This is a genomic window from Roseateles sp. DAIF2 (assembly GCF_015624425.1).
In the GTDB taxonomy this organism is placed as follows: Bacteria; Pseudomonadota; Gammaproteobacteria; order Burkholderiales; family Burkholderiaceae_C; genus Kinneretia.
Genome location: NZ_CP049919.1, coordinates 4077223 through 4192565, shown reverse-complemented (window position 1 = coordinate 4192565; position 115343 = coordinate 4077223). Strand labels below are relative to the sequence as shown.

Sequence of the window (115343 nt, the reverse complement as noted above, 5' to 3'; positions counted from 1 at the left end):
CGCCAGGTTGCCGCCGGCCACACGGGCCGCGACCTGGCCGAAGCGGTTGCCCGCCTGCTGCAGCGCCACATCGCCCTTGCCGCCGGCCAGCAGGCGCAGCTTGTCGGCCGCCAGGTTGCCGCCGCTCTGGCGGATGCCGCCATCGGCCGCTTCCAGGCTGACCAGGCCCGCGCCGGCCTGCACATCCTGGCTCAGCAGCAGGGCGCCGCCGCTCTGCACCAGTTGCTCACCCTGGCCCGAGTTCAGGCCGGCGCTGCGGCCGGCCTGCTGACCCAGGCTCACCGTCACGGTGCCGATCTCCAGGCCGTCGGCATCGCGGTAGGCCAGCGGGCCCTGGCCGCTGGCGGCCAGCACGCGCACCCGGTTCTGGTCCTGCTGCAGATCGATCGCGCCGCCGGCCAGCACGCGCAGGCCATCGGCCTGGATCGCGCCGCCCAGCTGGCGCACGCCCTGCGCCGCCTCCAGGCTCAGCACCGCCTTGCCGGCGCTGACCGACTGGCCCAGCGCCAGCTCGCCCTGCGTGCTGCGCAGGGTGATGTCGCGGTCATTGCTGGCCACGCCGACCAGGGCCTGGCCGTGGACGGCCTGGCTGGCCGCGGTGCCGACCGCGCTGACCTGCATCCCGCCGCGCGACACCACGTGGATGTTGCCGGTGCCGGCGCGCGCCGCCAGATTGGCGATCTGGTTGGCGGCGCTGCCGCCCTGGTTCAGCGCCAGTGCGATCTCGCCGCTGGCCTTCAGGCCCAGCGCATCGACCTTGACCGCCTCGGTCTGGCGGATGTCGCCTTCGCGGGCCTCGACCCAGGCCTTGCCGCTGATGGCCAGGCCGCGCAGGGTGCGGCCCTCGATGTCGCTGACCGCGTCGAACACCACGCCGTGGCGGCCGACGAAACTCAGGTCCTTGGCGCTGCCGCCGACCTCGGCGGCCAGGCGGCCGACCTCGTTCTCGTTCATCAGCGCGGAGCTGTCGGCGGCCGAGAGCAGCAGCGCGCCGGCCGTGATGATGGGCGCACGGCCCTCGGTGGCGCCGGCGCTGCCGAGCTGGTTGATCGCGCCCTGGCTGGCCTGCAGGCTGACCGTGGCGTTGGCGCCGGCCTTGATGCTGTTGGCCAGCACCAGGTTGCCGCTGCCGGCCTCGACGCGCACGCCGCGCTGGCCCACGTCGATGCCGGCCAGGGTGGCGCCGGCGTCGGCCGTGCCGGCCGCGCCCACGGTCATGCCGATGGCATTGAGCAACTTGAGCTCGCCGTTGCCGGTGCGCGCGGCCAGGGTGCCGATGCGGTTGGCCGCGCCGGCGGCGTTGCGCTGGGTCAGCACGATGTCGCCGGCCGCCTGCAGCGCCGCGCTGCGCGCGGCCACCGCCTGGCTCTGGGTCAGCGCGCCGCCCTCGGCCTGCAGCCACAGGGTGCCCGGCACGATCACGCCATTCAGGCCGGCCACGCTCTCGATGTTGAGCGCGCCGGTGCTGCGCAGGCTCAAGTTCGCCTCGGTGCCGCTGAGCTGGGCGGCCAGGCCGCGCACCTCGTTGGCATTCAGCAGGGAAGAGCTGGTCTGCGAGGCCACGGCCAGGCGGTCCGCCCGGACGATGGCGCTGCCACTCTCCAGCACCGAACCGGCCTGGGCGGTGAGGCTCACCGCGCCGCTGCCGGCCTCGATATTGCGTTCCAGGCGCAGGTTGCCGGCGCTGGTGGACAGGGTGATGTCCTGACCGGCCGTGGTGGACAGGCCCTGGGCCGGGCCGCTGGCCACGCCGCGGCTGGTGGAGCCGACGGCGCCGACCAGCAGGGCCTGGGCGTTCTTCAGGGTCACGGCGCCGTTCAGGCCGGTGCCGGCCACGGTGTTGATCAGGTTGGGCGCGATCAGCTTGAACTCGCCGGCGCCGATCAGGTGCAGCTTGTCCACGGTCAGCAGGCCGGTCTCGCCGCTGCGCGCGCCGTCGGCCACGCGCAGCGACAGCGTGCGCTCGGTGCCCGAGGCGCCCGTGCCCTGCACGGTCAGCGCGGCATTCAGCTGCACCTTGCCGCCGGCGCCCTGCATCGCCAGGTTCAGGTGGTCGCGCACCGTGGTGGCGCCGTCCACGCTGAGCTGGCCGCGGCTCGCCACCGGCGTCATGCCGGCCTCGCCGATCGTGAGGTTGGCGAAGCCCGGCTGGAACACCGCATTGGCGCCGCTGAACCAGGTGCTGCCCAGCGCCAGCGCGCCGTTCACGTCATTGAGGTCGGTGGCGCCGAGGCTGATGTTGCGGTTGTCGCTCCAGCTGCGCAGGCGCAGCTCGCCGCCGCTGGCGGCCTGCAGTCGGGTGGCCGAGCTGTTGGTCAGGAACATGCTGTCCGCGACCAGCTCGATGTGGCCGGTGTTGCTGCCGGCGCCCATGCGGCCCAGGTAGATCTCGTTGCCGGCGCTGAAGATGCCGACCGAGCCGACCTTGCCGCCGCTGACGCCGCCGATCGTGATGTCGCCGCTGTTCGACAGCAGGCGGGTCTTGGCCGTGTCCAGGCGCACGCCATGATTCTGGTCGGACACGAAGTCGTTGCCGCCGCCGCCCTTGCCCTGCACCGTGATCTTGCCGGCATCGGTCTGCACCAGCGCGCCCTGCGAGACGATCACGCCGTTGTAGCGCGAGCCCGAGGTGACGTTGCCGACGAAGCTGGCATCGCCCTGGATGCTGATGCGGCCGGCGCCCGAGGCCAGCAGCGAGACCTGGGAGGAGCTGCCCTCGCCGATCACCACCGCGTCCTTGTTGCCGGCGCTGGAGGCGTTCTTGACCGCGGCGCTCAGGCTCAGGTCGCCGCTGCCGCTGTCCAGGGTGGAGAGGCCGAACACATGGATGCCGGCGCCCGCGGCCAGCGAGTCCGGCGCGCGTGCGGCGAGGCTCAGCGCGCCGCCGGTCGTGGCGATCTGGCTGTTGAAGATCTGGATGCCGTCGGTGTTGCCGTCCGGATCGGCCGCCGTGCCCACCGCCGCGCCGGCCGCGGCCGTGCCGCTGCCGCCCAGCGCGACCAGGCCGCCGTTGGAGCGGATCTGCGCATTGTTCAGGTGGATCGCGCCGCCGCCGGCCGCGTCAGCGTTGTAGGCGTTCAGGCGCACATCCAGCTTGTTGCCGCCGGCATTCGTCACGCCGTCGATCCGGCTGTTCTTCAGCTTGATCGAGCGATCGGCGGTGATGGTGAGGCTGCGTGCCGTCGCATCCTTGACGCCGATATTGAAGGTCTCCTGCTTGTAGTCGGCATAGCCGGTGACGCCGTTGACCGTGCCGCCGGTGACGCGGATGTCGGTGTGGGCGGCGCCCAGCACCAGGGTCGGCGTGCCCAGGGTGGAGGAGGCGGTCAGCACATCGCCCGAGGTGGCGCGCAGATTGATCTCGGCGGCCTCCAGCGCGATCTGCATCGGGCCGGTCAGGGTCAGGCGGGCCAGCGGGTTGGCCACGCTGCCGACGCTGTCGCGCAGGGTGATGGCGCCGGGCACGGTGCCGGTGCTGTCCAGGGTCAGGCCTTGCGGCACCATCGTGCCGATCGCGCCGACCACGCCGGATTCGATCTTGCCCTTGAACTCGATCGCGCCACCGGCGCCCACATAGGTGGAGCCGCTCTGCGCACCCTGGCTGCTCAGGCTGACCGCCAGGGTCGGCGAGGCCAGCTTGACGTCGCGGTGGAACACGATGGCGCCGGCCGTGCCGGCGCTGATGCCCAGCAGCTTGGTCGAGACCGGGGCCGCGCTGGCCAGGGTGGTGGGCTTGTAGAAGTTGACGCTGCCGCCATTGCTGGAGAGCGAGCCGCCCAGCAGCACGTTGCCGCCCACATAGTTGGTTTCGCTCGCCAGACTGCCCCAGAAGCTGATGTTCAGCAGGCCGGACTGCGAGGAGATCGACTTGCCGGCCGCCTGCGTGATGTTGCCGTTGCTGCGGAAGTTCAGCGTGGCGTCCGGGCCCGAGGTCTTGGCCAGGTCGTCGTTGATCGTGATGCTGTTGTCGGCGTCGATGTTGACCGTGCCGCCGGTGTTCAGATAGCCCTCGTAGGTGGCCTTGTTGCTGCTGTCCAGCACGAAGTCGGTCGGGTCGGTCAGCCAGGTGCCGCCGGCGCCGGTGACGACCCGGCCGCCCACGTCCATGCGGCCGCGGCTGGAGGTCTCGATGAAGCCGCCGCCGGCGCCGCCTTGGGCGCTGAGCTCGCCGCGGGTGCGGGTGTGTTCGCCCGACCAGGCCACGACCGTGCCGCCGCGGCCGCTGCCGCCGTCGGCCGCGACCCGGCTGCCGGCCTCCAGTGCCACGCTGCGCGCCTCGCGCACCGAGGCGTCCTTGCCCTGCACGCCGCCGCCCAGCAGCAGCGTGCCGCCGCCGGCCGCGCCCGAGGCATCGACCCTGCCGCTGACCTTCAAGGTGTCGGCGGTGGCGACGATCTTGCCGCCGGCCAGGCCGCCGGCCTGGCCCTGGGCCAGGGTCTGGCCCGCGAGCTCGACGCTGCCGCGGCCGCCGTCCAGCCAGATCTCGCCCTGGCGTTCGGCCAGGCTGCTGGCGCGCACCGTGCCGCTCTGGTTGATCGCCGCGGCCAGGCCCGGCGCCGCCGACTGCGCGCTCAGCAGCACGCGGCCGCCGTCGGCGATCAGCGCGCCGCTGTTGCGGATCGTGGCCTCGGTGGCCGCCGCATCCAGCTGCACCGAAACCAGGCCGCCGGCATCCAGCTGCAGGCGCGCGCCGCCGCCGGCCAGCAGGGCCGCCTGGCCGCCGTCCGCGGCCTGGATCCGGCCGCTGTTGTCCAGGGTCGGTGCCACCAGCACGACGAAGCGGCCGTTCAACTGGCCGGCATTGGCGATGCCGCCGGCCGCGCCCTCAGCGCCGAAGCGGTACTGGCCGTTCAGGAAATCCTGGTCCTTGATGCCCAGCGAGGACACTACCAGGCCGCCGACATCGACGCGCGCGCCCTGGCCGAACACCACGCCCTGCGGGTTAACCAGGAAGACCTGGCCGTTGCCGCGCAGCTGGCCGAGGATCTGCGAGGCGTCGCCGGCGACGACGCGGTTCAGCGCTACCGCCTGCGCATTGGGCTGCAGGAACTGCACGCTGGCGCCGCTGCCGATGTTGAAGCTCTGCCAGTTGGTGATCAGCTTCTGGCTTTGCTGCTGCACCAGCAGGTGGGCGCCCTGCTGGCTGATGCTGGCCTGGCCGGCCGCCACCTGGGCGCCGCCGGGCAGGGTGTGGGGGGCCACGGCCGGCGGGGCCGCCAGGGCCGGCTGGAAGGCCAGGGCCACCGCGAGCGACAGCGCGCGCGCGGCGCAGGGCATGGCACGATCTTGCTTGGAGAGGTTCTGATTCATTGTTGCTTGCTCCACGAGGCGCCCGTTCAGAACGCGATGTTCCCGATCACCCAGATGCGGCCGCCGCGGGCCTGGCCATCGCTGTCGCCGCTGCCGGCCACCGGGTTGGGGTTGACGCCGGCCTTGGTGGCCATCACCAGCTTCACGCTGCCCAGGCGCTGATGCGCCAGCTGGGCGCCGATGCCCATGCCCTGCAGGTGGTAGCGGTTCGGGCTGCCCGGCGGCAGGGCCTGGTTCCACGGACTCTTGTACTGACGCAGCGCACCGACGTCATAGAAGGCGAACAGCTGCAGCTGGCTTTCCAGCGGCGCCAGCGCCTGGGTCCAGCGCAGCTCGCCGGTAGCGATCCAGCCCTCGTCGCCGAGGCCCTCGCCGACCGGGTAGGCGCGCACGCCGGTGGGGCCGCCGAGCTGGAACTTCTCGCCGCCGTCCAGGTTCTGGCCGGCCAGCTGGGTGCTGAAACTCCCGTAGAAGGCCAGGCCCGGCAGGCCCGGCACCGGCGCAAGCCGGCTGATCGAGGCATTCAGCTTGCCGAAGCCGCCGGCGGTCTTCGCGGTCAGCCGGTCCATCGCCTCCAGCTCGGGGCTGGCACCGAGGTCGACATGGCCGGCGCTGCCGGTCAGGGCCCAGGCGATCTGGCCACCGAAGCGGTCCAGCCAGTCGCCCTGGCCGGTCACGCTGGCCACCGTGACGCGGCGCTTCTGCTCGGCCGAGCCGAAGAAGCTGTTGGCCAGGGCCTTGACGTCGAGGTTTGCCGACAGGGTGCTGTTGCGCCGCGCGCCGCGCTGCAGCGGCAGGCTGCCGTAGAGCGAGAACACGCTGCTGCGGCTGTTCAGGTCCAGCGCCGCGACCTCGGCGCCCAGGTCCATGCGCATCTCGGACCAGGCGGCGCCGAGCTTGAGGCCGCGCTCGCCCAGCTGGGCCTGGCCGGCCAGCTTGAAGCTGTCCATGTCGCGCGAGCGGCTCAGGTTCAGGCTGTACTGTTCGCCATGGCCGCTGGGGCTGTTGAGCTGCAGCAGCGCGCTCTGGCGCTGCTCGCCGATGTAGCGGCTGCCATGGTTGTCGACCCAGAATGCGCCGCTGAGCAGGCGGGTCTCCTCGACCTCGGCCGTCACCCGCGTGCTGCCGGGCTGTGCGCCGGCGGCCAGGGTCGCGCGTACGTTCTTCACGCCCGGGGTTTCGCCGACCACGCGCAGCGCGGCGTCCAGATCGCCGGTGTGCAGCGGCTGGCCGGCCGGCACCGCGCCGGCCAGCAGGCGCTCGACCAGCTCGGGCTTGATGCGTTCGCCGGCTCCGGTCACGCGCAGGCCCTGCTCGGCATCGACCTGGCCCTGCTGGACCGCGATCGTGACCTCGCCGCCATCGATGCGCTGCGGCGGCAGATAGGCCTGGGCCAGGCCGTAGCCCTTGTCCTGAAGCAGGGTGGCCACGGCATTGGCCGCCAGGTCCAGCTCCTTCAGGCTCAGCGAGCGCTCGGAGAAGGGCGCCAGGCTCGACTCCAGCTCGGCCGCGCTGGCCAGGGTCGCGCCCTCGACCTTGAAGCGCTTGATGAACACGCGCGGCTCCAGCTGCGGCGGCGGTGCCGGCGGCTCGGCCTGGGCCAGCTGGGTCGGCGCGGGCTGGTTCAGACCCTGGATCGCGATCGCGATCTGCTGGTCGCGCACCTGGGCGCGCGAGATCCGCACCTCGGCCTGCGGGTGGCCGTTGTCGCGCAGGAAGGCCGCCAGCGCATGCACCGCCTCCTCGTATTCGCTGAAGCTCAGCTCGCGGCCGGCCCAGGGCGCCAGCACCTTGTCCAGCGCCTCCGGCTTGATGTCGACATCGCCCTCCAGGCGCAGCCCGCCCAGCGACAGGCGCAGCCCCTGCGGCGCGGTCTGGGCGCGCGGCTGGCTGGCGCGGATCACGGTCTTGGCGGCCGGGCGCGGCAGGGCCGGCTGCGCGTCGGCGCGGCGCAGGCTCTCGGCGATCGCGCCGGCGTCGCGGCGCGGGTCCTGCTGCGCCTGGTCGGCCTGGGCGGCCAGCGGTGCCAGCGCCAGCAGCGCGCAGGCGATCGGCGTGCGCCGCCATCCCTCTTGTCGGTTCTTGTATGTCATGGTGCTTGTCGTGATGTCTGGAGAAGGGCGCGCCTCAGCCGCGCGCCGCGCCGAAATTCACCTGGCAGCGCTGCCCGGGCGGGATGCTCTGCTGCGGATTGGCCAGCTGCAGGCGCACGCGGAAGGTGCCGCTGGCCGCGTCGATCACGCGGTCCACCTGGCTGACCCGCGCGCGCTGGCGGCCGCCCGCCAGCTGCAGCTGGACCTCGTAGACCTGGCCCACCGCGATGCGGCCGAAACGCGCGGCCGGCACCACGGTCTCGACATGCAGCGGGTCGAGCTGCGCGATGCGGAAGATGCGCTCCTGCTTGACCAGGTCGCCGCGATGGCGGAAGCGGTCCACCACGACGCCGTTGATCGGGCTGCTGACCGCGCGCAGCTTCAGCTGCTCCTGGCGCTCCTTGAGCTCCAGCTCGGCCATGCGCTGCTCGGTGCTGAGCTCGTCGAGCTCATGCTGGGAGATCAGCTGCTTGCGATGCAGCTCCTCGTTGCGGTCGCGCTTGCGCGCGCCGAACTCGGCCTTGGCGCCCTGCAGCTCGACCGCCGCCTGCTCGACGCCGGAGAACAGCCGCGCCAGCACCTGGCCGGCCTGCACCGTATCGCCACGGTCGGCATGCACCGCCTCCAGCACGCCGTCGACCGGCGTGCCGACATTGACCTCCAGCGAGGGTTCGACCAGGCAGATGGTGTCGAAGCCGGCCTGGGCGGCGGCGCTGCCGGCCAGCAGCAGGCCGAGGCAGAGCCCGGCGGCACGGCGCGGCAGGGTCGGGGAAGGGAGCGGACGTTCGGCTTGCATCGTTCGGTTCTGGCGTGGGTTCATTCCATCTGCCCGCTGAAGGACAGCGACTGCCGGGTCTGGAAGTCGCTTTTCAGCAGGCCTTGTCGGGTGCGCGCATGGGCGGCCTCGGTGCGGCGCTGGGCGCGCCGGTACAGCCACAGGCCCAGGCGCTGGCCGGTCGGGCCGGACAGGCGCGCCTTCAGCAGGCGCAAGAGGGCCGGGCGGGTATCGCGCAGCAGTTCGTCGTCCAGGCTCAGCAGGGCCTCCCAGCTGCCGGGGTCGCCCTGGCGGGCGCAGCGGCCGATCAGCTGGCGGTCGACGCGGGCGTTGTCGTGTCGCTCGGTCAGCAGCACATGCAGGCCGCCGGCGTTGCGCGCGATCTCGTCGAGCGGGATGTCGGTGCCGCGGCCGGCCATATTGGTCGCAATCGTGACCCGGCCCGGCGCGCCGGCGGCCTCGACGATCGCGGCCTCGTCGGCATCCTGCTTGGCGTTCAGCACCACATGCTCGATGCCGGCGGTCGTCAGCACCGCGCTCAAGGCCTCGGAGGCCGCGATCGAGCGCGTGCCGACCAGCACCGGCTGGCCGGCGTCGCGCCGCGAGCGCACCGCGGCTGCGACGGCCTGCCACTTGGCCGCCTGGTCCGGCAGCAGGCGCTCGCCCAGCGCGCGCCGACGCGTCGGCCGGCGCGGCGCCACCCGCGTGATGCCGGGGCCGAACACCCGCGCCACCTCGGGCGCCACCTCGCGCACCGTGCCGCTCATGCCGGCCAGGCGCAGGTAGCGGCGGAAGAACAGCTGGTAGCTGATGCGCGCCAGGGTCTCGCGGCCGGCCGACAGGGCCACGCCCTCCTTGGCCTCGATCATCTGGTGCAGGCCGCGCTCCCAACTGCGGTCGGCCATCACGCGGCCGGTGTTCTCGTCGACGATCTGCACCTTGCCGTCGGCGACGATGTAATGCTCGTCGCGCCGGTAGCGGTGCAGCGCACCCAGCGCCTGCACCAGGGTCTCCTCGCTGCGCAGCCGCGCATGCCAGACCGGGGGCAGGTCTTGCGTCCAGCGCTGCAGCTTGGCGCGGCCGGCGGCGGTCAGCGTGATGGCGGCGTCCTGGCGGCCCAGGGTCGCGTCCTGGTCCAGGTCCATGCGGCGCGCCAGCGCGATCGCCTGGCGGTAGTAGTCCTCGGCGGCCTCGTCGCCGCGCTGGGCCGACAGGATCAGCGGCGTGCGCGCCTCGTCGATGAAGACGCTGTCGGCCTCGTCGACGATCGCGAAATGCAGGCCGCGCAGGGTGGTGCCGGATACCGGGCCCTGCTGCAGCAGCAGGTCCAACGCCATCGGCAGCGGCTGCATGCGCTCGGCCAGGCGCTGGCGGTCGCGCAGGTAGTCGAACACCACGGTCTTGTTGCTGCAGTAGACGATGTCGGCGCGGTAGCGCTGGCGCCGCGTCGCCTCGTCGTCGCCCTCCAGCACCACCGCGACCGTCAGGCCCAGCGCCTCGTAGAGCGGGCGCAGCTTGTCGGCGTCGCGCGCGGCCAGGTAGTCGTTGACGGTGACCACATGCACGGCCAGGCCGGCTAGCGCCGCGGCCGCGGCGGCCAGGCTGGCGGTCAGGGTCTTGCCCTCGCCGGTGTCCATCTCCAGCACGCGCGCGCTCAGCATCACATAGGCGCCCTTGAGCTGGGTGTCGAAATGCGCCAGCCCGAGCCGCTCGTGCGAGTGCCGCCGGATCAGCGCGAAGGCGCGCGCGCACAGCGCAGGCTCGAAGCCCTGGCGGCCGAGCGCGCGGCGCAGCGCCTGTGCCTCGTCGCGCAGCGCGGCCGCGTCGCGGCCCTGCAGCGCGGCCTCGGCATGCCGCACCTGGCGCACGAAGCGGTTCAACGCGGCCTGGCTCAAGGTGTCGCGGCGCAGCAGACGGCGCGCGCACCAGTCCAGCGCCTGGTCCAGCCAGGGCAGCTCGGTCCAGTCGCGCCGCTGGGCATAGGGGTCGGCCCGGAAGCGCAGCGCAAAGGAGGAGGAAGAGGAGGAGTGGCCCATCTCAGCTCGCGAAGGTCTTCAGGAACAGCTGGCGCAGCGGGCGGTACCACTGCCGGGCCAGCGGCTCGGGTTCATGCACGAAGCGCACATAGACGCGCTGACCGACCGCCTTGGGCAGGACCTCGCCGAGCAGGCGCAGCTCGAAATGGAACAGGCTGTCCAGCGCCTGCGGCTCCTGGCGCGCGGCGCTCGGGTCCAGGCCGATCTTGCCGCCGCCCTGCAGCGCCAGCGCCAGGCTGGGCAGCTGGGTGGTGGCGGCCGGCACCTCGCGCTCCAGCCGCGCGGCGAGCAGCTGGTCGATGTTGTCGACGCTGCGCAGCTCGACCCGCTCGGTGTGGCTGCGCACCCGGTCCACCTCGCCCTGTCCGACCACGGTCAGCAGGCTGTAGTGGCGCGGCTCCAGCACATAGGCCAGGTGGTCGCCGCGCTCGGCGAAGCGGCCCGGGAAGTCCTGCGGCGAGGGCATCACGAAGATGCCGTCGACCGGGCTCGCGATGCTGAGCTGGGCGCGGCGCTGCTCCAGGTCGGCCAGGCGCTGGCGCGCATGGCGCAGCTCGGCCTCGACCACCTGCGCCTGGACGCGGTCGACCGATTGCGCATGCTGCAGGCGCGAGGCCAGCTCGGCGCTCTTGGCCTCGGCCTGGGCCTGCTGCGCGTCCAGCTCGGGATCGCTGCAGCCCAGCAGCGGCGTGCCGGCGCGCACCGGCAGGCCCGGCGTGACCAGCACCCGGGTGCCGAAGCAGGCATGGGCGGCACGCACCCGCGAGGCCTCGGGCATCCAGATCACGCCCTCGGCATTGGTCCAGGAGGGCAGCGGCACCAGCGCGATGAAAGCCGCGGCCGCGCCGGCGAAAGCCATACTCAGGCTCCAGGCCAGCGCGCGCCGGCCCTGCAGCACCGGGCTGAGGGCCAGGTACTTCAGCTGCTTGAGCAGCGGGCTGCCCAGCGTGCCCCAGGCCGACCACAGGGCCAGCAGCACGCCGACGAAGAAGAAGCGCGGCGCCACCAGCAGCACGATGCCCACCGCGACCAGCATGCGATAGCCGAAGGAGGCGATGCAGTAGACCAGCAGCCAGGGCGCCTCGCGCGGCGTCAGCGGCGGCGCCTGCAGGCCCTCGCGCACGCGGAACAGATGGCGGTTGATCAGGTGGCCCAGGTACTGGTTGGACTTCTGCGCCAGATTCGGGATCTCCAGCCAGTCGGCCAGCACGTAGTAGCCGTCGAAGCGCAGCAAGGGGTTGGCATTGAAGATCACGGTGCTGACGCCGGCGGCGATCAGCACCTGATGCAGGAAGGCCTTGCCGACGCCCGGCGCGACCAGCACCCACAGCCACAGCGCCAGCGAGGCCACCGCCAGCTCGGCCATCATGCCGGCCAGGCCCACCAGCATGCGCTGGTACTTGCTCTTCAGCGCGCTGGCCTGGCTGGCGTCCACATAGGGCACCGGCACCGCGACCAGGAACATCAGCCCCATCTCGTGGCAGCTCAGGCCCAGCAGTTTCAGCGCCAGACCATGGCCCAGCTCGTGGATCGCCTTCAGCACCGGGAAGGCCAGCGCCAGCAGCAGCATGTTCTGCGCGGTGAAGACGCGCGAGGTGATGTCGGCGCTGAGCTCCTGCCAATGCATCGCCGCGCCGACCAGGCCGGAGCCGACCAGGGCCAGCCAGGCCAGGCCCAGCCAGGGCAGCAGGGCGCGCGGCATCAGGCGCGCCAGTACGCCGAGCAGCCGGTCCGGGTCCAGCAGCGGCAGCTTGAGCGAGAGCGGGTTGCCCAGGTACTGCTTGAGGCGCGCCCAGCCGAGCTTGCGACGGCGCTGCTCCAGGTCGTCCAGGTCGGGGCGGCGGTCGCTCAGCAGCACATTGGCCTGGTGCAGCTGGGTCAGCAACTGCAGGATCTCGTCCTGGGTCGGCGCCGCATCGCCCAGGTGCAGGCAGGCCTGTTCCCAGACCTCGGCCAGCGTGCGCCGGCCATCCAGCAGCGCGACGATGCGCCAGGCCTGCTCGTTCAGGCGCAGGAAGCGGCCGCTGGCCAGGTCCTGCAGCACATGCCAGCGCTGGCCGCGGTAGGTGTGGCGCACCAGGCGCGCCTGGCCGCGCAGCGCCGGGCGCATCTGCTCGACGCGGTACCAGGAGGAGGAGAACAGGGCGGAGCTCATCGGTCGGTCCTCACAGCCCCAGCCATTGCCAGGCCTGCAGACGCAGCCAGTCGCCCATGCGGTGGGTCCAGATCCAGACCAGGCGGCGCTCGCCCATCTCGACCTTGGCGATGCCCTCCATGCCCGGGCGCAACAGCGCCTGGCGCGCGGCCGAGGGCTCCAGCTGGGCCTCGACGCGGAACTGGTTGCGGCCGTCGCGCGCCTGCGCCACCGGCGTCAGCAGCCGGACGGTGAAGGCGAAGCTCTCGCCGGGCAGGGCGGTCAGCATCAGCTGGCCGCGCTGCCCGATCGCGATCGCATCGATGTCGGTCTCGTCGACCTGCAGGATCAGGCGGTAGGAATCCAGCGGCGAGATCTCGAACAGGGTCTGGCCCTTCTTCAGCGCCGCGCCCAGGCTCTGCGACAGGTCGCCGCTGACGACCAGCCCATCCAGCGGCGCGCGGATCGCGCTGCGCGCCAGCATCGCCTCCGAGAGGCGGCGCTGCGAGGCGGCCTGGCGGATCTGCGCCAGCGAGATCTGGATCTGCGCCAGGCTGTGCTGGGCCTGCGCCTCCTGCGCCTGCTTGGCGTACTGGGTCTGCTGGCTGGCCCATTTCTCGCTCTCCAGGCGCAGGTCGCGGTCGTCCAGGGTCGCGAGCAGCTCGCCCTGCCGGACCACCTGGCCGGCGCGCACCAGCGAGCTGGCGACGAAGCCGTCGAAGGGCGCGGCGACGACGCGCCGCACCCCGCCCTCCAGCGCCGCGTTGGCGGCGATGCGGTAGGGGCCGGTGGCGGTCGCGAGGCAGGCGGCCAGGCCGGCGAGCCCGAGCAGCAGCAGCTTGCGCAGCGCATGGCGCGGGCCGAACAGCTTGGCGGCCTGCTCGGCCAGCGCGTCGCGCAGACGCAGCGGCCAGGCGCGCTGCGCATGGCGCTTGTCCAGCAGCAGCCGGCCCAGCAGGGGTGGCAGGCCCAGCGCCATCTGCTGCGCCAGCGCCGGCATCGCGGCACCGGCCGGCCATTCGAACAGCATCACGCCGTGGCGCCGCTCATCCAGCATGAAGGGCACCGAGAGCGCGCTGCCGGTGCCGAAGCCGCGCGTCAGTGCCAGTTGCTCGCGCAGCACCGCGCCGCCGTCCTGCCCGGGCGCCGGCGCGCCGTCCTGCACCGCCAGCGCCAGCCCCTGGTCGCTGGCCTCGTCCATCGCCGCCTCCAGCGCCTGGGCCAGGTCCAGCCGGGCCGAGAAATCGGCCGCGTTGGACAGGGCCTGCAGGCGCAGCCGGCCGCCCTTGGCCAGGCCCAGCGAGACGCGGTCGCAGCCGAGTCGGTGCGCGGTTTCGGTGACCGCCAGATTGCAGGCGGCGCGCCAGTCGGGCTCGGCGATCACCGCGGTCATCAGCTCCAGTGCCAGCAGCATGCGCTCGCGCAGCGCATCCTCCTCGCCGCGGCCGTTGCCGCCGAGCAGCCAGCCCAGGCCCCAGCGCAGCCAGTCCAGCGCCTGGCGCGGCACCTGGGCGCCGAGGAACTGCACGCCGACCACGCCCTGCAACTGCTGGTGCTGCAGCAGGGGCAGGGCCAGCAGCGCGCTGCCGCCGGCCAGCGCGCGCTGCAGCGGGCCGCGCTGCGCCAGCGCCTCCTCGCACAGGGTTGCCAGCGCCGGCGAGCAGGGCTGCTGCAGCGGCCAGGCCGCGGCCGGGCGCAGTTCGCCGGGCTGACCCTGCGGCCCGAGGTGGCGGCCGTCCAGCACCAGCACCGCCTCGGCCACGCTGGCGCCGCCGGCGGCCAGGCCCTGCACCATGGCCTGCAGCCAGGCGCCATGGAAGGCGGCGCCATCGCGCAGCGGATCGGCATCGAGCAGGGCCTGCCACAGGGTGGCGGGCAGCGGGGTGGCGGCACTCAGCATGGGAACGGGGGCGGGGTCGGAACGGTCGGGGCAGGGCTCAGAGCTTCAGTTCGCCGTAGCGGCTCTCGTATTCGCGCAGGCCCAGCTCCAGCAGGGTCATCAGGCGCTTGGCGGCATAGGGGTTCAGCACGATGCGGTTGGAGAGGGCGACCTTGACCTCGGCCAGCTGGGTCTGCCAGGCCTGGTTGGCTCCGAACAGCAGCATGATTTCCTCGCGGGTGCCCAGCACATTGCAGACATTGGCGTAGCTGGTCTGCATCTGGCTGTCGTCCCAGACGATATTGGGCGTGGCCGGCGTGGTGTTGTTGGTGGTGGTATCCATCGATGGTCCTGTCTTGAGGGTGGGGTTGGAGTGAAAGCGTGAAGCCCGGTCAGCGCTTGCGGGCGGCGGGCAGCGGCGCATCCCAGCGCACGCGCGGTGCCGTGATGCCGGCCTGGCGCTGCGGCAGCAGGGCGGCCAGCAGGGCGGCGGCGGCCAGGCTGCCGACGTCGGGGCTCGCGTCGGCTTCGTTCGCGCCGGACTGGGCGGTGGGGGCCTCGGCCTGCGTGGCCGACTCGGCCCAGACCGCGTCCTGCGCGACGCCCAGCTTCAGCGGCACCGTGGCGCTCTGGAACTGGCTGGCGCGCAGCGCCTCCACCGCGTAGCGGCCCTCGTCCGGCTGGCGCTGCTGCGGCTGCAGGAACAGCTGGGCGCCCAGCGTGTAGCGCGTGGTCGGCGGCGGGTCGGCACCCTCGAAGGCGCTGCCCAGCGGTGCGTCGGCATCGGCCGCGCGCAGCGGGCTGTCGCTCAGGCCCATCGCCAGGCTCAGGCCGCCGCCCGGTGCGACCGCGTTGTCAGCGGCCGACGCTTGCGGGGCCTGCAGGGCGAGCAGGGCCTCGGCGGTCGGGCTGGCGGCACCGGCCGTGGCGGCCGTCGAGCCGGAGCCCGGCCGGGCGGCCAGGCCCAGCGCGGCCGCATCGCCGGCGCGGGCCGCATGGGCCGCGTCGACATCGAGCTGGCGCGAGACCACGCCCTGCAGGCTCAGGCGCAGGGTGACGCTGCTGCCGTCGGCGCTGCGCAGCTGGAACTCGTCCGCCACCAGATCGCCCTCGCGCAGCGCCTGCAGCGCGGCCGAGCCGGCATCCAGGCGGTAGCTCCAGCGGCCGTCGGCTTCCAGGCTCAGCACCCCATAGGCGCTGCGCTGCTCGCCGGCCTGGAAGCGCGCCTGGCCGGCGTCCGGGTCCTGCACCTGCAGCCGGCCGCTCAGGGCCTCGCCGTGGTCCTGGCGCAGGGTGGCGGTCAGCTCGCCCTCGATGCGGGCCGCATCCTCGCTGCCGGTGATGGCGATGCGCAGGGTGGCCATGGCGCTGCCGTCGGCGCTGCGCAGCTCGAAGCTGTCCTCGCGCTGCTCGCCTTCCAGCAGGGCCTGCAGGGCGGGCGCACCGGTCTTGGCCTGGTAGGTCCAGCGGCCATCCTCGGCCAGCTCCAGCACGCCATAGGCGCTCTCGAAGCGGCCGGCCTGCAGGCGCGCCTGGCCGGCATCGGCGTCGCGCACCTGCACCCGGCCCAAGGCCGTGTCGGCCTGGCCCGGCTTGATGCGGCCAGCGAGTTCGCCGGCGATCTCGGCCTCATTGTTCAGGCCGGTGATGCGGATACGCAGCTGGCCCACGGTGCCGTCCAGCGCGCGGAACTCCAGCAACTCCTCGCCGACCTGACCGGCCGCGAGCGCCTGCAGCGCCGCGGAGCCGAGGTCCAGGCGATAAGTCCAGCGGCCGTCCTCCTCGAGGCTGAACAGGCCGAACTGGCCGCGCCGCTGCTGTTGCGCGAGCAGGCCGGCGGCGGTGGCGTCGCGGTCGCTGAAGCTGATGCGGCCGGCCAGCGGCTCGCCCTGGTCCTCGCGCAGCGCGCCGCCCAGCTCGCCGCCGAACTCGGTCGCGTCGTCGGCGCCGGCCACGGTGATGCTGACCACGGTGGCGCTGCCGTCGACGGTGCGCAGCACGAAGGTCTCGAGCCGGCTCTCGCCGCTGCGCAGGCCTTGTACCTGGGTCGAGGCGTTGTCCAGCTCGTAGCGCCAGCTGCCGTCGGCCGCCAGGCTCAGGCGGCCGTACTGGCCGGCCAGCGCTTGCGGCGCGAAGGTGGCCGCACCGCCGCCCAGGGCCGGCAGGCCCAGCTTGCCGCTGGCGACCAGGCTGCCGTCCTCGGCCACGCGGCCCTCGCCGGTCGGGGTGCCGACGATCACGCCGGGATCGACCGGATCCGGGCCGGGCTTGCTCTCGGGCTTGGTCAGCGGCGCGCCGAACAGGCCCAGTTCGCCGTACTCTCCCAGCACGGTGACGCTGATCACCGGATTCAGCGGGTCGCGCAGGTCGATGCTGCCGGCACCGGGCAGCTGAACGTCGCGCGCGATGCCGCCGCCGCTGCGCAGGTCCAGGCCGCCGCCGCCGACGATGAGCTGGCTGCCGCGTGCCGGCAGGTTGAACAGGTCGACGTTCTGGGCCGGATCGGTGTCGTCCTCGCCGCTGCTCTGGATGAAGCTGGGCTGGCCGGCCGTGAAGTCGATCTGCGCGTTGTCGCCGATCAGGAAGCGGCGCTGCTCGTCGCTGGCGTTGACCGTGATCACATCGCTGCCGCGCCCGCCCATCACATAGCTGCGGCCGCCGCCCACCGTCAGGCGGTCGTTGCCGCCGAGCTGGGGCTGGGTCGCGAAGACCTGGGTCAGGGCACCGCTGCCGCTGGTGTCGAAGGCCACCGAGCCGGCGTCGCCGAACACCACGTTGAGGTCATCCTCGTCCTGGGTCAGGGTCTCGACCTTGTCATTGCCCGCGCCGCCCAGCACGATCTTGCGGCCGGCACCGGTGCGGATCTCGTCGTCGCCGCCGACGCTGGCGTAGATCGCATCGGCGAACAGGTGCTGGTAGCGTCGCGCGGGATCGGCGCTGCTGCCGTCGGTGCGGTGGTACTCCAGGTTGTCGCCGGCGATCACGTCGCGGCTGCGCGTGGCGCCGACGATGTTGATGCGGTCGCTGCCGACGCCGCCGGCCACCAGGTTGTAGTCGGTCAGCGGATTGCCGGGCAGGGCCAGGCCGCTCATGATGATGCTGATCTGGTCGTTGCCGCCGGTGGCGGGATCGGCATCCAGGCTCAGGAAGTCGGTCATGCGGCCGGCCGCGTCGAGCTGGATCGCGGCGTTGTCGCCGGCCACCACGCGTTCGGGGTTGCTGGCCGCATCGGGACGCGCCTCGTCGAAGGGGCGCGAGCCGCGCGCCGACAGCAGCTGGATGGTGTCGGCGCCGCCGCCGCCGATGACGATCTTGTCGCCGTCGCGCTCGGCACCGGCGCTGCCCAGCGCGATGTCGTCGTTGCCGCCCTGGGCCAGGCCCAGGCTGACGGCCTGGCGCAGCGCGCCCGAGCCGCCGGCGTCGAACACCAGGCGGCCGGAGTCGCCCAGCACGATGCTGTTGCCGCTGCCGGCGCGGATGATGTCGTTGCCGACACCGCCGACCATCACCACATCGCCGGCCACCGTCGTCATGCTGTCGCCGCCGCCCTGGTCCAGGCCGAGGCTGGCGAGCGAGAGCAGCACGCCGCGGCTGCTGCGGCGCAGCTCGACGTTGTCGCCGGCCATCACGACGCGCGCCGTCTTGCCGCTGACCGCCATCTGGTCCGCGCCCATGCCGCCGACCACCAGGGCCTCGCCCATGTCGGCGTTCTCGGCGCCGACCGGGCCGATCTGGATCTGGTCGCCGTCGCCGGTGGAGATGCTGGCGTCGCTGCTGACGAAGTCGGTCAGCACGCGCGCGCCGCTGTCGGGGTGCAGGCCGAACTGCAGGCCGGCGTTGTCGCCGCCGACGACGCGGAAGTTGCGGGTCTCGGACTCGATCGCGATGTTGTCGCGGCCATAGCCGCCCAGCACCACCACCTCGCCGTCGCCGGTGCGGATGCGGTCGTCGCCGCCGAAGCCCAGGTCGCTGCTGTCGACGCGCTGCAGCAGGCCGGAGCCGGAGACGTCGTAGCTCAGGCGGCCGCTGTCGCCCAGCACGATGGCGCTATCGGCCGCGCCGCGCGTGGCGACGTCGATGCGGTCGCCGCCCATGCCGCCCAGCACGATCTTCTGGCCGCGGCCGGTGCTGATGCGGTCGTCGCCGCCCTTGTCGGCATTGCTGCTGGCGATGCTCAGCAGGGCATAGCTCAGGGACTGGCGGCGGTAATCGCCGGCGTCGCCGAAGATCACATCCTCGCTGCTGGCACCGGCGCTGACCGTGATCTGGTCCGCGCCCATGCCGCCCAGCACCACCTGCAGGCCGAGGTCGGCCTGGGTGTCGCGCTGGCCCAAGGTGATCTGGTCGTCGCTGCCGGTGGCGGCGATCGCGTCGGTGGACAGCAGGTCGGTCAGGCCGCCCTTGTTGTCGAACATCGCGCGGGCGTTGTCGCCGGCCACGAAGCGGCCGGTGCGGCCGCGGTTCTCGGTCTGCGCCGCCTTCAACGCCGTGCCGGACAGGCCGCTGGTGTTGACCAGGCCCATGATGCCGGTGAACAGTGCCATGTCGGTGGGCAGGCCGTGGCCGCTGGCGCTGATGTCGACCGTGTCGCGGCCGAAGCCGCCGATCATCAGCTTGTAGCCCTCGGCCAGCTGGATGCGGTCGTCGCCGCCGATCGCCTCGTCGCTGCTGCGCGCCTGGCGCAGCACGCCGTTCTTGGCCAGCTGGTCGTAGAGCAGCTCGCCGTTGTCGCCGATCGCGAGGCTGGTGCCGTTGCCGCCGACGATCAGGTCGGCGCCGAAGCCGCCGATCAGCACCTGGCCGCCGTGGCCGGTGATGATGCGGTCGTCGCCGCCCTTGTCGATCACGGTGGAGGCGGCCTTCAGCATCTTGTTGCTGAGGGCGGTGCGGCGGATCTCGCCGTTGTCGCCAATCACCAGGTCCTCGGAGCTGCCGGTGCCGGCGCTGATCTGGCCGGTGACGGGGTCGATATGGCCGGCGATGAAGACATCGTCGTTGCCCATGCCGCCGATCACGATATTGCGGCCCAGGGCCGTCGTGCTGCCGCTGCGGCCGATATTGACGATGTCGCGGCCGCCGGTCTCGGCGCGGCTGTCGGTGGAGACCATGTCGGTCATGCCGCCGGCGCTGTCGAAGTCGATCGTGGCGTTGTCGCCGGCCACCAGTCGGGTGGCGTTGGACTGCGGCGTGCCCGCGACCTGGTCCTCGCCATAGGCGGCCAGGATGATCTGGTCGGCACCGCTGCCGCCCAGCACCACCTTGTCGCCGTTGCCGGCCACGATCAGGTCGTCGGCCGGGATGGTGGTGTCGTTGAAGTCGCTGCTGGCGACGCGCTTGAGCTGATTGGGCACGCTGCCGGCGACCCGGCTGTCATGGCGCTCGATGCGACCGTTGTCGCCGAGGATCACATCCACGCTCTGCGCGCGGCCGTGCGTGAGCTGGCCGGTCTTCTCGTCCTGGCCGGCGCTGGTCAGCACCGTATCCTGGCCGACGCCGCCGATCACATAGTTGTGGCCCAGGTGGCGATCCGACTGGTCGCGCGGGTCGCCCACCAGCACGCGGTCGTCGCCGCCGGTGCCGGCCGTGGTGTCCAGGCTGTAGAAGGCGGTGAGGCCGCCACGGGCATCGGTCTCGACGCGGGCGTGGTCGCCGGCGACGAAGCGGAAGTTCTTGGCCGTGGAGTTGCCGGCCGCGAAGCCGATCTGATCCGCGCCGCCGCCGCCGATCACCAGGGCCGAGCCGTTGGAGAGGCTGATGCTGTCGTTGCCGGCATGGCTCTCGCCCACATAGGACAGGGCGTGGTCGAGCAGGTGCTCGAAACCGTCCTGCTCGGTGAAGGTCCATTTGCCCTTGGCATCGAGGGCGCGCTTGAAGCTGAACTCGCCATGGTCGGCCAGGATCAGGTTGGTGGCCTCGGCCGCATCGGCACCATTGATGCTGTCGCCGGCAGCACCCGCCAGCACCACATTGCTGCCCGAACCCAGGTAGATCTGGTCGGCACCGCCGCCCAGATGGCCGAAGGTCTTGGCGAACAGCACCTGGCGGGTATGGAAGTCCACCATCAGCAGGCCCAGGTCGGCCATGATGGTGTCGTTGCCTTCGCCGCTGCCGCCGATATTGAAGCTGTCCGAGCCCAGCGCACCCATCAGGATGTCATCGCCGCTGCCGCCCTTGAGGGTCTGGCGTCCGCCCTGCAGGTTCTGGTTCTCCAGGGTCTGGCCCTTCCAGATCCAGGTGCGGCCGATGGCGCTGCCCTGGCCGCCGAAGCCGGCCAGGGCGCCGGCGCTCTGCAGGCTCAGGTAGTCGCCGACGCTGGCCAGGCCGGCCGGCTTCGGCGCCTCGTTGGGGTAGGTGATGAAGGTGTCGGCCACCAGCAGGTCCGCGCCGGCCAGGCCCTCCAGCACATCGTTGCCGCCGTTGCCGACGATCAGGTTGTTGCGTCCGTCGCCGGTCAGGCGGTCCGCGCCCTGGCCGCCGAACAGATTGTGGAAGCCGCGCACCTGCACCTGGCTGTTGTTGGCGCTGCCGAAGGCGCTGCTGCCTTCCAGGTTGACCGTGACGCCTCGGCTGTACTCCGAGAAGTCCAGGGTGTTGCGCTGGTTGGCACGGTCGCCCAGGGTGGAATCGCCCGTCAGGCTGCCGCTGATGCCGGCGCCGTCGCGCACCCGCACCACATCGGAGCCGCGGCCGCCGACGATGTGCTCGAAGCCCTCGAACTTGTAGCCGTAGCCGCGGTCGTCGCCGACCGCCTGCTGGGCCGCGCCGGCCGTGAGGCCGGTCTGGGTCATGCCGCCGGCGGCGTTGGTGACCCAGCCCTGGTTCATGCCGGTCAGGGTGATCAGCAGGTCGCCCTCGTCGCCGGAGAAGTCCAACAGGTCGCCGCCCGAGCCGCCGCGGATGCGGTCGATGGTGTCGGCCTTCGCCCACTGGACGCTGTTGCCGCCCTGCCAGGCCTTCAGCTGCGCGTCGTTGACGGTGACCGCCTGGGTCTGCGCTTCGAAGTCCAGCCAGTTGGCGCCTTCGGCGTCCTGGATGGTGGTCTGGCCCCAGCTGCCGAGGAAGCGGTAGCGGTCGCTGCCGCTGCCACCCTGCATCGTGGTGGCGCCGCCGCGCGCGACCAGGGTGTCGTTGCCGCCGCCGCCGATCAGCAGGGCCACTCCGTTGTCGGAGCCGATCAGCGTGTCGTTGCCGGCGCCGCCCTTCAGCACATCGTTGCCGCCACCGGCGATGAAGAGCACCGAGACATTGGCCGACAGCGCCGAGGCGTCGATCAGGTCGTCGCCCGCGCCGGCAAAGGCCTTGACGCGGCCGACGCCGCTGAAGGTCTTGGTATAGGTGTTGCCATTGGGCAGCTTGGCGCTGACCTTCAGGCCGCCTTCCTCGGTGAGGGTGAATTCCTCGTTGCCGTCGGTGGTGTCGCGGCGCTTGCGGTCGCTGGCGCCCTTGTCCACCGAGGCATTGCCGTCGATGCTGCCGATGCGCGAACCCATGTGCAGGGTCAGCTCGTTGCCGTCCATCGAGCCCAGCACCGGCTTCTTCGCCGCTGGGTCATGGTCCCACTCGAACAGGGTGACGTCGACGAAGGTGTACTCGAACACCCGCACATAGTCGAAAAGCGCCAGCACTTCCACATAGGCGGCGATGAAGGCGCTGCCCTTGAGCTTCATCGAGACCACGTCGAGCGGATCGTCCGAGACCGCAGCGATCAACTCGTTCGCGCGGTACTTGTTGTCCATGTTCTCGTCGTACAGATCCAGGGTGCCGAGCAGCTTGATGCCGCCCTCGACGCCGCCGCGCGCGATGCCCAGGTTCAGTTCGGCCACCGCGACCAGCTTGGCGCTCAGGGTGACCTCGGGCTTGTCGACCCCGTTGACGATGTTGTCGCTGAGATAGAAGCCGTTGAAGATGTCGGTGACGCGATGGCTGTCCAGGAACTGGGTGATGCCATAGGTGTCGAAGCCCAGGGTCAGCGCGGCCTGCAGCTTGATCTCGCCGGCCAGGCCGACGAACAGCGGGCCGAACACCGGGAACATCTGGCGGAAGCCCACCTTCACCTCCAGCTTGGGCGGGGTGAAGGTCATCAGGTCGGCCGGCTTGCCCGAGAGCAGCTTCAGCACCGTGCCGGTGGGGTCGGCGATGATCGGGAACTTCAGCGCGCTGCCGGGTTTCTTCAGCGCGTTCTTGAAGTTTTCCAGGCCTTCCTTGGGGCCGATCGTGGTCTGGCCCGGCAGGTTCAGGTCGGGGATGCCGATGTCGATGCTCGGGATCCAGGACGTGAGGTCGCCGAGGCTGAAATCGAGGTCCGGCAGGATGTCGATCAGGCTCAGGGTCGGCAGGTAGACGTCCGGCAGCTTGATCGTGACCGGCGTCTTGTTCTGGTCGATGAAGCGGCTGTACTTCAGCTTGAAGGCGTCGAACTGCTGGGTGACGACCGACATCGGCGGCGCCAGCTCATGGTCCTTGCCGGCGATGATCCAGTGGATCTTCGGCGGGATGATCTCCAGCGGCGCCAGGAAGGGGCGGATCTCCAGCAGCTGGAAGTTCACGCCCAGGTCCAGCACGGCCGGCGCCTTGTTCGGGTCCACCAGCTGGGCCAGGCCCGGCGGCCAGGCCACGTTCAGATAGCCGTTGGCATCGACGCCCGGCACGCTCCATTCGTAGTCGGTGCCGAGCACATGGGCGCTCAGCTTGGGCATCTTGATCTTGAGCTGCGGCAGCACGCGCAGGTCGAAGTCCGGCGTGGTGCAGCGCACCCGCACGTCGAAGCTCGGCAGGATGTTGCCGGCCAGCACGTCGGAGATCTTCAGCTCCGGCCAGCCATAGCCGACCTCGAGCACGAAGCCCACCGGCCGGCCCTGCTTGTCCAGCACGCCGTCGATCGTGAAGTCCTTGCGCCAGGTCTCGTAGGGGGCGGGGATCTTGCCGTCCATCGCGAGATCCAGGGTCAGCTCGGGCAGCTTGCCCTTGAGCAGGTCGGTCGAGGAGATCTCGCCGGCCTTCCAGCCCGCGCCCCACTTGAGCTCGACATGGCCCTGCTGCTGGCCGCTGCCGTACTCGACACGGTAGGCATCCTCGCGGTAGGGCAGGGGCACCTTGACCTCGGGCACCGGCAGCTTGGCCAGGCCGCCCAGGTTCATGCTGCGGTCCTTCTTGCCGGCGATGATGATGACCTCGGAGACCGGGATCAGCAGGCCGTTGGCGGTCGGCAGGCTGTTCAGGGTCTTGAGCATCTGCGCCATCGCGATGACGAAATCCACCTTGGCATTGCCGCCGAAGATCTTGGACATGTCCTGCGCCAGGTCCAGCGCCGAGTAGTCGCGGCCCATCAGGTCCGAGAGTCCCGGGATCGGCGTGGTCAGCGCGTCGATCACCGGCATGATCGGGCCGGTGGCCTTGTTGACCGCGTCGACGATGGGCGCCAGGAACTGGCTGAAGAAACTGCCGGCGTCCAGGCGCAGATCGGTCATCCAGACGCTCAGGCTCTCGTGGAACAGCTTGTCGTAGCCGCTGCCCAGGAACTCGTCGAGCTTCTTCGCGATCGCGCTTTTGTTGCTGGCCTCCCAGGTCAGGTGAAAGTCGCCCAGGATGTTGGGCAGATAGCCCTCGCCGCCCAGCGAGGTGCCGAGCTTCATGTGCATATTGACCTGGGCCTGGGCCGACCATTCGACCTTGATCAGGTCGGCCAGCTTGGCCGCGCGCAGGTCGGCGAAGCTGAGGCGGCCATTGGTCAGGCCCGACAGGGCCGCGATGCCGAACAGGCCGCGGTCCTTCAGGTCGACGCTGAAGCTGCCGTGGAACTGGGTGCGCGAACCCTCGGCGCCGGTCTTGCCGCCGAACAGCTGGTTGGTCCGGTTGTAGCCGGTGCTGACGTTGTCGCCGGTGATCCAGTCCTTGCCGGAGCCCCAGACGCCGCCGTCGTTGTCCTTGACCCAGCCGTCCCAGTTGTCGGTCAGGGTGCCGTTGAGCACCAGCACCTCGGCGTTCAGGCTGGCCGGCTTGTTGCCGCTGCCGGCCTTCAGATAGGCGTCGACGGTGAACTGCAGTTCGCTGACCGCCGCCTCCTGGGTCGGCTTGCCGACCAGCCAGAGGTTGTTGATATGGCTGTCTAGCGGGTTGTTCAGGAAGGGCCGCTGGGCGTTCACCGTGCCGTCGGGCAGCAGATTGGTGGTCTGGCCGATGCCGGCATGGCCGGGCATGTTGGTGACGACATAGAAGCCGTCGTTGACGTCGACGCCGAAGCCCAGGTAGAAGTTCCAGCCCAGGCGCAGGTCCAGGCCGCCGTCGAGCTTGAGGTTCAGGCCGGGCACGCCGATGTCGAAGCCCAGGTCCAGCTTGGGCGAATAGGTCTGGCCCAGCTTCATGCGGAACTGGATCGCGCTGGCCTGGCCCAGCGCCAGCTCGGTGGCCATGCTGGTGGCGCGCTTGTACAGGACCTCCTTGAACTCCTTCAGCAGGGTCGGCGGGATGCCGTACTGGCCGGCCGCATAGTCCTTCTTCAGCTGGGCGGCGGCCTCCTGCTTGGCGGCGTCGCTGGGCTTGAAGTCCTTGGCCGACTCCTTCATCGCGGCCAGCGCCACGCTGCCGCCGAACACGTCGCGCAGCAGGCTCTCGTAGCTGTAGTTGGCGGTGCTGGCGTCCTGGTAGGCCTTCAGCACGAACTTGGCCATCTTCTCGATGGTGTCGGGGTAGCCGTTCTTGCGGACCTCGTCGTTGGCGGCCTTCATCTGCTTGAGGAGGGCCTCGATGGTCGCGGCCGAGCTGCCGATCGCGCCGACCACGTCGTCGACGATCTTCTGCAGCCCCGAGTCCAGCACCACATTGCCGGCGCTGACGGTGTAGACGGGCGTGCCGTCGGCCCGCAGCTTCTGGATCGGCTGGCCGTTCTCGTCCAGGCGCACCTGGCCGTTGGCGTCCAGCTCGTAGACCGGCGTGTTGACACCCGAGGTCACCCAGGCGGTGCGCTGGCCCGGCAGCACGGCCGGGATGAAGAGCTCGGCATTGCCCTGGTTGACGCCCAGGTAGTCGGCGATGCGCGGGTCCAGCGCGCGCTGCGGCCCGGCGATGTACTCGACCACCACATCGTCGGCGGTGATCACGCCGTCGTTGTTGTAGTCCTGCAGGAAGTTGCGGAAGGGATTGGCCGCCAGGTCGGCGGCGTTGATGATCTTGTCGCCGTTGGTGTCCAGGGTCAGCTGCTTGAACAGGAACATGCGCAGCGCGTTGTCCAGGCCGCCATACTCCTGCACCGCCGAGCTCAGCGCCTCCTTCAGCGAGTTGACCAGGTTGCCGCGCAGGTCGGCGATGAACTGGGTTGCGTCCTTCAGCTTGTCGCCGATGATGGGCAGGTCCAGCACCGAGCTGAACGCGTCCAGCCCCTTCTGCACCGTGCCCAGCAGGGTGTCGACGGTGTTGACGATGATGGTGGGGTCGCGCAGCAGGAAGATCAGCGAGTAGTTGATCGGCTTCTCGGGCGTGCTGACGCCGCCGGTGGCCTTCTCGATCAGGCCGACCAGGTCGGCCTGCCACTGCTTGAGCTGCGGCAGCACCAGGCTGACGTCGAAACCGTTGCTGCTCGGGTTGTTGCCATTGCCCCAGATCGGCGGCTTGCCGCCGCCGCTGCTGCCGCCGGGCAGGGCGCCGCCGGTGCTGGCGCCGCTGCCGGCGTTGCTGTTCTGGTAGGGGTTGAGGTTGGAGCCGGGCAGGGGCTTGTCGGCGGTGTCGATCGGCGCGCCCTCGGGCGTGATGCCGCCATTGCCGTTGCCGGTGCTGGGCGGGCGCGGCGGCTTGGCCGCCTCGGTGATCTGCACCTTGAACTCGGGCAGGCCGGTGGCGCCGCCCAGCTTGGCGAAGCCGTCCTTCAAGTTGGCGAAGCTGGCGTCCAGCGTGCCCAGCGGCATCGGGTTCACGAAGCCGGCGATCTGCTGCAGCGCCAGCTGCCCCAGGTCGTCGGAGAGCTTGAGCTGCAGCGGCAGGCTGGCCTTGGCGAAGCTGCCGGCATCGACCCACACGTCGAACGAGTCCTTCTGCTGCTGCTTGCGCTGTTCCGCGTCGAGCGGGTTCACCGGGCGCAGATACAGGCGCTCGGCGCTGCTGGCCTTGTCGCCGCTGTTCAACAGCCACGCGGCCTTTTCCTCGACCTGGGCGGAGCCGCCGCGCACGCTCAGCGAGTAGATGCCCTGGGTCGAGTCGAAGGCCATGTTGGCGCCGCTGGCGCTCAGGCTGAAGCTGGCGAAGGTGCCCTCGTCGTCGGCCCAGGTGTCCGTGGCACCGGCGTCCTTCTTGTGGTCGTAGAGGAACAGGCGGCCGCGGTTCGCGCCCTTGGACAGGTCCAGCCCCAGGGCCAGGTTCAGCTGCAGGCTGCCGAACACGCGCATCAGGGCGGTGCCGTCGACATCGCTCAGCTGGCCCAGGCTGCCGGCCAGGGCCTCCAGCTGCTTGCGTTGGTCCGCGCTGAGCAGGTTCAGCAGCTCGGGCTCGCGCAGCAGCAGCTTCAGCGGCATGCGCTTGTCGATCGCCAGGCCCAGCGGCAGCTTGATCGTCAGCGCCTCGGCACCGGCGCTCTGGTCCAGGCCCAGCGCCACGCTCTCGGGTGCGATGCCGAAGGCCTTGCCGAGCAGCTGCTGCAGCTCCATCAGGCTGCCGCTGCCCTGCTGGGCCAGCTGTGCGACGACGCCGTCGAACAGGCCCTGCAGGCCGAACACATCCTTCAGATTGCTGCCCAGCAGCGGGATCAGGCGACCCAGCTCGCCGAACTTGCCCATGCCGGCCAGGTCGCCGACCAGCTGGGGCAGGGCCTTCAGGTCGCCGGTCAGGTCGGACCAGTTCAGCTCGCCCAGCGCGCTGAGGCGGCCCAGGCCGTCGTTGGGCACCAGGCTCACCTGGGTGCTGTCGGCACGGCCGGCCAGCAGCTCGGCCACCTGGGCCACGCGCAGCTCCAGGGTCGTGCCCGGGGTGACCGGGCTGGCGATGCCGTTGGGGGTGCGCACCTCCAGGCCGCCGATCGTCAGGCCGGCCTTGGGCGCGCCGGTGCCGGCGAAGTCGCCGAAGCTGATCGCGCTCAGGGTCTCGTCCAGCTGCAGGCGGCCGGCGATGCCGAAGCTGCTGAGCTGGATCGGCTTGACGCTGACCGACAGGCTGCCGGCGCTGCTGATCTCCAGCTGGCCGTTGACCAGCTTGACCGGCAGGCCCTCGCCGGACTGCAGCAGCGCGTCGAGCTTGGCCAGCTTGGCGGCGTCGTTGTTGGCCGGATCGTTCTTGGCCGCGTTGACCGCGGTCCACAGCGCGGTCTTGAGCCCGTTCAGCAGGTCGCGCAGGCCGGCATAGGCCTGGCTCTGCGCCACGGTCAGTGTGAAGGGCACGGCCAGGCCGTCCTTCAGCACCACCAGGTTCAGGTCATGCAGCAGGCGCCCCTGGGCGTCGTAGATCTTGGCGGCGTCCTCGTTCAGATCCAGGGTCTTGCCCTGGGCGTCGACGGCCGTGCCGCGTACCTCGGTGTCGCCCGACAGGCCGGCCACCAGCTTGCCGTTCACCAGGTCGAGCGGGAACAGCGCGGTGGCGATGATGGTGTTCAGGTCCTTGATGCGCTGCACATCGCCGGGGTCGCTGCGGCCCTTCTCGGCGCTGGCCGCATCCAGGATGGATTTGCGTATGGCGGCCGCCAGCTGCTCCAGCGAGGCAAAGCCCTCGCTGGCCTGGGCGCGCAGATTGACGTCCAGCACCGTGCCGCCCTGGGCGACCGTGAGCGGCAGGTCGACGAACAGCCGGCCGGTGCCGGCGTCATAGATCTGCGTCGGCGTCTGCGACAGGCTCAGGGTCGTGGCCTTGGCGTGGAACTTCAGCACCTCGACCTTGGGCACCTTGGCCGGATCGGTCTCCTTGGAGGCCGGGTCGGGGATCAGGGCCGCGCTGACGAAGACATGGCCGGCATAGGGATCGGTGCCACCCAGCTTGGCCTGCAGGGCGGCATGGATGGCGGCATCCAGGTCGACGGCCAGATCGGCCACGCTCTGGTTGGTGGCGGTGTCGGCGGCGCGCAGCACCAGGTCCAGCTGCAGGGAGCCGACATGGACGCGCAGGCCGATGTCGCGCAGCAGCCGGCCATTGGCCTGCACCGGCGTGCCGGTGGCTTCCTGGCTGGCCTCGGTGCTGATCGGGCCGCCCAGTCCCAGCTGGGCGTCCTGCGAGGACACCGCATCCCACAGGGTGTTGAGGCTGACGCGGGCGTCCGGCGCCGCGTTCGGGCCGGCGCGCAGCGTGAAGCGCAGGCTGCCCTCGTACTCGGTGCGCAGCTCGTTGAACTTCAGGTCCAGCAGGCCGTACTTGGCCTGGCCCGGCTGGGCCAGCGTCGCGGGCAGGGCGCCGTTCTGGCCATGCACCTCGGCCTTGTAGCGGCCGCCGATCTCGACGTTCTGCAGGAACAGCTCGGCGCCCTTGGTGCGCGCCCATTGGCCGTTGACGAAGCCCAGCTCGGTGGCGGCGCTGCTGTTGCCGCTGACGAAGAGCTGCAGATTCGCGACCGAGCGGCTCAGCGTGATGATCTCCAGCTGGCCGTTGTTCAGCACCACCTGCAGCAGCTGGCCCAGATTGGCGAAGCCCTTGCCGCCGGCGCCCAAGTAGGCATGGCCGGCCACGCTGGTCACGGCCAGCGCGGCATTGAAGTCGGCCACCAGGTCCTGCAGACTGGTGTTGCTGGAATCGCGCGCGACGGTGAGGGTGATCGGCGCGCTATGGTCCAGCGCCAGCGACAGGCTGGCATCGCTGCCGAGCTGGCCGTTGACCGGCAGCTTCACCGCCTTGGCACCCGGGTACAGGGTCATGGGCTTGAAGCCCAGCAGCGCCGTCATCGGGTCGCCGGCATGGTCGATCGACAGACGGAAGCTCTCGCTGGCGGCGCGGCTGTTCAGCTGCAGCCAGCCGGTCTTGGCATCGAGCTGGGCCTTGACGGCCTGGCCCACATTGGCGAAGCCCAGCCGCGCCAGCACGCCGCCGGCCGCGACGGCCTGCGCGTCCAGCAGGGCCTGCATGTCGCCGCGCAGGTCGGCCATGCCGGCGTTGTTGGCGGTGTCGCTGGCCTTCAGCGTGAAGGCATAGATTTCGCCGTCGAAGACCAGCTTGAACTTGGCGTCCAGGCCCGGCAGCAGGGCGAAAGCCGGGCTGCCGGAGCCGCTGGCACCGATCACGGTGCTGGTCGCGCCGCCGGCGCGCAGCGAGAAGGCGTTGACCTGGGTCATGTCCAGACCCAAGGTGGCGCTGAACCAGGCCTGGCTCTGCAGGTCCAGGCTGGCCTGGGCGTTCAGGCCCGACAGCGGGCCGACCTTGTCCTGCAGCTGCAGGGCCACGCCTTGCGTGCTCAGGGCCGGCGCGAAGCGGATGTCGAACAGCAGGCTCTTGCTGGCGGCGTCGTAGCGCGGGTTCAGCTCGAAGCGCTGGCCGGTGCCGGCCAGGCTGTCGTTGACCGCCTGCTGCAGGCGCTCCATCAGGTCGTCGAAGCTGACGAAGCTGGTGATGCGGCTGGTCTGGCCGTCTTGGCCGCCGATCTTGAAGCCCAGGCGGTCCAGCGGGCGCAGGGCCTGGTCGGCCGCATGGGCCGAGACCAGGTTGCCGGCGCGCAGCTGCAGCGCCGGCGCGTCGATGCCGGCCCAGGGGCCCTTGAACTCGATATCCCAGCTGCTGGCGGCGCCGGCCACGGCGCGCACCTCGAGGCCGGACTCGCTGAACTGAGCATCCCATTGGCGCAGCATCGCCACCAGATCGGCCTTGATCGCGGCGGCGCTGCGGCCGTTCCAGTCGAGACCGGCCGACTCGTAGTACTTGCCGCCCAGCGTGACGGCGAAGCCGAGCTGGCCGCTGGCTGCGTTGTCGATGGCCAGGCGCTGGATCTCGTTGCTGCCGGCCTGGGCACCGGCCGGCAGCCGGGCCTGGGTGAGGGTGTAGAGCGCGGCATCGGCCTCGAGGCGGCCGCGCAGCTCGCGGCCGTCGACCTCCAGGGTCGCGATCGGCTGCTTGGCCAGGCCGGCGCCGCTGAAGGTGATGTCGAAATGCTGCACGCCCTGGGTGAAGCCGACCACCGCCGGATCGGCGGCCTTGACGACCACGCCGCCGGCGCCCAGCGCCGCATTCAGCGCGCTCTCGATCGCGCCGCTCCAGGTGCCGCTGGTGGGCAGGGTGACGGTGCTGCTGAAGCTGCTGCCGTTGGGGCGGGTGCCGGTGATCACGAAGCTGCTGCCGCCGGCCGCATGCACCAGGGACAGGCGTTGCACCGCGTCGGCCGTGGCCGAGCCGCTGGTGACGGCGCTGACCGCGACGCCGGCCGTGGCCGCGACGCGCAGCTCCACGCCCGCGTCGGGCCGGGCCTGCTGAATAGCCAGCTGGCCCCAGACGCGGCCATCGACGCCGCGCACCAGATTGCTGGTCGTGACATCGAGCAGGCCGCCGGCATTGGCCGCGCCGGCGTCGCCCAGTTGCACCTCCAGGAGGGCCTGGGCCTGGCCGGCGCGCGCGCCGACGAAGCTCACCACCAGATGCTTGGCGCTGCCGCCGACCAGCACATTGCCCTTGCCGATCTCGGGCAGCGACTCCAGCGCCTGCTGCACCTCGGCCAGGCTGCTCAGCAGCGAGAGCTCGGGGGTCCAGCCGCCGTTGCCCAGGCGCAGGCGGAAGCCGCCGGAGGCGGCGTGCAGGTCGATGCGCTGCTCCTCGTTGCTGCGCAGCGCGGCGCTCAGCACCAGGCCGCCCTGCACCAGGCGCGCCACCTCGGCGACGGCGCCGCCCTGCGGCTGCCAGCGCAGATTGCCGTCCATCGCGGCGGCCAGCTTGCGGTCGATCAACTGGGCCAGCTGGTTGATATGGGTGAAGCCGGTGGTCTCGCTGGCCTTGACGACGATGCTGACCACGATGGGCTTGGCCTCGCCGGCGCGCTGGATCTGCACGTCGAAGCTGCTGTCCTCGGTGAGCACGGGCGCGATCGGCTTGGCCGCGATCACGCCGGCGCTGACGTTCTGCTGCAGGCGCTGCTCGACCACCTGGCTGACCAGCTTGCTGAAGTCCAGCACCTCGCCCAGGCGCTGGTGGGTGAAGGGCAGCAGGGCGTCGAACTTGCCGGCGTCGCGCAGCTCGGCCAGGTAGTTGCCCAGGTCCTGCAGCATGCGGGTCAGGGCCACCGCGTCGAGGTTGGCGAAGCTGGCCAGGGCCTCGAAGCGGCTGGCGTTCAGGCTCAGGGGCTTGGCCGCCACCTCGCTCCACAGGGTGGCCGCGCCGCCGTTGAAGCTCAGCGAGACATGGGGCTTGCCGCCGGCCAGGGTCTCGAAGCTCAGGGCACCGGCGCTGCCGGCGCCGATCGTGCCCAGCACGTCGAAGGCGATCGTGGCGCTGACCTGCGGGCTGTTGGCCGCGGCGACGCGCGCATCGGTCAACGCGACATAGCCGGCGTCATAGGGACTCTTGATCTCGGCGGGCTTGAGCGCCGCGCCGGCCGTGATCTGGTCCGGCATGCCGGTGGGCATGCCGATGTTCAGGGTCAGCGTGCCGCTGTCGAAGTTGACCGTGCCGAGCGCGCGCGCCTCCAGCATGCCCAGGGCCATCGCGGCGTCGAGCTTGCCGCTGCCGCTGTGCACGCGCGCCGTCAGGCTGCCGATCGTCAGGCTCTTGTCCAGCGAGGTGTCGTAGCGCAGGCGCAGATTGACCTGGGCCGTCAGCGCCGCGCCGGCGCCGGCCATGAAGTCCAGGCCCAGGGGCTTGAGCTGGTCCTTGAAGCTCAGGCGGCGCAGGAAGTCGCGCGTCAGGTTCAGGTCCAGCTCCAGCACCGGCACGCCGCCGGCGCCGGTGCTGGTCAAGATGTTCATGAACTCGCCGTTGCCCGGCGTGGCCAGCGCTTCCAGATGCGCATAGCGGCCCTGGCCGCTCAGGTATTCGCGCAGGCGCGCCAGCAGGCCGCTCAGGGTCTTGCTCGGCGCGTCGGCATCGGCCAGGTAGTCGTCCAGCACCGTGCTGCCCTGCGGCGTGCGGAAGCTCAGCAGATCGCCCAGGCTGCGGCCGTCGGCGGTGGTCAGCAGGGCGCCCAGGCCGGCATCGACCAGGGGCAGCTTCTGGCCCATCACCTCGCCCAGGTCGAGCTGCACGCCGAGCTTGCGTGCGCCGTCGAAGACGGACTTCAGGCCATTGGCCGAGACCGCGTCCAGCGCGGTGTCGGTGACGGTCTGCAGCTGCAGCGCGCCGCCGACCAGGCGGCCGTAGAAGCCGGTGCCGGCGCTGGTGCCCTCGATGCGGGCGTCCTGGCCCTGCTTCAGCAGGGCGGCGACATTGCTGCCATTGCCGGTGCTGGCGGCGTAGTCGACCAGGCTGACGCGGCCCTGGCCGTCCAGGTCGCTGGCGTCCAGCAGCCGGGTGTTGACGCCGGCATGCAGGGTGAAGCGGTTGGCGCTGCCGGCGTCCGGTGTCAGGTCCAGGCCCAGCTCGAAGCGGCGCAGGCTGATCAGGCTCTGCGCGTCGCTGGGGCGGGCCAGGGCGGGCAGATCGCCGGCGCCGCTGACGGCGTTCAGGCTTGGCAGCAGCAGGCCGGCATCAAGCTCCAGATTAAAGCGCGCGCGCGCCTGGCCGCTCCAGGCGCCATTCTGGTTGAAGCTCTTGGCCTGACTCTCGTCCAGGGACAGGCGGATCTTGAAGCCGGCCTGCACCTCCTTGGCCGCCGGGTCGAACTGCGGCGTGACGTTGATGCTCCAGGCCGGCTTGTTGCCGATGGCGGACTTCAGCGCGCTCTCCAGCGCCCCGCCCAGGCCCTGCAGGCTGGCACCCGCGCCGGCGCTGCCGAAATAGCTCGAAGCCGCGGCCTGCAGGCCGAACAGCTGACCCGCGCCGGTGTTGCTGCTGAGCCCCAGCGCGCCGTTGACGCTCTGGCTCAGGCCGGGCAGGGCGTTGTTGAGCAGCGGGTTCTTCAGCGCCTCGGCGCCGGCGGCGTCGATCTTGCCCAGCAGGCTCAGCATCTGGGCCTGCAGATTGGCGTTCAGGTTCAGGCTGGCGGCGTCCAGCTGCAGCAGGCCCTCGTAGGCCTGGCCGGCCTGGAACAGGGTCAGCGCATCGATCGCGCCGCTGGCGTATTCGAGCTGCCAGTCGCCGCCGCGCGCGGCCACGCCGGTGAGATTGCTGGAGGCGGCCACATCGGCGCCGGTGAGCTGCGCCAGGGCCTGCACAAAGCCTTGGCCGCGCTCGCTGGCGGCCACGTCGCAACCATACAGCAGCAGGTCGGCGTCCTCGGCCAGCGCGGCGCGCCAGCCCTTCAGTTGCTTGGCATGGGCGTCCAGATTGCTGCTGTTGAGCTCGCCGCTGCCCAGGGCCAGGCGGCCATCCTCGCCATGCGAGATCAGGTGCAGGGCGCGCAGCTCATGGCCCTGGCGCTGCGCCAGCCATTGGCTGATCTGGCTCACGCCATCCTGCGCCGGATCCAGCACCACTACCTCGACGGGCGCCGGCGTGCTACCACGGCGGGCCAGCGCCTCGCGCAGCAGGGCCTGGTGGCCCTGCACGCCGGGATCGACGAACACCACCTCCTGCGCGCGCGCCTCGGTGGCCGTGCCGGCGGCGAACCAGGCGCCGCCCTGCAGCGCCGGCGTGCTGGCCTGCAGCTGGCGCAGCAGCTGCTCCTGCGGCAGCAGCAGCACCGACTCGGCCGCCTCACGGTCCGGCGCCGGCGGGATCACCAGGCCCTCGGCCGACAGCAGGTGGCGCGGCTCCAGCGCTTCCACATGCAGGCGGCGTTCGCGCCGCGGCGCACCGTGCTCGCGCAGGCCCAGGGCCTGGCGCAGACGTTGGGCGGTGTTGAGGCGGCGTTGTTGCGGCGTGGTCGGGTTCACTGGACGCTCCCTGGCGGGTCGGGTTGTCGTGCGAGCGCCGCCGCAGGCGCGGTGGGCGCGATGCGGCGGCGGTGGTTCATGCGGGTCAGGGCCCGGGCGCTAGAGCGGCTGCAGCAGTGCGCTCAGGTCGTCGAGGTCGTGCTGGCTGAGGATGCCGACGGCCTGCTTGAGCTTGAGACGGTTCAGCAGGTAGTCGTAGCGGGCCTGCAGGAAGTCGCGCTTGGCGGTGTAGAACAGCCGATAGGCGTCCATCACCTGCACCGGCGTGAACAGGCCTGACTTCAGGCCTTCCTCGCGTGCCTCCAGCGCGCTCTGCTGGGCCAGCACCGCCTTGCGCAGCGCGTCCACCGAGTCGAGGCTGGCGAGCACGCCGTTGAAGGCGCCGCGTGCCAGGCGCTCGCTGCGGCGCAGCTCCTGCTCCTGCTCGTTCTGCGCCTTGTCGCGCCGGGCATTCGCCTCGCGCACCAGCGAGTGGGTCATGCCGCCTTCGAACAGCGGGATGTTGACGCGCAGGCCGACCTCGGCATTGTTGTAGCGCTGGCCGCGCCCAAACAACGAGCCGCCGGTGTCCTGGCGCGAGGTGCTGGCGACCAGGTTGACGCTGGGCGCGTAGCCGGCCTTCTGGCGCTTGATCTCCAGCTCGGAGATCTGTACCGCCAGGCGGCGCGCCTGCAGGGCCAGGTTCTGCTCGACCGCGGCATTGACCCAGGGACCGGCCTCGGCGGGCATCGGCTCGGTGGGCGTGAAGTCGCCCTTGAAGCCGCCCAGCGCGGGCAGGTCCTCGCCGATGATCTCCTTGACGGCCAGGCGGGCGTCCTCGAGCCGGTTGCCGGCCTCGCGTTCGCGCGCCCGCGCCTGGCTGTGGCGGGCCTCGGCGTCGAACAGCTGGGTCACATTGCCCAGCCCGCTGGTCTTGCGCGCCTTGGCCAGCTCGTACTGGCGTTCGGTGGCCTGGCGTTCGGCGCGCGCCAGGTCCAGGCCGTCGTTGCCGGCCATCACATTGAGCATGCCGCTGGCAACGCGCAGGATCAGGTCCTGCTCGGCCGCCAGCAGGTTGAAGCGCGCCTGCTCGACCGAGATGCCGGCCTGGTTGTACTTGAACAGGGCCGGCGCGCGCAGCAGCGGCTGGGTGATGGTCAGCGACAGGTTGGAGCTGGGGTAGCGCGAGGCGCCGGTCGGGAAGCTGGGGTTGGAGGCGCGGTCGACCTCCTGGCGGATCGCCGACTTCTGGTAATCGATCGAGGCGGTCGGCAGCAGGCCGGCGCGCGCCTGCGGCACGGCCTGGGCGGCGATCTCGTAGTCGGCCCGGGCGGCCTGGTACTTGGGATCGCGCTCCAGCGCCTCGCGGTAGACCGCCAGCAGCGCGGTGTTCCTTTCCGAGGTGGCCAGTGGCGGCGTCTCGGGGTCGCGGCTCAGCATCAGCGGGCGCACCACCAGCAGCGGTGCGCGCGGGTCCAGGCGCTCGCCGCGTTGCGCGTAGGAGGTGGCGCCGCGCGCCGCGGGTTGCGCGCTGGCCAGGCTGCCCGCCTCGGCGGGCAGGCGCAGGCTCAGCGCATAGCGGGCATCGCCGGCGGCGCCGCGCGCCAGCAGCGGCGCCTTGCCGCTCAGGTCGAACACCAGCCGGGCCGAGCCCAGGCGGGTGGTCTCGACGCGCAGGCCGGCAATGCCGGGATGGGGCGAGACGAAACGTGCGGCGGCCTCGTGCACCTGCTCGGGCCGCCAGCCCAGCAGGTCCACCACCAGGCGCGCCGGCTCCTCCAACGCGTAGGACTGCAGCCGCGCCGCGGGCACGCCGGGCAGGGCCAGCTCGAGGCGCTGCTTGTCCAGGCTGGCCTCGATGCGCTCCAGCTGGGCCTCGGCGGCGGCGCCGACGCGGGCCTGCGCGACCGCGCGGTCGGCCGCCAGGCTGAGACGGATGCGGCCCTGGCCGTCGCGTACCTCGCCGGCGCTGTCGACCAGGTCGACCTCGTCCAGCAGCTGGAACTCCAAGCGCGGCACGCCGCCCTGGTTGCCGGCGCTGACGCGCGCGAACAGCGGCACCGGGCCGGCGCGGAAGCCCGCGGCCAGGCGCTCGACCGAGGCCGGCGAGGTGCCGGGCAGCTCGACCACCAGGCGCGCCGGCTGCTCCAGCACCGAGACCTCGGCCATCAGCTCGGCGCTGCCGCTCAGATGGATGTCCAGCAGGTCGTCGCGTGCGGCCAGGCGCAGCTCGCGCAGCTCCACCGCGGCGGCCTTGCTGGGCTGGCTCTGGCCCAGCACCAGCTCCCAGCGCGAGCGCCCGGCCCGGGCCGCGACGATGGTCTGGTCGATCAGCTCGAAGGCCGAGACCAGGTCGACCCAGACATAGGCCTCGTCCTGCGGCAGGTAGACGGCGCGCACGCCGCGCACCAGGCCGATCTCCTGGCGCAGACGCTGCACCAGCGCCTCGACCTCGGCGCGCGGCTGGCGGCGCAGGTCGATGCGCAGGGCCTGGCCCTGAGCCATCAGGCTCATCTGGGCCAGGCCACCCACCGGCGCCTCGATCTGCAGGCGCTGCAGGCCCGGCGAGGTCACCAGCAGGCTGGCCTCTAGCGCCCGCCCGCTTTCATCCGCCGCCATGGCCGGCGCGGACATTCCCCCCATGCACAGTGCCAGCGCGATATGAGCACCCAGCACGGCCACTTCCCTCGTTAGCTTCATCTTCGGTCCCAACCTTGCGACGTCCTACGGGCGGCGCCGGCCCTGTGTTCTGTTGTCGGGCGTCGATGGCGATCCGGCTCTCTAGGGCCCGCTCACCGCACGCATGCGGGCAGCTTAGGGGGAGGGTTTGCGGCGAATCTGAGCGTTTCTGAGCGCGGACGGGCGGTGCTTCGGAGCGGCCATGCGGCGGCCGGCCGCACCGGCCGACATCGGGTTTGTTTACGAAGATTTACAGAAAGATGGGCCGAGAAGGGCGCATGGTGGCGCTTTCAGCGCCGGCTGGCGCGATCGCCCGCCGTGGCATCCAGGGGGCTGAACCTGTGCCTTGCTTGCAACAAGGCGTGGAATTCAGCGGACAGTGCCCGGTGCGGCGGTCCGGGTGTCCCAGCCCTGCAGATGCCGCTCCGCCAGGCTCGTCAGCATGGCCATGCCGGCTGGGCTGTCGTTCAGGCAGGGGATGTAGCCGAAGTCCTGGCCGCCCTCGTGCAGGAAGGCCTCGCGCGCCTCCTGGGCGATCTCCTCCAGCGTTTCCAGGCAGTCGGCGCTGAAGCCGGGGCAGATCAGGTCGACCTTCTTCAGCCCGGCCCGGGCGCGCGCGCGCAGGGTGGGTTCGGTATAGGGCTCCAGCCACTTGGCCTTGCCGAAGCGGCTCTGGAAGGTGATCAGGTACTGCTCGGGCGCCAGGCCCAGGGCCTCGGCCAGCAGGCGGCCGGTCTCCAGGCATTCGCTGTGATACGGGTCGCCCAGGTCGCGGGTGCGCGCGGGCATGCCGTGAAAGCTCATCACCAGCAGCTCGGGTCGGCCGTTCTGGCGCCAATGGGCGCGCACGCTGTCGGCCAGCGCGGCGATATAGGCGGGCTCGTCGTGGTAATGGTTGATGAAACGCAGCTCGGGCAGGTGCCGGGTCTCGAGAGCCCAGCGCGCCACATCGTCGACCACGCTGGCGGTGGTGGCGGCGCAGTACTGCGGGTAGGCCGGCAGCACCAGCACGCGGGTGATGCCCTCGGCGCGCAGCCGGCTCAGCTCGGCGCCGATCGCCGGGTTGCCGTAGCGCATCGCGTAGCGCACCGTCAGGCGGTGGCCGCGCTCGCCCAGATAGCCCTGCAGCAGCTTGGCCTGCTTCTCGGTCCAGACCTTCAGCGGCGAGCCCTCGGGCTGCCAGATCGTCGCGTACTTGGCGGCCGACTTGGCCGGCCGCACGCGCAGGATGATGCCGTGCAGGATCAGCTGCCAGAGCAGCTTGGGGATCTCGACCACGCGCGGGTCGCTGAGGAACTGCGCGAGATAGCGGCGCGTGGCCGGCGCGGTGGGCGCATCCGGCGTGCCGAGGTTGCACAGGAGCAGGGCGGTGCTGGGGGCGGTAGCGCTGCTGCGGGTTTGGGGGGCTTCGGCTCGGTAGGGCATGCGGGATGAGGAAGGGGGCGGCGGCGTTGATCAGCCGCCGGTGCCGCGCGAGCGCCGGCCGCTGGAGCCGCTGCCCAGCGGTTCGGTGTCGGCGAAATGCAGCACCTCGAAGCGCACGGCCGGCGCGACCGCGTCGATCGGCGGGCTGCCCAGGCCGATCACGCCGCTGCCATGCAGGGTGCAGCTGCCACGGCGCAGGCTGAGGATCTCGCCGGCGGCGCCGAAGCGCACGAAGGTGCCGTTGTAGCTGAGGTCGGTCAGCGAGAAACTGCCGCCATGCCAGTCGATGCGTGCATGCGAGCGCGAGACGCGGCCGTCGGTGATGCAGTAGGTGGCCTGCACGCTGCGGCCCAGCACGATCGGCATATTGTCGATGTCGAACACGCGGTCCAGGTCCATCCAGATCAGGCGGATGCCGTCGGGCTCGGTGGCGGCATGGCGCACCTCGCCGAACTGGGTCGCGGCCACGTCGCCCTGGCTGGGCTTGTCCAGCACATGCACATGCACCGGCTCGGCCCGGCCGCGCACCGAGATCAGGTCCAGGCTGCGAAAGCGCGCCTTCAGGGTGCTGGGCAGGCCGGCCAGCACCTCGGCGGTGATCAGGGTCTCGTTGTCGCCGGCATGGTCCAGCAGGCGCGCCGCGACATTGACCGCGTCGCCGAAGCAGTCGCCGCCCATCTCGACCACCTCGCCGCGCGCCAGCGCCACCTGCATGCGCAAGGCGCGCAGGCCCGGCGAGGCGCCATGCTGCTTGCCGCGCGAGACGACGCGCTCCAGCAGCTCATGCATGCGGATGGCGGACTTGATGCCGTCGCGCGGGCCCTCGAACACGGCCATCAGGCCGTCGCCCAGGGTCTTGACCAGCTTGCCGCCGCATTCGTCCACCGCCTGGCCGATCAGGCCGACGGTGTGCGTGACCACCGAGGTGGCCTCGGCATTGCCCAGGGTCTCGAACAGCGCCGTGCTGCCGCGCAGGTCGGCAAAGAGCACGGTGCGTTCGCGGATGTCGGTCATGGGCGGGCGAGGCAGGCAGGCGTTTTGTGAAGGATTTCTCAGTGTAGCCGGCCGTCGCGCCGGTCGATCGCCGCATTAACGCGGAGAAACAAGGGTGCGGGCGCTGGGCGGCAAGAAAAAAGGGCCGGAGTTGCCTCCGGCCCTTGGGTCTTGCCTGTGAACCCGACTACAGGTTGTCCAGGTAGGTGCGGAGCTTGGGCTCGGCCTCGCCGCGCGAGTCAGGGCGCAGGCTCCGCATCACTCGTTGAACGAGTGATGCCGCCTCGCGGCGACAACGTCCTCGGCCAACCCTTACAGGTTGTCCAAATACGTGCGGAGCTTGTCCGAGCGGCTCGGGTGCTTCAGCTTGCGGATCGCCTTGGCCTCGATCTGGCGGATGCGCTCGCGGGTGACGTCGAACTGCTTGCCGACTTCTTCCAGCGTGTGGTCCGTGCTCATCTCGATGCCGAAGCGCATGCGCAGCACCTTGGCCTCACGCGGGGTCAGGCTGTCGAGGATGTCCTTCACCACATCGCGCAGGCCGGCCTGCATCGCGGCCTCGATCGGCGCGGTGTTGTTGGTGTCCTCGATGAAGTCGCCCAGGTGGCTGTCGTCGTCGTCCCCGATCGGCGTTTCCATGGAGATCGGCTCCTTGGCGATCTTCATGATCTTGCGGATCTTGTCCTCGGGGATCTCCATCTTCTCGGCCAGGGTCGGCGCGTCCGGCTCGAAGCCGAACTCCTGCAGATGCTGGCGCGAGATGCGGTTCATCTTGTTGATCGTCTCGATCATGTGCACCGGGATGCGGATCGTGCGGGCCTGGTCCGCGATCGAGCGGGTGATGGCCTGACGGATCCACCAGGTGGCGTAGGTCGAGAACTTGTAGCCGCGGCGGTATTCGAATTTGTCCACCGCCTTCATCAGGCCGATATTGCCTTCCTGGATCAGATCCAGGAACTGCAGGCCGCGGTTGGTGTACTTCTTCGCGATCGAGATCACCAGGCGCAGGTTGGCCTCGATCATTTCCTTCTTGGCGTCGCGCGAGGCCTTTTCGCCCTCGTTCATGCGCTTGTTGATGCCCTTCAGGTCCTCCAGCGGCACGACGGCGCGGGCCTGGATGTCGATCAGCTTCTGCTGCAGCTCCTGCACCGGCGGCAGGTTGCGGCCCAGCACCGCGGAGTAGGGCTTGCCGGCCGCCACTTCCTTCTCGGCCCATTGCAGGTTCAGTGCATTGGGCGGGAAGGTCTTGATGAAGTGCTCCTGCGGCATGCCGCACTTGTCGACCACGATCTTGCGCAGTTCGCGCTCGTAGCGGCGCACGTCGTCGACCTGCGAGCGCAGGATGTCGCACAGCTTCTCGATGGTCTTGACCGTGAAGCGGATCGTCATCAGCTCGCTGCTGATGGCGTGCTGCGCCTTGTCGTAGGAGGGCGAGCGGTAGCCGTCCTTCTCGAAGGCCTTGCGCATCTTGTCGAAGTTGACGGCCAGCGAGTCCAGCTTGACCAGGGCGGCGTTCTTCAGCTCTTCCAGCTTCTTGGTCAGGGCCTTGGAGCCGCCGTTGCCGTCGTCGTCGTCCTCTTCGTCGAACTCGTCGAAGTCTTCCTCGGCCACATAGTCGTCGGCCTCGTCGGCGGCGACGAAGCCGTCCACCACCTCGGAGATCTGCATCTCGCCGGCGCGGATCTTGGCCGAGAACTCAAGGATATGGGCGATCGTGGTCGGCGAGGCCGAGATGGCCAGCATCATGTCCTGCAGGCCGCCTTCGATGCGCTTGGCGATCTCGATCTCGCCCTCGCGGGTCAGCAGTTCCACCGTGCCCATCTCGCGCATGTACATGCGCACCGGGTCGGTCGTGCGGCCGAACTCGGAGTCGACGGTCGACAGCGCGGCTTCCGCGGCTTCTTCCGCTTCCTCTTCGGTCGCGGTGCTGGTGGTGTTGCCGGAGATCAGCAGGGTGGCCGCGTCGGGCGCCTGCTCATAGACGGCGATCCCCATGTCGTTCAGCATGGAGATGATGGCCTCGAGGATTTCCTCGCTGACCAGCTTCTCGGGCAGGTGGTCGTTGATTTCCTGATGGGTCAGGAAACCACGGGTCTTGCCCATCTTGATCAGGGTCTTCAGCTCCTGACGGCGCTTGGCGACTTCCTCTTCGGTCAGCGCGGTCTCGTCCAGTCCGAACTCGCGCATCAGCGCGCGCTCCTTGGCGCGGCTGACCTTCATGCGCAGCGGCTTGGCCTTGGGCTTGTCCTCGCTGACCTCCTCCACCTCGGCTTCGGCCTCGCCGTCGCCTTCCAGGTCCGCCTCGACGTCGGAGAAGTCCTCCTCGTCCTCTTCGGGCTTGGCCTTGGCCGACGCCTTCTGGCTGGTCGTCTCGGCCTTCGGCTTGCGGCCGCGCTTGGGCTTGTCCTCGGTGCCGGCGACCGCAGCAGCGGCCTTGGGCGCCTTTGTCACCTTGGCTGCCTTGGCGGCGGGCTTCTTGGTCGTTTCCTCAACCTCGGCGGGGCTGGCCTTCGCGGTCTTCTTGGCAGTCATGCAGGTCCTTGCGGTGGATTCAATCTGAGCTTGGCAATGCGGCAGCCACCCGGAGCCCCGTACATCGCAATCAAGCGAAGCGTGGCCCAGGTGGCTTTTCAAACGCCCGGTGCCGCTGGGGCGGCAGACCGGACGTGGCGCGTGCAAGCTGGCGTGAACGTTTGAAGATGCAGCGTATGGCGGTTAAAGGTGGCCTGATACCTCAATGGGTGCCCAGTTTCGCTGGGTGGCCGGGACCGGCATGATCGCTACCGTCACTCTTGACGCGCGCGAAAACCCTTAATTATCGTCAGATTTCGTCAAAAGGTCAAAAACCGGGTCGTTCAGACCGCGGCGGGCGTCTTCAGGTCGCGGATCTTGGCATTCAGCTCGCGCAGGCGCTCCAGCTCCGGCCCCTGCGGATTGCTGGCCACCAGGGCCCGTGACTCGGCCTCCAACTGCTCGATCAGGAGCTTCTTGACCAGCTGTTCCAGATCCTCGAACAGCGCCTCCTCCTCGGCATAGACGCTGCCGACCAGGGCGCTGGCCGCCTCCAGCAGGCCGTCCTCGGCCAGCGCGGCCTCCAGCGCCGACCAGGGGCCGGGGCCCTGGTTGACCAGGAAGCGCTCCAGCCAGGCGACCAGCTCGCCGTGGATGCCGGGCAGCTCGTGCAACAGCTGATGGTCTTGGTCGGACAGGCGCTCCCACCAGGCGCTGTTGAGCAGCAGCATGCGCAAGGTGTGATCGGCCCGGCCGACCGGCTGGCGGCGCGGCGTGCCGATGGTCTCGTCGGTCGGTTCGCCGCGGCGCTTCCAGTCGCCCTTGCCACCTGGCTTCCAGTCCTTCTTGGGTTTCCACTCGCCCTTGGGCTTCCATTCCTTGCGTGCCGGCGCCGCGGCCTGGACGCCGCCGGCGGGCAGCTCTTCCTCGTAGATCGGCATCTCGCCCGGCGGGATGTCGTAATCGGGCGGAGCCTCGGACAGGTAGCGCTCCGCGCCACCGCCCCCGCCGCCCTGGTGCGCGCGCGGCGCGCCGCCGGCCTGCCACAGGCCCATCAGCTCCTGGTCCGGCAGCTGGGCGCGCTTGGCCAGCTCGCCCAGCAGCTGGCGCTTCAGCAGGCCCTGGGGCAGGGCGTTCCACAGCGGTTTGGCATTGGCGAGGAAGCGCGCACGGCCCTCGGCGCTGTCCAGGTCGCAGCCGTCGGAGGCGGCCTCGACCAGCTGGCGCGACAGCGGCACCGCTTCGCCGACGCAGCGCTCGAAGGCCTCGGCGCCGAGCTCGCGCACATAGGAGTCGGGGTCATGCTCGGCCGGCAGGAACAGGAACTTGATCGTGCGGGTATCGCTGGCATGCGGCAGGGCGGCCTCCAACGCGCGACCGGCGGCGCGGCGGCCGGCGGCGTCGCCGTCGAAGCTGAACACCACCGATTCGGTGAAGCGGAACAGCTTCTGCACATGCTCGGCGGTGCAGGCCGTGCCCAGGGTCGCGACCGCATTGGCGAAGCCATGCTGGGCCAGCGCCACCACGTCCATATAGCCCTCGACCACCAGCGCATAGCCGCGCTGGCGCAGGCCCTGGCGGCCTTCGTAGAGGCCGTAGAGCTCGCGGCCCTTGCTGAACACCGGGGTCTCGGGCGAGTTCAGGTACTTGGGCTCGCCCTTGTCGAGGATGCGGCCGCCGAAACCGATGTACTCGCCCTGCACATTGCGGATCGGGAACATGACGCGGTCGCGGAAGCGGTCATAGCGCTTCTGCTCCTGCGTGCCCTCCTTGGCCTGGCTGATCACCATGCCGGACTCGGCCAGCAGCGGGTCGTCATAGCTCGGGAAGGCGCTGGCCAGGGTGCGCCAGCCCTCGGGCGCATAGCCGAGCGCGAAGCGGGCGGCGATCTGGCCGGTCAGGCCGCGGCGCTTCAGGTAGTCGATCGCGCGTGGGTTCTTCTTGAGCTGGGCGCGGTAATGGTCGCTGGCGCGGGCCAGCACGTCGGTCAGGGTGGCCTGGTGCGCCTTCTGCAGCTTGGCGCGCTCGCGCTCCTCGGCCGAGCGGTCGTCCTGCGGCACCTGCATGCCGGCCTGCTGGGCCAGGTCCTCGACCGCCTCGACGAAGCCGGCGCCGGTATGCTCCATCAGGAAGCCGATCGCATTGCCATGCACGCCGCAGCCGAAGCAATGGTAGGTCTGGCGGCTCGGGCTGACGGTGAAGCTGGGCGATTTCTCGCCGTGGAAGGGGCACAGGCCCTTGTGGTTGATGCCGGCCTTCTTCAGGTCGACATGGCGGCCCACCACCTCGACGATGTCGATGCGGGCGAGCAGATCTTGGATAAAGCCGGGTGGGATCACCGGCCACAGTCTAGTGGATGGCGCTCACCTCGGCGGCGTCCTGGCGTCCTGCCAGCACCGGCCGCGCCTCGAAGCGGGCCACCCAGTCGGCCAGTTCATCGGCCGCCATCGGCAGCGCGATGCCATTGCCCTGGCCCTGGTCGCAGCCCAGCGCCATCAGCGCGCGTGCATGCGAGGCGGTCTCGACGCCCTCAGCCACCACGCTGCAGCCGAAATGGCGCGCCAGGCCGATCACGCCCTCGACCAGCGCGCGGTCCTGGTCGTCGATCAGCATGTTCTGCACGAAGGAGCGATCGATCTTCAGCGTGTCGACCGGCAGGCGCTTCAGATAGGTCAGGGTGGAGTAGCCGGTGCCGAAATCGTCCAGCGCGAAGGACACGCCCAGCAGGCGGCAGCGCCGGATCAGGGCCTGGGTGGCCTCGATGTCGGCCAGCGCCGCCGATTCCAGCACCTCCAGCATCAGATGCTCGGCCAGCGGCGCGGCGGGATGGCGCGCCAGCAGCTCCTGCAGGCGCTGCGCGAAATCGTGGGTCTGCAGATGGCGCGCCGTCACATTGACGCTGACGCGCAGCGCCAGGCCTTGGGCCAGCCAGCGGCTGGATTGCTGCAGCGCCTGCTCGATCACCCAGTCGCCAACCCCTGCGGCCAGTCCGGTGCGCTCCAGCACCGGCAGGAAATGCGCCGGCGCCAGCAGGCCGCGCTCCGGATGCTGCCAGCGCAGCAGGGCCTCGGCACCGAGCACGCGGCCGCGCCGCATGTCCACCTTGGGCTGGTAGAACAGGCGCAGCTCGCCGGCGTCCAGCGCCTCCTGCATGCGGCCCAGCGCCATTGCCTGGGCCTCGTTGCGCGCACGCTTCTCGGTGTCGAACAGCTGGTGGCCGTTGCGGCCGGAGCGCTTGACGCGGTACAGCGCATGGGCGGCATGGCGCTGCAGGGTCTCGCCGTCCGACTGGTCGCGCGGGTAGAGCGTCGCGCCCAGGCTGGCGCCGATGTCCAGCGGCTCGGCCAGGCCTTCCAGGTGGTAGGGGGCGCGCAGCACATTGAGCAGGCGTTCCAGCGCGCGCTGCGCCTCCGCGGCGTCGCGGCAGCGCAGCAGCAGGCCGAACTCGTCGCCGCCCAGGCGCGCCAGGTCGTCCGACCATTCGCGTCCGCTGCGCAGCGCACCGCGCAGCCGCTCGGCCACCAGGCCCAGCAGGCGGTCGCCCAGGGCCCGGCCATGCCGCTCGTTGACGCGCTGGAAATGGTCCAGGTCCAGGCAGGCGATGCACAGCGTGAAGCCCTCGCGCTGGCTGCTCTGCAGCGCCTGCTCCAGGCGCAGGCGGAACTCGGCCTGGTTGGGCAGGCCGGTCAGTGGGTCGAAGGCCTGCTGCTGGTCCAGCCGGGCGCGCTGCTGCATCTGCTCGGTCAGGTCGCTGACCGTCAGCACCAGGTAGCGCGGCGGCCCGTCCGGCTCGGGGATTGCGGCCAGACTCAGCTGAAGGCTGCAGGGCCGGCCATCGTCGCGCTCGCCCTGCACCAGGCCCTGCCAGGTCTCGCCGGCCTGCACGGCCTGGCGCAGCCGCGCCGGATCATGGCCCGAGCGCCGCAGCATGGCCTCCGACAGCGGTGCGGCGACGCGGCCCTGCAGGGCCTCGCGCGGCCGGCCCATCAGCTGGCAATAGCTGGGGCTGGCGTCCAGCACCTGATGGTTCAGATCGGTGACCACCAGGCCCTCGTGCACCTGCTGGAACAGCGCGACGCTCATGCGCTGGCGCTCCTCGGCCACCCGCTGCGCGGAGATGTCGCTCAGGGTGGCGAACAGGCGCTGGGCGCGGCCGTCGCGCCGGCGCGCCTCGGCCCGCAGGCGCAGCTCGAACCAGCGCCAGTCGCCCTGGCCCGGCGGGCGCAGCCGCAGCGGCTCGCGCAGCTCGTCCAGCGCCGCGTTGCGGCATAAAGCCTCCAGCCGTGGCTGCAGCCGCGCGCGGTCCAGCGGATGGGCCTGCTGGCCGAGCCAGCCCGCGGGTCCGCCCTGTGCCGGCAGCGGCCCGGCCAGGCTCAGCCATTGCGGCGAGGCGCTGGCCTGTGCGCGGCCGAGGTCCCAGCGCGCCAGGCCGATACCCGCCAGCGCCAGCTCGGGCGGCCAGGCGGCGGCGCGCGGCGCGAACAGGCGCTGCAGCAGGGGTAGGAAGGGCATGGTGAGCGGCATGGGGCTCGATGGGGCGGCCGGTGGGGCCAGGCGAGGCCGCCGATATTAGCCGCGAGCTCCGCGGGGCGATATCGCGGGCGCCCCCTGCAGTTGGGGTGCTCCGAAACCCGCGCCGGCAGGAATGAAAAAGGCCGCCCGAGGGCGGCCGATGTATTGCATGAAGATGCCGGGGGCCGATCAGCGCATCGGGAGGATTCGATGCTGCGCCCGGCTCGGAATCGTCAAACGTGGAAATCGTCCAGCTTGGCGCCGCCGGCAATGGCCGCCTTCAGCCATTTGGGTTGCAGGCCGCGGCCACTCCAGGTTTCCCCGGTGGCCTGGTTGCGATATTTGACCGCCACCTTGGAGACCTTGCCGGCCTTGGGCGTGCGGCTGCTCAGGTCGGCCAGGGTCAGGCCATGGTCGGACATCAGGCTCTTGACCTTGGCAATCGCATCGGCGCGCTCGCGATCCTTGGTTTGGGCAATTTGCTCGTCAAGCGCGGCCCGCTGGGCCAAAAGGTCTTTGAGAGATGATGCCATCGTTGCAAATCCTCACTGGTTTCAGGTTCAAGCGTCACCGCCAGGCATTAAGTGGCGGTCTCGGAAACTCCCTGGCGAGGATTATGCGCAGATAAATCGGATCGTTGCAATATTCCCGCCAGGACCCGCGAACGGACCTTGGCGGATATTGATGCGGGCCTGCGACAAAAACAAACCCGCATCCAGGGGGCAGGCTTTATTTGAAGCCGGCCTTGTCCAGCAGCTGCTGCACCTTGGGCAGATTGGCGCCCACCGCGGAAACCGGGATGGTTTCGCTCTTGAACGCGCCCATCGCTTCCAGCGCGGGATTGGGTACCTTCACGCCCGGCACCGTCGGCCATTCGTTATTGCCGTTGGCGAAATAGATTTGCGCCTCCGGCGAGCTGAGGTACTCGAGGAACTTGATGGCGTTTTCGCGATGCTTGGCATGCTTGGCCATCGCACCGCCGGCGATATTCATATGCGTGCCCCAGCTCTGCTGGTTCGGGAACACCACGCCCAGGCGCTCGACCACGGCGCGGTCCTCGGGCTTGTCCGAGCGCATCAGGCGGGCCAGGTAATAGCTGTTGGTTACCGCGATCTGGCATTCGCCGCTGGCGGCCGCCTTGATCTGGTCGGTATCGCCACCCTTGGGCGCGCGCGCCATATTCGCGACGATGCCCTTCAGCCAGGCCTCGGTGCGTTCGGCGCCGATATGCTCGTACATCGCGCCGAACAGCGACAGGTTATAGGGGTGCGAGCCGCTGCGCAGGCAGACCTTGCCCTTGTTCTTCGGGTCGGCCAGTTCCTCGTAGGTGTCGACGTCGTCCTTCTTGACGCTCAGCTTGTTGTAGACCACGACGCGGGCGCGGGTCGAGAAGCCGAACCAGTCGGAGCCCTGGCCCTTGTCGGTGGAGCGCAGATGCGCCGGGATGCGCTGTTCCAGCACGGCCGACTTGACCGGCGCGAACAGGCCGTCGTTCTCGGCCTGCCACAGGCGGGCGGCGTCGACCAGCAGGACCACGTCGGCGGGGCTGGAGGCACCTTCGCTCTTCAGGCGGGCGACCAGGCCGGCGTCATCGGTATCGACGCGGTTGATGCGGATGCCGGTGGCCTTGGTGAAATTGCTGTAAAGCGCCTCGTCGGTCTGGTAGTGGCGTGCCGAATAGAGATTCAGCACCTGTTCCTGGGCCAGCGCGGTGCCGGCCAGACCCGCCAGCAGACCGCTGGCGACGAGGGTTTTGACGAGACGGGAAATTCGCATGGGGTCTCCAAGCCATCAAGAAGAAGGTGGCCTGGAGTTTACCCTCAACAAGAATGATTCTTGTTTGTTGGTGCGCGGAATTTGGGCTCTGAGCTCATTCAGCGGGCGGCACGTAACCCGCCGGCTGTTGGTGAAGTCTCACTTGCGCTGCGCGCAAATGATCCTTCCCCGCAGTTCCCTCGTTCGCAGGGCTCACTCGGTCGGCGGGACATACCCCGCCGGCTGCTCGGCGCCGCTGCCGAAGAAGAATTGCTCCATCTGGCGGGCCAGGTATTGGCGGGCGCGCTGGTCGGCCAGGTTCAGGCGGTTTTCATTCACCAGCATGGTCTGGTGCTTCATCCAGGCGGCCCAGGCCTCCTTGCAAACATTCTGATAGATGCGCTTGCCCAATTCGCCGGGATAGGGCGCGAAATCCAGGCCTTCGCCTTCCTTCTTCAGGTAAACACATTGCACCATGCGTGCCATAACAACCTCTGTTCGTTTAAGGGGAGGGGGCCGTGCCCCGGGATCGGACCGGTTTCAGCCGAGCTTCTTGACCAGCACCTGCGAGCGCCGGTCCCAGTTGTATTTGCGTTTGCGCTCCTCCGGCAGCCATTCCGGCTCGACCGGCGAAAAGCCGCGCTTGATGAACCAATGCATCGTGCGGGTGGTCAGCACGAAGATGCTGGCTAGGCCCATGGCCTTGGCGCGCTGTTCGATGCGCTTGAGGATGCGGTCGCCGTCGCCCTGGCCCTGCACCTCGCTGGAGACGGTCAGCGCCGCCATCTCGGCGGTGCGCGCCTCGGTATAGGGGTAGAGCGCGGCGCAGCCGAAGATCACGCCGTCATGCTCGATCACGGTGTAGGCCTCGATATCGCGCTCGATCTCATTGCGGTCCCGCTTGACCAGGGTGCCGTCGCGCTCGAAGGGCTCGATCAGCGCGACGATGCCGCCGACATCGTCCGGGTTCGCCTCGCGCAGGCTCTCCAGCTTCTCGTCCACCACCATGGTGCCGATGCCGTCATGGGTGTAGACCTCCTGCAGCAGCGCGCCGTCGACCGCCAGCGGCAGGATGTGCGAGCGCTCGACGCCGGCCTGGCAGGCCTTGACGCAATGCTGCAGGTAGAAGGCCACGTCGGTCGGCTGGGTCGGCTTGGGCAGGTTGGCCAAGAGGCGCTGCGCGTCGGCCAGGGCCAGTTCGGTGTCGATCGGGCTCTCCGGGTCATGTGGCACCTCGTGCACGCCGTCGACCTCCGTCATGAACAGCAGCTTGTCGGCCTGCAGCGCGATCGCGGCGCTGGTCGCCACTTCTTCCATCGTCAGGTTAAAGGCCTCGCCGGTGGGCGAAAAGCCAAAGGGCGAGAGCAGCACGATCGCGCCCGAGTCGATCGCGCGCTGGATCGCGGCCGCGTCGACCTTGCGCACCAGGCCGCTGTGCTGGTAGTCGACGCCGTCGACGATGCCCACCGGGCGTGCGGTCAGGAAGTTGCCCGAGACCACCCGCACCGTCGCGTTGGCCATCGGCGTGTTGGGCAGGCCCTGCGAGAACGCCGCCTCGATCTCGAAGCGCAGCTGGCCGGCGGCTTCCTGGGCGCAGTCCAGCGCCACCGCGTCGGTGATGCGCACGCCCTGGTGGAAGCGCGGCGTCTGGCCCTTTGCCACCAGCTGCTCGTTCACCTGCGGGCGGAAGCCGTGCACCAGCACGATCTTGATGCCCATCGCATGCAGGATCGACAGATCCTGCACGAAGGCGTTCAGCTTGCCGGCCGCCACCAGCTCGCCGGGCATGCCGACCACGAAGGTCTCGCCGCGGTAGGCGTGGATATAGGGCGCCACCGAACGGAACCAGGGCACGAAGGTATGGGGAAAGACAAGGCTCATCGAGGCGCGGGCGGGTAGGCGGCGGTTGGGCGGTTGAGGCAGGGTCAAAGAAAACCAGAGCGGAATTGTGCCGCAGCGCTCGCGGATAATCCGCGCCCAGTGAATTCCAAGCCATCCCCCCCCAGCAAGGGCCGCGCGCCGCGCGTGCCGGCACCGGCCAATCCGCTGCCCCAGACGATCGAGTTTCCCGAATCGCTGCCGGTTTCCAGCCGGCGCGAGGAGATCCAGCGGGCGCTGGCCGAACACCAGGTGGTGATCGTCTGCGGCGAGACCGGCTCCGGCAAGACCACCCAGCTGCCCAAGATCGCGCTGGCGATGGGCCGCGGCCGCGCCAATGGCGGCGGGCTGATCGGCCATACCCAGCCGCGCCGCATCGCCGCCTCCAGCGTGGCCAAGCGCATCGCCGAGGAGCTGAACACGCCGCTGGGCGAGATCGTCGGCTACAAGGTGCGCTTCCAGGACCGGCTGCAGCCCGGCGCCTCGGTCAAGCTGATGACCGACGGCATCCTGCTGGCCGAGACCCAGACCGATCCGCTGCTCAAGGCCTATGACACCCTGATCATCGACGAGGCGCATGAGCGCAGCCTCAACATCGACTTCCTGCTCGGCTATCTGCGCGAGGTGCTGCCGCGCCGGCCGGACCTGAAGGTGGTCGTGACCTCGGCGACGATCGACGCGGATCGCTTCGCCAATCACTTTGCCTCGGCCAAGGGGCCGGCGCCGGTGCTGATGGTCTCGGGCCGCACCTTCCCGGTGGAGCAGCGCTATCGCCCCTTCGAAGAATCGCGCGAGTACGACGTCAACGACGCGATCTGCGACGCGGTGGACGAGCTCTGGCGCGAGGGCTCGGGCGATGTGCTGGTGTTCCTGCCTGGCGAGCGCGAGATCCGCGAAGCGGCCGATGCGCTGCGCAAGCACCACCCGCCCGGCGTCGAGGTGCTGCCGCTGTTCGCACGGCTCTCCGAGCAGGAGCAGAACCGCATCTTTCAGCCGCATGGCGCGCCGCGCATCGTGTTGGCCACCAATGTGGCCGAGACCTCGCTGACCGTGCCCGGCATCCGCTATGTGATCGATCCTGGCCTGGCCCGGGTCAAGCGCTACAGCTACCGCAACAAGGTCGAGCAGCTGCAGGTCGAGGCCATCAGCCAGGCGGCGGCCAACCAGCGCGCCGGCCGCTGCGGCCGCGTCAGCAACGGCATCTGCATCCGCCTGTTCGACGAGAAGAGCTTCAACGAGCGGCCCCGCTTCACCGATCCCGAGATCCTGCGCAGCTCGCTGGCCGGCGTGATCCTGCGCATGAAGGCCCTGCACCTGGGTCAGGTCGAGGCCTTTCCCTTCATCGAGCCGCCGCCGCGCAAGGCGGTCGCCGACGGCTACCAGCTGCTCAACGAGCTGGGCGCGGTGGACGACCTGAACGAGCTGACGGCGATGGGCAAGGAGCTGTCCAAGCTGCCGCTGGACCCGCGGGTCGGCCGCATGATCCTGGAGGCGCGTACGCGCGATGCGCTGTCCGAGGTGCTGATCATCGCCAGCGCGCTGTCCGGCCAGGATGTGCGCGATCGGCCGATGGAGCAGCAGCAGGCGGCCGACGAGAAGCACAAGAAGTTCGACGACGAGAAGTCGGAGTTCATGGGCTATCTGAAGCTGTGGAAATGGCTGGGCGAATCGCGCGGCGGGGAGGGGGAGCACAAGCTCTCCAGCCGCAAGCATGAGCAACTGCTGCGCGAGAACTTCGTCAGCCCGCGCCGCGTGCGCGAATGGCGCGACATCTACTCGCAGCTGCACACCGTGGTCGCCGAGCATGGCTGGCGTCTGAACGGCGCGCCGGCCACCTACGAGCAGGTGCATCTGTCGATGCTGTCGGGCCTGCTGGGCAATATCGGCCTGAAGAACGACGAGGACGATTTCTACCTCGGCGCCCGTGGCATCAAATTCAACCGGCATCCGGGCGCGCACCTGAGCAAGAAGCCGGGGCGCTGGATCGTCGCGGCCGAGCTGGTCGAAACCACCCGCCTGTTCGGCCGCGGCATTGCCGCCATCGAGCCGCAATGGCTGCCGGGCATCGCCGGCCATCTGCTGAAGACCCAGCTGGCCGAGCCGCATTGGGAGAAGAAGGCGGCCGAGGTGATCGCGCTGGAGCGCGCGACGCTGTACGGCATCGTGGTCTACAGCAACCGTCGGGTGAACTTCGGCAAGGTCGATCCGGTCGCGGCGCGCGAGATCTTCATCCGCGAGGCCCTGGTCAATGGGGAATGGGACACGCGCCTGCCCTTCCTGGCCCACAACCGCAAGCAGATTGCCAAGGTCGAGGAGCTGGAGCACAAGTCGCGCCGCCAGGACGTGCTGGTCGACGACGAGCTGATCTACGCCTTCTACGACCAGCAGCTGCCGGCCGAGGTCTGCTCGGGGCATTCGCTGGAGCGGTGGTACCGCGAGGCCAGCCGCGGCAACCCCAAGCTGCTGCAGATCAGCCGCGAGGAGCTGATGCGCCACGAGGCGGCCGGCATCACCAGCAACGCCTTCCCGAAAACCATCCGCCTGGGCGGCGTCGACTGCAAGGCCGACTACCTGCACGAGCCGGGCGATGTGCGCGACGGCCTGACCGTCACCGTGCCGATCTATGCGCTGAACCAGGTCAGCGAGGAGCGCTGCGAATGGCTGGTGCCTGGCATGCTGGGCGCCAAGGTGCTGGCCCTGGTCAAGAGCCTGCACCAGAGGCCGCGCGCGCGCCTGGTGCCGCTGCCCGACTATGTGGCCGAGTTCTGCGAGCTCAGCGCCTTTGCCCAGGGCGGCCTGGTCGAGGCGCTGCTGAAGTCGGTCAAGGAGCGCACCCAGCTGGCGATCCAGAAGAACGACTTCAAGCTGGAGCAACTGCCCGCCCATCTGTTCATGAACTACCGCGTGGTGGACGAGCATGGCCGTCAGCTGGGCCTGTCGCGCAACCTGGCGGCGCTGAAGGCCGAGCTGGGCGGCCAGGCGCGGTCGGCCTTCCAGGCCCTGGCGGCGCTGAAGCTGCCGGGCTCGGCGGTGGCGCCGGCGCCCGAGCTGCCGCCGGTGGCCAAGGGCGGCATACGCGCTGAAGTGGTTAAGAAGCCCGCCGAGCAGGCCAAGCCGGCCCATGATGCCGCGGCGCGCTACACCGCCTGGACCTTTGGCACGCTGCCGGAGCTGATGGAGGTGAACAAGGGCGCCCAGACCCTGATCGGCTTCCCGGCCCTGATCGACCGCGGCACGCATGTGGAGATCGAGGTCTTCGACGAGCCCGAGGTGGCGGCCGCCAAGCACCGCCTGGGTCTGCGCCGGCTGGTGTCGCTGCAGCTGAAGGAGCCGCTGAAATACCTGGAGAAGAACATCCCGGACCTGCAGCCGATGTCGGTCGCCTATATGAACCTGGGCACGGCCGAGGAGCTGCGCGACCAGATCATCGGCGTCGCGGTGGACCGCGCCTTCCTGGCCGAGCCGCTGCCGGTGCACGAGTTCGAGTTCAAGACCCGGGTCGAGGAGGGCCGTGCGCGCCTGAACCTGATCGCCCAGGAAGTGGCGCGCTTGACGTACCAGATCCTGCTGGACTTCCAGGCCGCCAGCCGCAAGCTCAAGGACAGCCGCGCGCCCAAGGAGGTGGCGGACGACATCGCCGCCCAGCTGCAGCGCCTGATGCCCAAACATTTCGTCACCGCGACGCCCTGGAGCCAGGCGCAGCATCTGCCGAGATACCTGAAGGCGATCACCGCGCGGCTGGACAAGTTCCGCGCCGATCCGGCCCGCGACTCGCAGCGCCTGGCCGAGTTGCGGCCCCTGGAGCAGCGCTTCCTGCGCCGCCTGGCCGAGCTGAAGGGCACGCGCGACGCGCGGCTGGAGGACTTCCGCTGGCAGCTGGAGGAGCTGCGCGTCAGCCTGTTCGCGCAGGAGCTGCGCACGCCGCAGCCGGTGAGCGTGAAAAGATTGGAAAAAGTCTGGGCGCAGTTGAGCGCCTGAAGGGTTTGCCCCCGGATTCGCGGCTTGTTTGCCGCATCGGCAGGCGCACAATCTGTGTCAAATAGCAACATAAGACCTTGGTCCAACCCACCAACGCGCACCCTGTGCCGAATGCCGATCTCAATGCCGGCCAGCCCGCCGCTGGCGCCCCTGCGACCGCCGCTCCCGGCGCGGCCGTGCTGCGCCGCTTCGGGCGCTTCGAACTCAAGGCCCTGCTGAACAAGAGCAGCCGCAGCATGCTGTGGCTGGTGTTCGACCCGCGCAGCAGTCAGGAGCTGATGCTGTGCATGCCGCGCCAGGCGCCCAACAACCCGTCGGCGCTGAGCCATTGGCTGAAGATGGCCGACACCGGCGCGCGCATCCAGCATCCGAACCTGGCTCATGTGGTCGAGGTCGGCCAGGTCGAGCATTGGCCCTATGTGGCCTACGACCGCGCCCTGGGCGAGACCCTGGACGAGCGCCTGACCCGCGTCGGCCCGCCGCTGCCGGTGGATGCCGCCGGCTGGGTCTGCCAGTACCTGGAGGGCCTGGCCTTCGCCCATGAGGCGGGCCATGCGCACCGCGACATCCAGCCTGCCACGATGCTGATCGATGCCGCAGGCCATGTGCGGGTGCTGGGCCTGGAGATCGCGCAGGAGGTCTTTCCCGCCGATGCCGACTACGGCACGGTGGCGCGCCGCGCGGCGCGCGAATCGGCCGAGGAGGACGTGCTCTGCGTCGGCCTGCTGCTGCACCGCATGCTGAACGCCCGCCCGGTGCTGGACGAGAACGACCTGCAGCTGGTGGTGCGCCGCATGCAGCCGATCGGCCATGAGCTGGTGCGCCTGTCCTTCGAGACCCCGCATCCGATCGCCGAGCCGCTGCGCGCGATCGCCAACCGCGCCGCCGACCGCCAGGCGCGCCAGCGCTACCACAGCGCCCGCAGCTTCTGGCGCGCGCTGGACGGCTGGCGCGGCGCGGCCAGCGAGCAGGGCGGCATGATCGCCCAGCTGATGGACCGGCTGCAGCGCGTCGGCCATCTGCCGATCGCCTCGCTGCGCCTGCAGCGCATCGGCCAGTCCTCGGCGATGGAGGCCCAGCATGCCAGCGAGCTGTCCGGCCTGGTGCTGCAGGACATGGCGCTGAGCCTGGAGCTGCTGCGCCGCGTCAACAACGCGCTGAAGGCCCAGGGCCAGGCGGTGGGTGGCGGCGCGATCCTGAACATGCAGCGCGCGATCGCGATGCTGGGTCTGAACGGCGTGCAGCAGGCCGCGCGCGGCCTGAAGGCCTGGCCCGGGCCGCTCAGCGAGGCCAATGCCGCACGCCTGCAGAGCCTGATGAAGCGCGTGCAGCGCGCCGGCCAGGTGGCGCAGGCGCTGCGCCCGGCCGGCTACGACGGCGAGGTGGTCTACCTGATCACGCTGATGCAGAACCTCGGCCGCCTGCTGCTGCAATACCATTTCCCGGACGACGCCCAGCAGATCCGCCAGCTGATGGTGCCGGCCGAGCCGACCGCCGACAACCCGCATCCCACCGCGATGAGCGAGCAGGCTGCGGCCTATGCGGTGCTGGGCTGCGATCTGGAGGCGATGGGCACCGCGGTGGCGCGCTACTGGAGCCTGGGCGACGAGCTGCTGCACATGATGCGCCGCCATGCGCCCGACACGCCGGTGCGCGCCAGCGCGCACAGCGGCGACGCCGAGCTGCTGCGCCTGACCTGCAGCCTGGCCAACGAGATCATCGACGCGCTGCAGCTGCCCGAGCAGAAGCGCCAGGCCGGCGTCGAGCTGGCCACGCGCCGCTATGCGCGCGCGCTGGGCATCAGTCTGCGCGACGTGCTGCTGGCGCTGAACCCGGCCGCGGCCGAGGCGCAGGAGGGCGCCGCCGCGCCGGCCGAGGCCCAGCCGCCGGCCTTCCAGCATTCCCAGCCCTCGGCGCTGCGCGCCAAGCTGCGGCCGCGGGCCGACGGCGCCGAGCCGCAGCCGCCCCCGCCGGCGGAGCCGCCCGTCCCGTCCTGAGGCCAGCCGCTTCGCCGTCGCCCCCGCGCTTTCACAACAAGGTCCTCCATGCCCGCCTCCCCGCCCGCCGCGCCGCTGCCGCCCGCGCTGGGACGTTTCCGCCCGCTGCGCCAGCTGGGCCGGGGCGCCCAGGCCGTGGTCTGGCTGGCCCATGACCCGCGGCTGGACCGCGAGGTGGCGCTGAAGGTGCTGCTGGCCGGCGCCGCGCCGGCCCATGTCGAGGCCTGGCTGCATGAGGCGCGCGCGGTCAGCCGCCTGACGCATCCGAACATCGTGCCGGTGTTCGAGGCCGATATGCAGGGCGGCCAGGCCTATCTGGTGTTCGAGTATGTGGCCGGGCAGACCCTGGCCGAGCGCCTGCGCCAGGGCCCGCGCCCGGACCCGCGCCAGGCGGTGGAGCTGATGCTGGGCGTGCTGGACGGCCTGACGGCCGCGCATGCTGCGGGTGTCGTGCACCGCGACCTGAAACCCTCGAACATCCTGCTCGATGCCAAGGGCCGGCCGCGCGTGATGGACTTCGGCATCGCCGGGCGCCTGAGCGAGGCGGGCCGGCCGCAGGGCATCGTCGGCACGCCCGGCTATATCTCGCCGGAGGCGGCGCGCGGCGAGGCGCCGGCCGCCTCGATGGACGTGTTCGCGGCGGCGGTGATGCTGGCCGAGCTGCTGTCGGGCCAGCGCCTGAATGCCGACCCTGATCCCTGGCGCGCGGTGCGACGCGCGGCCGAGCAGGACCTCTTGCTGCCCTCGGGCCTGGACGCGGCGGTGGACGACAAGCTGCGCGCGATCGTGCAGCGCGGCCTGGCGCGCGACGCCGCGCAGCGCTGGCCGAGCGTGCGCGCGCTGCACGATGCGCTGCATGAATGGCTGCATCCGGCGGTGGCGCCGGCCGGCGACGCGGGCGATACCGCGGCGCTGGACTTCCTGCTGCGCCGCATGCGCCACAAGACCGATTTCCCGGCCATGTCCGACGCGGTGGGCCGCATCCAGCGCCTGACGCAGTCGGAGCACGAGAGCATCACCAGCCTCTCGAACGAGATCCTGAAGGACGTGGCGCTGACCCACAAGCTGCTGCGCCTGGTCAACACCGCGCAGTTCAGCCATGCCGGCGGCGGCAGCATCTCCACCGTCTCGCGCGCCGCGGCGCTGATCGGCTTCGCCGGCATCCGCAACCTGGCGCTGTCGCTGATCCTGCTGGAGCGCATGGAGAACAAGGCCCATGCCCAGCTGCTGCGCGAGGAGTTCCTGCGCTCGCTGATGGCAGGCTCGCTGGCGCGCGAGCTGTGCCTGGTGCAGCGCGAGAACGAGGAGAGCTTCCTGGTCGCGATGCTGCAGAACCTGGGCCGGCTGCTGACCGAGTTCTATTTCCCCGAGGAGGCGCAGCAGGTGCGCCGCGTCACGCGCCCCGAGCGCCGCCCCGGCGAGGCCGCCGCGCCGCCGGTCAGCGAGGCGCTGGCCTCGGCCCAGGTGCTGGGCCTGAGCTACGAGCAGTTGGGCCTGGGCGTGGCCCGGCAATGGGGGCTGCCGGACACCCTGCAGCGCGGCATGCGCCGCCCCGACGGCGAGCCGCCGATGCGCCTGCTGGACAACCCGGCCGAGCGCCAGCGCTGGCTGGCGCGCGCGGCCAACGAGATGTCGGACCTGATCCTGCAGACCGAGCCGGAGCAGACCCATGCGCGGCTGAAGGCGATGGCGCAGCGCTACTCGCGCTCGCTGGGCGTGCCGATCGAGGCCTTCGACGCGGCCGCCGATCAGGCGCGCCAACGCCTGGCCCAGCTGGCGCAGGCGATGGACATCAAGCCCGCCAAGCAGTCGCCGGCGCAGCGCCTGCTGGCGCCGGTTGTGCCGACCCAGGACGACAGCCTCTCGCCGCATGAGCTGCAGGCCACACTGGTGGCCGATGCCACGGTCGACATGAGCCGCGAGCAGGCGGCCGAGACCCTGGCCGCCGGCATCCAGGACATCACCAATGCGATGGTCGAGAGCTTCAAGCTCAACGAGGTGCTGCGCATGATCCTCGAGACCATCTACCGCAGCCTGGGTTTCCGCCGCGTGATCTTCTGCCTGCGCGATCCGCGTATCGAGGCGCTGACCGGCCGCTTCGGCCTGGGTGAGGGCGTCGAGGCGGTGGTGCCGCTGTTCCGCGTGCCGCTGAAGACGCCGCCGGGCGTGCATGCGGACCTGTTCGCCGCGGTCTGCCAGAAGGGTGTGGACACCCTGATCGCCGACGCCTCGGTGCCGAAGATCGCCGAGCGCCTGCCGGACTGGTTCCGCGGTGCGCCCAAGGCGGCGAGCTTCCTGATCCTGCCGATGGCGGTGAAGGGCGCGCCCTTCGCGATGATCTATGCCGACAAGGCGCGGCCCGGCGGCATCGACCTGGGCGAGAAGGAGCTGTCGCTGCTGCGCACCCTGCGCAACCAGGCGGTGATGGCCTTCCGGCAGGCGAACTGACTGATCAGCGACCGCGGTGGTGGTAGCCGCGCGGCCGGTGCGGCGGGCCCCAATGGCCGCCGACCCAGCTGCGGCGCCCGGCCTGCCAGGTCCAGTAGCCGTCGATCCAGACATGGCCGACCACCGGCGGCGGGCCGCGGTGGTAATAGCCGTCGTCGACCGCATAGGCCGGCCCGACCGGCGCGACCACGCAGCCGCTGAGCCCCGTCAGCAGGGCCGCGGCGCCGACGAGGGCAAGGCGCGAGAAAACACGATGGCGCATGGCGGACCTCCTGCGAAACGCGGTACCTGCCTTGGCAACGCGTCGCGGCACCGGCGCGATGACGCCGGCGCGGCAGGATTACCTGCGCGAAACAGTTGTGTCCGCGCTGCGCATTTTCTTCAGTAGGGGCCCTGGGCCAGCCAGCGCTCCAGCTGCGGCAGGCGGTCATTGCCCCAGAAGCGTTCGCCCTCGACGATGAAGAAGGGCGAGCCGAACACGCCGCGCGCCTCGGCCAGGTCGATCTCGGCCTTCAGCCGCGCGCGGGCCGCGCCCTCATGGCCCAGCGCGCGCCATTCCTCGGCCTCGATGCCCAGCGCCCGGCCGATCTCCTGCAGCACCTCGTCCTGCGCGATATTGCGGTCCTCGACGAAGTAGGCGCGGAACACCGCCTGCGCGAAGCGCCGGCCCAGCGCCGGGTCGCGGTCCTTCAACGCATGGAAGATCTTGGCCGCCTGGTCGGTGTGCAAGCCCAGCGAGCTGGGCGCCTTGTAGGGCACGTCCATATAGGTGGCCAGGCGCTGCACATCGCGCAGGATGTACTCGCTGCGCATCACGCTGTTGGGGATGCGGATGCGTTCCAGCGACTGGAAGTTCGCGTCCAGCACGATCGCATGCCAGTTCACCGCGCGGCCATGGCGCGCCGCCAGTTCATCGATCGACTGCGCCGCGATATAGCCATAGGGCGAAGCGAAGTCGAAGTAGAAATCGATCGGTGCGGACATGTGCAAGAGGCTCCTGGTCGTGGCTGCATGCAGTTCGCCGCGGCGCGACGGTTGCGCGCGGATTGTAGGCAGGCGGGGGAGACGGGAGGAGTCTGTCGCGTGCGGGCGCGGCAGAGAAAAGAGGGGTGGGGTTGACGAGCCTTACCCCCGGCACTGGTCACAACGGTTAGGGCTGCTTGGTTCCCCACCTGACCCGGTTGGCCGCGCTTCCATGCGAGGAGGCCCGTCAGCGCGCATTGTAAGCGATGCGCGCGGGGTCCCGAGGCAAATGGTGCGGGATGATCCTCATCACAGGCCGAGCAGCGGCGCGCGCGTGTAGGAGATGGCCATCACATAGGCCAGCAGCAGCAGTGCGGCCAGGTAGACCGGCAGGCTGATGCGGTCCTCGCGCATCGACCAATGGGCGCAGGCGCCGTAGCCGCAGACGGCGATCAGCTTGGCCAGCAGCCAGTCGTCGCGCAGGGGATCGAAGTGCAGCAGCACCCACAGGCTCAGGCCGCTGACCACCATCAGCAGATTGATCGCGAAGGCGATCAGGCCGCCGCGGCTGTCGGTGGCCCAGCCGGTGGCGCCGGCCTGGAAGGCCAGGCCGCGCACCGAGAACATCAGCACGCTGCACCAGGCCAGGATGCGGTGCAGCTCCAGCATCTGCGTGTAGAACCAGTCCACGGTGGCGATATCCCCTCTCGCTCGATGGCGCCAGCTTGGCCGGCGCTCGAGGGGCTGTCAAGCCGGGACCGGGTGGCCCGGGCGGCTCAGCGCAGCTGCAGGTCGTCGTCGCTGAAACGGATGTCCAGCGGCTCGATCAGCAGCTGCTTGGGGCCGGCTTCCAACGCGCCGGCGACCCAGGCGTCGACGCCGCAGGCCTTGGCGATCTCGACGGTGCGCTCGGCCTCGGCGGCCGGCACGAACAGGGCAAAACCTGCCCCCATGTTCAGGGTCGAGTAGGCCTCGCGGTCGTCCTGCTTGGCCTGTTCCTGGATGAATTTCAGCACCGGCGTGACCGGCGGCACCGTGTGGATGCGGTAGGTGAACTGGCCCGGATGGCGCAGCAGCTTGCGCCAGCCATGGCCGGTGATGTTGGCGCAGTAATGCGGCGTGATGCCGGCCTTGAACAGCGCCTCGGTGACCGGCGAATAGAGCATGGTCGGGGCCAGCAGGGCCTCGCCGTAGCTCAGGCCCGGCGCGATCTCGGTCAGGTAGCCCTTGGGCAGGCGCTCCACCAGCTTGCGCGCGAGGCTCAGGCCGTTGGCATGGATGCCGCTGGAGGCCAGCAGCACGATGGCGTCGCCGGGGCCTAGTTTGTCGCCGACCGACAGGCGGGTCTTGGGATTGATCAGGCCGGTGCAGGAGGCGGCCAGGTCGATGCGGCCTTCTTCCACGATGCCGGCCAGCGCTGGCGTCTCGCCGCCGCCCCAGGCGACCTGGCAGGTGTCGCAGGCCTTCTTCCAGCCGGTCACCAGCTCGTTGGCGCGCAGCTTGTCGCCGAACCAGTCCGAGCCACCGGCGGCCCAGTAGGCCTGCACCACCAGCGGCGTCGCGCCGACGGTGATCAGGTCGTTGATCGCCATCGCGATCGTGTCCTGCGCGATGCCGGCGTAGAAGCTCTTGCCGGTGAGCTTGCTCATCTCGTCGGCCACCAGGGTCTTGGTGCCCAGGCACTCGACGATCGAGGCCAGGTAGAACGGGCCCACGTCCACCACATAGGCCGACTCGCCGCGCGAGGCCGGCACTTCGCTGAAACCATGGCCGCCCAGATGGGCGCCGGTGGCCGCGGCCGCGCGCTGGGCGGCGATCTTCAGCGGGTCGATCAGGTCGTAGTTGACACCGGCTTGCTCGTAGCTGAGGGTGTCGGGCGAGGAGGGGGCGTGCGTGCTCATCCGGCAATTATCGTTCACCCGGTATTGGGTATTCGCGCCCGCCGCCGGGCCGCCCCAAGGCGGGCGCCGCAGGGATGCATGGGCGGTTGAACCGCCCATGCATCCCGTCCCCTCGGGGGACCGACCGGCCCCCGGCCCGAGCCGGGGACCCGGGCGAGGGGCACATAGAATGCTGTGCATGAGCTACCAGGTCCTCGCACGCAAGTATCGCCCCCACAGTTTCGAAGAACTGCGGGGCCAGGAGCATGTGGTGCAGGCCCTGGCCAATGCGCTGACGCAGCAGCGGCTGCACCATGCCTATCTGTTCACCGGCACCCGCGGCGTGGGCAAGACCACGGTCTCGCGCATCCTGGCCAAGAGCCTGAACTGCACCGGCGCGGATGGGCAAGGCACGATCACCGCCCAGCCCTGCGGCGTCTGCGAGGCCTGCCGCGACATCGATGCCGGCCGCTTCGTCGACTATGTGGAGCTGGACGCGGCCTCCAACCGCGGCGTCGAGGAGATCTCGCAGCTGCTGGACCAGGCGGTCTACAAGCCGGTGGTGGGGCGCTTCAAGGTCTACATGATCGACGAAGTGCACATGCTCTCGAACACCGCCTTCAACGCGATGCTGAAGACGCTGGAGGAGCCGCCCGAATACCTGAAGTTCGTGCTGGCCACCACCGATCCGCAGAAGGTGCCGGTCACCGTGCTGTCGCGCTGCCTGCAGTTCAATCTGCGGCCGATGGCGCCGCAGACCGTGCTGGAACATCTGACGGCCGTGCTGGCCACCGAGAACGTGCCGGCCGAGGCGGGCGCGCTGCGCCTTCTGGCGCGCGCGGCGCGCGGCTCGATGCGCGATGCGCTGTCGCTGACCGACCAGGCCATTGCCTTCGGCGCCGGCCAGTTGAGCGAACCTGGTGTGCGCCAGATGCTGGGCACGGTCGACCGCGGCCATGTCACCGCCATCCTCGACGCGCTCGCCGCGGCCGATGGCCCGGCCCTGGTCGCCCAGGCCGAGGCGCTGCGCGGCCTGGGACTGTCGCCGGCCGGCACCCTGGAGGATCTGGCCGGCCTGCTGCAGCAGATGGCCGTGGCCCAGGCCGCGCCCAAGGCGCTGGACGAGCAGGACCCGGACACGGCCGAGGCCAAGCGCCTGGCCGCGCTGCTGCCGGCCGACGAGATCCAGCTGATGTACAGCATGGCCCTGCATGGCCGCCAGGAACTGGCGCTGGCGCCGGACGACTATGCCGGCCTTACCATGGTGCTGCTGCGCATGCTGGCCTTCCGCCCGAGCGGCGCTCCTGTGGCGCAGCCGCGCCGGCCCGAGGCGGCAGCTCCGGCGGCGCCGGCACCGGTGGCTGCCGCCGCGGCCAGCGCACCGCTGCTGCGCCCGGCCGCGCCGAGCCTGGCGGTCAAGCCGCCCGAACCGGCGCCGGTGGCCGTTGCGCCAGCGCCGACACCCGTGCCGGCACCCGAGCCCGCCGCGGTGCAGGCGCCCGAACCCGAGCCGCCCGTGGTCAAGGCCGCGCCGCCGGCACCTGTTCCTGCCCCAGCTCCGGCCCCGGCCCCCAGCCTGCGCGGCCAGGCCGCCCCGATCGCGCCCAGCGCGCGGCTGCGGCCGCGCCCGGTGGCGGCCGAGCCCAAGCCCGAGGAGGCTGCCGGCGACGAGCCGCCGCCCTGGCTGGATGCGCCGCCCTCGGACGAGGACGGTCTGGCGGCCGAGGCTTCGTCCGACGCCGACCTGGGTCCGTCCGAGGCCGAGTCGAGCTCCTATGCCTCCACCGCCGGCGCCGATGTGCAGCTGGTGCCGACCGCGCTGGGCGAACGCTGGGCCACGACGGTCAAGCGCCTGCCGCTGGTGGCGATGGCGCGCGAGCTGGCGCTGCAGGCCGAATGCATCGGCCTGGACGAGCAGGCCGAAACCATGGTCTGGCAGCTGCGCGTGGAGCGCGACTCGCTGCGCCAGCAGGGCCTGCAGGACAAGCTGCAGGCCGCGCTGAGCACCCTGCTGGAGCGGCCGGTGCGGCTCGAGGTGAGCCAGGGCGTGGCCCAGGATTCGCCGGCGCTGCGCGATGCGGCCGAGGCCCAGGCGCGCCAGCGCCAGACCGAACAGATCGTTTTCGACGACCCGCTGGTGCAGCAGCTGCTGGCCCAGTTCAAGACCGCGCGCATCGTGCCCGGGTCCATCAAACCCCACTGAGTTTCCAAGGAGATATGAACATGATGAAGGGTCAACTTGCCGGCCTGATGAAGCAGGCCCAGGCCATGCAGGACAACCTGAAGAAGGCCCAGGACGAGCTCGGCAATATCGAGGTCGAGGGCCAATCCGGCGCCGGTCTGGTGAAGGTCACGATGACCTGCAAGCACGACGTCAAGCGCGTCGCGATCGATCCCAGCCTGCTGACGGACGACAAGGACATGCTGGAAGATCTGGTGGCCGCCGCCTTCAACGACGGCGTGCGCCGCGCCGAGCAGGTCAGCCAGGAAAAGATGAGCAAGCTGACCGCCGGCATGCCCCTGCCGCCCGGCATGAAGTTCCCGTTCTGACCCGGTCATCTTGACCGTTCTCGAACAGCTGATCGAGGCGCTCAAGCGCCTGCCCGGCGTGGGCCAGAAATCGGCCCAGCGCATGGCCTACCACCTGCTGCAGCATGACCGCGAGGGCGCGCGCGGCATCGCCGCGGCGCTGAGCGCGGCGATGGAGCAGGTGCGCCATTGCCAGCGCTGCCACACCTTCAGCGAGGCACCGGTCTGCGCGATCTGCAGCGATGCCGAGCGCGACGCGCGCCTGCTGTGCGTGGTGGAAAGCCCGGCCGACCAGGCCGCGCTGGAGCGCACCAACTCGTTCCGCGGCTTCTACTTCGTGCTGCAGGGCCGGCTCAGCCCGCTGGACGGGCTGTCGACCCAGGCCATCGGCGCCGAGCAGCTGCTGGCGCGCGCGGCCGAGCCGGCGGTGGAGGAGGTGATCCTGGCCACCAGCTTCACCGCCGAGGGCGAGGCCACCGCCCATGTGCTGGCCGAGGCGCTGCGCTCGCGCGGCATCAAGGCCACGCGCCTGGCGCGCGGCGTGCCGGTGGGCAGCGAGCTGGAATATGTGGACCTGGGCACGATCGCCCATGCCCTGGTCGACCGCCGATAGGAAGCCAACAAGGAGCCCTCACGCGATGAGCGTTGCCAACTACTGCATCCTGGTGGCCTGCGCGCTGCCGATCGCCTGCGCGGGCCTGGCCAAGTCCAAGGGCTTCGGCAAGCGCCGCCGCGACGGCGGCTTCGACAACCACAACCCGCGCGACTGGCTGGCGCGCCAGGGCGGCTGGCAGGCGCGCGCCAATGCGGCGCAGGCCAACAGCTTCGAGGCGCTGCCGCTGTTCATCGCCGGCGTGCTGGCGGCCCAGCAAATGGGTGGCGACCAGGCGCGCATCGACATGCTGGCGCTGTCCTTCCTGACCTTCCGGCTGATCTATATCGGCCTGTATCTGGCCGACCAGGCGAACCTGCGTTCGCTGGCCTGGGCCGCCGCCTTCGGCAGCGGCGTGGCCCTGTTCTTCGTCTAGGTCAGCGCTTGCCGGGCTTCTGCGCCGCGGCGGCGCGGGCGGTCTTGACGCCGGCGCTGCGGGCGCCGCCCTTGGCCACCTTGGCGCCGGCCCGGCCGCTCTTGACGGCCTTGGTCGCGCGGCCGCTCGAGCCGCTGGCGGCCACGCGGGTGCCGCCGGCGGTGTAGACCACCAGGGTCTGGCCGGGCTTGAAGCTGGCCTTGGCCGAGACCTTGTTCCACTGCGCGACCTGCTCGGCGCTGACCTTGTAGCGGCGCGCCACCGAGGCCACCGTGTCGCCCTTGCCGGCCTTCAGGCTGACGCGGCGCAGCGGCGGCACATCGGGCGCCAGGCTGATGCTGGCGTTCTCGGCCAGATGCTCGGAGACGTCCTGGTCGCGCTTGCCGCTGCGCGGCACCAGCAGGGTGGAGCCGGCCTTGACCAGCATGCGCGGTGGGATGCGGTTGAGCTCGCGCAGCAGGGCCTCGCTCATGCCGACCTGCTTGGCGGCGTCGGCCGGCTTCATGGTCTTGGGCACGACCCAGGCGGTCCAGCTGGCCAGCGGGCCGCGGTGCGTGGCCAGGTTGCGGGCGAAGGCGTCGGCGTTGTCGTAGGGCAGCAGCACCTGGGTGCCGGCGGCGGCCAGCAGCACCGGCTTGTTGGCCTGCGGGTTGAACTGCTTGAAGGCCTCCGGCGACATCGCGGCCAGGCGCGCGGCCACCTCGACGTCGATGTCGCGGTCGATCGCGACGCTGAGGAAATAGGGGTGGTTGGCGACCGGCGGCAGCGCCAGCGCATAAGCCTGCGGGCGCAGCACGATGTTCTTCACGGCCTGCAGCTTGGGCACGTAATAACGAGTCTCGTCGGGCATGCGCAGGCTCTCGTAGTCGGTCGGCAGGCCGGCCTTCTCGTTGCGCTTGATCGCGCGCTGCACATTGCCCTGGCCCCAGTTGTAGGCGGCCAGCGCCAGATGCCAGTCGCCGAACATCGCGTGCAGGCGGCCCAGATAGTCCAGCGCGGCGCGGGTCGAGGCCAGCACGTCGCGGCGGTCGTCGCGGAAGATGTTCTGCTTCAGGTCGAAATCGCGCCCGGTGGCGGGCATGAACTGCCACATGCCGGAGGCCTTGGCGCTGGACAGGGCCTGCGGGTTGAAGGCGCTCTCGATGAAGGGCAGCAGGGCCAGCTCCATCGGCATCTTGCGCTTCTCGACCTCGGCGACGATGTGATAGAGGTAGCGGCTGCCGCGCTCGGTCATGCGGGCCACATAGTCGGGGCGGTCGCTGTACCAGCTCTCGGCACGGCCGACCAGCTCGTTCTGCAGGTCAGGCATCGCGAAGCCGTCGCGCAGCCGCGCCCACAGGTCGGCGCGCGCGGCGCTGTCGTCCAGGTTGATGCTGACGCCGGGGTCCAGACTGTCCTCGACCTGGGGCATGGCCTGCGGCGCGGCCGCCGGGGCCGGCTGGCCCAGGTCCAGCGGCGCCAGCACCGGCGCCGCGGCGGGGGCGGCGGCATGCGGCGCGGCGGGCGGGGTCGCGGGGCTGGTGGCGGACTGCGGCGGCAGGCTGGCGCAGGCGCTCAGCAGGGCGGCGAGGCTGGCCAACGCCAGGCTGCTGAGGCGGGATGGGGCGGGGGTCTTGGACTTCATCGGAATTCGTTCTTCCATTGCCGCAGGGTGGCGAACACCGCGACCGGGTCGGTCATCGCGGTCAGGGGTTGCTGCAGATGCGCGGCGGCGGCGGCCTGCACGGCCGGCTGCGCGCAGCGCAAAAAGGGGTTGATGGCTTGCTCCTGCCCGATGCTGGAGGGCAGGGTCGGCAGATCCTGCGCGCGGCGGGACTCGCACCAGGCCCGGTAAGCGGCGAGCGCCTCGTTCGCGGGCTCAATGGTCTGCGCAAAGCGCAGATTCGACAAGGTGTATTCGTGGGCGCAGCAGATGCGGGTATTCCCGGGCAGCGCCGCCAGGCGGCCCAGCGAGCCGGCCATCTGCGCCGGCGTGCCCTCGAACAGCCTGCCGCAGCCGCCGGAGAACAGGGTGTCGCCGCAGAACAGCAGCGGCGCGCCGTCGATCTTGGCGCCGAAGAAGGCGATATGCCCGGCGGTATGGCCCGGCACGTCCAGCACCTCGAAGCGCTGGCCCAGCAGCTCGACGCGGTCGCCGTCGCCCAGGGCCTGGAAGCGCCCGGCCGGCGCCGGGATGTTCTCGCGCGCCGGGCCGTGCACCCGGCCGGTCAGGCGCGGCAGCAGTTCGGCCAGACCGCCGACATGGTCGCCATGGTGGTGGGTCACTAGAATGCCGGCAAGGGCCAGGCCCAGGCGATGCAGGGCATCCAGCACCGGAGCGGCCGCGCCGGGATCAACCACCAGGGCCTCGCCGCTATCGTGCAGCATCCAGATGTAGTTGTCGGTGAAGGCGGGCAGAGCGACCAGTTGCAGGCCCATGCAGAGTTCCATGACGCGAGAAGCAGCAATTGTAGAGTTGGCCGCCTGGCTGCGGACCCCGCCCGGGCGCTACCTGCTGGCCTGGGAGCAGGCGCGGCTGGACCTGGCAGTGGCGGACCTGTTCGGTTTTCATGCGCTGCAGCTGGGCCTGCCGGAGCTGCAGGGCCTGCGCGCCAACCGGATGCCGCACCGCTGGCTGGCGCTGGAGCATCCGGACCAGGCCGCGGCCGACTGGCAGGCCAGCGTGCCGCCGGTGGATGCGGCGCAGTCCGGCTTCAGCCAGTTTGGCAGCGACAGCCTGCTGGCGCCGGGCGGCGCCTCGCTGTTCAGCGAGTTCGACGCCTTGCCCTTCGAGGCGGCCAGCCTGGACCTGGTGGTGCTGCCGCACACGCTGGAGTTCGCGCCCGACCCGCACCGCACCCTGCGCGAGGTGGAGCGGGTGCTGCGGCCCGAGGGGCGGCTGGTGATCCTGGGTATCAACCCGGCCAGCGCCTGGGGGCTGAGGCAGAATCTCGGCCGCCTGCAGCTGCGGCTGCCGGCGGCGAGTCCGCCGCTGTACCTGCCGGCCGCCGGCGACTTCATCGGCTACTGGCGGCTGCGCGACTGGCTGCGCCTCTTGAGCTTCGAGGTCGAGGGCGCGCAGTTCGGCGCCTATGCGCCGCCGCTGAAGAGCGACAAATGGCTGGCGCGCTGGCGCTGGCTGGAGAACGTGGGCCAGCGCTGGTGGCCGGTGCTGGGGGCCTGCTACTTCCTGGTGGCGGTCAAGCGCGTGCATGGCATGCGCCTGGTGGGCCTGGCGCGCCAGCCGGCCCGGGCCAAGCAGGCACGCGCGGCCGTGGCCCTGCACCAGCATCACAAGATTGATCGATAGATAGATAGAACCGAGTACGAGCGAATGACGAGCAGCGAGAACAAGCCGGCAGCGGCGATCCAGAAACCGGTGGTGATCATCTACACCGACGGCGCCTGCAAGGGCAACCCGGGCCCCGGCGGCTGGGGCGCCTGGCTGAAGGCCGGCGAGCATGAGAAGGAGCTGTTCGGCGGCGAGCGCAACACGACCAACAACCGCATGGAGCTGACCGCCCCGATCGAGGCCCTGGCCTCGCTGAAGCGCAGCTGCAAGATCACGATCTATACCGACAGCGAGTACGTGCGCAAGGGCATGACCGAATGGATCTCGGGCTGGCAGCGCCGCGGCTGGAAGACCGCCGACGGCAAGCCGGTCAAGAACGCCGAGCTGTGGCAGCGCCTGGATGCGCTGCGCAAGCTGCACGAGGTGGACTGGCGCTGGGTCAAGGGCCATGCCGGCGATCCCGGCAACGAGCGTGCCGACGCGCTGGCCAACAAGGGCGTGGCCTCGATCTGAGACCCCCGGGTGTTGCGCGTTATGCGCCCCAAAACGCTTTTCATACCACCCATTCCCGATTTGAGCCCTAAAGGCAAGTTTCTCCCGAGGCCCGCGCCGGGCTTCGCCGCTACAGTGCGCGGTCGGAGAAATTTGCAGCATGAGTTTCAAAAAACTACATAGCGTCGTTGCGGTGGCCGCGCTTGCCGGCCTGAGCCTCTTTGCCTGGTGGTGGCAGAAGCAGCCCGGCCAGGCCGGGGCGGTCGGTCTGGCCGCGCCCGGTGCGCGCGCCAGCGCGCCGGCAGGTGGCGGTGTTGGCGGCGGCGGTGGGCCGGTGGCGGTCGAGGTGGGTCGGGTGCAGGCCCAGGCCCTGGCCGACGATGCCCAGGCGGTCGGCACCCTGCGGGCGCGCCAGGCGGTGGTCCTGAAGCCCGAGGTCAGCGGCCGCATCACCAAGCTCGGTTTCACCGACGGCCAGCGCGTGCGCCGCGGCCAGCTGCTGGTGCAGCTGGACGATGCGCTGCAGGCGGCGCAGCTGCAGGAGGCCGAGGCCCAGGAGGGCATCGCGCGCACCCAGCTGCAGCGCAACCGCGAGCTGCTGGCGCAGAGCTTCGTCTCGCCCAGCGTGGTGGACCAGGCCGAGGCGACCCTGAAGGTGGCCGAGGCCAAGGTGGCGCTGGCCAAGGCGCAGCTGGACCGGCTGCAGGTGCGGGCGCCCTTCGACGGCGTGGCCGGCATCCGCCTGGTCAACCTGGGCGACTATGTGAAGGACGGCAGCGACCTGGTCAGCGTCGAGGATGCCTCGACGATGTGGGTCGACTTCCGCCTGCCGGAGCGCTTCGTGCCGCGCCTGCGCCTGGGCCAGGACGTGGGCATGCAGCTGGACGCGCTGCCGGGCCAGGAATTCAAGGCCCGCATCGAGGCGCTGGATGCGCAGCTGGACACCAACGGCCGCTCGATGCTGGTGCGCGCGCGGGTGCAGGGTGACACGGCCACGCTGCGCAGCGGGCTGTTCGCCCGGGTGCGGGTGGTGTTCGCGCTGCGCGAGCAGGCGCTGGTCGTGCCCGAGGAGGCGCTGGTGCCGCAGGGCGGCAAGCAATATGTGATCCGCCTGGCGCGCACCGAGAAGGGCCTGATGTCCGAGCGCATCGAGGCCAGGCTGGGCATGCGCGTGCCGGGCAAGGTGGAGCTGCTGGGCGGCGTCCAGGCCGACGATCTGGTGGTGACGGCCGGCCAGGCACGGCTGATGCGCGGCGAATCGCAGCCGGTCAAGGTGGTCGAGCTGGATGCCGGCAAGCCCGCCCCGGCCAAGCCGGCCGGCGCGGTCGCCAGCCGCTGAAGGGGGCGGGGCCATGCGCATCTCCGAAACCTCGATCCGCCGGCCGGTCTTCGCGACCGTGATGTCCCTGCTGCTGGTGCTGGTGGGCATCGTGTCCTTCGGCAAGCTGTCGCTGCGCGAATACCCGCGCATCGACGAGCCGGTGGTGACGGTCAGCACCCGCCTGGTCGGCGCCTCCTCCGAGGTGATCGAGACCCAGGTCACCAAGCCGCTGGAGGACTCGATCGCCGGCATCGACGGCGTCGACATCCTGACCTCGATCTCGCGCTCCGAGCAGAGCCAGATCACGGTGCGCTTCAAGCTGGAGAAGAGCCCGGACGACGCCGCGGCCGATGTGCGCGACCGCGTCTCGCGCGTGCGCGGCCGGCTGCCGGACGCGGTGGACGAGCCCATCGTCGCCAAGGTCGAGGCCGACGCGACGCCGACCATCTGGCTCGCCTTCACCAGCGACACGCTGGACCCGCTGCAGATCACCGATCTGGTGAACCGCGTCGTCAAGCCGCGCCTGCAGACCGTGCCGGGCGTGGCGGATGTGCAGATCGGCGGCGACCGCAAGTATTCGATGCGCGTCTGGCTCGATGCCGACCGCCTGGCGGCCTACAAGCTGACGGTGCAGGATGTCGAGGACGCGCTGCGGCGCCAGAACCTGGAGGTGCCGGCCGGCCGCATCGAGAGCCAGCAGCGCGAGTTCAACGTGACCGCGCGCACCGACCTGAACACAGCGCCGCAGTTCGCCGAGGTGGCGCTGAGGCAGGTCAACGGCTTCACGGTGCGGCTCAAGGATGTGGCGCGCATCGAGGAGGCCGCGGCCAGCGAGCGCTCGCGTGTGCGCCTGAACGGCGTGCCCTCGGTCTCGCTGGGCGTGATCCGCCAGGCCACGGCGAACCCGCTGGAGGTCTCGGCCGGCGTGCGCGAGATGATGCCGCGCCTGCAGCAGGACCTGCCGGACACGGTCAAGGTGCTGCCGGCCAACGACAACTCGGTCTTCATCGACCGTTCGATCAAGTCGGTCTACCAGACCATCGCCGAGGCGGTGGTGCTGGTGGCCCTGGTGGTGTTCCTGTTCCTGCGCACCCTGCGCGCCTCGATCATTCCGCTGGTGACGATTCCGGTCAGCCTGATCGGTTCCTTCGCGCTGATGGCGGCCGCGGGCTTCACGGTCAACACCCTGACCCTGTTGGCCCTGGTGCTGGCGATCGGCCTGGTGGTGGACGATGCGATCGTGGTGCTGGAGAACATCTTCCGCCATATCGAGGAGGGGCTGGCGCCCTTCCAGGCGGCGCTGAAGGGGGCCAAGGAGATCGGCTTCGCGGTGGTCGCGATGACGATGACCCTGGCCGCGGTGTTCGCGCCGCTGGCCTTCACGCCGGGGCGCACCGGGCGGCTGTTCGTCGAGTTCGCGCTGACCCTGGCCGGCGCGGTGATCGTCTCGGGCTTCGTCGCGCTGACCCTGACGCCGATGATGTGCAGCAAGCTGCTGCGCCACAACCATCATCCGAGCCGCTTCGACCGCGGCATGGAGGCGGTGCTGGTCTGGATCAGCGCGCGCTATGCGGGCGCGCTGCGCTTCGCGCTGCGCACGCGCTGGCTGGTGGTGGCGGTGATGGTGGCCTCGGGCGCCTACAGCTGGTGGCTGTTCACCCATGCCAAGAGCGAGCTGGCGCCGCTGGAGGATCGCGGCGTGATCTTCATGCCGGTCAGCGCGCCGGACGGCGCGACCCTGGAGTTCACCGGCCGCTACCTGGACGCGATCGAGCGCATCGGCGCCGGCTATCCGGAGTTCGACCGGCGCTTCCTGTTCGCGGGCGGCTCGACGGTGTCGCAGGCCACCGTGATCATGCGCACCGTGGACTGGACCGACCGCAGCATCAGCACCCAGGAGCTGGCGCGCCGGCTGCAGCCGCAGCTGATGGGGCTGCCGGGCATCACGGTGTTCCCGGTCACGCCGCCGAGCCTGGGGCAGGGCTTTCGCGAGCGGCCGATCAACTTCGTGATCGTGACCAGCGACAGCTATGCCAACCTGGCCAACGTGACCCAGCAGTTCATGGCCGCGCTGGCCAAGAACCCCGGCTTCGTGCAGCCGGACAACGACCTGCGCCTGAACAAGCCCGAGGTCTTCCTGGAGGTGGACCGCGAGCGCGCGGCCGACCTGGGCGTCAATGTCGACCAGGTGGCGCGCACCGTCGAGACCATGCTGGGCGGCCGCAATGTGACGCGCTACAAGCGCGACGCCGAGCAGTACGACGTGATCGTGCAGACCGACAATGCCGGCCGCACCACGCCGGACCATATCGAGAAGCTGTTCGTGCGCGGCCGCAACGAGGTGATGATCCCGCTGGCCAGCCTGGTGAAGGTGCGCGAGGCGGTCAGCCCGCGCGAGCTGAACCACTTCAACCAGCGCCGCTCGGTCTCGATCACCGCCAACCTGGCGCCCGGCTATGCGCTGGGCGAGGCGCTGGCCTTCATGGATGCGCAGGCGCGCGAGATCCTGCCGGTGGGCTATGCGACCGAGCTGAACGGCGTGTCGCGCGAGTACAAGAGCAGCAGCGGCGCGCTGGGCCTGGTGTTCGTGCTGGCCCTCTTGTTCATCTTCCTGGTGCTGGCGGCGCAGTTCGAGAGCTTCATCGACCCCTTCGTGATCATGCTGGCGGTGCCGCTGTCGATGGTCGGCGCGCTGGCCGCGCTGCAGTGGAGCGGCGGCACCTTGAACGTCTACTCGCAGATCGGCCTGATCACCCTGGTGGGCCTGATCACCAAGCATGGCATCCTGATCGTCGAGTTCAGCAACCAGCTGCGCCAGCAGGGCAAGGACCTGACCGAGGCGGTGGTCGAAGCCTCGGCGCTGCGCCTGCGCCCGATCCTGATGACCACCGGCGCAATGGTGCTGGGCGCGATCCCGCTGGCGCTGGCCTCGGGTGCCGGCGCGGAGAGCCGTCAGCAGATCGGCTGGGTGATCGTCGGCGGCATGAGCTTCGGCACCCTGCTGACCATCTTCGTCGTGCCGACCATGTACACCCTGTTCGCACGCCAGCGCGTACCGGGCGAGATCACGACGCCCGCATTGGTGTCGTGAGCGCGCAGGGGTTGGGCGCATAGTCGCGCAGCCCCTGCAGGCTCAGCACCTCGATGCCGCGCCGGCCCACCTGCAGCAGGCCAGCTTCCTCCAGGATCTGCAGCGCCGCGTTGGCGCGCTGGCGCGAGACGCCGGCCAGTTGCGCGACCTCGGCTTGGCGCAGGTCCAGGAACAGGCTCGGCTCCGGGTAGAGCTCGGGGTTGTAGAGCCCGGCCAGGCTGCGCGCGACGCGGGCGGTCGAGTCGAGCAGCCGGTCATGGCAGATCTGGGCGATGAAGAAGCCCATGCGGGCGCTCATCAGATGCTGCAGGTAATGGTTGAAGGGCAGGCTGGTGGCGCGCAGCCACTCAAAGGTCTCGCGCGGCAGCAAGGCCAGATGGGTGTCGCGCAGCGCCATCGCGTCGTACTGCCAGCGGCCGCGCTTGATCAGGGTGCCCTCGCCGAACCAGCCGCCGGGCGCGGTGCCGATCAGCGCGGTCTCGCGGCCGTCGGCGCTCCAGATGCTCATCTTGCCGAAGCCGGCGATCAGTCCGACCCAATGCTCGGCCGGCTCGCCCATGCGCACCATCGGCTGGCCGGCCGCCACATGGCGCTCGCGCGCCTGTTCATGCACCCGCTGCATCTCGGCAGCGCCGAGCTGGCGGCCCCAGATCGATTTCTCGAGCATCTCGTGCAGGCTGGTCATGGCCGGATTCTAGGAAGCTTGTTGCCGGCGGCGTCTGAGGTGTTTCCAGGCTCGGCTAGACTGCGCCGACCTTCCGACCGTTTCTTCCGCAGGCGCCATGCAAGGCAACGACCCAACCCAAAGCGGCAATCCGCTGATCCCCTGGCATTCGATGTTCATGGGCGTGGCCCTGCTGGCCGCGGCCCGCTCGAAGGACTATCGCAAGCGCAACGGCGCCTGCATCGCCAGCGTCGACAACAAGATCGTCGGGGTCGGCTACAACGGCCTGCCGCGCGGCTGCGACGACCATGACCCGAGCTACTGGGCCGACAACGACGCGGATCCGCTGCAGTCGCGCCACAGCTATATCGTGCATGCCGAGGTCAATGCGATCCTCAACTGCGTGGTGCTGCCGCTGACCGGCAGCACGATCTACACGACCCAGTTCCCTTGCCCGCGCTGCGTGCAGTCCATCATCCAGGTCGGCATCGCGCGAGTGGTCTATCTGGAGAAGAAGTCGCACCAGGTGGCGCTGAACGGCGCCTCGGACAAGATGCTGGCGGACGCCGGCATCAAGGTGTTGTCGCTGGAGGATCTGGAGACGCCGTCGGCGCAATGGTGCGGCAAGCTCGACGATTTCATCCGCGCCACCGGCCCGGTGGTGCATGGCGGCAGCGGCGGGACTTGAGCCGAATCAGCCGGTGAATCGGGGGCTTTTTCCGGCTTAAGTTTTGGGCCGGATCGGCATCATGGGCACATCGCTCTTCCGCCTTCGAGGTCCGCCATGATTGTTCCGATGCATCTTGTCCCCGCCCAGTCCCGGCCGGCGCAGGAATGGTCGTCCGGCGCCGAGGTGGAGCTGCCGGGCCTGCTGATGCCGATCGCCGGCCCGGTGGATCTGCGCGAGCTGCAGGCGCTGCAGCAGCTGATGTCGGCCCAGCGCCTGGGTCTGCAGCCGACCCGCATGCTGTACGACCGCCTCTATGCCTTCGAGCGCCTGGCCGCGGCCCATGCCAGCGCCGACGAGAGCCTGCGCGAACTGGCGCTGGAGCTGTTCCAGCGCTACCAGAGCGCCGGCGAATGGATTGGCCTGGTGCACTGAAGCTCTACGGCACAAGCCGCCTTTCCCCAACGATCAGGCCCTCGCATGCGAGGGCCTGTTGTTTTTTGTGCCCGTGATGGGCGCAGGGCGGAGCGGCTCAGAGCGCGGTGAGCCAGTCGCAGCGCAGCCGTCCGGCGCGATGCAGGCGCGTGCGGGCGCGGGCGTAGAACGAGGGTAGCAGGAAGGCCAGCAGGCACAGCGGCAGCAGTGGCCACAGCTCCATCAGCAGCAGGCTGGGCAGCGCGGCCCAGCCCATCACCCAGCAGATCAGCACCAGATCCCAGGCCTGGACCTCGACCGGATGCCGGCGGCCATGCAGCACCAGCCAGCGCCTGACTCGCGTCACTTGCTTCAAGGTCATGGTGGCTCTCCTGCAGTGTTTGTCAGTTTCTTGTCAGAAATTTTAGTCTGCGTAATCAAGGGTTACTACCGAGTTTTCCTCTGTAAAAGATCTGAAATCGATGGCGTCTTCGGTGCTGGTGCATAACCGCGATGCATAGGTCTGTCTCCCATTGGCATGCCTTGTGCAAAACATTGGTAGTCAAATGGTACAGATGTCGCGGCAATGAATATGCGGCAATGACCGCAAATGCCTGAGGTTCTGATCGGCGGGCGGCGGTCTATTGGTCTTGAATGGTCTTGTTTTTGCGAGACGCAAGGCCGGTCGACAACTACGGAGAGACGAGCGATCACCATGAGCTTCCACCCCCACACCCTGCGCCCGAGCCGTGTCGCCACGGCGGTTTCCCTGCTGCTCTGGAGCGTCGCCTGCGCGGCCCAGGGCGCCGATGCGACTGCCGCGAAGAAGAAGGCGGACGAGGCCGCCGACGCTGCCGGCAACAAGCTCGAGCAGGTGGTGATCACCGGCATCCGCGCGTCGATCCAGAAGTCGATCGACACCAAGCGCATGGCCGATACCAATATCGAGGTGGTCTCGGCCGAGGACGTGGGCAAGATGCCAGACAAGAACATCGCCGATGCCCTGTCGCGCCTGCCGGGCGTGAACGTGCAGTTCGGCGGCGCGCTGGCGATGGACGAGGCCGAGCGCGTCGCGATCCGCGGCACCAGCCCCAATCTGAATCTGGTGACGGTCAACGGCCATGCGCTGTCCTCGGGCGACTGGCATGTGGGCGACCAGGGCAGCAGCGGTCGCTCGGTCGGCTTCGGCCTGCTGCCCTCGCAGCTGATCGGCCAGTCCATCGTCTACAAGACGCAGCGCGCCGACCTGACCGAGGGCGGCATCTCCGGCAGCGTGGACATCGTGCTGCGCAAGCCGCTGGACTTCAAGCAGCCGCTCAGCGGCGAGGTGGCGCTGGGCGCCGTCTATGCCGACCTACCGAAGAAGACCGACCCTCAGCTCAGCGGGCTGATCGCCTGGAAGAACCCGTCCAACACCTTCGGCGTGCTGCTGCAGGCCTACAAGGAGGACCGCCATCTGCGCCGCGACGGCGAGGAGACCTTCAGCTATGGCGTGATCACCGCCGCCCAGGCTGCGGCCTCAGGCAATCCGGAACTGGCGGGCAAGCGCATGCCCGGCAGCATCAACAACGCGCTGTTCGAGGGCGTGCGCAAGCGCACCGGCGCCTCGATCGTGCTGCAGGCCAAGCCGACCGAGCAGCTGGAGGCCTCGTTCAGCGGCTTCCGCAGCACGCTGAAGGCCGGCAATGCCAACAACTCGGGCTTTGCGCTGCCGACGCAGCTGGTCAGCAACGGCTGGCTGATCAAGGACGCGAAGATCGACGGCAATGTGATCAGCAGCGCGCGCCTGGAGCGGCCCGCCGGGGCGCCGGCCTCACAGCGCGTGATCGGCTTCGAATACGACCAGATCCTGCGCGAGGGCGCGGAGTCGCTGAGCTCCTTCTATGACCTGGAACTGAAATACCGCCCGACCGACAGGCTCAGCTTCAGCGCCCGTGCCGGTTCGACCGAGGGGCGCGGCGAGACCAAGCAGCAGCCGCAGCTGACCTTCGGCCTGGTGAATCCGAACATGAGCTATTCGATCGACCGCTCGCGCGGCACCGACTGGGTCATGCTGGATGCGGCCAACAAGCCGATCGACATGGGCAATGTGTCCAACTTCGTGATGATGAGCAACACGGCCGCGGCCGTGGTCTCGAAGGACAAAGAGGACTACCTGCACCTGGACGCGCAGTACACGCCCAGCGATTCGATCCTCACCGCGGTCAAATGGGGTCTGCGCTCGGCCAAGCACAAGCGCAGCTACGACGTGGCCGGCGGCCGCTGGAATGCGGTCGATCAGGGCGCGACCTTCATCAAGGTGGAGGGCGGGCAGCTGGTCGACAACATCATCCCGCCGGGCAGCTTCCCGAAGCCGGGCTCCAGTTATCCGTCCGGCTGGGCCTCGGGCCTGGATGCCAATCTGCCGCAGGGCCTGTTCCGCTACACGCCGGAGCAGCTGCGCGAGTTCGGCGCCAAGTACATGAACTGGGATCCGGTGCTGAATGCCTCGCTGACCAGCGGCTACTCGGTGGCCGAGAAGAACGATGCGCTGTACCTGATGGGCGAGTTCGAGCTGAGCCCGACGCTCAGCGGCAATGCCGGCCTGCGCCATGTGACGACCACGGTGGACTCACTGTCCTACCAGTCGCTGGCGCAATGCACGGCGCTGCAGCCCTGCGCGGTGCCCGGCGCCATCGTCGGCTCCAAGCTCGGCACCTACCTGCCGCGCTTCAACAGCACCAAGCACACGGCCATCCTGCCCAGCATGAACCTGCGCTGGGACCTGCGCCGCGACCTGGTGGCGCGCGCCTCGGCCTCGCGCTCGCTGGGCCGCGCCAACTACAACGAGCTGGCCGGCTCGGTGTCGCTGAACGACACGCTGCTGACCGGCACCAGCGGCAACCCGCAGCTCAAGCCGGTGCTGTCGACCAATGTGGATGCCACCCTGTCCTGGTACTTCGCGCCGCGCGCGATGTTCTCGGTCGGCCTGTTCTCGCAGCATCTGCAGAACTATGTGAAGGCCGGGGTCTCGAAGATCGAGTACTACAACATCAGCCAGGGCAAGAACACGGTCTACGACGTGACCTCGCGCGTCGGCGTCAAGGCGCAGCTGAAGGGCGCCGAGGCGGCGCTGGAGATGCCGATCGCCGGCGGCTTCGGCTTCGGCATCAATGGCACCTATGTCGATTCCAAGGATGCCGACGGCGTCGAGATGCTGGGTACCTCGAAGTGGACCTACAACCTGCGCGGCTTCTATGAGGACGACCAGTTCTCCGCCAGCCTGGCCTGGAACCATCGCAGCGACTACTCCGACGCCTTCGTCGGCAACGGCACCATCCCGCCGACCGTCGACGACAAGACCAGGCAGATCACCGCCTACAACGGCCTGCGCAAGTACAAGGGCTACGGCAGCCTGTCGGCCTCGCTGGGCTACAAGATCACCAAGGACATCAGCATCCACCTGGATGCCAACAACCTGCTGAACCCGGTGCGCCACAACTACTTCGTCAGCGACAACGCGCCCGGCTACTGGCATGAGAGCGGCCGCCAGTACTACCTGAACCTGCGCATGAAGTTCTGAGCGCTGCCAGGGCGGCCGGTGACGGCCGCGCACGCTGTTTCGTCTCAGCCACTGGCCCCGCCATCGCGGGGCCTTTTTCATGGGCGGGAGTCTCGGCTCGCCCAGGTCGCGGCGGGCTCGTGTCGGTGGCGCCGCCCCATCGCGCCCGCGCCGCCGCGGGTCAGATCGCAGCGCGCTGTATCGGGCGGCGGAGTTGTATTTCGGTGCGGTAACGCACGCATCCCGTGCATGTCACGCGGGCTACATATTGCGTCGCCAAACTGACACAAGTCGGCGAGGGAGGCGGTGCCCCAACGCAGGGTGCCCAGGCCGCCGGCTTGGCACCGTCTTTGCTACGACCAGCGGGCTGGTTCGTGCGCCGAGCGGTGCGTCATGGATGCCCTAGGGCATCCCGCCCCGAGCCGAAGTGATGAATGAGGGAAAAAGGAAGTTTGGGCGGCTCAGGCACAAACGTTTGCGTCTTTCAAGCGGTACTTCCTCGGTGTGGGAAAACCGCAAACCCAAACGTTTGCGACCGTCTTCGGCGGTACATTTTTTTACGTCAGGCGTTGGCAGGCGCCAGTCTGCGTTCTCTTCGAGGAGTCATCAGGATGAATAGCAATCGTTGGAGTTTCACAAGGACCGCGCTCAGCGCGGCCGCGGCCATCGTGGTCGCGGCTCCGGTCATGGCACAGAACACGACCTCGGCCGTCAGCGGCCGGGTGACCGCAAACGATGGCAAGCCTGTCGCCGGTGCCACGGTGTCCATCCTGCACCGTGAATCGGGCTCGGCGAACAATGTCACGACCGACGCGGAAGGCCGTTATTCGGCCCGCGGTCTGCGTGTCGGCGGCCCCTACACGATCACCGTCAGCAAGGGCAGCGACAAGGATGTCCGTGACGGCATCTATCTGGCCTTGGCTGAGAGTTTGTCGCTGGATCTGCGTTTGGGCGGCAATCAGCTGGAAACCGTGGTGCTGACCGGCTCGCGCGCCCAGGTTGGTGCCTACAACGCCGGCGCTACCGGTGCCGGGACCAGCCTGGGACGCCAGGAACTGGATGCCTATGCATCGATTTCCCGCAGCTTGCAGGACTATGCCCGCATCGACCCGCGCCTGGCCCAGACCGACAAGGAGCGCGGCGAGATCTCGGCCCTGGGGCAGAACTCGCGCTTCAACTCCATCACCGTCGACGGTGTCAACATCAGCGACACCTTCGGCCTGGAGTCGAACAACCTGCCGACCGCCAAGCAGCCGATCTCGATCGATGCGATCCAGTCGGTGCAGGTGAACCTGTCCAACTACGATGTGACGCAAAAGGGCTATACCGGCGCCAACATCAATGCGGTGACCAAGTCCGGCACCAATGAATTCAAGGGTAGCGTCTACTACGTCTACCGGGACGAGGGTCTGGCCGGCCAGCGCTACAACCGCACCGACGACACCTACTCCAACGTCGTCCCCTTCAAGGAAGACACCAAGGGCGCGACCCTGGGTGGTCCGATCATCAAGGACAAGCTGTTCTTCTTCGCCAGCATCGAAGAACTGAAGAGCGACCGTTCCCAGCCCGAGTACGGCCCGGTCGGTGGCGCCCTCACCAATGTGGCGATCGCGCCCGGCACCATCACCAAGCTGCAGGAAATCGCCAAGAGCAAGTACGGTTTCGACGCTGGCAACCTGTATGCCGCCAGCGAGCTGAATGTGCGCGACGGGCTGGTGAAGCTCGACTGGAACATCAATGATCAGCATCGCGCAAACGTTCGCTACTCCCGCACCGAGCAATCTGAGACCAATAACGGCAGCTTCAGCGGCTACAGCCCCACGGCCCTGCAGCTGACCTCGGCCTGGTTCAGCCAGAAGAAGACCGTGGAAACGATGGTGGCCCAGCTGTTCTCCGACTGGACCAGCAATTTCTCCACCGAGCTGAAGATCTCCAACCGCGACTACGACAGCGCGCCGGAGAACAACACCAACCTGCCCGCGATGGCCCTGCGCTTCAGCGGCGCGGCCCCGGTCGGCTCTCCCGCTGGCGTCAACGTCAGCAGCAACCGCTTCCTGAACTTCGGGACCGAGCGCAGCCGGCACTTCAATGTGCTGAAGACCAAGACGCAGGATGCCTATTTCGGCGCCAACTGGGTCCTCGACGACCACGAACTGAAGTTCGGTGGCGATCTGCAGCGCAACAAGGTGTTCAATGCCTTCTTCCAGGACACCAAGGGCAACTACACCTTTGCCTGCGAAAACAACCTGACCTACGCCCAGTGCGAGGCCCAGGTGCTGGACCGCTTCAGCCGTGGCCAGGCGCTGAACTACTCCTATCAGGTGCCCGTCGCCGGTTTGACCCTGGATGAAGGTGCAGCGCGCTTCACCCATACCAGCACGGGTCTGTTCCTGCAGGACACCTGGGCGGTCAACGACAAGCTGACCCTGGGCTTTGGCGTGCGCTACGACAAGCTGTCCACCTCCGACAAGCCCACCTTCAATGCGGAAGCGGCGAAGGCGGTGGTGGCCGGTCGGGTGACCGGAGCCAGCGCGGTGGATCGCGCCACCGGCGGTTTCGGCTTCGATAACAGCCAGACGCCGGATGGGCAGGATCTGATCCAGCCGCGCTTCAGCTTCAACTATGCGTTCGACGCGGCCAATAAGCGCAAGTCCCAGCTGCGCGGTGGCTTCGGTCTGTTCCAGGGCGCCGCTGCCAATGTCTGGCTGGCGAACCCCTATTCGAACACCGGCATGGCGACGCGGATCATCACCTGCGGCAGCAGCTGCCCGAGCAACAACACGCTGTTCAATCCCGATCCGAACAGTCAGCCGACCAATGTCGCCGGCGTGCCGCCCGCAGCCAACGTCGACTTCATCGAGAAGGGCCTGGGGCAGCCCTCGGTCTGGAAGTTCAACCTGGCCTATGACGCCGAGCTGCCCTGGTTCGGCCTGGTGGCGGGCGCTGAATGGGTGCATACCAAGAACCGGTCCGGCATCTTCTATCGCAACCTGAACCTGGGCGATCCGACCCGCCTGAGCGCGCAGGACGGCCGTCAGATGTTCTTCATGCCGCAGTCTTACAACACCAGTTGCTGGGCGAGCAACGGCAATCTGTCGACCAGCGGGGCTTGCGCTCCGGGTACCGGCCGGACCTCGACCCGCGCCCTGAGCAATGCGAACTTCAACAATGTGCTGATGGCGGCCGAGACCAAGAAGGGCGGCGGCGATGCGCTGACCTTCTCGCTGTCGAAGGCCATGCCGGAGTACGGTCTGAACTGGCAGGTCGCCTATACCCGCACGGCGGCCAAGGAAGTGAGCCCGCTGACCTCGTCGGTGGCCAACTCCAACTACAACTCGCGCGCCATCTACAACCCCAACGAGGATGTGTCTGCCAACTCGGCCTATCTGGTGAAGGACCGCGTCAGCGCCGCCGTCAACTGGTCGAAGGCCTTCGTGGGCAAGTACAAGACCACCGTGGGCTTGTTCTATGAAGGCCGCAAGGGCCGGCCTTTCAGCTGGACTTATGCGAACGACATGAACGGTGACAACGTCACCAATGACCTCATGTACATCCCGACCGCTCCGGGCGCGGCTGGCGTCGTGTTCCGCCCGGCTGCCAACAGCGGCCTGGCCAACGACGCCGCCGCCGAGGCGCGCTTCTGGGAAATCGTTAACGCCAATCCCGCGCTGTCCGGCAAGAAGGGTTCGGTCGTCGGTCGTAACTCCAGCTTCGCGGCCTTCGTCAACAGCTTCGACCTGCGTCTGAGCCAGGAAGTGCCCGGCTTCACCAGCCAGCACAAGGGCGTGATCAGCTTCGACATCTTGAACGTCGGCAACCTGCTGAACAAGCGTTGGGGCCGCATCGACGAGCTGCGCTTCGAATCGCAAGGCGGTCAGCGCCGCAGCTTCGTGAACTTCGGCGGCATTGATGCCAACGGCAACTATGTCTACTACGTCGACAGCAAGGTGACCGACTACACGACGCGCCAACAGAAGGGCGAATCGCAATGGGCCGTGCAGATCACCGCCAAGTACGAGTTCTGATGCTCTAGAGAAAGAACGAAGACCAAATCCGGGCGCCACAAGCGCCCACCCCCGAAACGGCGCCGGCCCAAAAGCTGGCGCCGTTTTTCTTTCTGTCTTCTGCGCTCAGAGCCCCTTGAACAGGTGCGCGTACATGCGGCTGACCCCGAGTCGCTCCGGGCGCTGGCGCAGCGCCAGGCTGAGGCGGCCGGCCTCGTCGCGTTCGGCCCGGGCGATCGCCTCGGCGCGCACCACCAGGCTGCGATGCACCTGCCAGAAGCGCGTGCCGTCCAGCTGTGGCAGCAGCTCGCGCAGCGAGGCGCGCACCAGGTACTCGCGCTCGGCGGTCAGCACCCGCACATATTTGTCGGCGGCCTCGAAATAGACCACCTCGTCGACCGGCACCATCACGATGCTGTTGCCGACGCTGACCTGCAGCAGGCGCAGCGGTGATGCCGCGGTTGCGGGCAGGCCCAGCGCCTGTGCCACGCCCGGCGCGGCCAGCAGCTGGCGCAGCTGCGTCACCGCTGCGGCGGCGCTGCCGCCGGCATCGCTGCCAGCGCGCTGGCGCAGCGCTGCCTGCAGCCGCGCACAGGTCTGAGCCAGGCGCTCGCGCTGGGCCGGCTTCAGCACATAGTCCAGCGCCGCCTGTTCGAAGGCCTTCAGCGCGTACTGGTCGTAGGCGGTCACGAACACCAGCAGCGGGAAGGGGCGGCCGTCCTCGGGCCAGTCCTCGGCCAGGGCCTGGGCCGCCTCCAGCCCGCTCATGCCGGGCATGCGGATGTCCAGGAACAGGATCTCGGGCCGCTGTGCCAACGCGGCCTCCAGCGCGGCCTGGCCATGGCTGGTCATCGCGACGATGCGCAGCTCGGGCCACAGGGCGGCCAGCTCGGCGCGCAGGCCCTCGGCCAGCAGCGGCTCGTCTTCGGCGATCAGGGCGGTGGCGGTCAATGGGCTCATGTTTGGCTCGAGGCGGTGTCGTTGGGGCGGGAGATGTCGGGTAGTGGCAACCACAGCTCGACCCGGGTGCCGCCGCCCTCGGCGGCTTGCAGGCTCAGGCCTGCTTCTGCGCCGTAGCGGGTGGCCAGGCGCGCACGCACCTGGGCCAGGCCGAAGCCGGTGCCGTCCTGGATCGCGGCCCGGCCCGGGCCGACGCCGGTGTCGCGCACCGTCAGCCGCAGCAGGCGGCCGTCGCGCGCCGCGCCGATGCTCAGGGTGCCGCCATCCACATGCGGCTCCAGCCCATGCTTGATCGCGTTCTCCACCAGCGGCTGCAGCAGCAGCGGCGGCAGCGGCAGCGCGGCCAGCTCCTCGGGCAGCTGCAGCTCGGGCGTGAGCCGCGCGCCCATGCGCTCCTGCATCAGCGCCAGGTAGTCGGCCAGGCGCGCGAACTCCTCGCGCAGGCTGTGTTCGTCGCCGCTGCGCGAGGCGTTCAGCGTGGCGCGCAGGAAGGCGATCAGACGGTCCAGCATCGCCTGCGCGCGCGGCGCATCCAGCGCGATCAGCACACGCAGATTGGCCAGGGTGTTGAACAGCATATGCGGCTCGAGCTGCGACTCCAGCAGGCGCAGCTGGGTCTCGGCGGCCAGACGGCGCGCCTGCTCGGCCTCGGTGCGCGCGGCGGCCAGGCGCCCGCGGGCATAGAAGAAACCGGTGGCCAGCACCGAGGCCAGCAGCGACACCAGCAGCACGCCGGCCACCTCGCGCCAGCGCGTGTCCCACAGCGACTGCGTGCGCAGGCCCAGCAGCCGGTCGGCGAGCGCGCTGCCCAGGCTGTAGGCCAGCGGCACCGCGACCAGCAGGCACAGCAGCATCACCGGCCAGCCGGGCCAGCCATGCCGCGGCTCCTCGCGCTGCGGGAACAGCCGGTGCATCAGCCGCGCGCTCAGCAGGCGGGAGCCGTCGATCAGGCTCCAGCAGCTCAGGCCGATGCAGATCGAATAGACGATGCTGCCCCACAGCCGCTGGTCCCACAGCAGCGAGATGAACAGGCCGATGCCGGTCGAGAACAGCAGGATGGCCGCGCCCATGCGCAGCACATAGGGCAGGGCGCTCAGGTGTTGGCGCAGGGTGAGCAGACTCATCGAGGGCGGTGATGGCGGGGCAGCGGGCATTGTGGTGCAGTCCTCAGACCCAGCCCAGCCATTGGTGCCAGACCAGCTGGCCCAGATAGCGCTGCGGCAGCAGGGCCATCGTGCCGGCGGCGACGCAGCCGCCCAGGTAGGCGCCCCACATCGAGCTGCGGTGGCGCCGCAGCTGGCCATGCATCACCGCCCAGATCGCGCGGGCGATGGCCCAGAAGGTCAGCGGCACGAACAGGTGGATCGGGGTGTAGCCGGCGATATTGGGCAATTGGTAATCGCGGATGAACATCGCGGAGATGGCCGCGCCCAGCATCAGGGTGACCCAGGCATAGCCGAAGGCGCGGTGGCCGCGCGAGCCCTTGCGCAGGCTCAGCGCCACCGGCCCCAGCGCGAGGGCGCTGCCGGCCAGGGTGATATGGATGGCGATCAGGGGCGTGAGGCTGTTGCTGGGCATGGTGGCGGGCTCGGGTGGCGATGCGATGGCCCGCATGCTGCCCACCCCGGCCCGCACCCGCCAGGCCGGCGCGACGAAGCGCCGCCGGCCGGCGCTAGGCGTCGCCTCAGCGGCGCCGGCGGCTGCTGCCGCCCGAGGCGCCGCCGCCCAGGATGCTGCCCAGCACGCCGCGGATGATCTCGCGGCCCACCGTCGTGCCCATCGAGCGCAGGGCGGACTTGGCGGCCGCCTCGGCCAGGCCCTCGCGGCGCCCGCCGCGTGGGCCGGTGGAGCCGAACAGCACATCCTTCAGGCCGTCCAGCATGCCGCCGCCCTGCTGTTCCTGTGGCTGCGGTGTACCTGCCCCGGTACGCAGGGCCGCATCGGCCTCGTCGGCCATCGAGCCCTTGCCCGCCGGCGCCGCGGCGACCCGGCCGCTGAGCTTCTCGTAGGCCGATTCGCGATCGACCGCCTGGTCATAGACCCCGGCCACCAGCGAGTTCTTCAGCAGCGCGGCGCGCTGCTCCGACGTGATCGGGCCGATCTGGCTGCCCGGCGGCAGCACATAGACGCGCTCGGTGATGCTGGGCCGGCCCTTCTCGTCCAAGAGGCTGACCAGGGCCTCGCCGACCGCCAGCTCGGTGATCGCGCTGGCGATGTCCAGGCCGGGCTTGGCGCGCATGGTCTCGGCCGCGGCCTTGACCGCCTTCTGGTCGCGCGGGGTGAAGGCGCGCAGCGCATGCTGCACCCGGTTGCCCAGCTGGCCCAGCACCGAGTCCGGGATGTCCAGCGGGTTCTGGGTCACGAAATAGACGCCGACGCCCTTGGAGCGCACCAGGCGCACCACCAGCTCGATGCGCTCGACCAGCGCGGCCGGCGCGTCCTTGAACAGCAGATGCGCCTCGTCGAAGAAGAACACCAGCTTGGGCTTGTCCAGGTCGCCCACCTCGGGCAGGGTCTCGAACAGCTCCGACAGCATCCACAGCAGGAAGGTGGCATACAGGCGCGGCGCGTTCATCAGCTGGTCGGCCGCCAGGATGTTGATCACGCCCAGGCCGCCCTCGGTCTGCATGAAGTCGGCGATATTGAGCATCGGCTCGCCGAAGAACTGGTCGCCGCCCTGTTCCTCCACCTGCAGCAGGCCGCGCTGGATCGCACCGATGCTGGCGGCCGAGACATTGCCGTACTGGGTGGTGAACTGGCTTGCGTTGTCGCCCGCATGCTGCAGCATCGCGCGCAGGTCCTTCAGGTCCAGCAGCAGCAGGCCCGCGTCGTCGGCGATCTTGAACACCAGCTGCAGCACACCGGCCTGGGTCTCGTTGAGCGCCAGCATGCGCGCGAGCAGCAGCGGCCCCATGTCCGAGACGGTGGCGCGCACCGGGTGGCCCTGGCGGCCGAACACGTCCCACAGCGTGGTGGGGCAGGCCGCGGCGGCGGGCGGCTCGATGCCGCGCTCCTTCAGCGTGGCCAGCAGCTTCTCGCTGGGCTTGCCGCTCTGGCTGATGCCGGTCAGGTCGCCCTTGACGTCGGCCATGAAGACCGGCACGCCGATCTTGCTGAGGCTCTCGGCCAGGGTCTGCAGGCTGATGGTCTTGCCGGTGCCGGTGGCGCCGGTGATCAGGCCGTGCCGGTTCGCGAGTTGGGGCAGCAACTGGCACTCGGTGTCGCCGTGGCGGGCCAGCAGGATCGGGTCGGCCATAGGGTTCTCCAGGGGAAGGGTTCGCTTGGGCGGCTAAAATCGCAGTCTATCCAACAAAACTGAGCCGCCGGGTCGCTTGAATGCGAGGGTCGCGCTCGCCAGGAGAACGAGTCGATGGCTGGTCATTCCAAATGGGCCAATATTCAGCACCGCAAGGGGCGTCAGGACGAGAAACGCGGCAAGGTCTGGACGCGCCTGACGCGTGAGATCATCGTCGCGGCCCGCCAGGGTGGCGGCGACATCGCGATGAACCCGCGCCTGCGCCTGGCGATCGAGAAGGCCAAGGCCGCCAACATGCCGGCCGACAACATCAAGCGCAATGTCGACAAGGCCACCGGCAACCTGGACGGCGTGACCTATGAGGAAATCCGCTACGAGGGCTACGGCATCGGCGGCGCGGCCGTGATGATCGACACGATGACGGACAACCGGGTCCGCACCGTGGCCGAGGTGCGGCACGCCTTCAGCAAGTACGGCGGCAATATGGGCACCGACGGCTCGGTGGCCTTCCAGTTCAAGCATTGCGGCCAGCTGGTGTTCGCGCCCGGCACCTCGGAAGACCGGGTGATGGAAGTGGCGCTGGAGGCCGGCGCCGAGGACGTGATCACCGACGACGAGGGCGCGATCGAGGTGCTGACCGCGCCGGGCGACTTCGAGACCGTGAAGAACGCGCTGGAGGCCGCCGGCCTGAAGCCGGAGATTGCCGAGGTGACGATGCGCGCCGAGAACACGATCGCGCTGACCGGCGAGGACGCCGCCCGCATGCAGAAGCTGCTCGACGTGCTGGAGGACCTGGACGATACCCAGGAGATCTATCACAACGCGGAAATCCAAGAATGAAGGTCCTGGTTCTCGGTAACGGTGGCCGCGAGCATGCGCTGGCCTGGAAGCTGGCGCAGAGCGAGCGCGTCAGCCAGGTCTTCGTGGCGCCCGGCAACGGCGGCACCGCACGCAGCCCGCATCTGAAGAGTGTGCCGCTCAGCGACATCAAGGCCCTGGCCGATTTCGCCGAGGCGGAGAAGATCGCGCTGACCGTGGTCGGCCCGGAGGCCTTCCTGGCGGCCGGCGCGGTGGACGAGTTCCGCGCCCGCGGCCTGCGCATTTTCGGCCCAACCCAGGCGGCCGCGCAGCTGGAGTCCAGCAAGGCCTTCGCCAAGGACTTCATGCTGCGCCACGGCATCCCGACCGCGGCCTACGCCACCTTCAGCGATGCCGCCCAGGCCCATGCCTATGTGGATGCGCAGGGCGCGCCGATCGTCATCAAGGCCGACGGCCTGGCGGCCGGCAAGGGCGTGGTCGTCGCGATGACCCTGCCCGAGGCGCATGAGGCGATCGATTGGATCCTGGCAGACAACAAGCTGGGCGTGGTGCACAACGAGGGCGGCGCCCGCGTCGTGATCGAGCAGTTCCTGCAGGGCGAGGAGGCCAGCTTCATCGTCGTCTGCGACGGCAAGAACGTGGTCTCGCTGGCCACCAGCCAGGACCACAAGCGCCTGCTGGACAAGGACGAGGGCCCCAACACCGGCGGCATGGGCGCCTACTCGCCCGCCCCGGTGGTGACGCCCAATGTGCACGCCAAGGCGATGCACGAGATCATCCTGCCGACCATCCAGGGCATGGCGCGCGACGGCATCCCCTTCACCGGCTTCCTCTACGCCGGCCTGATGATCGACGACCAGGGCCAGCCGCGCACGGTGGAGTTCAACACCCGCATGGGCGACCCCGAGACGCAGCCGATCATGATGCGCCTGAAGAGCGATCTGTTCGAGCTGCTGATGCATGCCACCGACGGCACGCTGGACCAGGTCGAGCTGCAATGGGACCGCCGCGTCGCGCTGGGCGTCGTGATGGCCGCCGAGGGCTATCCGTTGTCGCCGCGCAAGGGCGATGCGATCACCGGCCTGCCGGCCGACAGCGCCGATGTGATGGTCTTCCATGCCGGCACGACCGAGCAGGACGGCAAGCTGCTGAGCAATGGCGGCCGCGTGCTCTGCGTCACCGCGCTGGGCGAGTCGGTGCGCACCGCGCAGCAGCTGGCCTATGACGCGCTGACCTCGATCCAGTTCGCCGGCAAGCAGTTCCGCCGCGACATCGGCCATCGGGCGGTGGCCAAGCGTTGAGCCTGCGCCCGACGGTCGCCGCCCTCGATGCCCCCGCCGCGCCGCGGCTGCTGGACGGCGTGCCCCTGTGGCGGCCGCGCGGCAGCCGGCTGGCACGCGGCCTGTTCCGCCTGGTCGGCTGGCGCCTGGTCTGCGACGGCCTGCCCGCGCGCCAGGGCGTGATGCTGGTCTACCCGCACACCTCCAATTGGGACTTCCCCGTAGGCATCTTCGCCAAGTGGATCCTCGGCGTGCCGCTGCGCTTCTGGGTCAAGGACAGCCTGTTCAAGCTGCCGCTGTTCGGCGCCTGGCTGCGCTGGCTGGGCGGCGTGGCGGTGCGGCGCGACAGCGCCCAGGGCCTGGTGGCGGACACCGCGGCGCAGCTGCGCGCGGCGCGCGAGCGCGACGAGCTGTTCTGGCTGGTGGCCGCGCCCGAGGGCACCCGCTCGCATGCCGCCGGCTGGCGCTCCGGCGCCTATCATCTGGCCTTGCAGGCCGGAGTGCCGGTGGGCCTGGCCTCGTTCGACTTCCCCAGCCGCACCGTGACCCTGCAGCAGTTCGTGCACCTGAGCGGCGATGTGGCGGCCGATTTCGCCCTGCTGGCCGAGCTCTATGCCGGCAAGCGTGGCAAGCGCCCGACGCTGGCCGCGCCCGTCAAGCTGTTGGAAAGAACATGACGATCAACACCCTGGTGGTCCGCGACTACCTGCTGGGTCTGCAGCAGCAGATCATCACCGCGCTGGAGCGTGCCGACGGCCAGGCCTTCGTGACCGACGCCTGGGAGCGCGAGCCCGGCGGCCGGCTGGAGGGCGACGGCCTGACGCGCCTGATCGAGGAGGGCGCGCTGTTCGAACGCGGCGGCTGCAACTTCTCGCATGTGCGGGGCCGGGTCTTGCCCCCATCGGCCACCCAGCACCGGCCGGAGCTGGCCGGCGCGCCCTTCGAGGCCATGGGCGTCTCGCTGGTGCTGCACCCGCACAACCCCTTCGTGCCGACGGTGCACATGAATGTGCGCATGTTCGCGGCCCTGCCGGCCGGCCAGGCGCCGGTGGTCTGGTTCGGCGGCGGCATGGACCTGACGCCCTATTACGGCTTCGAGCGCGACGCTCAGCATTTCCACCAGACCTGCGAGGCGGCGCTGGCGCCGCATGGCGCCGAGCTATACCCGCGCTTCAAGAGCTGGTGCGACGAGTACTTCTTCCTGAAACACCGCGGCGAGCCGCGCGGCATCGGCGGCATCTTCTTCGACGACTTCGCGCTGGCCGAGGAGCAGGGCGGTTTCGACGCCGCCTTCGCGATGCTGCGCTCGGTCGGCGATGCCTTCCTGCCGGCCTATCTGCCCATCGTCGAGCGGCGCCAGTCCTACGCCTATGGCGAGCGCGAGCGCGATTTCCAGGCCTACCGGCGCGGCCGCTATGTCGAGTTCAACCTGGTGTTCGACCGCGGCACCCTGTTCGGCCTGCAATCGGGCGGCCGCACCGAATCGATCCTGATGTCGATGCCGCCGCAGGTGAAATGGCGCTACGACTGGCAGCCCGAGGCGGGCACGCCGGAGGCGCGCCTCTACACCGATTTCCTGCGCCCGCGCGACTGGGCGCACGAGCAGGCCAGCCACTTATGGCTGTGACGCGCGTCGGTCTGTTCGGCGGCAGCTTCGATCCGGTCCATCTGGCGCATCTGGGTCTGGCGCGCTGCGCGCTGCAGCAGCTGGGCCTGGACCGGCTGCTGTGGCTGCCGGCCGGCCGGCCCTGGCAAAAACTGCAGGATGGGACCGGACGCGGCCTCGCCTCGCCCGAGCATCGGCGCGCGATGGTCGAGTTGATGGTGGCGGGCGAGCCGCGCTTCGCGGTCGACGACAGCGAGCTGGAGCGCGACGGCGCCAGCTACACGATAGACACGGTACGGGCGCGGCTGGCGACGCGTCCGGACGAGCACCTGTTCCTGCTGATCGGGCAGGACCAGTACGCGCGGCTGCATACCTGGCGCGACTGGCCGGCGCTGCTGGAGCGGGTCACCCTGGCGGTGGCGGCGCGCGCCGGTGCGGCGGTGCAGGCGCCGCCGGAGCTGGCCGGTCGGCCGCACCGGATCGAGATCATTGCGATGCCGCCCTCGGGCATCTCTTCCACTCAAGTGCGCGACCTGGCGTCGCGCGGCGAGGACATCCGCCCCATGGTGGGCGATGCGGTAGCGGGGTATATTGCCCGTCACCGCCTTTACGGGGCCCTCTGAGGCCCACGGAGCGACAACTGAATGGACATTCGTAAACTGCAGCGCGCCATCGTCGATGGCTTGGAAGATGTGAAGGCCCAGAACATCCAGGTCTTCAACACCGAACACCTCTCGCCGCTGTTTGAGCGCGTGATCATCGCCTCGGGCACCAGCAACCGCCAGACCAAGGCCCTGGCCTCCAGCGTGCGCGTGACGGTCAAGGAGCGCGGCATGAATGTCATGCGGACCGAGGGCGAGGAGAACGGCGAGTGGATCATCGTCGACTGCGGTGCCGCCGTCGTGCATGTGATGCAGCCCGCGATCCGCGAGTACTACCACCTCGAAGAGATCTGGGGTGGCAAGCCGGTCAAGCTGAAGCTGGGTGATGGCGAGGTCCGCCTGGTCAAGGCCTCGGAGCCCGAGGACGAGGAACCCGCGCCGAAGAAGAAACCGGCCAAGGCTCCCGCCACGAAGACCGCCGCCGCGACGGCGCCGGCCAAAAAGGCCCCGGCCCGCAAGGGCACGGTCAGCAAGACCGTCGGCGTCAAGAAGCCCGCGGCCAAGACACCGGCGGCCAAGGCTCCGGCGGTCAAGACCCTCAAGGTCGGCGTGGCCAAGCCCGCCGCCAAGAAGGCGGCTGCCAAGCCGGCCGCTAAACCCGCCGCCAAGAAGGCCGCCGCGCCCAGGCCGGTGGCGAAGAAGGCGGCCCCGGCCGCCAAGCCCGCAGCCAAGAAGACCGTGGCCAAGAAGAAGGCCTGATGCGTCTGCTGCTGATCGCCGTCGGTCAGCGCATGCCGGCCTGGGCCGACACGGCCTACGAGGACTTCGCCAAGCGCTTCCCGCCGGAGATGCGGCTGGAGCTGAAGGCCGTCAAGGCCGAGCCGCGCACCGCCGGCAAGACCGTCGAACAGATGATGGTCGCGGAAGGTGCGCGCCTCGAGGCGGCCTGCCCCAAGGGCGCTCGCCGCGTGATCCTGGACGAGCGCGGCGAGCGCGTCACGACGCTGCAGCTGGCCGAGCGCCTGGAGCGCTGGAAGCATGACGGCCGCGACCTGGCCATCTTCATCGGCGGCCCGGACGGCCTGGATCCGGCGCTGAAGGCCACGGCCGACGAGAAGCTGCGCCTCTCGGATCTGACCCTGCCGCATGCCTTCGTGCGCGTGCTGCTGGCCGAGGGCCTGTACCGCGCCTGGTCGGTGCAGGCCGGCCATCCCTATCACCGTGAGTGAAGAAAAAGCAGCCGCCTCGATGATCTATCTCGCCTCGCAAAGCCCGCGCCGGCGCCAGCTGCTGGACCAGCTGGGCGTGGCCCATGAGCTGCTGCTGCCCGGCGCCGACGAGGATGCCGAGGCGCTGGAGACGGTTGAGCCGGGTGAGCTACCCGAGCCCTATGTGCGCCGCGCCACCTTGAACAAGCTCGATGCCGCGGTGGCGCGCCGCGCCGCGCGCGGCCTGGCCGAGCGGCCCATCCTGTGCTCCGACACCACGGTGGCGCTGGGCACGGCCATCCTCGGCAAGCCGGCCGACGCGGCCGAGGCGCTGGCGATGCTGACCCGCCTGTCGGGCCACACGCATCGCGTGCTGACCGCGGTGGCGCTGGCCTGGCAGGGACGGCAGGCGCTGGCCGTCAGCGTCTCGCATGTGCGCTTCGCGCCGGTGCCGCCGGCGCTGCTGCGCCGCTATGTGGAGAGCGGCGAGCCGATGGGCAAGGCCGGCGCCTATGCGATCCAGAGCAGCATCGCCGGCTGGATCGAGCACATTGAGGGCTCATATTCGGGCATCATGGGGCTGCCCCTGTTCGAGACCGCCGAGTTGCTGCGCGGCGCCGGTTTCGAACTCTGAGAACCTGGGCGCACGAGCCCTCCCGCCAGGCCACACCCGCCTGACGAGAGTGCTTGAGCGGCGGCCGATGGAGTCGTCGCAGAGGAGACGCGACAAGTTATGGAAGATATTCTGATCAACTGGTCTCCGCAGGAGACCCGGGTGGCCGTGGTCGAGAACGGCGCGGTGCAGGAGCTGCACATAGAGCGCACCCTGGAGCGCGGCCTGGTGGGCAATATCTACTCGGGCAAGGTGGCCCGAGTGCTGCCGGGCATGCAGTCGGCCTTCATCGACATCGGCCTGGAGCGCGCCGCCTTCCTGCATGTGGCGGACCTGCATGTGAACGGCGCCACGCCGCGTGGCCACCATGCCGAGAACGGCGCCGCGGTGCCGATCGAGCGCCTGGTGTTCGAAGGCCAGACCCTGACGGTGCAGGTGATCAAGGACCCGATCGGCACCAAGGGCGCACGCCTGTCGACCCAGGTCAGCATCGCCGGGCGCATGCTCGTGTTCCTGCCGCAGGACGAGCATATCGGCATCTCGCAGAAGATCGGCTCGCCCGAGGCCCGCGAGCAGCTGCGCGCGCGCATGCAGGCCCTGGTCGGCAAGGCGGAGGAGGGCGGCGGTGGCGGTTTCATCCTGCGCACCAATGCGGAGGATGCCTCGGACGCCGAGCTGGGCGCCGACATCGCCTACCTGCGCAAGACCTGGGCCCTGATCCGCGAGCGCGCGCACCGTTCGCCGCCCGGCACCCTGCTGCACCAGGACCTGAGCCTGGTCGAGCGCGTGCTGCGCGACCTGGCCAGCGAGCGCACCGGCTCGATCCGCATCGATTCGAAGATGCAGTACGAGGTGCTGCACGGCTTCGGCGAGATGTACATGCCGGCCGCGACCGAGAAGCTCGAGCATTACCGCGGCGAGCGCCCGATCTTCGATCTCAACAATATCGATGCCGAGCTGGACCGCGCGCTGGCGCGGCGCGTCGACCTGAAGTCGGGCGGCTACCTGATCGTCGACCAGACCGAGGCGATGACGACGATCGACGTCAACACCGGCGGCTTCGTCGGCGCGCGCAATTTCGACGACACCATCTTCAAGACCAACCTGGAGGCGGCCGGCGCGATCGCGCGCCAGCTGCGCCTGCGCAATCTCGGCGGCATCATCATCGTCGACTTCATCGACATGACGCGCGAGGAGCACAAGAGCGCCGTGCTGTCCGAGTTCCGCAAGCAGCTCAGCAAGGACCGCACCAAGGTCACGCTCGGCGGCTTCACCCAGCTGGGCCTGGTCGAGATGACACGCAAACGCACCCGCGAGTCGCTGGCGCGCATGCTCTGCGAGCCCTGCCCGACCTGCGAGGGCCGCGGCCAGATCAAGACCGCGCGCTCGGTCTGCTACGACATCATGCGCGAGATCCTGAGAGAGGCGCGCCAGTTCTCGCCCAAGGAGTTCCGCGTCGTCGCGGCGGCCAATGTGGTCGAGATGCTGCTGGACGAGGAGAGCCAGCATCTGGCCGGGCTGTCGGACTTCATCGGCAAGCCGATCTCGCTGACCGCCGAACCGGCCAACCAGACCGAGCATTACGACATCGTGCTGATGTGAGGCTCAAGCATCTCGAGGTCTTCAATGCGGTGATGCTGACCGGCACGGTCAGCGCCGCGGCCCGGCTGCTGCATGTGACCCAGCCGGCCGTGACCCAGGCCCTGAAACTGGCCGAGCTGGAGCTGGGCTATGCGCTGTTCACGCGCGAGCGCAAGCGCCTGGTGCCGACGCATCAGGCCCAGGCCCTGTACCCGGAGGTGCAGCGCCTGATGTCGCAGCTGGAATCGGTGCGGCGCATGGCGGTGGCGCTGGGCGGCGAGCAGGCCAGCCAGCTGCGCCTGCTGGTCGTGCCCTCGCTGGCGGTGAAGGCGCTGCCGGACGCGCTGCAGCGCCTGCGCCAGAAATACCCGGAGATGCCGGTCAGCATCCGCAGCCTGCACAGCCACGAGATCGCGCGCGCGATCGCGCTGCAGGAGGGCGATGTCGGCATCGTCTACGGCAGCGCCGGCCATCCGGCGGTGCACGAAGAGCTGGTGGCGACCGGGCGCTTGGTCTGCGTCTCGCGCGTCGGCACGCCGGGCGCGGACCGGCGCCAGACGGTGGCGATGGACGAGGTGCTGCGCGCGCCGCTGATCCGCATCGACGAGCGCGACCCGCTGGGCGCGATGCTGGCGGACCAATGGGCACGCCTGGGCCTGGCGCCGCGCGCCGGCATCACGGTGCAGACCCACCATATCGCGATGGTGCTGGCCGAGCGCGGCTTCGGGCCGGCCATCATCGATTCCTTCACCGCCCAGGCCAGCGCCAGCGCCAACCTGCATGTGCGCGCGCTGCTGCCGGAGGTGCCGGTCGAGGTGCGCGCGCTGCTGCCTCAGGGGCAGCGCTCGCCCCGGCCGGTGGCCGACTTCATCACGGCGCTGCGGGCGGTGGTGGCGGGCGGCGCCGGCTGAGCGACCAGCCGACCGCGCGCCGCGCCAACGCCGCGGTGGCATCGATCACCGGCAGCGGCGCATTGCCCGCATGCAGCACCAGCGGGATCTCGGTGCAGCCCAGCACCAGCGCGCTGGCGCCGCGCTGCGCCAGCGCCCGGGCCGCCTGCGCGAGCAGGGCCTCGCCCTCGGCCAGCCGGCCGGCCTTGACCGCGGCGATGCCGGGCATCACCTGCTCCAGCATCTCGGCCGCGGTCGGTTGCAGCCATTGCACGCCGCGCGAGGCGGGGCGGTTCAGGTAGAGGCCCGAGGCCAGGGTCGCGTCGGTGGCCAGCAGGCCGATGCGCGCGCCGGGGCCGGCCGCGGCCAGCGCCTCCTCCAGCGCCGCGTCGACCAGGTGCAGCATCGGCAGGCCCAGGCCCTCCTGCAGCTGCTCGAACCAGAGATGGGCGGTGTTGCAGGGGATCACGACCAGGCCGGCACCGGCATCGGCCAGGCGCCGGCCGCTGGCCAGCATCGCGGCCAGCGGCGATTCGCCCTGGCCGCAGAAGGCGGCCGTGCGGTCCGGCACCTGCGGAATCGAACTGGCCACCACCGGCACATGCTCCTGGTCGCGGGCCGCCGGGGTGGCGTCCAGCATCTTGCGCATGAAATCCAGGGTGGCCAGCGGCCCCATGCCGCCCAGCACGCCCACTACATCGCTTGCTGCTACTACCGTCATCATCGGGCTCCGTACTGCTGGCCTCGGTTGCTCAGAGCGCCGGCTTGTCCGACAGCGCCTTCAGGTTGTCCTGCAGCTCCTTGCTCATCGGCGCATTCAGGTTGATGCCGCGCGGCGGGATCGGCGACTGGAACCATTTCTTGTAGAGCGTCTCGAACTCGCCGCTCTTCATCAGGCCGGCCAGGGTGTCGTCGACCAGCTTCTTGAACGCGGGGTCGTCGCGGCGCAGCATGATCGCGTAGGGCTCGACCTGGATCGCCTCGCCGACCACGGCCAGCTCGGCCGGATTGGCCGCGCTGGCGCGCAGGCCGTAGAGCAGGATGTCGTCCATGCCGAAGGCGTCGGCGCGCTGCTGCTGCACCAGCAGGGCCGACTCGGCATGGTCCTTGGCGGTGAGCAGCTCGAAGCCGATGTTCTGCTCGGCATTGAGCTTGCGCAGCACCTGGAAGTTGGTGGTGCCGGTGGTCGAGACGACCTTTTTGCCCTTCAGGTCGGCCACCGACTTGACCGGCGACTCGCTGCGCACCAGGAAGCGGGTGCCGGTGTAGAAGTAGTTGGTCGCGAAGGCCACCTGCTTGGCGCGCTCGCTGTTGTTGGTGGTCGAGCCGCACTCGATGTCGATCGTGCCGTTCTGCAGCAGCGGGATGCGGTTCTGCGAGGTGACGGCCTGGGTCGTGGTCTTCAGGTCGGTGCGGCCGGTGGCCTTCTTCACCTGCTCGACGATCCGGCCGCAGATCTCCCAGCCGAAGCCCACCGGCTGGCCGTCGCCGCCCAGGTAGGAGAAGGGGATCGAGGATTCGCGGTAGGCCACCGCGATGCTGCCGCGCTCCTTGATGCGGTCCAGGGTGGCCTGCTGGGCCAGGGCCGGCGCGCTAATGCCGGCGAACACAAGGGCGAGAAGGGTCGGGGAACAACGCATGCTGGCATCCTTGCTGAAGGTTGGGGTGGACCTCCATGCTATGGATTGCCGGGCCCGGTGTTCATCGCGTTTACACCGAAGCCCATAAGCCGGGCTAATGGATCGGGCTCAAGCCTTGGGCGCGCGCGGCAGGCGGCCGAGCAGGTAGAACTCGGGGTTGGGGCGCAACGAGATCGCGTTGGCCAGCCGGTTCGACAGGCCGAACAGCGCGGTGATGCTGGTGATGTCCCAGATGTCCTCGTTGTCGAAGCCCTGGGCATGCAGGGCCGTGTAGTCGGCCTCGCCCACCTCGTCGGCGCGCAGGCAGACCTTCAGCGCGAAGTCCAGCATCGCCTGCTGGCGCGGCGTGATGTCGGCCTTGCGGTGGTTCACCGCGATCTGGTCGGCCAGCAGCGGCGCCTTTTCGTAGACGCGCAGGATCGCGCCATGCGCGACCACGCAGTACAGGCAACGATTGACCCCGCTGGTGGCGACGATGATCATCTCCTTTTCGCCCTTGCTGAGGCCGGACTCGCGCAGCAGCAGCGCGTCGTGATAGGCCAGGAAGGCGCGGAACTCCTCGGGCCGGCGCGCCAGCGCCAGGAACACGTTCGGCACGAAGCCGGCCTTCTCCTGCACCTCCAGGATGCGCTGGCGCACATCGGCGGGCAGGCCGTCCAGGGTGGTCGGCGTCGGGGTGGGGTAGCGGCAGATCGGGGCCGCGTCGGGCAGGGGTTGGGTCTCGCTCATCATCGTTCTTGTTACGGTTTGGAGCGATGATAGCTATGGCTCGCACGGCGCTTGTTACAGGCTCAGGCAGAATAGAGTGATTGCAATGTCCATGATGGCAATCCCCAGGATGCCCATGTCCAGCGAGCGCATGATCGAAAAGAACCGTCCCAGCACCCTCGTGAACCTTGGTCGCCGCAGCCTGCTCGGCTCGGCCGCCGCCCTGGGCCTGACGCCGGCCTGGGCGCAGTTCCGGGTCGAGATCTCCGGTGTCGGCGGCACCCAGCTGCCGATCGCGATCGGCGAGTTCCGCGACGAGTCGCGCGCCGGCCAGCCGGTCGCGGCCATCATCCGCGCCGACCTGGAGCGCAGCGGCCAGTTCCGCGTGATCGACGCCGCCGCCGGCCTGAACGAGAACAGCCAGCCGACCTGGGTCGACTGGCGCGCCCGCCAGGCCGACGCGCTGGCCGCCGGCTCCGCCAGCAAGCTGGCCGATGGCCGCGTCGACCTGCGCTACAAGCTGTGGGACGTGGTCAAGGGCCAGGACCTCGGCGGCGAGGCCCATGCGGTGGCGCCGGACGATGTTCGCCTGGCCGCGCACCGCATCGCCGACGCGATCTACCAGAAGCTGACCGGCGAGCGCGGCGTGTTCGCGACCCGCATGGCCTATGTCACCAAGGCCGGCGGCCGCTACAGCCTGCGCATCGCCGATGCCGACGGCGAGGGCGGCCAGATCGCGCTGGGCAGCCCCGAGCCGATCATCTCGCCGGCCTGGTCGCCGGACGGCAAGGAGCTGGCCTATGTGTCCTTCGAGACGCGCAAGGCCGTGGTCTGGATCCAGGACCTGTCGACCGGGCGCCGCCGCGCGATCGCCGATTTCCGCGGCAGCAACAGCGCGCCGGCCTTCTCGCCCGACGGGCAACACCTGGCCCTGACCCTGTCGCGCGACGGCGGCTCGCAGCTCTTCATCATCCGCCGCGACGGCTCCGGCCTGCGCCGCCTGACGCAGAGCTCGGCGATCGACACCGAGGCGGTGTTCGCGCCGGACGGCCAGCAGCTGTTCTTCGTCAGCGACCGCGGCGGCGGCCCGCAGGTCTACCGCATGCCGGTGGCCGGTGGCTCGGCCGAGCGCGTTACCTTCAGCGGCAACTACAACATCAGCCCGGCGCTCAGCCCGGACGGCAAGACCCTGGCCTATGTGACGCGCCAGGGCGGGGCCTACCGGGTCTGCGTGATGGACCTGGCCAGCGGCAACGTGCAGCAGATCAGCGACACCAGCGACGACGAGAGCCCCAGCTTCGCGCCCAACGGCCGCCTGCTGGTCTACGCGACGCGCGCCGGCGGCAAGGATGTGCTGATGACCAGCACCCTGGACGGACGCATCAAGGCCAAGCTGGTCTCGACCTCGGCCGATGTGCGCGAGCCGATCTGGGGTCCGTTCGGCCGCTGAGCGAGACGACGACAAGTTTCAACGCTGCCTTGCCGGAGCAAGGCGTTTTCCTGAGGAGTGAGAGAAATGAAGATGCACAAGCTGGCGCTTTCCGCCCTGGCCGCTGCCGCCCTGGTGGGCTGCAGCTCCACCAAGCTGGACGAGCCGGCACCGGTCGAGAACCGCCCGGTCGCCCCGGCCCCCGCACCGGCCCAGACCGGCGGCGCGCCGGTGGCCGAGTCCAAGGTTCAGACCGTCGACCTGGCCGCCGAAGCCGCGCGCGCCGTGTCGGACAAGCGGATCGTGTTCTTCGACTTCGACAGCTATGTCGTCAAGTCCGACTTCCAGAACGTGATCGACGCGCATGCCAAGCGCATGAGCGTGGACACCAAGGTGGCCCTGCGCCTGGAAGGCCACACCGACGAGCGCGGTGGCAGCGAGTACAACCTGGCCCTGGGCCAGAAGCGCTCCGAGGCCGTGGCCAAGTCGCTGAGCCTGCTGGGCGTGCCGGCCGCGCGCGTCGAGCCGGTCTCGTTCGGCAAGGAGCGTCCGGCGGTGCAGGGCAGCGACGAGGCCGCCTGGGCCAAGAACCGTCGCGTCGAGCTGAAGGACAAGTGAGATGAGCATGGGCTTGCGATCCGGCCTGACGACGCTGGCGCTGGCGGCCGCTGCCCTGGGCAGCAGCCTGCCGGCCCATGCGCTGTTCGAGGATGACGAGGCGCGCAAGGCGATCCTGGACCTGCGCGCGCGTCTGACGCAAACCGAGGACGCGCGGCGCAAGGACGCCGAGCAGGCGCAGGAACAGCTCGCCCCGCTGCGCCGCAGCCTGCTGGATCTCAACGCCCAGATCGAGGCCCTGCGCGGCGAGGTTGCGCGGTTGCGCGGCCAGAACGAGCAGCTGGCCCGCGACCTGTCCGAGACCCAGCGCCGCCTGAGCGACCAGTCGCAGTCGCTGGAAACGCGCCTGCGCCCGCTGGAGCCGCAGAAGGTCGTCGTGGATGGCAAGGAGTTCCAGGCCGCCCCCGACGAGAAGGTGCAGTACGAGGCGGCGATGGCCGCGGTGCGGCGCGGCGAGTTCGCCGAGGCCGCCACCGCGCTGTCCGCCTTCCAGAAGCGCTACCCGGCGAGCGGCTATGCCGACTCGGCGCGCTTCTGGCTCGGCAACGCCCTCTACGGCAAGCGCGACTACAAGGAGGCGATCGCCACCTTCAAGGCCTTCGTGGCCGGCAGCCCCGCGCACCCGCGCGCGGCCGAGGCCCAGCTGGCCCAGGCCAACTGCCAGATCGAGCTGAAGGAAGTGAAGGGCGCGCGCCGCACCCTGGAAGACCTGCTGAAGGCCTATCCCGGCACCGAGGCGGCGCAGGCCGCCAAGGAGCGCCTGGCCACGCTGAAGTAAGGCAAGAGCCCCAAGCTCGCGCAAGACCTGGCCCCGGCGGCCCCTGATGGGGGCGCCGGGGCTTTTCATTGCTGACCACCTAAAATTCGTCCATGCAAGACCTCGACATCCATGCCCTGAACCAGCAGGTGCTTTGGGCCGGCTTCGCGCTGGCCTGCCTGTTCGGCGCGCTGGCCCAGCGCACCCATTTCTGCACCATGGGCGCGATCGCCGACATCGTCAACATGGGCGACTGGGCGCGCATGCGCATGTGGGTGCTGGCGATCGCGGTGGCGATGCTGGGCTTCAACGCCATGGTCTTCCTCGGCTGGATCGACGCCGGCAAGACCATCTACGCGGCGCCGCGCCTGCTGTGGCTGTCGAACCTGGTCGGCGGCCTGATGTTCGGCTTCGGCATGGTGCTGGCCTCGGGCTGCGGCAGCAAGACCCTGGTGCGCATCGGCGCCGGCAATCTGAAGTCGCTGGTGGTGTTCCTGGTGATGGGCCTGGCGGCCTTCGCCACCCTGAAGGGCATCACCGCGGTGCTGCGCGTCGCGACGGTCGACGCGGTGGCGCTGAACCTGGCCGGCGGGCAGGACCTGCCCGCGCTGCTGGCCGCGCCGCTGGGTCTGGCGAAGGCGCAGCTGGCGCTGATCCTCGGCCTGCTGATCGGCGGCGGCCTGCTGGTCTGGGCGGTGGCGCGCGCCGAGGGGCGCAGCGCCGACGTGCTGCTGGGCGGCATCGGCAGCGGCGCGGTGATCGTCGGCGTCTGGTGGGTCTCGGGCGTGCTGGGCCATGTGGCCGAGCATCCCGAAACGCTGGAGGAGGTGTTCCTGGCCAGCACCGGCGGCCAGCGCATGGAGTCGCTGAGCTTCGTCGCGCCGATCGCCAACACGCTGGACTGGCTGCTGTTCTTCAGCGACAAGAGCAAGGTGCTGACCCTGGCCATCGTCACCACGGTGGGCGTGGCTATCGGCTCGGCGCTGTACGCGCTGGCGACCCGGAGCTTTCGCTGGGAGGCCTTCCGCGGTGTCGAGGACGCCGCCAATCATGTGGTCGGTGCGCTGCTGATGGGCGTCGGCGGCGTGGTGGCGCTGGGCTGCACGATCGGCCAGGGCCTGTCCGGCGTGTCGACCCTGAGCCTGGGCAGCTTCATCGCGCTGGCCGCGATCATCGTCGGCGCGGTGCTGGCGCTGCGCTACCAGATGTGGCGCCTGGAGCGGATGTGACCCACCCCCTACGCGCTGCGCGCGCCCCCTCAAGGGGGCAGTGCCAGCCGCCCGGCAAAGCCGGATCGGCGGCACTCGCTTGGCAATTCACGAGTGTTCTGCATGTCGAAGGCTGATATGGACGAGGCCGATCTGGAGCGCCGCTTCGGCGGCCTGCGCCGCCTCTACGGTGACACCGACTACCAGCGCCTGCGCGGCGCGCGCTTCGCGGTGGTGGGGCTGGGCGGGGTGGGCTCCTGGGCCGTCGAGGCGCTGGCGCGCATGGGCGTGGCCGAGCTGGTCCTGATCGACCTGGACCATGTGGCCGAATCGAACATCAACCGCCAGGTGCAGGCGCTGGGCGCCACCGTCGGCATGGCCAAGGCCGAGGCGCTGCGCCGGCGCATCGCCGACATCCACCCGGGCTGCGCGGTGCGTGGCATCGAGGAGTTCGTCGACGAACAGAACTGGCCGGGCCTGCTGGGCGGCGCGCCGCTGGACGGCCTGATCGATGCCTGCGACCAGGTGCGCGCCAAGGCCGCGCTGGCCGCCTGGGCGCGAGAGCAGGGCCTGCCCTTCGTGACCGTCGGCGCGGCCGGCGGCAAGCGCGCACCGCATCTGCTGCAGGTCGAGGATCTGGGCGCGGTGACGCATGACCCGCTGCTGGCCTCGCTGCGCCAGCGCCTGCGCAAGTTCCATGGCGCGCCCAAGCCGGGCGAGAAGAAGGGCATGGGCGTGGCCTGCGTCTACTCGCGCGAGCCGGTGCTGCGGCCCGAGGATGCCGGCTGCGCGCTCGATGCGCAGAGCGACGGCAGCCTCAACTGCCATGGCTATGGTTCCAGTGTTGCGGTCACCGCCAGCTTCGGCATGGCCGCGGCCGCGCAATTGGTGAAAGATTTTCTTCACAAACCCTTGCGCTGATCGTTTTCTATTGCCTATAATGTGAGGCTCTGCTGAAGGGCAATGATCTGAACAAGATCTGGGTTGTTAGCTCAGTCGGTAGAGCAGCGGACTTTTAATCCGTTGGTCGCAGGTTCGAATCCTGCACAACCCACCAGTCATGTGGTTTCGTGGGTCCTTAGCTCAGTTGGTAGAGCAGCGGACTCTTAATCCGTTGGTCGAAGGTTCGAATCCTTCAGGGCCCACCAAACGAACATGACGCGGTAGACGACGACAGCAGTACGAAAATTTCGGGCTCTTAGCTCAGTTGGTAGAGCAGCGGACTCTTAATCCGTAGGTCGAGTGTTCGAGTCACTCAGGGCCCACCAGAATTGCCGGATGGACTTGTTTCCGCACGGCAGACAGCAAAAGGTCAGTGATCGCAAGGTCGCTGGCCTTTTTGCTTTGGTCTTTTCGCTTTTGGTTTCGCGATGAAACCGAGCCGCCGCCGAATTGCTCTATGGTTGCGGTCCTGAAAGGAGTGCCCCGATGTCCGCCGCCGTTCATCTTCCCGTGATCCCCTATGCCGTCGAGGCGCCGAGCCGCGAGGCCATCGATGCGCTGCTGCAGCCGCTGCTGCTGGAGTTCGGCACCGACTGGTGCGGCTTCTGCCAGGCCGCCCAGCCGCTGATCGCGAAGGCGCTGGCGGCGCGGCCGGGCGTGAGACACCTGAAGATCGAGGACGGCCGCGGCCGGCCGCTGGGCCGATCCTTCGGCGTCAAGCTCTGGCCCACCCTGGTGTTCCTGCATCAGGGCCGCGAGCTGGCGCGCCTGGTGCGGCCCGGCGATGTGCAGGCGGTGGAAGCGGCGCTGCGCGAGCTGCCGGCCGCCTGAGCTTGCATCGATGGAAAACCTGACCCTGCATCTGTGGCTGCGGCTGGCCGGCATGGCCGCCGTGGTGATCGTCGGCGCGCTGATCGCGCACCGCGTGCTGCGCCCGGTGCTGCGCCGGCTGAGCAGCTTCTCGCCGGTGCTGAGCGCGATCGTCCAGCATTGCGAGCGCCCGACCCGCTATGCGCTGCCGCTGCTGGCCCTGACCCTCGCCTGGCAGGGCGTGCCCGAGGAGATGCCCGGCATCGAATCGGTGCAGCACCTGACCGGCGTGCTGCTGATCGTGGCCCTGACCTGGACCGCGATGCGCGCGGTCAAGGGCGCGGCCAAGGGCATGCTGTCCCTGCACCCGGCCGATGTGGCCGACAACCTGCAGGCGCGCCGCATCCACACCCAGACCCGCGTGCTGGCGCGCACCGCCTCCACCGTGGTGCTGATCGCCGGCCTGGCCTTCATCCTGATGACCTTCCCGCGCGCGCGCCAGCTGGGCGCGAGCCTGCTGGCCTCGGCCGGCGTGGTCGGCCTGGTGGCCGGCATCGCGGCGCGCTCGGTGTTCAGCAATCTGCTGGCCGGCCTGCAGATCGCGCTGGCCCAGCCGCTGCGCATCGACGATGTGCTGATCATCGAGGGCGAATGGGGCCGGGTCGAGGAGATCACCGCGACCTATGTGGTGCTGAAGATCTGGGACGAGCGCCGCCTGATCATCCCGCTGCAATGGTTCATCGAGCATCCCTTCCAGAACTGGACGCGGCGCAGCTCGGAGATCCTCGGCACCGTGCTGCTCTGGGTCGACTACGGCCTGCCGGTGGAGCCGATTCGCGCCGAGGCGAAGCGCCTGTGCGAGGGGTCTCCGGACTGGGACGGCCGCGTCTGCGTGGTGCAGGTCACCGATGCCAGCGACCGCGCCAAGCAGCTGCGCATCCTGATCAGCGCGGCCGACTCGGGCAAGGCCTTCGAGCTGCGCTGCCTGCTGCGCGAGCGCCTGATCGACTTCATCCAGCGCGAGCATCCGGCCTCGCTGCCGCGCCTGCGCGCCGAGCTGGGCGGGCCGCTGGCCGGCATGCCGGAGGCCCCCGCGCCATGAGCGCCACGCCGCGCCAGGAACCGCTGCTGATCAGCGCCTGCCTGCTGGGCAGCCCGGTGCGCTACCACGGCCGCGGCGCGGCCTGCGGGCATGCGCTGCTGGCGCAATGGCGCGGCGAGGGCCGGCTGGTACCGATCTGCCCCGAGGTGGCCGGCGGCCTGCCGACGCCGCGCCCGCCGGCCGAGATCGAGCCGGGGCAGGGCGGGGCCGCGGTGCTGCGCCGCGCGGCCCGGGTGATCGATGCCAGCGGCGCCGATGTCAGCGCGGCCTTCGTCGGCGGCGCCGAGCTGGCCCTGGCGCTGGCGCGCGAGCGCGGCATCCGCGTCGCGGTGCTGAAGGAGGACAGCCCCTCCTGCGGCAGCGAACGCATCTACGACGGCCGTTTCGCCGGCGCGCGCGTGGCGGGCGAGGGCGTCAGCGCCGCGCTGCTGCGCGCGGCCGGTCTGCTGGTTTTCAGCGAACATCAGCTGGAGCAGGCCGCCGCCGCGCTGGCCCGGTTCGAGGCCGCCGGCTGACCCCAGTCAGGCGCGGGCCGCGGCTCCTGGGCTAGACTGCGCCGCCTTCCCCCGAAAGATTCATATCCATGTCGCAAGTCTCGGAAACCGCGCTGCTGCAGGCCCTGCAGGCCGTCGTCGATCCCCATACCGGCCAGGACTTCGTCACGACGAAGCAGTTGAAGAACCTGCGCATCGGCAGCGGCGGCGAGCTTGCCTTCGACGTGGAGCTGGCCTATCCGGCCGCCAGCCAGCATGACGCGCTGCGCGCGCAGCTGGTGGCCGCGGCGCGCGGCGTCGCCGGCGTGGCCAATGTCAGCGTCGGCCTGTCGACCAAGATCATCGCGCATGCGGTGCAGCGCGGCGTGCAGCTGCTGCCGGGCGTCAAGAACATCGTCGCGGTGGCCTCGGGCAAGGGCGGCGTTGGCAAGAGCACGACCGCGGCCAATCTGGCCCTGGCGCTGGCCGCCGAGGGCGCGACCGTGGGCCTGCTGGATGCCGACATCTACGGCCCCAGCGTGCCGACGATGATGGGCGTCTCCGGTTCGCCCGAGAGCCTGGACGGCAAGCTGATGGAGCCCAAGCTGGCCCATGGCGTGCAGGTCAACTCGATCGGCTTCCTGGTCGCCGACGACCAGGCGATGATCTGGCGCGGCCCGATGGCCACCAATGCGCTGGAGCAGCTGCTGCGCCAGACCCGCTGGCAGGAACTGGACTATCTGGTGATCGACATGCCGCCCGGTACCGGCGACATCCAGCTGACCCTCTCCCAGCGCGTGCCGGTGACCGGCGCGGTGATCGTGACGACGCCGCAGGACATCGCGCTGATCGACGCCAAGAAGGGCCTGAAGATGTTCGAGAAGGTGGGCGTGCCCATCCTCGGCGTGGTCGAGAACATGGCCGTGCATGTCTGCTCGAACTGCGGCCATGCCGAGCATATCTTCGGCGCGGACGGCGGCAAGAAGATGGCCGAGCAGTACGGCATCGACTACCTCGGCGGCCTGCCGCTGGCGCTCGCCATCCGCGAGCAGGCCGATGCCGGCGCGCCGACCGTGGTGGCCGCGCCGGACAGCGAGATCGCCGGCCTGTACAAGGCGCTGGCGCGCCGGGTGGCGGTGAAGATCGCCAAGCAGGCCAAGGACTACTCGGCCAAGTTCCCCACCATCTCGATCTCGAAGAACACCTGAGCTAGACGAGTGCGGGCTCGCTCAGCAGCAGCAGGCTGAAGCAGGCCCCGCTGGGCGAGCTGTCGGCGCGCAGCTCGCCGCCATAGCGCTCGACGATGCTGCGGCTGATCCACAGGCCCAGGCCGGTGCCCTCGCTCTTGTTGGTGACGAAGGGCTGGAACAGCCGCGCCAGCAGCTCGGGGCTCAGGCCCGGGCCGGTGTCGGCTACCGCGATGCGCACGCCCTCGCCGGCGGGGCCGTCCCAATCCTCGCAGCTCAGGCTCAGGCGGCCGCCATCCGGCATCGCCTGGGCGGCATTGACCAGCAGGTTGATCAGCACCTGCTGGAGCTCCTGGCGGTTGATGCCGACCCGACGCGTCGCACGGAAGTCGCGCTGCACCAGCACGCGCGCGCGCGCCAGCTGGTGCTCGACCAGCAGCAGGCTGCTGGCCAGGGCATCGGCCGGCTCGACCGACTCGACATAGCCGGCGTATTCGGTCGGCCGCGCGTACTGCAGCAGCTGGGTGACGATCAGGCGCATGCGCTCGATCTGCTGGTCGATCAGCCTGAGCTCGGCGCGCGCCGGCTCGATGGCCGGGCCCAGCAGCTCGCGGCTCAGGTCCAGATTGCCCTGGATCACCGCGATCGGATTGTTGATCTCATGCGCGATGCTGGCGGTCAGCTGGCCCACCGTGGCCATCTTCTCGCTCTGCACCAGCTGAGCCTGGGCGGCCTCCAGGTCGGCGGTACGCTCGGCCACCTTGCGGTCCAGCTCCTCGCCCCAGCGCTGCAGCGCGCGGGTCTTGTCGTCCACCGTGTCCAGCAGATGGTCCAGATGGCCGGCCAGCACGCCCAGCTCGTCGGGCGCCGGCAGCGCGCCGACGCGGGCCGCGCTGTCGCCGGCCTCGACCCGGGCCATCGTGCGCGCCATGCGCTCGACCGGGCGGAAGATGCTGCCGGCCCAGCGCAGCGAGACCCAGGCCGCCAGCAGCATCACCGCCAGGAACACGAAGCCGACGCCGGCCAGCACGCTGTACTTGGCCCATTGGAATGGGCGCTCCAGGAAGCCGACATAGAGCATGCCGACCCGCTCGCCGCTCTTGTTGCTGAGCGGCTGGTAGGCCGAGACATACCAGTCGTTGACGACGAAGGCGCTGGCCAGCCAGGTGCCGCCGCGGCCCAGCACCTCGTCGCGCACCTGACGCGAGACGCGGGTGCCGATCGCGCGGTCGCCGCGCGAGCTCTCAAAGAGGCGCACATTGGTGGAGATGCGCACATCGTCGAGGAACAGCGTGGCCGTGCCCTGGCTGCCGGCGGGCAGGGCGCCGTCGGGGTAGACGATCTCGTTGAGGTGGTCGATGAAGGGCAGGTTGCGGTTCAGCAGCACGCCGCCCTGCAGATGGCCGAGCAGCCGGCCCTCGGCATCGTGGATCGGCGCGCGGGCGATCATCACCATCGCGCGCTCCTCGCGTTCGCGCGCGGTCGGCGCGGCGTTCTGCGTCGGCAGCAGCGGGATCGAGAGCCGGTCGCGCAGCGCCGGCGCGATGCGCAGCAGCGCCGCCGGCTCCAGCACCGCGATCGAGGCCAGCGCGCCGCTGATGTCGGCCACCAGCAGCGGCAGTGCGGCGCCCTCGTCCGGCACCGGGCCCAGCTCGTTGGCGCGCAGCCGGCCGTCCGGCGTCAGCAGGTTGATGAACTCCAGCCCATGCTCGAGCCGCGCCCTGGACAGGAAGCGGCTCAGCTCGCCCGCCTGCTCCGGGCGCGCGGGTTGCTGCTGCAGCAGATGCACCAGCCGGTGCGCGCCGGCCGCGGCGCGGGTGCCGCCGCCGATCTCGGCTTGCACCCGCTCGAAATAGCCGTTGGCGACCGCCAGATCGCTGCGCACCTTGGTGATCAAGAGGCGGTCGAAGGCCGCATCGCCCCAGTACACCAGGATCAGGCCCAGCAGCGGCAGCACCGCCCACAGCGGCAGCAGGGCCAGCAGCAGCAGCTTGCTGCGCAGGCTCAGCGGGCGCGAGAGGCGGGTCTTCATCGTGGCCACTGTAGCCTGCCTGCCTCCCCGGTTTTGGATGTTGCGATGCAGCATCCCGCAAGACATGACCCCTGCGACAAGTTGTCGCGGATCGGGCCTTTTTTCTGAGGGCTGGCCCTGGATGGACAAACCCCGGCATTTGTGCGGGAATTGACCCGAGTGTCGCGTGACGGCCGATGGCATCAGCACTGCAAGCGGGGTTGGGCCCGCAGGAGGCACATCGTATGGACATGGACCGGAGGCAGTTCTTCCGGGTGAGCGGCGCGGGACTCGTCGGATCGAGTCTGGCGGTGCTGGGGTTCTCGCCGATGGCGGCCCTGGCCGAGGCGCGCAACTTCAAGCTCTCCCGGGCGACCGAGACCCGCAACACCTGCCCTTATTGCTCGGTGGGCTGCGGCATCATCATGTACTCGCTGGGCGACAAGGCCAAGAACGTCACCAGCGAAATCATCCATATCGAGGGCGACCCGGACCACCCGGTCAATCGCGGCACCTTGTGTCCGAAGGGCGCCGGCCTGCTCGATTTCGTCAAGAGCCCGAACCGCCTGAAGTGGCCGGAGATCCGCGAGCCCGGCGCCAAGGAATGGAAGCGCGTCAGCTGGGACGAGGCGATGGACCGCCTGGTCAAGCTGATGAAGGCGGACCGCGACGCCAACTTCATCGCCAGCAACGCCGACGGTAAGACGGTCAACCGCTGGCTCTCGACCGGCATGCTCTGTGCGTCGGCATCCTCGAATGAATCGGGCTACATCACCCACAAGGCGATGCGCTCGATGGGGATGCTGGTCTTCGACAACCAGGCACGCGTTTGACACGGACCGACGGTGGCCAGTCTGGCCCCGACGTTCGGACGCGGCGCGATGACCAACCACTGGGTGGACATCAAGAACGCCGACCTCGTGCTGATCATGGGCGGCAATGCCGCCGAGGCGCATCCCTGCGGCTTCAAGTGGGTGATCGAGGCCAAGCACAAGAACAAGGCCCGACTGCTGGTCGTGGACCCGCGCTTCACGCGCTCGGCCGCGATGAGCGACTACTACGCGCCGATCCGCGCCGGCTCGGACATCGCCTTCCTGGCCGGGGTGATCCACTATCTCTTGTCGAACAACAAGATCCAGCAGGAGTACGTCAAGCACTACACCAACGCCGGCTTCCTGATCAACGAGGGCTACAGGTTCGAGGACGGCCTGTTCTCCGGCTACGACGAGAGCAAGCGCGCCTACAACAACGCCAGCTGGGCCTATGAGCTCGACGACAAGGGCTTCGCCAAGGTCGACGACACCCTGCAGCATGAGCGCTGCGTGCTGCAGGTGATGAAGCGGCATTACGCGCGCTACACGCCGGAGATGGTCAGCAAGATCACCGGCACGCCCAAGGACCAGTTCCTCAAGTGCTGCGAGATGATCGCAGGCACCGCGGTGCCCGGCAAGGTGATGACCATCATGTATGCGCTGGGTTGGACGCAGCACAGCCAGGGCTCGCAGATGATACGCACCGGCGCGATCGTGCAGCTGCTGCTGGGCAATATCGGCCAGCCCGGTGGCGGCATGAACGCGCTGCGCGGCCACAGCAACATCCAGGGCCTGACCGATCTGGGCCTGCTCTCGACCTCGCTGACCGGCTATATGAGCCTGCCGCGCGATGCCGAGCAGGACCTGGAGACCTACTACAAGACCCGTGCCCTGAAGCCGCTGCGGCCGGGGCAGATGAGCTTCTGGCAGAACTACCCCAAGTTCTTCGTCAGCTTCCAGAAGTCCTGGTGGGGCAAGGCCGCGACCAAGGAGAACGACTGGGCCTACCACTACCTGCCGAAATGGGACAAGGGCTACGACGTGCTGCAGGCCTTCGAGCTGATGAACCAGGGCAAGATGAACGGCTACATCTGCCAGGGCTTCAACCCGGTCGGCTCCTTCCCGAACAAGAAGAAGGTGATCGACGGCCTGTCCAAGCTGAAATTCCTCGCCATCATCGACCCGCTCAACACCGAGACGGCCGAGTTCTGGCGCAACTTCGGCGAGCACAACGACGTCAACAGCGAGGCGATCCAGACCACGGTGTTCCGCCTGCCCAGCACCTGCTTCGCCGAGGAGGACGGCTCGCTGACCAACTCCGGCCGCTGGTTGCAATGGCACTGGAAGGGCGCCGAGCCGCCCGGCGAGGCCAAGGGCGACGCGGAGATCATCGCGGAGATCTTCCTGCGCATGAGGGCGCTGTACCAGAAGGAGGGCGGCGCCTTCCCTGATCCGATCGTCAACCTAAGCTGGCCCTACAGGATCCCGCTGAGCCCCTCGCCCGAGGAGCTGGCGATGGAGTCGAACGGCAAGGCCCTGGCCGACGTGACCGACCCGAAGGACGCCACCAAGGTGCTGGCCAAGGCCGGCGAGCAGCTCGCCGGCTTCGGCCTGCTGCGCGACGACGGCTCCACCGCCTGCGGCTGCTGGATCTACGCCGGCAGCTGGACCCAGGGCGGCAACCAGATGGCGCGGCGCGACAACAGCGATCCCTTCGGCATCGGCCAGACGCTGAACTGGGCCTGGGCCTGGCCGGCGAACCGGCGCATCCTCTACAACGCCGCTTCCTCCGACCCCGGCGGCAAGCCCTGGAACGCCAAGCGCCGCCTGGTGGCCTGGAACGGCGAGCGCTGGGCCGGCTCCGACGTGCCGGACATCCGCCCCGACGCCAACCCCGGCGACGAGGAGGCGGTGCGTCCCTTCATCATGACCGCCGAGGGCGTGGCGCGCCTGTTCGCGCCCAGCGGCCTGGTGGACGGGCCGCTGCCCGAGCATTACGAGCCGCTGGAGTCGCCGCTGGCCGCCAACCCGATGCATCCGAACAACGCCAAGGCCCGCTCCAATCCGGTGGCCCGTGTGTTCAAGAGCGATCTGGAGACCTTCGGCACGCCCAAGGACTTCCCCTATGTGGCGACCAGCTACCGGCTGACCGAGCATTTCCACTACTGGACCAAGAACGTCGAGACCTCGGCCATCATCCAGCCGCAGCAGTTCGTCGAGATCGGCGAGGAGCTGGCCAAGGAGAAGGGCATCGCCAACGGCGGCTGGGTCAAGGTCAGCTCCAAGCGCGGCTTCATCAAGGCCGTGGCGGTGGTGAGCAAGCGCATCCCGGTGCTGGAGGTGGACGGCAAGAAAGTGCACACGGTGGGGCTGCCCAATCACTGGGGCTTTGTCGGTGTGGCCAAACCCGGCTATCTGGTCAACACGCTGACCCCCTTCGTGGGCGATGCGAACACCCAGACGCCCGAGTTCAAGAGCTTCACCGTGAATATCGAGAGGGCCTGATGAATCAGGCCACCCCCTACCGGCTTCGCCGGCCCCCTACCAGGGGGCGCAGCCAGTGGCCCGGCACAGCCGGAGCCACGGCCGCCGCTTGGAAATGCGGGCACATCCGTCGAGGAGGCACCGAATGAGTTCCCTTCAATCCCTGGACATTGCCAAGCGCTCGGCCACCACCACGCCGAGTCCCCAGGCGCGCCGCTCCAGCGTCGAGGTCGCGAAACTGATCGATGTCAGCTCCTGCATCGGCTGCAAGGCCTGCCAGGTGGCGTGCATGCAGTGGAACGATCTGCGCGACGAGGTCGGCAGCAACGTCGGCACCTACGACAACCCGCGCGATCTCAGTCCCCAGTCCTGGACCGTGATGCGCTACTCGGAGATCGAGCCGGAGCCGAACCGGCTGGAATGGCTGATCCGCAAGGACGGCTGCATGCACTGCGAGGACCCCGGCTGCCTGAAGGCCTGTCCGGCGCCGGGTGCGATCGTCAAGTACAGCAACGGCATCGTCGACTTCATCAGCGAGCATTGCGTCGGCTGCGGCAACTGCGTGACCGGCTGTCCCTTCGACGTGCCGCGCCTGTCCCAGCTCGACAACAAGGCCTACAAATGTTCGCTCTGTTCTGATCGCGTTGGCGTCGGCCTGGAGCCGGCCTGCGTCAAGGTCTGTCCGACCGGCGCGATCCGCTTCGGCTCCAAGGAGGACATGCTGGACTTCGGCGCCGAGCGCGTGGTCGACCTGAAGGAGCGCGGCTACCAGAACGCCGGGGTCTACGACCCGCCGGGCGTCGGCGGCACCCATGTGGTCTATGTGCTGCAGCATGCCGACAAGCCCGAGCTCTACCATGGCCTGCCGGCCGATCCGCGCATCAGCCCGCTGGTGGCGCTGTGGAAGGGCGTGGCCAAGCCGCTGGCGGTGGCGGCGATGATCGGCGCGGTGGTGGCGGGCTTCTTCCACTACATCAAGGTCGGCCCGATCCGCACCGAGGGTGGCAGCAAGGACGAGAGCTGAGGAGCCCATGATGAGAATGCTGCAACGCTACAAGGACGGCGATCGCATCAACCACTGGATCGTCGCGCTGTGCTTCATCCTGGCCGGCCTGTCCGGCCTGGCCTTCTTCCATCCGGCCTTCTACTTCCTGACCGCGCTGTTCGGCGGCGGCCCCTGGACCCGCATCCTCCATCCCTTCCTGGGTGTGGCGATGTGCCTGGGCTTCCTCGGCATGTTCCTGCGCTTCTGGCGCAGCAATCTGTGGAGCCGCTCCGACACCGAATGGGCGCGCCGCAGCCCGAGCCTCCTGAGAGGCGACGAGCATGCGATGCCGCCGGTCGGCAAATACAACGCCGGCCAGAAGGGCGTGTTCTGGCTGATGACGATCTGCCTGCTGCTGCTGCTGGTGACCGGCGTGATGTTCTGGCAACCCTGGTTCGCCGACGCCTTCCCGATCCTGGCGCGGCGCATCGCGGTGCTGGTGCATGCGATCGCGGCCGTCTGCCTGATCCTGGGCGCCATCGTCCACATCTATGCGGCCATCTGGGTCAAGGGCTCGATCCCCGCGATGACCCGCGGCGAGGTCAGCGAGGCCTGGGCGCGTCAGCACCACCCCTTGTGGGCCGACGAGATGGGCGTGGCCAAGCGCCCGACGGAGGGCCGATGAGCGTCGGCACCCGGCTGCTGTCCCCCGAGGAGATCGCGGTACGGGCCGGTGAGCAGGTGACCCTGCTGCGCCTGCCCGAGCCGGGCCTGTTCGCCGAGCGCGAGCTGCGCCTGCGCCAGCTCGCCGCCGGCCATGCGATGCGCGACTACCTGCTGTTCTGCGCCGAGCTGGCGCGTGGCCAGCATGAGCTGCTGCAGGTCCCGGCCACACCAGCGCTGCCCACGCCGGCCCAGATCGAGGCCGCGGCCAATGCCGGCCGGCCGCTGCTGGACGCGCAGCGCTGGCCGCGCGACCCGGCCTGGCGCGGGGACCTGCGCGCGCTGCTGCAGGGCCTGGCCGCGCGCGTGCCGCCCGGCCCGGCGCGCGACACCGCGCTGCGCCTGGCCGCCGTGTTCGACGAGCATCTGGAGCTGCAGGCCGAACGCCTGCTGTCGGGCGTGATGCTGGGCTTGGACCTGGGCACGGCGCCGCTGATCGGCGCGGCCCTGCAGCTGCACTGGGCGCGGCTGATCGCCGGCGTGCAGGCGCGCCATGGCACGGACCCGCTGGCCCCCTTCGGCCGCATCGACGATCCGCTGGTCTGCCCCTGCTGCGGCAGCCGGCCCAGCGCCAGCATCACCCGCATCGGCGCCGAGGGCTCGGGCTTTCGCTACCTGGCCTGCAGCCTGTGCGCGACGCAATGGCATTACGTGCGCATCAAATGCGCGCATTGCCAGGGCACCAAGGGCATCAGCTTCCAGGCCCTGCAGGCGCTGGACGGCCAGGGCCAGGCGGATGAGGCGGCGGTGCAGGTCGAATGCTGCGAGACTTGCGGTCATTACCTGAAGATCGTGCACATGGAAAAGGACCATCAGGTCGAGCCGCTGGCCGACGACCTGGCCTCGCTGACCCTGGACCTGCTGGTGGCCGAGACCGGCCTGCAGCGCCATGGCGTCAACCTGCTGCTGCTGTTCGGCGACCCGGACGCCGCGGCGCCGCCCGATCCCGGCGGAGGCCGCTGATGGCCGCGCCCGAGGCGTCCGTGGTTCACGGCACGAAGGCGGTACCAAAGGATCTGCCCTCGATCGACAAGCTGCTGCGCCTGCCCGCGGCGGCCGCGCTGCTGCAGGAACATGGCCACAGCCTGGTGGCCGGCGAGGCGCGCGCGCTGCTGGACGGCCTGCGCGCGCTCGTGCTGGCGCAGGAGCTGGGCCTGGACGCGCTGCAGCCCGCCGCGTTGGAGGCGGCGCTGGAGCGGCGCGTGGCGGAGCGTCTGCAAAGCCGCATGCGCGCGGTGCTGAACCTGACCGGCACCGTGATCCACACCAACCTGGGCCGCGCGCTGCTGGCCGATGCGGCGCTGGAGCGGCTGCTGGCGCTGATGAGCGGGCCCAACAACCTCGAGTACGACCTCGAGTCCGGCGGGCGCGGCGACCGTGACGACCTGGTCGAGGGCCTGCTGTGCGAGCTGACCGGGGCCGAGGCCGCCACCGTGGTCAACAACAACGCGGCCGCGGTGCTGCTGTCGATCGCGGCGCTGGCCCGGGGCCGCGAGGTGATCGTCTCGCGCGGCGAGCTGGTCGAGATCGGCGGCGCCTTCCGCATGCCCGATGTGATGGCCAGCGCCGGCGCCAGCCTGGTCGAGGTGGGCACGACCAACCGCACCCATGCGCGCGACTACGAGGGCGCGATCAACGAGCGCACGGCGATGCTGATGAAGGTGCACACCAGCAACTACCAGGTGCAGGGCTTCACCGCCGCGGTCGACGAGACGACCCTGGCGCCGATCGCCCATGCGCGGGGCCTGCCGCTGGTCACCGACCTGGGAAGCGGCGCGCTGGTGGACCTGGCGCAATGGGGCCTGCCGCCGGAGCCGATGCCGCAGCAGATGCTGGTGGCCGGTTGCGATGTCGTCACCTTCAGCGGCGACAAGCTGCTGGGCGGCCCGCAGGCCGGGCTGATCGTCGGCCGGCGCGAGCAGATCCAGCGCATCCGCAAGTTCCCGATGAAGCGCGCGCTGCGCATGAGCAAGCTGCCGCTGGCCGCGCTGGAGGCCACGCTGCGCCTGTACCTGCGGCCGGAGCGGCTGGCGCAGGACTTACCGACCCTGCGCCTGCTGACCCGGCCGCTGGCCGAGATCGAGGCGCAGGCGCAGCGCCTGGCGCCCGCGCTGGCCCGTGCGCTGGCGCCGCGCTACGCGGTGGCGGTGGCGCCGATGCTGGGCCAGATCGGTTCGGGCTCGCTGCCCGTCGAACGCCTGCCGTCGGCGGGGCTGACGATCTCGCCCGTCGGCGCTCGCGGCGTCGGCAGCGCGCTGGAGCGCCTGGCCACCGCGCTGCGCGGCCTGCCGCTGCCGGTGATCGGCCGCATCGCCGAGGACCGGCTCTGGCTCGACTGCCGCTGCCTGGACGGGCGCGAGGCGGAGCTGCTGCGACAATTGCCGGCTTTGTCCGAAATCCTGCGATGAAGCGCCGCCACCTGCTGTTTTCCCTGGCCGCTGCCGCCATGCCGGCGTTTTCCGATGTGCTGCGCCGCCCCTGGCCGGCCAAGGCGCCGACCCCGCCGCTGGCCCTGCCGGGCTTCGAGGGCCCGGGCTTCGAGCCGGCG

General features: G+C 69.8%; 74 protein-coding genes, 3 tRNA genes and 1 other RNA gene (2 of these 78 only partly in view). 43 read left to right on the top strand and 35 right to left on the bottom strand.

All coding sequences use genetic code 11. The features are described from left to right. From G8A07_RS19305 to argA, 18 genes are all read right to left on the bottom strand, one after another. Positions 1 to 5277: the 5' portion of a filamentous hemagglutinin N-terminal domain-containing protein gene (locus G8A07_RS19305; RefSeq protein ID WP_195793612.1), read on the bottom strand. The gene continues 1767 nt to the left of window position 1, outside the view; the window shows 5277 of its 7044 coding nt (coding positions 1-5277); the start codon lies at positions 5275 to 5277; its stop codon lies beyond the left edge, outside the window. A 59-nt stretch (positions 5278 to 5336) separates the two neighbouring features. Next, positions 5337 to 7403, bottom strand: coding sequence for a ShlB/FhaC/HecB family hemolysin secretion/activation protein (locus tag G8A07_RS19300; RefSeq protein WP_195793611.1), 2067 nt, complete (start codon positions 7401 to 7403; stop codon positions 5337 to 5339). A 34-nt stretch (positions 7404 to 7437) separates the two neighbouring features. Next, positions 7438 to 8199 (bottom strand): efflux RND transporter periplasmic adaptor subunit, encoded by a 762-nt coding sequence (locus G8A07_RS19295; RefSeq protein ID WP_195793610.1) that lies wholly within the window; start codon positions 8197 to 8199, stop codon positions 7438 to 7440. Between the two features lie 20 nt (positions 8200 to 8219). Next, on the bottom strand, positions 8220 to 10214 hold the full coding sequence (locus G8A07_RS19290) for a preprotein translocase subunit SecA (protein WP_195793609.1): 1995 nt from the start codon (positions 10212 to 10214) through the stop codon (positions 8220 to 8222). A gap of 1 nt (position 10215) precedes the next feature. Next, positions 10216 to 12369, bottom strand: coding sequence for a PqqD family peptide modification chaperone (locus tag G8A07_RS19285; RefSeq protein WP_195793608.1), 2154 nt, complete (start codon positions 12367 to 12369; stop codon positions 10216 to 10218). A 10-nt stretch (positions 12370 to 12379) separates the two neighbouring features. Next, positions 12380 to 14248 carry an HlyD family efflux transporter periplasmic adaptor subunit gene (locus tag G8A07_RS19280; protein ID WP_195793607.1) on the bottom strand — a complete coding sequence of 623 codons (1869 nt, stop codon included), beginning with the start codon at positions 14246 to 14248 and terminating at the stop codon, positions 12380 to 12382. Between the two features lie 37 nt (positions 14249 to 14285). Beyond that, complete coding sequence (locus G8A07_RS19275) at positions 14286 to 14570, bottom strand: DUF3467 domain-containing protein (RefSeq protein WP_195793606.1); 285 nt, start codon at positions 14568 to 14570, stop codon at positions 14286 to 14288. Between the two features lie 49 nt (positions 14571 to 14619). Then, the gene (locus G8A07_RS19270) at positions 14620 to 34071 is read right to left on the bottom strand and encodes a VCBS domain-containing protein (RefSeq protein WP_195793605.1); all 19452 of its coding nucleotides are present in this window, start codon (positions 34069 to 34071) and stop codon (positions 14620 to 14622) included. 99 nt (positions 34072 to 34170) lie between these two features. Beyond that, positions 34171 to 36669 carry a TolC family outer membrane protein gene (locus G8A07_RS19265; RefSeq protein ID WP_195793604.1) on the bottom strand — a complete coding sequence of 833 codons (2499 nt, stop codon included), beginning with the start codon at positions 36667 to 36669 and terminating at the stop codon, positions 34171 to 34173. Between the two features lie 429 nt (positions 36670 to 37098). Next, a complete protein-coding gene (gene hemH / locus G8A07_RS19260; protein WP_195793603.1) occupies positions 37099 to 38154 on the bottom strand; it encodes a ferrochelatase in 1056 nt (351 codons plus the stop codon). 30 nt (positions 38155 to 38184) lie between these two features. Beyond that, positions 38185 to 39168 carry an adenylate/guanylate cyclase domain-containing protein gene (locus G8A07_RS19255; RefSeq protein ID WP_195793602.1) on the bottom strand — a complete coding sequence of 328 codons (984 nt, stop codon included), beginning with the start codon at positions 39166 to 39168 and terminating at the stop codon, positions 38185 to 38187. A 291-nt stretch (positions 39169 to 39459) separates the two neighbouring features. Beyond that, entirely contained in the window at positions 39460 to 41679 is a 2220-nt protein-coding gene (rpoD, locus tag G8A07_RS19250; protein ID WP_195793601.1) for an RNA polymerase sigma factor RpoD, read from the bottom strand. A gap of 323 nt (positions 41680 to 42002) precedes the next feature. Continuing rightward, positions 42003 to 43997 carry a DNA primase gene (gene dnaG / locus G8A07_RS19245; protein ID WP_195793600.1) on the bottom strand — a complete coding sequence of 665 codons (1995 nt, stop codon included), beginning with the start codon at positions 43995 to 43997 and terminating at the stop codon, positions 42003 to 42005. A gap of 10 nt (positions 43998 to 44007) precedes the next feature. Continuing rightward, positions 44008 to 46170 carry a bifunctional diguanylate cyclase/phosphodiesterase gene (locus G8A07_RS19240; RefSeq protein ID WP_195793599.1) on the bottom strand — a complete coding sequence of 721 codons (2163 nt, stop codon included), beginning with the start codon at positions 46168 to 46170 and terminating at the stop codon, positions 44008 to 44010. Positions 46171 to 46403: 233 nt separating this feature from the next. Then, a complete protein-coding gene (locus G8A07_RS19235) occupies positions 46404 to 46703 on the bottom strand; it encodes an H-NS family nucleoid-associated regulatory protein (RefSeq protein WP_195793598.1) in 300 nt (99 codons plus the stop codon). A gap of 196 nt (positions 46704 to 46899) precedes the next feature. Next, entirely contained in the window at positions 46900 to 47946 is a 1047-nt protein-coding gene (locus G8A07_RS19230; RefSeq protein WP_195793597.1) for a Fe(3+) ABC transporter substrate-binding protein, read from the bottom strand. A 192-nt stretch (positions 47947 to 48138) separates the two neighbouring features. Beyond that, positions 48139 to 48411 carry an oxidative damage protection protein gene (locus G8A07_RS19225; RefSeq protein WP_195793596.1) on the bottom strand — a complete coding sequence of 91 codons (273 nt, stop codon included), beginning with the start codon at positions 48409 to 48411 and terminating at the stop codon, positions 48139 to 48141. A gap of 54 nt (positions 48412 to 48465) precedes the next feature. After that, complete coding sequence (argA, locus tag G8A07_RS19220) at positions 48466 to 49806, bottom strand: amino-acid N-acetyltransferase (RefSeq protein ID WP_195793595.1); 1341 nt, start codon at positions 49804 to 49806, stop codon at positions 48466 to 48468. A 144-nt stretch (positions 49807 to 49950) separates the two neighbouring features. Between argA and hrpA the strand changes: the two genes are divergently transcribed. The 3 genes from hrpA (at position 49951) to G8A07_RS19205 (ending at position 58226) form a co-directional block, all read left to right on the top strand. Continuing rightward, the gene (gene hrpA / locus G8A07_RS19215; protein ID WP_195797855.1) at positions 49951 to 53781 is read left to right on the top strand and encodes an ATP-dependent RNA helicase HrpA; all 3831 of its coding nucleotides are present in this window, start codon (positions 49951 to 49953) and stop codon (positions 53779 to 53781) included. 77 nt (positions 53782 to 53858) lie between these two features. Next, the gene (locus G8A07_RS19210) at positions 53859 to 55778 is read left to right on the top strand and encodes an HDOD domain-containing protein (protein ID WP_249937057.1); all 1920 of its coding nucleotides are present in this window, start codon (positions 53859 to 53861) and stop codon (positions 55776 to 55778) included. A gap of 48 nt (positions 55779 to 55826) precedes the next feature. After that, positions 55827 to 58226 (top strand): serine/threonine protein kinase, encoded by a 2400-nt coding sequence (locus G8A07_RS19205; protein WP_195793594.1) that lies wholly within the window; start codon positions 55827 to 55829, stop codon positions 58224 to 58226. Between the two features lie 4 nt (positions 58227 to 58230). Here the strand turns inward: G8A07_RS19205 and G8A07_RS19200 are convergent, their stop codons facing one another. The 5 genes from G8A07_RS19200 to G8A07_RS19180 form a co-directional block, all read right to left on the bottom strand. Further along, complete coding sequence (locus G8A07_RS19200; RefSeq protein ID WP_195793593.1) at positions 58231 to 58488, bottom strand: YXWGXW repeat-containing protein; 258 nt, start codon at positions 58486 to 58488, stop codon at positions 58231 to 58233. A gap of 119 nt (positions 58489 to 58607) precedes the next feature. After that, positions 58608 to 59210: a 2-hydroxychromene-2-carboxylate isomerase gene (locus G8A07_RS19195; protein ID WP_195793592.1), complete on the bottom strand. Its 603-nt coding sequence runs from the start codon at positions 59208 to 59210 to the stop codon at positions 58608 to 58610. Between the two features lie 130 nt (positions 59211 to 59340). Beyond that, positions 59341 to 59438: signal recognition particle sRNA small type (ffs, locus tag G8A07_RS19190), an RNA gene on the bottom strand. Positions 59439 to 59498: 60 nt separating this feature from the next. Then, positions 59499 to 59879, bottom strand: coding sequence for a SirB2 family protein (locus tag G8A07_RS19185; RefSeq protein WP_195793591.1), 381 nt, complete (start codon positions 59877 to 59879; stop codon positions 59499 to 59501). 86 nt (positions 59880 to 59965) lie between these two features. After that, positions 59966 to 61090 (bottom strand): AIR synthase-related protein, encoded by a 1125-nt coding sequence (locus tag G8A07_RS19180; protein ID WP_195793590.1) that lies wholly within the window; start codon positions 61088 to 61090, stop codon positions 59966 to 59968. 178 nt (positions 61091 to 61268) lie between these two features. On the opposite strand from G8A07_RS19180, the gene dnaX reads away from it, so the two are divergent. From dnaX to G8A07_RS19160, 4 genes are read left to right on the top strand one after another with little or no spacing between them, the layout of a single operon-like run. Beyond that, positions 61269 to 63272 carry a DNA polymerase III subunit gamma/tau gene (gene dnaX / locus G8A07_RS19175; protein ID WP_195793589.1) on the top strand — a complete coding sequence of 668 codons (2004 nt, stop codon included), beginning with the start codon at positions 61269 to 61271 and terminating at the stop codon, positions 63270 to 63272. Positions 63273 to 63292: 20 nt separating this feature from the next. Next, complete coding sequence (locus tag G8A07_RS19170) at positions 63293 to 63619, top strand: YbaB/EbfC family nucleoid-associated protein (RefSeq protein ID WP_195793588.1); 327 nt, start codon at positions 63293 to 63295, stop codon at positions 63617 to 63619. A 10-nt stretch (positions 63620 to 63629) separates the two neighbouring features. Beyond that, complete coding sequence (recR, locus tag G8A07_RS19165) at positions 63630 to 64211, top strand: recombination mediator RecR (protein WP_249937056.1); 582 nt, start codon at positions 63630 to 63632, stop codon at positions 64209 to 64211. A gap of 25 nt (positions 64212 to 64236) precedes the next feature. After that, positions 64237 to 64626 carry an MAPEG family protein gene (locus tag G8A07_RS19160; RefSeq protein WP_195793587.1) on the top strand — a complete coding sequence of 130 codons (390 nt, stop codon included), beginning with the start codon at positions 64237 to 64239 and terminating at the stop codon, positions 64624 to 64626. A gap of 1 nt (position 64627) precedes the next feature. Here G8A07_RS19160 and G8A07_RS19155 read toward each other — a convergent pair whose 3' ends face one another. Together G8A07_RS19155 and gloB are read right to left on the bottom strand one after the other, a co-directional pair. Beyond that, a complete protein-coding gene (locus G8A07_RS19155) occupies positions 64628 to 66250 on the bottom strand; it encodes a transglycosylase SLT domain-containing protein (protein ID WP_195793586.1) in 1623 nt (540 codons plus the stop codon). Next, the gene (gene gloB / locus G8A07_RS19150) at positions 66247 to 67038 is read right to left on the bottom strand and encodes a hydroxyacylglutathione hydrolase (RefSeq protein WP_195797852.1); all 792 of its coding nucleotides are present in this window, start codon (positions 67036 to 67038) and stop codon (positions 66247 to 66249) included. Before gloB ends, G8A07_RS19155 begins: the two co-directional genes overlap by 4 nt. 16 nt (positions 67039 to 67054) lie before the next feature. Between gloB and G8A07_RS19145 the strand changes: the two genes are divergently transcribed. The 4 genes from G8A07_RS19145 (at position 67055) to G8A07_RS19130 (ending at position 72801) form a co-directional block, all read left to right on the top strand. Then, the gene (locus tag G8A07_RS19145) at positions 67055 to 67915 is read left to right on the top strand and encodes a class I SAM-dependent methyltransferase (protein WP_195793585.1); all 861 of its coding nucleotides are present in this window, start codon (positions 67055 to 67057) and stop codon (positions 67913 to 67915) included. A 24-nt stretch (positions 67916 to 67939) separates the two neighbouring features. After that, a complete protein-coding gene (rnhA, locus tag G8A07_RS19140) occupies positions 67940 to 68410 on the top strand; it encodes a ribonuclease HI (RefSeq protein WP_195793584.1) in 471 nt (156 codons plus the stop codon). A gap of 139 nt (positions 68411 to 68549) precedes the next feature. Then, positions 68550 to 69728 carry an efflux RND transporter periplasmic adaptor subunit gene (locus G8A07_RS19135; RefSeq protein ID WP_195793583.1) on the top strand — a complete coding sequence of 393 codons (1179 nt, stop codon included), beginning with the start codon at positions 68550 to 68552 and terminating at the stop codon, positions 69726 to 69728. A 13-nt stretch (positions 69729 to 69741) separates the two neighbouring features. Beyond that, entirely contained in the window at positions 69742 to 72801 is a 3060-nt protein-coding gene (locus tag G8A07_RS19130) for an efflux RND transporter permease subunit (RefSeq protein WP_195793582.1), read from the top strand. On the opposite strand, the gene G8A07_RS19125 is transcribed toward G8A07_RS19130, so the two are convergent. Beyond that, entirely contained in the window at positions 72776 to 73486 is a 711-nt protein-coding gene (locus tag G8A07_RS19125) for a Crp/Fnr family transcriptional regulator (protein ID WP_195793581.1), read from the bottom strand. The two genes, G8A07_RS19130 and G8A07_RS19125, sit on opposite strands and share 26 nt — an antisense overlap. Before the next feature lie 97 nt (positions 73487 to 73583). Here G8A07_RS19125 and G8A07_RS19120 point away from each other — a divergent pair, with 97 nt between their 5' ends. Together G8A07_RS19120 and G8A07_RS19115 are read left to right on the top strand one after the other, a co-directional pair. After that, positions 73584 to 74153, top strand: a complete 570-nt coding sequence (locus tag G8A07_RS19120) for a dCMP deaminase family protein (protein ID WP_195793580.1) — start codon at positions 73584 to 73586, stop codon at positions 74151 to 74153. A gap of 108 nt (positions 74154 to 74261) precedes the next feature. Beyond that, positions 74262 to 74567 carry a hypothetical protein gene (locus G8A07_RS19115; protein ID WP_195793579.1) on the top strand — a complete coding sequence of 102 codons (306 nt, stop codon included), beginning with the start codon at positions 74262 to 74264 and terminating at the stop codon, positions 74565 to 74567. A 97-nt stretch (positions 74568 to 74664) separates the two neighbouring features. On the opposite strand, the gene G8A07_RS19110 is transcribed toward G8A07_RS19115, so the two are convergent. Then, positions 74665 to 74928: a hypothetical protein gene (locus G8A07_RS19110; protein WP_195793578.1), complete on the bottom strand. Its 264-nt coding sequence runs from the start codon at positions 74926 to 74928 to the stop codon at positions 74665 to 74667. Between the two features lie 333 nt (positions 74929 to 75261). On the opposite strand from G8A07_RS19110, the gene G8A07_RS19105 reads away from it, so the two are divergent. Further along, positions 75262 to 78108 (top strand): TonB-dependent receptor, encoded by a 2847-nt coding sequence (locus G8A07_RS19105; RefSeq protein ID WP_195793577.1) that lies wholly within the window; start codon positions 75262 to 75264, stop codon positions 78106 to 78108. A 590-nt stretch (positions 78109 to 78698) separates the two neighbouring features. Further along, positions 78699 to 82112, top strand: coding sequence for a TonB-dependent receptor (locus G8A07_RS19100; protein ID WP_195793576.1), 3414 nt, complete (start codon positions 78699 to 78701; stop codon positions 82110 to 82112). Between the two features lie 105 nt (positions 82113 to 82217). On the opposite strand, the gene G8A07_RS19095 is transcribed toward G8A07_RS19100, so the two are convergent. The 4 genes from G8A07_RS19095 to G8A07_RS19080 all read right to left on the bottom strand — a co-directional run bounded on the left by G8A07_RS19095 (position 82218) and on the right by G8A07_RS19080 (position 86307). Continuing rightward, positions 82218 to 83051: a LytTR family DNA-binding domain-containing protein gene (locus G8A07_RS19095; protein ID WP_249937055.1), complete on the bottom strand. Its 834-nt coding sequence runs from the start codon at positions 83049 to 83051 to the stop codon at positions 82218 to 82220. Next, the gene (locus tag G8A07_RS19090) at positions 83048 to 84175 is read right to left on the bottom strand and encodes a sensor histidine kinase (protein ID WP_195793575.1); all 1128 of its coding nucleotides are present in this window, start codon (positions 84173 to 84175) and stop codon (positions 83048 to 83050) included. The genes G8A07_RS19095 and G8A07_RS19090 overlap by 4 nt, the downstream gene beginning before the upstream one ends. Positions 84176 to 84218: 43 nt before the next feature. Then, complete coding sequence (locus G8A07_RS19085) at positions 84219 to 84629, bottom strand: DUF2306 domain-containing protein (RefSeq protein ID WP_195793574.1); 411 nt, start codon at positions 84627 to 84629, stop codon at positions 84219 to 84221. Between the two features lie 106 nt (positions 84630 to 84735). Further along, on the bottom strand, positions 84736 to 86307 hold the full coding sequence (locus tag G8A07_RS19080; RefSeq protein ID WP_195793573.1) for a helicase HerA-like domain-containing protein: 1572 nt from the start codon (positions 86305 to 86307) through the stop codon (positions 84736 to 84738). Between the two features lie 114 nt (positions 86308 to 86421). Between G8A07_RS19080 and G8A07_RS19075 the strand changes: the two genes are divergently transcribed. From G8A07_RS19075 to G8A07_RS19030, 10 genes are all read left to right on the top strand, one after another. After that, positions 86422 to 87147 carry a YebC/PmpR family DNA-binding transcriptional regulator gene (locus tag G8A07_RS19075; protein ID WP_195793572.1) on the top strand — a complete coding sequence of 242 codons (726 nt, stop codon included), beginning with the start codon at positions 86422 to 86424 and terminating at the stop codon, positions 87145 to 87147. Then, positions 87144 to 88427, top strand: coding sequence for a phosphoribosylamine--glycine ligase (gene purD / locus G8A07_RS19070; RefSeq protein WP_195793571.1), 1284 nt, complete (start codon positions 87144 to 87146; stop codon positions 88425 to 88427). The genes G8A07_RS19075 and purD overlap by 4 nt, the downstream gene beginning before the upstream one ends. Next, positions 88424 to 89083: a 1-acyl-sn-glycerol-3-phosphate acyltransferase gene (locus tag G8A07_RS19065; RefSeq protein ID WP_195793570.1), complete on the top strand. Its 660-nt coding sequence runs from the start codon at positions 88424 to 88426 to the stop codon at positions 89081 to 89083. Before purD ends, G8A07_RS19065 begins: the two co-directional genes overlap by 4 nt. Further along, on the top strand, positions 89080 to 90033 hold the full coding sequence (gene hemF, locus G8A07_RS19060; RefSeq protein ID WP_195793569.1) for an oxygen-dependent coproporphyrinogen oxidase: 954 nt from the start codon (positions 89080 to 89082) through the stop codon (positions 90031 to 90033). The genes G8A07_RS19065 and hemF overlap by 4 nt, the downstream gene beginning before the upstream one ends. Then, on the top strand, positions 90024 to 90635 hold the full coding sequence (gene nadD / locus G8A07_RS19055; RefSeq protein ID WP_195793568.1) for a nicotinate-nucleotide adenylyltransferase: 612 nt from the start codon (positions 90024 to 90026) through the stop codon (positions 90633 to 90635). The genes hemF and nadD overlap by 10 nt, the downstream gene beginning before the upstream one ends. 21 nt (positions 90636 to 90656) lie before the next feature. After that, positions 90657 to 91373: a ribosome silencing factor gene (rsfS, locus tag G8A07_RS19050; RefSeq protein WP_195793567.1), complete on the top strand. Its 717-nt coding sequence runs from the start codon at positions 90657 to 90659 to the stop codon at positions 91371 to 91373. Further along, a complete protein-coding gene (rlmH, locus tag G8A07_RS19045) occupies positions 91373 to 91843 on the top strand; it encodes a 23S rRNA (pseudouridine(1915)-N(3))-methyltransferase RlmH (RefSeq protein WP_195793566.1) in 471 nt (156 codons plus the stop codon). The genes rsfS and rlmH overlap by 1 nt, the downstream gene beginning before the upstream one ends. A gap of 19 nt (positions 91844 to 91862) precedes the next feature. Beyond that, on the top strand, positions 91863 to 92456 hold the full coding sequence (locus G8A07_RS19040; RefSeq protein ID WP_249937054.1) for a nucleoside triphosphate pyrophosphatase: 594 nt from the start codon (positions 91863 to 91865) through the stop codon (positions 92454 to 92456). Between the two features lie 99 nt (positions 92457 to 92555). Beyond that, on the top strand, positions 92556 to 94037 hold the full coding sequence (gene rng, locus G8A07_RS19035; protein WP_195793564.1) for a ribonuclease G: 1482 nt from the start codon (positions 92556 to 92558) through the stop codon (positions 94035 to 94037). After that, positions 94034 to 94927 carry a LysR family transcriptional regulator gene (locus G8A07_RS19030; protein ID WP_195793563.1) on the top strand — a complete coding sequence of 298 codons (894 nt, stop codon included), beginning with the start codon at positions 94034 to 94036 and terminating at the stop codon, positions 94925 to 94927. The genes rng and G8A07_RS19030 overlap by 4 nt, the downstream gene beginning before the upstream one ends. Here the strand turns inward: G8A07_RS19030 and G8A07_RS19025 are convergent. The 3 genes from G8A07_RS19025 to G8A07_RS19015 form a co-directional block, all read right to left on the bottom strand. After that, on the bottom strand, positions 94887 to 95630 hold the full coding sequence (locus G8A07_RS19025) for an aspartate/glutamate racemase family protein (RefSeq protein WP_213086175.1): 744 nt from the start codon (positions 95628 to 95630) through the stop codon (positions 94887 to 94889). The genes G8A07_RS19030 and G8A07_RS19025 overlap by 41 nt on opposite strands. Positions 95631 to 95658: 28 nt before the next feature. Continuing rightward, on the bottom strand, positions 95659 to 96546 hold the full coding sequence (locus G8A07_RS19020; protein ID WP_195793562.1) for an amino acid ABC transporter substrate-binding protein: 888 nt from the start codon (positions 96544 to 96546) through the stop codon (positions 95659 to 95661). A 108-nt stretch (positions 96547 to 96654) separates the two neighbouring features. Next, the gene (locus tag G8A07_RS19015; RefSeq protein ID WP_249937053.1) at positions 96655 to 97278 is read right to left on the bottom strand and encodes a peroxidase-related enzyme; all 624 of its coding nucleotides are present in this window, start codon (positions 97276 to 97278) and stop codon (positions 96655 to 96657) included. A 112-nt stretch (positions 97279 to 97390) separates the two neighbouring features. Here G8A07_RS19015 and tolB point away from each other — a divergent pair, with 112 nt between their 5' ends. The 12 genes from tolB to apbC all read left to right on the top strand — a co-directional run bounded on the left by tolB (position 97391) and on the right by apbC (position 105801). Then, positions 97391 to 98704 carry a Tol-Pal system beta propeller repeat protein TolB gene (gene tolB / locus G8A07_RS19010; RefSeq protein WP_195793561.1) on the top strand — a complete coding sequence of 438 codons (1314 nt, stop codon included), beginning with the start codon at positions 97391 to 97393 and terminating at the stop codon, positions 98702 to 98704. A 66-nt stretch (positions 98705 to 98770) separates the two neighbouring features. Continuing rightward, on the top strand, positions 98771 to 99301 hold the full coding sequence (gene pal, locus G8A07_RS19005) for a peptidoglycan-associated lipoprotein Pal (protein ID WP_195793560.1): 531 nt from the start codon (positions 98771 to 98773) through the stop codon (positions 99299 to 99301). Between the two features lies 1 nt (position 99302). Then, positions 99303 to 100079 (top strand): tol-pal system protein YbgF, encoded by a 777-nt coding sequence (gene ybgF, locus G8A07_RS19000; protein WP_195793559.1) that lies wholly within the window; start codon positions 99303 to 99305, stop codon positions 100077 to 100079. A 92-nt stretch (positions 100080 to 100171) separates the two neighbouring features. Then, complete coding sequence (locus G8A07_RS18995; protein ID WP_195793558.1) at positions 100172 to 101287, top strand: YeeE/YedE family protein; 1116 nt, start codon at positions 100172 to 100174, stop codon at positions 101285 to 101287. 102 nt (positions 101288 to 101389) lie between these two features. Continuing rightward, positions 101390 to 102187, top strand: coding sequence for a ThiF family adenylyltransferase (locus tag G8A07_RS18990; RefSeq protein ID WP_195793557.1), 798 nt, complete (start codon positions 101390 to 101392; stop codon positions 102185 to 102187). A 60-nt stretch (positions 102188 to 102247) separates the two neighbouring features. Beyond that, positions 102248 to 102323 (top strand) — tRNA-Lys (locus tag G8A07_RS18985). Positions 102324 to 102338: 15 nt separating this feature from the next. Then, positions 102339 to 102414 (top strand) — tRNA-Lys (locus G8A07_RS18980). Positions 102415 to 102458: 44 nt separating this feature from the next. After that, positions 102459 to 102534 (top strand) — tRNA-Lys (locus tag G8A07_RS18975). Between the two features lie 160 nt (positions 102535 to 102694). Next, on the top strand, positions 102695 to 103039 hold the full coding sequence (locus G8A07_RS18970; protein WP_195793556.1) for a thioredoxin family protein: 345 nt from the start codon (positions 102695 to 102697) through the stop codon (positions 103037 to 103039). A 10-nt stretch (positions 103040 to 103049) separates the two neighbouring features. After that, entirely contained in the window at positions 103050 to 104120 is a 1071-nt protein-coding gene (locus G8A07_RS18965; protein ID WP_195793555.1) for a mechanosensitive ion channel family protein, read from the top strand. Further along, positions 104117 to 104635 (top strand): DUF523 domain-containing protein, encoded by a 519-nt coding sequence (locus G8A07_RS18960; RefSeq protein WP_195793554.1) that lies wholly within the window; start codon positions 104117 to 104119, stop codon positions 104633 to 104635. The genes G8A07_RS18965 and G8A07_RS18960 overlap by 4 nt, the downstream gene beginning before the upstream one ends. Before the next feature lie 68 nt (positions 104636 to 104703). After that, on the top strand, positions 104704 to 105801 hold the full coding sequence (gene apbC / locus G8A07_RS18955) for an iron-sulfur cluster carrier protein ApbC (RefSeq protein ID WP_195793553.1): 1098 nt from the start codon (positions 104704 to 104706) through the stop codon (positions 105799 to 105801). Position 105802: 1 nt separating this feature from the next. Here apbC and G8A07_RS18950 read toward each other — a convergent pair whose 3' ends face one another. Beyond that, complete coding sequence (locus G8A07_RS18950; RefSeq protein ID WP_195793552.1) at positions 105803 to 107812, bottom strand: cache domain-containing protein; 2010 nt, start codon at positions 107810 to 107812, stop codon at positions 105803 to 105805. A gap of 224 nt (positions 107813 to 108036) precedes the next feature. Here G8A07_RS18950 and fdnG point away from each other — a divergent pair, with 224 nt between their 5' ends. From fdnG to G8A07_RS18920, 6 genes are all read left to right on the top strand, one after another. Beyond that, positions 108037 to 111108: a formate dehydrogenase-N subunit alpha gene (fdnG, locus tag G8A07_RS18945; RefSeq protein ID WP_195793551.1), complete on the top strand. Its 3072-nt coding sequence runs from the start codon at positions 108037 to 108039 to the stop codon at positions 111106 to 111108. Between the two features lie 124 nt (positions 111109 to 111232). Next, positions 111233 to 112111 (top strand): formate dehydrogenase subunit beta, encoded by an 879-nt coding sequence (gene fdxH / locus G8A07_RS18940; protein ID WP_195793550.1) that lies wholly within the window; start codon positions 111233 to 111235, stop codon positions 112109 to 112111. 7 nt (positions 112112 to 112118) lie between these two features. Next, positions 112119 to 112757: a formate dehydrogenase subunit gamma gene (locus G8A07_RS18935; RefSeq protein WP_195793549.1), complete on the top strand. Its 639-nt coding sequence runs from the start codon at positions 112119 to 112121 to the stop codon at positions 112755 to 112757. Continuing rightward, on the top strand, positions 112754 to 113758 hold the full coding sequence (fdhE, locus tag G8A07_RS18930; protein ID WP_195793548.1) for a formate dehydrogenase accessory protein FdhE: 1005 nt from the start codon (positions 112754 to 112756) through the stop codon (positions 113756 to 113758). The genes G8A07_RS18935 and fdhE overlap by 4 nt, the downstream gene beginning before the upstream one ends. Further along, complete coding sequence (gene selA / locus G8A07_RS18925; RefSeq protein ID WP_195793547.1) at positions 113758 to 115203, top strand: L-seryl-tRNA(Sec) selenium transferase; 1446 nt, start codon at positions 113758 to 113760, stop codon at positions 115201 to 115203. Before fdhE ends, selA begins: the two co-directional genes overlap by 1 nt. Continuing rightward, a protein-coding gene (locus G8A07_RS18920) for a TlpA disulfide reductase family protein (protein WP_195793546.1) crosses the window boundary here: on the top strand, positions 115200 to 115343 show its 5' portion. Its footprint extends 360 nt past the window's final position; only the first 144 of its 504 coding nucleotides appear in the window; it begins with the start codon at positions 115200 to 115202; its stop codon lies off the right edge, out of view. Before selA ends, G8A07_RS18920 begins: the two co-directional genes overlap by 4 nt.

Coding starts and splice junctions, on each gene's coding strand:
- G8A07_RS19300 (WP_195793611.1), bottom strand. CDS start 7,403: ATGACATACAAGAACCGACAAGAGGGATGGCGGCGCACGCCGATCGCC.
- G8A07_RS19295 (WP_195793610.1), bottom strand. CDS start 8,199: ATGCAAGCCGAACGTCCGCTCCCTTCCCCGACCCTGCCGCGCCGTGCC.
- G8A07_RS19290 (WP_195793609.1), bottom strand. CDS start 10,214: ATGGGCCACTCCTCCTCTTCCTCCTCCTTTGCGCTGCGCTTCCGGGCC.
- G8A07_RS19285 (WP_195793608.1), bottom strand. CDS start 12,369: ATGAGCTCCGCCCTGTTCTCCTCCTCCTGGTACCGCGTCGAGCAGATG.
- G8A07_RS19280 (WP_195793607.1), bottom strand. CDS start 14,248: ATGCTGAGTGCCGCCACCCCGCTGCCCGCCACCCTGTGGCAGGCCCTG.
- G8A07_RS19275 (WP_195793606.1), bottom strand. CDS start 14,570: ATGGATACCACCACCAACAACACCACGCCGGCCACGCCCAATATCGTC.
- G8A07_RS19265 (WP_195793604.1), bottom strand. CDS start 36,669: ATGGCGGCGGATGAAAGCGGGCGGGCGCTAGAGGCCAGCCTGCTGGTG.
- hemH (WP_195793603.1), bottom strand. CDS start 38,154: ATGCCCTACCGAGCCGAAGCCCCCCAAACCCGCAGCAGCGCTACCGCC.
- G8A07_RS19255 (WP_195793602.1), bottom strand. CDS start 39,168: ATGACCGACATCCGCGAACGCACCGTGCTCTTTGCCGACCTGCGCGGC.
- rpoD (WP_195793601.1), bottom strand. CDS start 41,679: ATGACTGCCAAGAAGACCGCGAAGGCCAGCCCCGCCGAGGTTGAGGAA.
- G8A07_RS19240 (WP_195793599.1), bottom strand. CDS start 46,170: ATGCCCTTCCTACCCCTGCTGCAGCGCCTGTTCGCGCCGCGCGCCGCC.
- G8A07_RS19235 (WP_195793598.1), bottom strand. CDS start 46,703: ATGGCATCATCTCTCAAAGACCTTTTGGCCCAGCGGGCCGCGCTTGAC.
- G8A07_RS19230 (WP_195793597.1), bottom strand. CDS start 47,946: ATGCGAATTTCCCGTCTCGTCAAAACCCTCGTCGCCAGCGGTCTGCTG.
- G8A07_RS19225 (WP_195793596.1), bottom strand. CDS start 48,411: ATGGCACGCATGGTGCAATGTGTTTACCTGAAGAAGGAAGGCGAAGGC.
- argA (WP_195793595.1), bottom strand. CDS start 49,806: ATGAGCCTTGTCTTTCCCCATACCTTCGTGCCCTGGTTCCGTTCGGTG.
- G8A07_RS19205 (WP_195793594.1), top strand. CDS start 55,827: ATGCCCGCCTCCCCGCCCGCCGCGCCGCTGCCGCCCGCGCTGGGACGT.
- G8A07_RS19200 (WP_195793593.1), bottom strand. CDS start 58,488: ATGCGCCATCGTGTTTTCTCGCGCCTTGCCCTCGTCGGCGCCGCGGCC.
- G8A07_RS19195 (WP_195793592.1), bottom strand. CDS start 59,210: ATGTCCGCACCGATCGATTTCTACTTCGACTTCGCTTCGCCCTATGGC.
- G8A07_RS19180 (WP_195793590.1), bottom strand. CDS start 61,090: ATGAGCACGCACGCCCCCTCCTCGCCCGACACCCTCAGCTACGAGCAA.
- dnaX (WP_195793589.1), top strand. CDS start 61,269: ATGAGCTACCAGGTCCTCGCACGCAAGTATCGCCCCCACAGTTTCGAA.
- G8A07_RS19170 (WP_195793588.1), top strand. CDS start 63,293: ATGATGAAGGGTCAACTTGCCGGCCTGATGAAGCAGGCCCAGGCCATG.
- G8A07_RS19160 (WP_195793587.1), top strand. CDS start 64,237: ATGAGCGTTGCCAACTACTGCATCCTGGTGGCCTGCGCGCTGCCGATC.
- G8A07_RS19155 (WP_195793586.1), bottom strand. CDS start 66,250: ATGAAGTCCAAGACCCCCGCCCCATCCCGCCTCAGCAGCCTGGCGTTG.
- G8A07_RS19145 (WP_195793585.1), top strand. CDS start 67,055: ATGACGCGAGAAGCAGCAATTGTAGAGTTGGCCGCCTGGCTGCGGACC.
- rnhA (WP_195793584.1), top strand. CDS start 67,940: ATGACGAGCAGCGAGAACAAGCCGGCAGCGGCGATCCAGAAACCGGTG.
- G8A07_RS19135 (WP_195793583.1), top strand. CDS start 68,550: ATGAGTTTCAAAAAACTACATAGCGTCGTTGCGGTGGCCGCGCTTGCC.
- G8A07_RS19130 (WP_195793582.1), top strand. CDS start 69,742: ATGCGCATCTCCGAAACCTCGATCCGCCGGCCGGTCTTCGCGACCGTG.
- G8A07_RS19125 (WP_195793581.1), bottom strand. CDS start 73,486: ATGACCAGCCTGCACGAGATGCTCGAGAAATCGATCTGGGGCCGCCAG.
- G8A07_RS19120 (WP_195793580.1), top strand. CDS start 73,584: ATGCAAGGCAACGACCCAACCCAAAGCGGCAATCCGCTGATCCCCTGG.
- G8A07_RS19115 (WP_195793579.1), top strand. CDS start 74,262: ATGCATCTTGTCCCCGCCCAGTCCCGGCCGGCGCAGGAATGGTCGTCC.
- G8A07_RS19110 (WP_195793578.1), bottom strand. CDS start 74,928: ATGACCTTGAAGCAAGTGACGCGAGTCAGGCGCTGGCTGGTGCTGCAT.
- G8A07_RS19105 (WP_195793577.1), top strand. CDS start 75,262: ATGAGCTTCCACCCCCACACCCTGCGCCCGAGCCGTGTCGCCACGGCG.
- G8A07_RS19100 (WP_195793576.1), top strand. CDS start 78,699: ATGAATAGCAATCGTTGGAGTTTCACAAGGACCGCGCTCAGCGCGGCC.
- G8A07_RS19095 (WP_249937055.1), bottom strand. CDS start 83,051: ATGAGCCCATTGACCGCCACCGCCCTGATCGCCGAAGACGAGCCGCTG.
- G8A07_RS19090 (WP_195793575.1), bottom strand. CDS start 84,175: ATGAGTCTGCTCACCCTGCGCCAACACCTGAGCGCCCTGCCCTATGTG.
- G8A07_RS19085 (WP_195793574.1), bottom strand. CDS start 84,629: ATGCCCAGCAACAGCCTCACGCCCCTGATCGCCATCCATATCACCCTG.
- G8A07_RS19080 (WP_195793573.1), bottom strand. CDS start 86,307: ATGGCCGACCCGATCCTGCTGGCCCGCCACGGCGACACCGAGTGCCAG.
- G8A07_RS19075 (WP_195793572.1), top strand. CDS start 86,422: ATGGCTGGTCATTCCAAATGGGCCAATATTCAGCACCGCAAGGGGCGT.
- purD (WP_195793571.1), top strand. CDS start 87,144: ATGAAGGTCCTGGTTCTCGGTAACGGTGGCCGCGAGCATGCGCTGGCC.
- hemF (WP_195793569.1), top strand. CDS start 89,080: ATGACGATCAACACCCTGGTGGTCCGCGACTACCTGCTGGGTCTGCAG.
- nadD (WP_195793568.1), top strand. CDS start 90,024: ATGGCTGTGACGCGCGTCGGTCTGTTCGGCGGCAGCTTCGATCCGGTC.
- rsfS (WP_195793567.1), top strand. CDS start 90,657: ATGGACATTCGTAAACTGCAGCGCGCCATCGTCGATGGCTTGGAAGAT.
- rlmH (WP_195793566.1), top strand. CDS start 91,373: ATGCGTCTGCTGCTGATCGCCGTCGGTCAGCGCATGCCGGCCTGGGCC.
- G8A07_RS19040 (WP_249937054.1), top strand. CDS start 91,863: ATGATCTATCTCGCCTCGCAAAGCCCGCGCCGGCGCCAGCTGCTGGAC.
- rng (WP_195793564.1), top strand. CDS start 92,556: ATGGAAGATATTCTGATCAACTGGTCTCCGCAGGAGACCCGGGTGGCC.
- G8A07_RS19025 (WP_213086175.1), bottom strand. CDS start 95,630: ATGATGACGGTAGTAGCAGCAAGCGATGTAGTGGGCGTGCTGGGCGGC.
- G8A07_RS19020 (WP_195793562.1), bottom strand. CDS start 96,546: ATGCGTTGTTCCCCGACCCTTCTCGCCCTTGTGTTCGCCGGCATTAGC.
- G8A07_RS19015 (WP_249937053.1), bottom strand. CDS start 97,278: ATGATGAGCGAGACCCAACCCCTGCCCGACGCGGCCCCGATCTGCCGC.
- tolB (WP_195793561.1), top strand. CDS start 97,391: ATGTCCAGCGAGCGCATGATCGAAAAGAACCGTCCCAGCACCCTCGTG.
- pal (WP_195793560.1), top strand. CDS start 98,771: ATGAAGATGCACAAGCTGGCGCTTTCCGCCCTGGCCGCTGCCGCCCTG.
- ybgF (WP_195793559.1), top strand. CDS start 99,303: ATGAGCATGGGCTTGCGATCCGGCCTGACGACGCTGGCGCTGGCGGCC.
- G8A07_RS18995 (WP_195793558.1), top strand. CDS start 100,172: ATGCAAGACCTCGACATCCATGCCCTGAACCAGCAGGTGCTTTGGGCC.
- G8A07_RS18990 (WP_195793557.1), top strand. CDS start 101,390: ATGTCGAAGGCTGATATGGACGAGGCCGATCTGGAGCGCCGCTTCGGC.
- G8A07_RS18970 (WP_195793556.1), top strand. CDS start 102,695: ATGTCCGCCGCCGTTCATCTTCCCGTGATCCCCTATGCCGTCGAGGCG.
- G8A07_RS18965 (WP_195793555.1), top strand. CDS start 103,050: ATGGAAAACCTGACCCTGCATCTGTGGCTGCGGCTGGCCGGCATGGCC.
- G8A07_RS18960 (WP_195793554.1), top strand. CDS start 104,117: ATGAGCGCCACGCCGCGCCAGGAACCGCTGCTGATCAGCGCCTGCCTG.
- apbC (WP_195793553.1), top strand. CDS start 104,704: ATGTCGCAAGTCTCGGAAACCGCGCTGCTGCAGGCCCTGCAGGCCGTC.
- G8A07_RS18950 (WP_195793552.1), bottom strand. CDS start 107,812: ATGAAGACCCGCCTCTCGCGCCCGCTGAGCCTGCGCAGCAAGCTGCTG.
- fdxH (WP_195793550.1), top strand. CDS start 111,233: ATGAGTTCCCTTCAATCCCTGGACATTGCCAAGCGCTCGGCCACCACC.
- G8A07_RS18935 (WP_195793549.1), top strand. CDS start 112,119: ATGATGAGAATGCTGCAACGCTACAAGGACGGCGATCGCATCAACCAC.
- fdhE (WP_195793548.1), top strand. CDS start 112,754: ATGAGCGTCGGCACCCGGCTGCTGTCCCCCGAGGAGATCGCGGTACGG.
- selA (WP_195793547.1), top strand. CDS start 113,758: ATGGCCGCGCCCGAGGCGTCCGTGGTTCACGGCACGAAGGCGGTACCA.